Source organism: Rhizobium lentis (assembly GCF_017352135.1).
In the GTDB taxonomy this organism is placed as follows: Bacteria; Pseudomonadota; Alphaproteobacteria; order Rhizobiales; family Rhizobiaceae; genus Rhizobium; species Rhizobium lentis.
This window is the reverse complement of the sequence record NZ_CP071454.1, coordinates 1,050,172-1,162,928: the sequence shown is the minus strand read 5'-3', so window position 1 is coordinate 1,162,928 and position 112,757 is coordinate 1,050,172. Positions and strand designations below refer to the sequence as shown.

General features: G+C 61.5%; 111 protein-coding genes, 1 tRNA gene, 1 other RNA gene and 3 pseudogenes (2 of these 116 only partly in view). 53 read left to right on the top strand and 63 right to left on the bottom strand.

Features of this window, described 5'->3' with window-relative positions; all coding sequences use genetic code 11:
- From J0663_RS05670 to J0663_RS05635, 8 genes and pseudogenes are all read right to left on the bottom strand, one after another.
- Positions 1-242 carry the start of a 5'-nucleotidase C-terminal domain-containing protein gene (locus J0663_RS05670; RefSeq protein ID WP_207243491.1) on the bottom strand. The gene continues 1,729 nt to the left of window position 1, outside the view, so 242 of the gene's 1,971 nt are visible here — the first part of the coding sequence; the start codon lies at positions 240-242; the stop codon falls past the left edge of the window.
- Between the two features lie 165 nt (positions 243-407).
- A pseudogene (locus J0663_RS05665) lies at positions 408-727 on the bottom strand (hypothetical protein).
- Positions 728-757: 30 nt separating this feature from the next.
- Positions 758-1,129: an outer membrane lipoprotein Omp10 gene (omp10, locus tag J0663_RS05660; protein WP_207243489.1), complete on the bottom strand. Its 372-nt coding sequence runs from the start codon at positions 1,127-1,129 to the stop codon at positions 758-760.
- A 171-nt stretch (positions 1,130-1,300) separates the two neighbouring features.
- Complete coding sequence (locus J0663_RS05655) at positions 1,301-2,752, bottom strand: homospermidine synthase (protein ID WP_207243487.1); 1,452 nt, start codon at positions 2,750-2,752, stop codon at positions 1,301-1,303.
- A 173-nt stretch (positions 2,753-2,925) separates the two neighbouring features.
- Positions 2,926-3,210 (bottom strand): YciI family protein, encoded by a 285-nt coding sequence (locus J0663_RS05650; protein ID WP_207243486.1) that lies wholly within the window; start codon positions 3,208-3,210, stop codon positions 2,926-2,928.
- A 2-nt stretch (positions 3,211-3,212) separates the two neighbouring features.
- On the bottom strand, positions 3,213-3,842 hold the full coding sequence (locus J0663_RS05645; RefSeq protein WP_207243484.1) for an aminotransferase class IV family protein: 630 nt from the start codon (positions 3,840-3,842) through the stop codon (positions 3,213-3,215).
- The gene (locus J0663_RS05640) at positions 3,839-4,945 is read right to left on the bottom strand and encodes an aminodeoxychorismate synthase component I (RefSeq protein WP_246590396.1); all 1,107 of its coding nucleotides are present in this window, start codon (positions 4,943-4,945) and stop codon (positions 3,839-3,841) included. Before J0663_RS05640 ends, J0663_RS05645 begins: the two co-directional genes overlap by 4 nt.
- A 283-nt stretch (positions 4,946-5,228) precedes the next feature.
- Entirely contained in the window at positions 5,229-7,085 is a 1,857-nt protein-coding gene (locus tag J0663_RS05635; RefSeq protein ID WP_207243481.1) for a M3 family oligoendopeptidase, read from the bottom strand.
- A gap of 207 nt (positions 7,086-7,292) precedes the next feature.
- Here J0663_RS05635 and J0663_RS05630 point away from each other — a divergent pair, with 207 nt between their 5' ends.
- Both J0663_RS05630 and J0663_RS05625 read left to right on the top strand, forming a co-directional pair.
- Complete coding sequence (locus J0663_RS05630) at positions 7,293-8,837, top strand: sigma-54-dependent transcriptional regulator (protein ID WP_207243479.1); 1,545 nt, start codon at positions 7,293-7,295, stop codon at positions 8,835-8,837.
- Between the two features lie 178 nt (positions 8,838-9,015).
- A pseudogene (locus J0663_RS05625) lies at positions 9,016-10,856 on the top strand (peptidoglycan L,D-endopeptidase MepK).
- A 148-nt stretch (positions 10,857-11,004) separates the two neighbouring features.
- Here the strand turns inward: J0663_RS05625 and J0663_RS05620 are convergent.
- From J0663_RS05620 to J0663_RS05610, 3 genes are all read right to left on the bottom strand, one after another.
- On the bottom strand, positions 11,005-11,268 hold the full coding sequence (locus J0663_RS05620) for a DUF2312 domain-containing protein (protein ID WP_207243478.1): 264 nt from the start codon (positions 11,266-11,268) through the stop codon (positions 11,005-11,007).
- Positions 11,269-11,359: 91 nt separating this feature from the next.
- Entirely contained in the window at positions 11,360-11,665 is a 306-nt protein-coding gene (locus J0663_RS05615) for a DUF1244 domain-containing protein (protein ID WP_207243476.1), read from the bottom strand.
- Between the two features lie 16 nt (positions 11,666-11,681).
- Positions 11,682-12,470, bottom strand: a complete 789-nt coding sequence (locus J0663_RS05610; protein ID WP_207244443.1) for an N-formylglutamate amidohydrolase — start codon at positions 12,468-12,470, stop codon at positions 11,682-11,684.
- A 202-nt stretch (positions 12,471-12,672) separates the two neighbouring features.
- On the opposite strand from J0663_RS05610, the gene J0663_RS05605 reads away from it, so the two are divergent.
- From J0663_RS05605 to J0663_RS05595, 3 genes are all read left to right on the top strand, one after another.
- Positions 12,673-13,158 carry a DUF1036 domain-containing protein gene (locus tag J0663_RS05605; RefSeq protein WP_207243475.1) on the top strand — a complete coding sequence of 162 codons (486 nt, stop codon included), beginning with the start codon at positions 12,673-12,675 and terminating at the stop codon, positions 13,156-13,158.
- Complete coding sequence (gene pyk, locus J0663_RS05600) at positions 13,158-14,597, top strand: pyruvate kinase (RefSeq protein WP_207243473.1); 1,440 nt, start codon at positions 13,158-13,160, stop codon at positions 14,595-14,597. The genes J0663_RS05605 and pyk overlap by 1 nt, the downstream gene beginning before the upstream one ends.
- Before the next feature lie 122 nt (positions 14,598-14,719).
- Positions 14,720-15,355 (top strand): LysE family translocator, encoded by a 636-nt coding sequence (locus tag J0663_RS05595; RefSeq protein WP_207243472.1) that lies wholly within the window; start codon positions 14,720-14,722, stop codon positions 15,353-15,355.
- Between the two features lie 2 nt (positions 15,356-15,357).
- On the opposite strand, the gene J0663_RS05590 is transcribed toward J0663_RS05595, so the two are convergent.
- From J0663_RS05590 to J0663_RS05580, 3 genes are read right to left on the bottom strand one after another with little or no spacing between them, the layout of a single operon-like run.
- On the bottom strand, positions 15,358-15,909 hold the full coding sequence (locus J0663_RS05590) for a DUF4865 family protein (RefSeq protein ID WP_207243470.1): 552 nt from the start codon (positions 15,907-15,909) through the stop codon (positions 15,358-15,360).
- A complete protein-coding gene (locus J0663_RS05585) occupies positions 15,906-16,307 on the bottom strand; it encodes a cupin domain-containing protein (protein WP_207243468.1) in 402 nt (133 codons plus the stop codon). The genes J0663_RS05590 and J0663_RS05585 overlap by 4 nt, the downstream gene beginning before the upstream one ends.
- Entirely contained in the window at positions 16,304-16,723 is a 420-nt protein-coding gene (locus J0663_RS05580; protein ID WP_207243467.1) for a tautomerase family protein, read from the bottom strand. The genes J0663_RS05585 and J0663_RS05580 overlap by 4 nt, the downstream gene beginning before the upstream one ends.
- 120 nt (positions 16,724-16,843) lie before the next feature.
- On the opposite strand from J0663_RS05580, the gene J0663_RS05575 reads away from it, so the two are divergent.
- Entirely contained in the window at positions 16,844-17,752 is a 909-nt protein-coding gene (locus tag J0663_RS05575; RefSeq protein WP_207243465.1) for a LysR substrate-binding domain-containing protein, read from the top strand.
- Entirely contained in the window at positions 17,749-17,883 is a 135-nt protein-coding gene (locus J0663_RS05570) for a hypothetical protein (protein WP_375337121.1), read from the top strand. Before J0663_RS05575 ends, J0663_RS05570 begins: the two co-directional genes overlap by 4 nt.
- 35 nt (positions 17,884-17,918) lie before the next feature.
- On the opposite strand, the gene J0663_RS05565 is transcribed toward J0663_RS05570, so the two are convergent.
- Positions 17,919-18,863, bottom strand: coding sequence for a GlxA family transcriptional regulator (locus tag J0663_RS05565; protein WP_207243463.1), 945 nt, complete (start codon positions 18,861-18,863; stop codon positions 17,919-17,921).
- Between the two features lie 116 nt (positions 18,864-18,979).
- Here J0663_RS05565 and J0663_RS05560 point away from each other — a divergent pair, with 116 nt between their 5' ends.
- Positions 18,980-19,777, top strand: a complete 798-nt coding sequence (locus tag J0663_RS05560; RefSeq protein WP_207243461.1) for an SDR family NAD(P)-dependent oxidoreductase — start codon at positions 18,980-18,982, stop codon at positions 19,775-19,777.
- A gap of 18 nt (positions 19,778-19,795) precedes the next feature.
- On the opposite strand, the gene J0663_RS05555 is transcribed toward J0663_RS05560, so the two are convergent.
- The 8 genes from J0663_RS05555 to J0663_RS05520 all read right to left on the bottom strand — a co-directional run bounded on the left by J0663_RS05555 (position 19,796) and on the right by J0663_RS05520 (position 26,713).
- Entirely contained in the window at positions 19,796-20,770 is a 975-nt protein-coding gene (locus J0663_RS05555) for a threonine ammonia-lyase (protein WP_207243459.1), read from the bottom strand.
- Positions 20,771-20,892: 122 nt separating this feature from the next.
- Positions 20,893-22,629 carry a gamma-glutamyltransferase gene (gene ggt, locus J0663_RS05550; RefSeq protein WP_207243458.1) on the bottom strand — a complete coding sequence of 579 codons (1,737 nt, stop codon included), beginning with the start codon at positions 22,627-22,629 and terminating at the stop codon, positions 20,893-20,895.
- Between the two features lie 121 nt (positions 22,630-22,750).
- The gene (locus J0663_RS05545; RefSeq protein WP_207243456.1) at positions 22,751-23,797 is read right to left on the bottom strand and encodes an alpha/beta fold hydrolase; all 1,047 of its coding nucleotides are present in this window, start codon (positions 23,795-23,797) and stop codon (positions 22,751-22,753) included.
- Between the two features lie 114 nt (positions 23,798-23,911).
- Positions 23,912-24,526 carry a tetratricopeptide repeat protein gene (locus tag J0663_RS05540; protein ID WP_207243455.1) on the bottom strand — a complete coding sequence of 205 codons (615 nt, stop codon included), beginning with the start codon at positions 24,524-24,526 and terminating at the stop codon, positions 23,912-23,914.
- Between the two features lie 109 nt (positions 24,527-24,635).
- Positions 24,636-24,761: a type B 50S ribosomal protein L36 gene (gene ykgO, locus J0663_RS05535; RefSeq protein WP_003582204.1), complete on the bottom strand. Its 126-nt coding sequence runs from the start codon at positions 24,759-24,761 to the stop codon at positions 24,636-24,638.
- Between the two features lie 164 nt (positions 24,762-24,925).
- The gene (locus J0663_RS05530) at positions 24,926-26,002 is read right to left on the bottom strand and encodes a 5-(carboxyamino)imidazole ribonucleotide synthase (protein ID WP_207243453.1); all 1,077 of its coding nucleotides are present in this window, start codon (positions 26,000-26,002) and stop codon (positions 24,926-24,928) included.
- Complete coding sequence (gene purE / locus J0663_RS05525) at positions 25,999-26,493, bottom strand: 5-(carboxyamino)imidazole ribonucleotide mutase (RefSeq protein WP_207243452.1); 495 nt, start codon at positions 26,491-26,493, stop codon at positions 25,999-26,001. The genes J0663_RS05530 and purE overlap by 4 nt, the downstream gene beginning before the upstream one ends.
- 16 nt (positions 26,494-26,509) lie before the next feature.
- Positions 26,510-26,713, bottom strand: a complete 204-nt coding sequence (locus J0663_RS05520) for a YdcH family protein (RefSeq protein ID WP_207243450.1) — start codon at positions 26,711-26,713, stop codon at positions 26,510-26,512.
- A gap of 227 nt (positions 26,714-26,940) precedes the next feature.
- Here J0663_RS05520 and J0663_RS05515 point away from each other — a divergent pair, with 227 nt between their 5' ends.
- Positions 26,941-27,114: a YdcH family protein gene (locus J0663_RS05515; RefSeq protein WP_008533139.1), complete on the top strand. Its 174-nt coding sequence runs from the start codon at positions 26,941-26,943 to the stop codon at positions 27,112-27,114.
- Positions 27,115-27,314: 200 nt separating this feature from the next.
- Here the strand turns inward: J0663_RS05515 and J0663_RS05510 are convergent, their stop codons facing one another.
- Complete coding sequence (locus tag J0663_RS05510) at positions 27,315-27,575, bottom strand: ArsR/SmtB family transcription factor (protein WP_017962043.1); 261 nt, start codon at positions 27,573-27,575, stop codon at positions 27,315-27,317.
- A 67-nt stretch (positions 27,576-27,642) separates the two neighbouring features.
- On the bottom strand, positions 27,643-28,407 hold the full coding sequence (locus tag J0663_RS05505) for a sulfite exporter TauE/SafE family protein (protein WP_207243448.1): 765 nt from the start codon (positions 28,405-28,407) through the stop codon (positions 27,643-27,645).
- 108 nt (positions 28,408-28,515) lie between these two features.
- Between J0663_RS05505 and J0663_RS05500 the strand changes: the two genes are divergently transcribed.
- Positions 28,516-29,169, top strand: a complete 654-nt coding sequence (locus tag J0663_RS05500; protein ID WP_207243447.1) for a thiamine phosphate synthase — start codon at positions 28,516-28,518, stop codon at positions 29,167-29,169.
- 10 nt (positions 29,170-29,179) lie between these two features.
- Positions 29,180-30,262 (top strand): tetratricopeptide repeat protein, encoded by a 1,083-nt coding sequence (locus J0663_RS05495; protein WP_207243445.1) that lies wholly within the window; start codon positions 29,180-29,182, stop codon positions 30,260-30,262.
- A 19-nt stretch (positions 30,263-30,281) separates the two neighbouring features.
- Here the strand turns inward: J0663_RS05495 and J0663_RS05490 are convergent, their stop codons facing one another.
- Positions 30,282-32,024, bottom strand: a complete 1,743-nt coding sequence (locus J0663_RS05490) for a chemotaxis protein (RefSeq protein WP_207243444.1) — start codon at positions 32,022-32,024, stop codon at positions 30,282-30,284.
- Between the two features lie 341 nt (positions 32,025-32,365).
- Between J0663_RS05490 and J0663_RS05485 the strand changes: the two genes are divergently transcribed.
- The 13 genes from J0663_RS05485 (at position 32,366) to J0663_RS05425 (ending at position 47,225) form a co-directional block, all read left to right on the top strand.
- The gene (locus J0663_RS05485) at positions 32,366-32,695 is read left to right on the top strand and encodes an STAS domain-containing protein (RefSeq protein WP_207243442.1); all 330 of its coding nucleotides are present in this window, start codon (positions 32,366-32,368) and stop codon (positions 32,693-32,695) included.
- Positions 32,692-33,060, top strand: coding sequence for a response regulator (locus J0663_RS05480; RefSeq protein WP_064804861.1), 369 nt, complete (start codon positions 32,692-32,694; stop codon positions 33,058-33,060). Before J0663_RS05485 ends, J0663_RS05480 begins: the two co-directional genes overlap by 4 nt.
- Complete coding sequence (locus J0663_RS05475; RefSeq protein WP_207243441.1) at positions 33,057-35,105, top strand: chemotaxis protein CheA; 2,049 nt, start codon at positions 33,057-33,059, stop codon at positions 35,103-35,105. Before J0663_RS05480 ends, J0663_RS05475 begins: the two co-directional genes overlap by 4 nt.
- Positions 35,102-35,611, top strand: coding sequence for a chemotaxis protein CheW (locus J0663_RS05470; protein WP_207243439.1), 510 nt, complete (start codon positions 35,102-35,104; stop codon positions 35,609-35,611). Before J0663_RS05475 ends, J0663_RS05470 begins: the two co-directional genes overlap by 4 nt.
- Before the next feature lie 31 nt (positions 35,612-35,642).
- Complete coding sequence (locus J0663_RS05465) at positions 35,643-37,352, top strand: methyl-accepting chemotaxis protein (RefSeq protein ID WP_207243437.1); 1,710 nt, start codon at positions 35,643-35,645, stop codon at positions 37,350-37,352.
- Positions 37,353-37,597: 245 nt separating this feature from the next.
- Positions 37,598-39,523 carry a HAMP domain-containing methyl-accepting chemotaxis protein gene (locus J0663_RS05460; RefSeq protein WP_207243435.1) on the top strand — a complete coding sequence of 642 codons (1,926 nt, stop codon included), beginning with the start codon at positions 37,598-37,600 and terminating at the stop codon, positions 39,521-39,523.
- Positions 39,524-39,691: 168 nt separating this feature from the next.
- Entirely contained in the window at positions 39,692-41,509 is a 1,818-nt protein-coding gene (locus tag J0663_RS05455; RefSeq protein ID WP_207243434.1) for a methyl-accepting chemotaxis protein, read from the top strand.
- Entirely contained in the window at positions 41,506-41,988 is a 483-nt protein-coding gene (locus J0663_RS05450; RefSeq protein ID WP_171049239.1) for a chemotaxis protein CheW, read from the top strand. Before J0663_RS05455 ends, J0663_RS05450 begins: the two co-directional genes overlap by 4 nt.
- 27 nt (positions 41,989-42,015) lie before the next feature.
- A complete protein-coding gene (locus J0663_RS05445; RefSeq protein WP_207243432.1) occupies positions 42,016-42,873 on the top strand; it encodes a CheR family methyltransferase in 858 nt (285 codons plus the stop codon).
- 8 nt (positions 42,874-42,881) lie between these two features.
- Positions 42,882-43,979, top strand: a complete 1,098-nt coding sequence (locus tag J0663_RS05440; RefSeq protein ID WP_207243431.1) for a protein-glutamate methylesterase/protein-glutamine glutaminase — start codon at positions 42,882-42,884, stop codon at positions 43,977-43,979.
- 194 nt (positions 43,980-44,173) lie between these two features.
- Complete coding sequence (locus tag J0663_RS05435; protein WP_207243429.1) at positions 44,174-44,974, top strand: inositol monophosphatase family protein; 801 nt, start codon at positions 44,174-44,176, stop codon at positions 44,972-44,974.
- A 112-nt stretch (positions 44,975-45,086) separates the two neighbouring features.
- Complete coding sequence (locus tag J0663_RS05430; RefSeq protein WP_207243428.1) at positions 45,087-46,190, top strand: flagellar motor protein MotA; 1,104 nt, start codon at positions 45,087-45,089, stop codon at positions 46,188-46,190.
- Between the two features lie 3 nt (positions 46,191-46,193).
- Positions 46,194-47,225, top strand: a complete 1,032-nt coding sequence (locus J0663_RS05425) for a peptidoglycan -binding protein (RefSeq protein ID WP_207243426.1) — start codon at positions 46,194-46,196, stop codon at positions 47,223-47,225.
- A 226-nt stretch (positions 47,226-47,451) separates the two neighbouring features.
- On the opposite strand, the gene J0663_RS05420 is transcribed toward J0663_RS05425, so the two are convergent.
- The 3 genes from J0663_RS05420 to J0663_RS05410 form a co-directional block, all read right to left on the bottom strand.
- Entirely contained in the window at positions 47,452-47,640 is a 189-nt protein-coding gene (locus J0663_RS05420) for a YegP family protein (RefSeq protein ID WP_064694384.1), read from the bottom strand.
- A gap of 160 nt (positions 47,641-47,800) precedes the next feature.
- Positions 47,801-48,793, bottom strand: a complete 993-nt coding sequence (locus J0663_RS05415; RefSeq protein ID WP_207243425.1) for a Bug family tripartite tricarboxylate transporter substrate binding protein — start codon at positions 48,791-48,793, stop codon at positions 47,801-47,803.
- 137 nt (positions 48,794-48,930) lie between these two features.
- Entirely contained in the window at positions 48,931-50,733 is a 1,803-nt protein-coding gene (locus J0663_RS05410; RefSeq protein WP_207243423.1) for an ABC transporter transmembrane domain-containing protein, read from the bottom strand.
- Positions 50,734-50,925: 192 nt separating this feature from the next.
- Here J0663_RS05410 and rpmE point away from each other — a divergent pair, with 192 nt between their 5' ends.
- Positions 50,926-51,147 carry a 50S ribosomal protein L31 gene (gene rpmE / locus J0663_RS05405; protein WP_003566413.1) on the top strand — a complete coding sequence of 74 codons (222 nt, stop codon included), beginning with the start codon at positions 50,926-50,928 and terminating at the stop codon, positions 51,145-51,147.
- A 141-nt stretch (positions 51,148-51,288) separates the two neighbouring features.
- Here the strand turns inward: rpmE and rcdA are convergent, their stop codons facing one another.
- The 3 genes from rcdA to J0663_RS05390 form a co-directional block, all read right to left on the bottom strand.
- Positions 51,289-51,804, bottom strand: a complete 516-nt coding sequence (gene rcdA, locus J0663_RS05400) for a protease adaptor protein RcdA (protein WP_004679442.1) — start codon at positions 51,802-51,804, stop codon at positions 51,289-51,291.
- 391 nt (positions 51,805-52,195) lie between these two features.
- Positions 52,196-52,387, bottom strand: a complete 192-nt coding sequence (locus tag J0663_RS05395) for a DUF1192 domain-containing protein (protein WP_207243422.1) — start codon at positions 52,385-52,387, stop codon at positions 52,196-52,198.
- Positions 52,388-52,534: 147 nt separating this feature from the next.
- The gene (locus tag J0663_RS05390) at positions 52,535-53,815 is read right to left on the bottom strand and encodes an MFS transporter (RefSeq protein ID WP_207243420.1); all 1,281 of its coding nucleotides are present in this window, start codon (positions 53,813-53,815) and stop codon (positions 52,535-52,537) included.
- Between the two features lie 174 nt (positions 53,816-53,989).
- Here J0663_RS05390 and J0663_RS05385 point away from each other — a divergent pair, with 174 nt between their 5' ends.
- Positions 53,990-54,154, top strand: a complete 165-nt coding sequence (locus tag J0663_RS05385) for a hypothetical protein (RefSeq protein WP_207243418.1) — start codon at positions 53,990-53,992, stop codon at positions 54,152-54,154.
- A gap of 21 nt (positions 54,155-54,175) precedes the next feature.
- Here the strand turns inward: J0663_RS05385 and J0663_RS05380 are convergent, their stop codons facing one another.
- The 8 genes from J0663_RS05380 to tkt form a co-directional block, all read right to left on the bottom strand.
- Positions 54,176-55,099, bottom strand: a complete 924-nt coding sequence (locus J0663_RS05380; RefSeq protein ID WP_207243417.1) for a PhzF family phenazine biosynthesis protein — start codon at positions 55,097-55,099, stop codon at positions 54,176-54,178.
- Between the two features lie 396 nt (positions 55,100-55,495).
- Entirely contained in the window at positions 55,496-56,521 is a 1,026-nt protein-coding gene (locus tag J0663_RS05375) for a class I fructose-bisphosphate aldolase (RefSeq protein ID WP_207243415.1), read from the bottom strand.
- 223 nt (positions 56,522-56,744) lie between these two features.
- Entirely contained in the window at positions 56,745-57,947 is a 1,203-nt protein-coding gene (locus J0663_RS05370) for a phosphoglycerate kinase (RefSeq protein ID WP_207243414.1), read from the bottom strand.
- A gap of 70 nt (positions 57,948-58,017) precedes the next feature.
- The gene (locus tag J0663_RS05365) at positions 58,018-59,892 is read right to left on the bottom strand and encodes a potassium/proton antiporter (RefSeq protein WP_207243412.1); all 1,875 of its coding nucleotides are present in this window, start codon (positions 59,890-59,892) and stop codon (positions 58,018-58,020) included.
- A 445-nt stretch (positions 59,893-60,337) separates the two neighbouring features.
- Positions 60,338-60,517, bottom strand: coding sequence for a hypothetical protein (locus J0663_RS05360; RefSeq protein ID WP_207243410.1), 180 nt, complete (start codon positions 60,515-60,517; stop codon positions 60,338-60,340).
- Between the two features lie 166 nt (positions 60,518-60,683).
- A complete protein-coding gene (locus J0663_RS05355) occupies positions 60,684-60,998 on the bottom strand; it encodes a hypothetical protein (protein WP_207243409.1) in 315 nt (104 codons plus the stop codon).
- A 130-nt stretch (positions 60,999-61,128) separates the two neighbouring features.
- Positions 61,129-62,139: a type I glyceraldehyde-3-phosphate dehydrogenase gene (gene gap, locus J0663_RS05350; protein WP_207243407.1), complete on the bottom strand. Its 1,011-nt coding sequence runs from the start codon at positions 62,137-62,139 to the stop codon at positions 61,129-61,131.
- A gap of 81 nt (positions 62,140-62,220) precedes the next feature.
- Positions 62,221-64,194, bottom strand: a complete 1,974-nt coding sequence (tkt, locus tag J0663_RS05345) for a transketolase (protein WP_207243405.1) — start codon at positions 64,192-64,194, stop codon at positions 62,221-62,223.
- A gap of 333 nt (positions 64,195-64,527) precedes the next feature.
- Between tkt and J0663_RS05340 the strand changes: the two genes are divergently transcribed.
- The 3 genes from J0663_RS05340 to ssrS all read left to right on the top strand — a co-directional run bounded on the left by J0663_RS05340 (position 64,528) and on the right by ssrS (position 65,425).
- The gene (locus J0663_RS05340; protein WP_207244442.1) at positions 64,528-64,803 is read left to right on the top strand and encodes a DUF4164 domain-containing protein; all 276 of its coding nucleotides are present in this window, start codon (positions 64,528-64,530) and stop codon (positions 64,801-64,803) included.
- Positions 64,804-64,819: 16 nt separating this feature from the next.
- A complete protein-coding gene (locus J0663_RS05335) occupies positions 64,820-65,197 on the top strand; it encodes a cell division protein ZapA (protein WP_004673378.1) in 378 nt (125 codons plus the stop codon).
- A 69-nt stretch (positions 65,198-65,266) separates the two neighbouring features.
- A non-coding RNA gene (gene ssrS / locus J0663_RS05330) (6S RNA) lies at positions 65,267-65,425 on the top strand.
- 63 nt (positions 65,426-65,488) lie between these two features.
- On the opposite strand, the pseudogene J0663_RS05325 reads toward ssrS, so the two are convergent.
- The 4 genes and pseudogenes from J0663_RS05325 to J0663_RS05310 all read right to left on the bottom strand — a co-directional run.
- A pseudogene (locus tag J0663_RS05325) lies at positions 65,489-65,717 on the bottom strand (hypothetical protein); the annotation flags it as partial.
- Between the two features lie 116 nt (positions 65,718-65,833).
- The gene (locus tag J0663_RS05320; RefSeq protein ID WP_207243404.1) at positions 65,834-66,817 is read right to left on the bottom strand and encodes an NAD-dependent epimerase/dehydratase family protein; all 984 of its coding nucleotides are present in this window, start codon (positions 66,815-66,817) and stop codon (positions 65,834-65,836) included.
- A 68-nt stretch (positions 66,818-66,885) separates the two neighbouring features.
- Entirely contained in the window at positions 66,886-67,452 is a 567-nt protein-coding gene (locus tag J0663_RS05315; RefSeq protein WP_207243402.1) for a helix-turn-helix transcriptional regulator, read from the bottom strand.
- 65 nt (positions 67,453-67,517) lie between these two features.
- A complete protein-coding gene (locus J0663_RS05310) occupies positions 67,518-67,850 on the bottom strand; it encodes an ArsR/SmtB family transcription factor (protein WP_207243401.1) in 333 nt (110 codons plus the stop codon).
- Between the two features lie 56 nt (positions 67,851-67,906).
- Here J0663_RS05310 and J0663_RS05305 point away from each other — a divergent pair, with 56 nt between their 5' ends.
- The 6 genes from J0663_RS05305 (at position 67,907) to J0663_RS05280 (ending at position 76,552) form a co-directional block, all read left to right on the top strand.
- On the top strand, positions 67,907-68,389 hold the full coding sequence (locus J0663_RS05305; RefSeq protein ID WP_207243399.1) for an SRPBCC domain-containing protein: 483 nt from the start codon (positions 67,907-67,909) through the stop codon (positions 68,387-68,389).
- An 11-nt stretch (positions 68,390-68,400) separates the two neighbouring features.
- Positions 68,401-68,757 carry a VOC family protein gene (locus J0663_RS05300; protein ID WP_207243398.1) on the top strand — a complete coding sequence of 119 codons (357 nt, stop codon included), beginning with the start codon at positions 68,401-68,403 and terminating at the stop codon, positions 68,755-68,757.
- 241 nt (positions 68,758-68,998) lie between these two features.
- Positions 68,999-70,030 carry a phosphogluconate dehydrogenase (NAD(+)-dependent, decarboxylating) gene (gene gnd, locus J0663_RS05295; protein ID WP_207243397.1) on the top strand — a complete coding sequence of 344 codons (1,032 nt, stop codon included), beginning with the start codon at positions 68,999-69,001 and terminating at the stop codon, positions 70,028-70,030.
- A 204-nt stretch (positions 70,031-70,234) separates the two neighbouring features.
- Complete coding sequence (locus J0663_RS05290; RefSeq protein WP_207243395.1) at positions 70,235-72,349, top strand: mechanosensitive ion channel family protein; 2,115 nt, start codon at positions 70,235-70,237, stop codon at positions 72,347-72,349.
- Positions 72,350-72,569: 220 nt separating this feature from the next.
- Entirely contained in the window at positions 72,570-75,173 is a 2,604-nt protein-coding gene (mprF, locus tag J0663_RS05285; RefSeq protein ID WP_207244441.1) for a bifunctional lysylphosphatidylglycerol flippase/synthetase MprF, read from the top strand.
- A complete protein-coding gene (locus J0663_RS05280; protein WP_207243393.1) occupies positions 75,170-76,552 on the top strand; it encodes a virulence factor family protein in 1,383 nt (460 codons plus the stop codon). Before mprF ends, J0663_RS05280 begins: the two co-directional genes overlap by 4 nt.
- A gap of 202 nt (positions 76,553-76,754) precedes the next feature.
- Here the strand turns inward: J0663_RS05280 and J0663_RS05275 are convergent, their stop codons facing one another.
- The 9 genes from J0663_RS05275 to ruvC form a co-directional block, all read right to left on the bottom strand.
- Positions 76,755-77,318, bottom strand: a complete 564-nt coding sequence (locus tag J0663_RS05275) for a DinB family protein (protein ID WP_207243392.1) — start codon at positions 77,316-77,318, stop codon at positions 76,755-76,757.
- A gap of 79 nt (positions 77,319-77,397) precedes the next feature.
- Complete coding sequence (locus J0663_RS05270; RefSeq protein ID WP_207243391.1) at positions 77,398-78,300, bottom strand: metallophosphoesterase; 903 nt, start codon at positions 78,298-78,300, stop codon at positions 77,398-77,400.
- Positions 78,301-79,341 carry a Holliday junction branch migration DNA helicase RuvB gene (gene ruvB / locus J0663_RS05265; RefSeq protein ID WP_207243389.1) on the bottom strand — a complete coding sequence of 347 codons (1,041 nt, stop codon included), beginning with the start codon at positions 79,339-79,341 and terminating at the stop codon, positions 78,301-78,303.
- Positions 79,338-79,742 (bottom strand): type II toxin-antitoxin system VapC family toxin, encoded by a 405-nt coding sequence (locus J0663_RS05260; protein ID WP_207243388.1) that lies wholly within the window; start codon positions 79,740-79,742, stop codon positions 79,338-79,340. Before J0663_RS05260 ends, ruvB begins: the two co-directional genes overlap by 4 nt.
- Positions 79,739-80,023 (bottom strand): AbrB/MazE/SpoVT family DNA-binding domain-containing protein, encoded by a 285-nt coding sequence (locus tag J0663_RS05255; RefSeq protein ID WP_207243386.1) that lies wholly within the window; start codon positions 80,021-80,023, stop codon positions 79,739-79,741. The genes J0663_RS05260 and J0663_RS05255 overlap by 4 nt, the downstream gene beginning before the upstream one ends.
- A 74-nt stretch (positions 80,024-80,097) precedes the next feature.
- Positions 80,098-80,712, bottom strand: a complete 615-nt coding sequence (ruvA, locus tag J0663_RS05250; protein ID WP_207243384.1) for a Holliday junction branch migration protein RuvA — start codon at positions 80,710-80,712, stop codon at positions 80,098-80,100.
- Between the two features lie 13 nt (positions 80,713-80,725).
- Entirely contained in the window at positions 80,726-81,145 is a 420-nt protein-coding gene (locus J0663_RS05245; RefSeq protein WP_207243383.1) for a type II toxin-antitoxin system VapC family toxin, read from the bottom strand.
- Positions 81,123-81,386, bottom strand: coding sequence for an AbrB/MazE/SpoVT family DNA-binding domain-containing protein (locus tag J0663_RS05240; RefSeq protein WP_207243381.1), 264 nt, complete (start codon positions 81,384-81,386; stop codon positions 81,123-81,125). The genes J0663_RS05245 and J0663_RS05240 overlap by 23 nt, the downstream gene beginning before the upstream one ends.
- Positions 81,387-81,404: 18 nt before the next feature.
- Positions 81,405-81,950 (bottom strand): crossover junction endodeoxyribonuclease RuvC, encoded by a 546-nt coding sequence (gene ruvC, locus J0663_RS05235; protein WP_207243379.1) that lies wholly within the window; start codon positions 81,948-81,950, stop codon positions 81,405-81,407.
- 240 nt (positions 81,951-82,190) lie between these two features.
- On the opposite strand from ruvC, the gene J0663_RS05230 reads away from it, so the two are divergent.
- Entirely contained in the window at positions 82,191-84,506 is a 2,316-nt protein-coding gene (locus tag J0663_RS05230) for a methyl-accepting chemotaxis protein (protein ID WP_207243378.1), read from the top strand.
- 129 nt (positions 84,507-84,635) lie between these two features.
- Positions 84,636-85,637 (top strand): LLM class flavin-dependent oxidoreductase, encoded by a 1,002-nt coding sequence (locus J0663_RS05225; RefSeq protein ID WP_207243377.1) that lies wholly within the window; start codon positions 84,636-84,638, stop codon positions 85,635-85,637.
- A 241-nt stretch (positions 85,638-85,878) separates the two neighbouring features.
- On the opposite strand, the gene J0663_RS05220 is transcribed toward J0663_RS05225, so the two are convergent.
- Positions 85,879-86,625 (bottom strand): YebC/PmpR family DNA-binding transcriptional regulator, encoded by a 747-nt coding sequence (locus J0663_RS05220; protein WP_207243376.1) that lies wholly within the window; start codon positions 86,623-86,625, stop codon positions 85,879-85,881.
- 141 nt (positions 86,626-86,766) lie between these two features.
- On the opposite strand from J0663_RS05220, the gene J0663_RS05215 reads away from it, so the two are divergent.
- The gene (locus J0663_RS05215) at positions 86,767-87,270 is read left to right on the top strand and encodes a pyridoxamine 5'-phosphate oxidase family protein (protein WP_207243374.1); all 504 of its coding nucleotides are present in this window, start codon (positions 86,767-86,769) and stop codon (positions 87,268-87,270) included.
- Positions 87,271-87,335: 65 nt separating this feature from the next.
- On the opposite strand, the gene J0663_RS05210 is transcribed toward J0663_RS05215, so the two are convergent.
- From J0663_RS05210 to J0663_RS05180, 7 genes are all read right to left on the bottom strand, one after another.
- Positions 87,336-88,181, bottom strand: coding sequence for an MBL fold metallo-hydrolase (locus J0663_RS05210; RefSeq protein ID WP_207243373.1), 846 nt, complete (start codon positions 88,179-88,181; stop codon positions 87,336-87,338).
- Positions 88,182-88,297: 116 nt separating this feature from the next.
- Positions 88,298-89,122: a TIGR00282 family metallophosphoesterase gene (locus J0663_RS05205; RefSeq protein ID WP_207243372.1), complete on the bottom strand. Its 825-nt coding sequence runs from the start codon at positions 89,120-89,122 to the stop codon at positions 88,298-88,300.
- A 3-nt stretch (positions 89,123-89,125) separates the two neighbouring features.
- Positions 89,126-89,713, bottom strand: a complete 588-nt coding sequence (locus tag J0663_RS05200) for a 5-formyltetrahydrofolate cyclo-ligase (RefSeq protein WP_207243371.1) — start codon at positions 89,711-89,713, stop codon at positions 89,126-89,128.
- Positions 89,714-89,823: 110 nt separating this feature from the next.
- On the bottom strand, positions 89,824-90,513 hold the full coding sequence (locus J0663_RS05195) for a hypothetical protein (protein ID WP_207243370.1): 690 nt from the start codon (positions 90,511-90,513) through the stop codon (positions 89,824-89,826).
- Positions 90,514-90,600: 87 nt separating this feature from the next.
- A complete protein-coding gene (locus J0663_RS05190) occupies positions 90,601-91,488 on the bottom strand; it encodes an NAD-dependent epimerase/dehydratase family protein (RefSeq protein WP_207243368.1) in 888 nt (295 codons plus the stop codon).
- Positions 91,485-92,309, bottom strand: a complete 825-nt coding sequence (locus J0663_RS05185) for a glycosyltransferase (protein ID WP_207243367.1) — start codon at positions 92,307-92,309, stop codon at positions 91,485-91,487. The genes J0663_RS05190 and J0663_RS05185 overlap by 4 nt, the downstream gene beginning before the upstream one ends.
- A 101-nt stretch (positions 92,310-92,410) precedes the next feature.
- Positions 92,411-93,631, bottom strand: a complete 1,221-nt coding sequence (locus J0663_RS05180) for an NAD-dependent epimerase/dehydratase family protein (protein WP_207243365.1) — start codon at positions 93,629-93,631, stop codon at positions 92,411-92,413.
- A gap of 140 nt (positions 93,632-93,771) precedes the next feature.
- Here J0663_RS05180 and ybgC point away from each other — a divergent pair, with 140 nt between their 5' ends.
- From ybgC to serA, 13 genes are all read left to right on the top strand, one after another.
- Positions 93,772-94,227 (top strand): tol-pal system-associated acyl-CoA thioesterase, encoded by a 456-nt coding sequence (ybgC, locus tag J0663_RS05175; protein WP_004671619.1) that lies wholly within the window; start codon positions 93,772-93,774, stop codon positions 94,225-94,227.
- Positions 94,228-94,603: 376 nt separating this feature from the next.
- The gene (gene tolQ / locus J0663_RS05170; protein ID WP_207243364.1) at positions 94,604-95,323 is read left to right on the top strand and encodes a protein TolQ; all 720 of its coding nucleotides are present in this window, start codon (positions 94,604-94,606) and stop codon (positions 95,321-95,323) included.
- An 18-nt stretch (positions 95,324-95,341) separates the two neighbouring features.
- On the top strand, positions 95,342-95,797 hold the full coding sequence (tolR, locus tag J0663_RS05165) for a protein TolR (protein WP_003566333.1): 456 nt from the start codon (positions 95,342-95,344) through the stop codon (positions 95,795-95,797).
- A gap of 8 nt (positions 95,798-95,805) precedes the next feature.
- Positions 95,806-96,942 carry a hypothetical protein gene (locus J0663_RS05160; RefSeq protein ID WP_207243363.1) on the top strand — a complete coding sequence of 379 codons (1,137 nt, stop codon included), beginning with the start codon at positions 95,806-95,808 and terminating at the stop codon, positions 96,940-96,942.
- Between the two features lie 469 nt (positions 96,943-97,411).
- On the top strand, positions 97,412-98,722 hold the full coding sequence (gene tolB / locus J0663_RS05155) for a Tol-Pal system beta propeller repeat protein TolB (RefSeq protein ID WP_207243361.1): 1,311 nt from the start codon (positions 97,412-97,414) through the stop codon (positions 98,720-98,722).
- Between the two features lie 151 nt (positions 98,723-98,873).
- A complete protein-coding gene (pal, locus tag J0663_RS05150) occupies positions 98,874-99,410 on the top strand; it encodes a peptidoglycan-associated lipoprotein Pal (RefSeq protein WP_207243360.1) in 537 nt (178 codons plus the stop codon).
- A gap of 160 nt (positions 99,411-99,570) precedes the next feature.
- Positions 99,571-100,557, top strand: a complete 987-nt coding sequence (gene ybgF, locus J0663_RS05145; RefSeq protein WP_207243358.1) for a tol-pal system protein YbgF — start codon at positions 99,571-99,573, stop codon at positions 100,555-100,557.
- 11 nt (positions 100,558-100,568) lie between these two features.
- Positions 100,569-101,921 (top strand): tRNA lysidine(34) synthetase TilS, encoded by a 1,353-nt coding sequence (gene tilS / locus J0663_RS05140; protein WP_207243357.1) that lies wholly within the window; start codon positions 100,569-100,571, stop codon positions 101,919-101,921.
- A gap of 96 nt (positions 101,922-102,017) precedes the next feature.
- Positions 102,018-103,949, top strand: coding sequence for an ATP-dependent zinc metalloprotease FtsH (ftsH, locus tag J0663_RS05135; RefSeq protein WP_207243356.1), 1,932 nt, complete (start codon positions 102,018-102,020; stop codon positions 103,947-103,949).
- Positions 103,950-104,190: 241 nt separating this feature from the next.
- Positions 104,191-105,543: a phosphoglucosamine mutase gene (gene glmM / locus J0663_RS05130; protein WP_207243355.1), complete on the top strand. Its 1,353-nt coding sequence runs from the start codon at positions 104,191-104,193 to the stop codon at positions 105,541-105,543.
- A 203-nt stretch (positions 105,544-105,746) separates the two neighbouring features.
- Positions 105,747-106,583, top strand: a complete 837-nt coding sequence (locus tag J0663_RS05125) for an outer membrane protein (protein WP_207243354.1) — start codon at positions 105,747-105,749, stop codon at positions 106,581-106,583.
- A gap of 185 nt (positions 106,584-106,768) precedes the next feature.
- Entirely contained in the window at positions 106,769-107,947 is a 1,179-nt protein-coding gene (locus J0663_RS05120) for a phosphoserine transaminase (protein WP_207243353.1), read from the top strand.
- An 82-nt stretch (positions 107,948-108,029) separates the two neighbouring features.
- The gene (gene serA / locus J0663_RS05115) at positions 108,030-109,625 is read left to right on the top strand and encodes a phosphoglycerate dehydrogenase (protein WP_207243352.1); all 1,596 of its coding nucleotides are present in this window, start codon (positions 108,030-108,032) and stop codon (positions 109,623-109,625) included.
- A gap of 106 nt (positions 109,626-109,731) precedes the next feature.
- Here the strand turns inward: serA and J0663_RS05110 are convergent, their stop codons facing one another.
- A complete protein-coding gene (locus J0663_RS05110; protein WP_207243351.1) occupies positions 109,732-109,998 on the bottom strand; it encodes a hypothetical protein in 267 nt (88 codons plus the stop codon).
- 478 nt (positions 109,999-110,476) lie between these two features.
- On the opposite strand from J0663_RS05110, the gene mnmA reads away from it, so the two are divergent.
- Together mnmA and J0663_RS05100 are read left to right on the top strand one after the other, a co-directional pair.
- Positions 110,477-111,676, top strand: a complete 1,200-nt coding sequence (gene mnmA / locus J0663_RS05105) for a tRNA 2-thiouridine(34) synthase MnmA (protein ID WP_207243350.1) — start codon at positions 110,477-110,479, stop codon at positions 111,674-111,676.
- Positions 111,677-111,811: 135 nt separating this feature from the next.
- Positions 111,812-111,888, top strand: a tRNA-Met gene (locus tag J0663_RS05100).
- A 369-nt stretch (positions 111,889-112,257) separates the two neighbouring features.
- On the opposite strand, the gene J0663_RS05095 is transcribed toward J0663_RS05100, so the two are convergent.
- A protein-coding gene (locus J0663_RS05095) for a VCBS domain-containing protein (protein ID WP_207243349.1) crosses the window boundary here: on the bottom strand, positions 112,258-112,757 show its 3' portion. It continues 328 nt past the right edge of the window; the window shows 500 of its 828 coding nt (coding positions 329-828); its start codon lies beyond the right edge, outside the window; it ends in the stop codon at positions 112,258-112,260.

Below are 112,757 nucleotides of genomic sequence, written 5' to 3'. Positions count from 1 at the left end.
TTGCCCGACAGCGCCTGACGGCGCTGGTCGATCGCAGTCTTCAGGCGGGCAGCACCGCCGAAGCATTCCTTCTTGCCTTCTTCCTCGGCCGAGCAGGTGGAATCGAACTTGTTGATCGATTCGATGCGTGAATGGAAATCGTTGATATGAAGAATATTGAGTTCGTAATCTGCAAAGGCTGCGCCCGCGCTCAGCGCCAGCATGGACGCGGTCAAAAGACCGAAGCTGAAAGACTTCGTCATCCCTGTTCTCCTGATTGAGGCGAAAGATCCCCCTCGCCGATCGCTTCCGTAGTCCGCCGGGCAATCACCCGGCGTGCGGATGTTCCATCAGACGACGCACGACCGCAAGAGAAAGCTGGGCCAGGCGGGGCGCTTTCCAAGGGGGCGGGGCAAAAAAGCCGGCGGCTATCCCAGGCATTCGCCGGTGGCGGTGTTTCGGTAGAGTTCTTGCACGGCCTCGGCAATATTCGGAACCGTGGCGAGCGCGACGATCAGGCAGAGAAGGGAAACGAGGCGATGAAAGCGCCTGCCGGTCCGGTAGCCAAGGAGCGCGCCGAGGCCATAGGTCAGGACTGCCGGCAGGGCGAAGATCAGCACTGACAATGGCCCGTCGCAATCGGGAGCGGCAATGCCCTGGGCACGATAGACGTTGGCCGCCAGAAGGACGCAAATGCGGCAAGCGGTAGTGCGACCAGCAGAACAAGGTAACCGGCGAACACTCGCATGGTGGCTTCCCCGCAAGCCTATCTACTCTTTCAGCCGCGGCGGGAAAGCGTGAACTGTGAACCTGTCGCGGTAGTGCAATTAAGCTGGCTTGGCCCAATTAGGGCGCAGTTAACCAGAGAGCTTGTTTTTTTGACATTCGAATAAAGGTTTATTTGGATAATTTTATCGGGCCCGACTGTATATGTTCCCGATGCCATCTGCGTGTTTGTTCCGTCGCTGGTGCGAGTTACAAACTGGCCGCCTGTGAAGGTCGAAGTTAAGCCATTGGCATCCGTCCACTCGCCTTCAACAGAATTCGTAACGGGCGCGGCAGCGATCGGCATGGGGCGCGGCTCCGATGAAACGCAGGCGGCAAGAGCGGCCGCTGCACTGACAAGAACGAGACCAGTTCTGATTTTCATAAGGCTTCTCCCGGCGAATCGGCGTGGCGGTCGCCCGCCAAGTTCGGGCAAAACATGGCGTGCGCCCGCCATGATGGCAAGGCTTGGAGCAAGGGCGGCGGCATTTATACAGCCAGCGTTACAAAAATGCCCGCCTCGCGGCGGGCATTGTTAAAATCCCTGTGGGCGATCTTAGCGGACGAGAATGTTCCTGAACTGCCACGGGTCTTTGATGTCGATATCCTCGGGGAAGAGGCCCGGACGGCCGTCGAGCGGCGTCCAGTCGGTGTAGTGGCCTTCGACCGGGCCGAGATAGGGCATCTGCACTTCGAGGCAGCGCTTGTAATCGATCTCGTCGGCTTCGACGATGCCGGCAGTCGGGTGTTCCAGCGCCCAGACCATGCCGGCGAGGACGGCTGATGTGACCTGCAGGCCGGTGGCGTTCTGATAGGGTGCGATACGGCGGGTTTCTTCCAGCGACAGGCGCGAGCCATACCAGTACGCATTCTTCTCATGGCCGTAGAGCAGGACGCCGAGCTCGTCGATGCCGTCTTCCAGTTCGTCCTCGTCGAGAACGTGATGGACCGGCTGCGGCGTGCCGCCGTTGCCGAACATCTCATGCAGCGAGAGCACGGCGTCGTTGGCCGGATGGTAGGCATAGTGGCAAGTCGGACGGAAGGTCACTTCGCCGTCCTTATCGCGCACCGTGAAGTAATCGGCGATCGAGATCGACTCGTTGTGGGTGACGAGGAAGCCGTATTGCGGGCCGGGGGTCGGGCACCAGGTGCGCACGCGGGTGTTGGCGCCGGGCTGTTCCAGGTAGATCGCCGCCCTGTTGCCCTTCTTGTGCTTCTTGGCATTCTTCGGCATCCACTCTTCGTGCGTGCCCCAGCCGAGTTCGGCCGGCTGCATGCCTTCGGAGATGAAGCCTTCGACGGACCAGGTGTTCCAGAAGACGTTGAGCGGCTTCGGATGCTTGGTGCGCTGGGTGTCGCGCTCGGCAATGTGGATGCCCTTGACGCCGAGCTTCTTCATCAGCTTGGCCCAGCCTTCACGATCGTGCTGGTCCGGCTCGTCGAATTTCAGGCCGATGTCGTTGGCGAGGTTGACGAGCGCCTGCTTGACGAACCAGGAAACCATGCCCGGATTGGCGCCGCAGGTGGAGACGGCGGTGGCGCCGCCCGGGTTCTTCGCCTTTTCCTTGCGCACGGTTTCGCGCAGCGCATAGTTGGTGCGGTCGGCATTGCTCATGCCCTTGTCGAAATAGAAGCCGAGCCAGGGCTCAACCACCGTATCGATATAGAGAACGTCGAGCTTGCGGCAGAGCTTGATGATATCGAGCGAGGAGGTGTCGACCGAGAGGTTGACGCAGAAACCCTGGCCTTCGCCCTCCGTCAGCAGCGGCTTCAGCAGGTCCTTGTAATTGTCCTTGGTGACATATTCCTTGATGTGGCGAACGCCGTGCTTCTTCAGAATCTCCATGTCGGCGGGTTCTTCGCGCGGGTCGATGACGACCATCCGGCTTTTGTCGAATTTGAAGTGGCGCTCGATCAGGGGCAGGGTGCCGCGGCCGATGGAGCCAAAGCCGATCATCACGATCGGACCGGTAATTTCGGCATATACCGGATAGTTCTGTTCCGTCATTCTTTTCTCCTGTGGAAGGGGACGAAGGCGCTCGGCCTGAAGAATTCTTTTGAAATTGCCGCAGAAATTGCGAGGTGACCGGCTCTAACCACAAAACGCCGTCACAATAAAGAGCGTTGGCGGGGAAAGGACAAATATCGGGCGGACAGATGTCCGACCGGCTGCCCGCAAAATCAGCGTTTCAGGATTTCCAGTCCTTTAACCGTCGTCGTGACGGCAAGCTCGGTGATGTCGTATTCGGCGACACCGTGGATAGTGAAGGGGTCGGCGGCGACATAGGCCTCGATTGCGGCACGCTCGCCAATGGCGAGAAGCACGCCGCCGGTGCGCGGCACCTTGCGGCCGGAAGCCAAGAACCAGCCCTTGGCATAGCCTTCCTTCACCCAGGCCATGTGCGGCTCCATGTGCTTGTCAGCTTCCTCAGTGGATTTCACATAGGTGAGGGAGAGAATGAACATGATCAGCTCCTGAGGAGATTTGCGCGGATCAGGCCGCGCAGCGAGTTGCCGAGGTAAAGCGTGCCGGTATCCAGATCGTCAAGCGTCAGCCGGCCGACGCGCGCCTTGCGCCCACAGATGAGCTCGGTGCGCAGCACACCGGCGAGCAAGCCGCAGGAGATCGGCGGGGTTTGCAGAACGCCGCTTCCGTCGTCGAGAAAGATGGAGGTGATGGTGCCCTCGCAGACTTCGCCGCGCTCGTTCAGGAGGATGACTTCGTCGGCGTCTGCCTGAACATATTCGGCGCGCGCGGTCTCATAGACGGCGCGTCGCGTGGTCTTGACGCGCAGCAGCCTGTCGGTCGATTGGAGTCGGGTCTTGGCGATACGGACGGTCCAAATGGTCTCCGGGGCGAGCGGGACGAAGGGGGCGCTCGTCACCTCGGTGCGGCCTTGCGTGTCGAAGGTCAGGCGGACGCGCAGCGGGCCTGCGGCCTCTGCGACGGCATCGTCGAGCTTCGCCGCAGCATCGATCGGCCGTGGGAAGCCGAGGCGGCGGGCCGAGCGGGACAGCCGGGCAAGGTGCAGTTGCAGCCGGATGAAGCCTTCGCCGGGCTGCCAGCGCAGCGTCTCGATCAGCGAAAAATCGCTCATCGCGCGATCCATTGGTCGCCGACGGCGAAGCGGGCCTTGAGCAGACATTCCTCATATTCGGCCTCGGGCGTGGAATCGAAGACGATACCGCCGCCGACATTGAAGACGGCCCTGCCGCCGCCAAAAAGCGTAATGGTGCGGATGGCGACGGAAAACCGCATGGCGCCGGTCGGCGAGATCATGCCGATCGCGCCACAATAGGCGTCGCGCGGGACATCCTCGAGCGTGTGAAGGATTTCCATCGCCCGCAGCTTCGGCGCGCCGGTGATCGAGCCGCAGGGGAAAAGGGCGGCAAAGATATCCCCGATCGAAAGGCCGGGGCGCAGTTTCGCCTGCACATGGCTGACCATCTGGTGGACCGTCGGATAGGTCTCGACGTCGAAAAGCTTCGGCACATCGAGCGTGCCGACCTCGGTGATGCGGGAGATGTCGTTGCGCAGGAGATCGACGATCATCCGGTTTTCGGCCTGGGTCTTGATATCGGCACGCATGGCCGCGATGATTGCGGCATCTTCGGCAGGGCTGGCGCCGCGTTTGGCCGTGCCCTTCATCGGATGGGTCTCGATCCAGCCTTCTTCATCGGTGCGGAAGAAGAGTTCGGGCGAACGAGACAGGATGACCGGGCCACCGAGATCGACCAGCGCACCGTATTTGACCGGCTGGCGGTCGATCAGCGACCAGAAAGCGGCGCGGGGGTCGCCGTTCCATCGGGCCACGACCGGCATGGTGAGGTTCGCCTGGTAGGCGTCGCCGAGCCGCAAATGCTCGTGAAGGCGATCGAAGCGCTCTTTATATATGGGGAAATCCCAGGCGGCTTTCGGGGCGGTGAGGAATTCCTCGTTGTCGAGGCGCTGTTTCGGCTGAGCAATCGGATGTGTGTCCGGCTGCGCAGCATCGAAGACGCCGAAACAGAGCAACGGCGTTTCGCGATTTTCCCCGACGAAGGAAGCCAGTTTTTCCTCGAAGACGTATCCGGCCTCGTAGGCCATATAGCCGGCAAGCCATTTACCTTCGGCCTTGGCCTTTTCCATGCGGGCAAGGCCAGCAAAGAATTCGGCGCGCGTCCGCGCGACGATGATCTCTGCCGGCTCGGCGAAAAGCATCACCTGTCCTGATGTGTCGTCGCGGAAGAGGATATAGGGTTTGTCTGCCACGCAACGCTTTCAGTTTGTTCTGCTCCCATTGCTCGAAATTCGATTGGGAGCGAGGTTTCCCTCTTCTCCCCAGCGGGGAGAAGATGCCCGAAGGGGCAGATAAGGGGGCGGAGCGAAGCGACGTCCTGAGCGCGTCAGAAGCACGGGTCTGCCGGGTCTCCCCTCATCCGCCTGCCGGCACCTTCTCCCCGTCGGGGAGACGAGGTTCGTCTCCCCTTTTGGAGAAGGGAATTCAGCCCTTATCTAGCGCTTCCAGTTCGTCGATCAGCCCTTCGATCATCGACAGGCCCTGGCTCCAGAACGACGGATCGGTGGCGTCGAGGCCGAAAGGTTTGAGCAGTTCCGAATGATGCTTGGTGCCGCCGGCTTTCAGCAGTTCGAAATACTTCTCCTGGAAGCCCTTCTCGGCCTTCTGGTAGACGGCATAGAGCGAATTTACCAGGCAATCGCCGAAGGCATAGGCGTAGACATAGAAGGGCGAATGGATGAAGTGGGGGATATAGGCCCAATAGGTCTCGTAGCCTTCGGAAATGTTGATCGCCGGGCCGAGGCTTTCCGACTGGACGGAGAGCCAGAGTTCGCCGATGTCGTCGGCCGTGAGTTCACCTGATTTGCGGGCGGTGTGCAGCTTGCGTTCGAACTCATAGAAGGCGATCTGCCGCACGACTGTATTGATCATGTCCTCGACCTTCTGGGCGAGCATCGCCTTGCGCTCGCGCCTGTCGCTGGTCTTTTCCATGAGGGCGCGGAAGGTCAGCATCTCGCCGAAGACGGACGCGGTTTCGGCAAGCGTCAGCGGCGTCTGGCACATCAGCGCCCCTTGCGCGCCGGCGAGAACCTGGTGCACGCCATGCCCGAGCTCATGAGCAAGCGTCATTACGTCGCGCGGCTTGCCCATATAGTTGACGAGCACATAGGGATGGGCGGAGGGAACCGTCGGATGGGCGAAGGCGCCGGGCGCCTTGCCGGGGCGAACCGGAGCATCGATCCACTGCTCGTCGAAGAAGCGCCTGGCGATATCAGCCATCTCGGGAGCGAAATCGCCATAGGCGGAAAGCACCGTGTCCTTCGCTTCGGGCCAGGAGATCACGGCGCTGGAGGTTTCCGGAAGCGGCGCGTTGCGGTCCCAGAAATTCATTTGCTCCATGCCGAGCCATTTCGCCTTCATTTTATAATAGCGGTGCGACAGGCGGGGATAGGCTTCGCGGACGGCGGCAGCCAGCGCGTCGACGACCTCGCGTTCGACGCGGTTTGCCAGGTGCCTGGAGTCAGCTATATCCTCGAAGCCGCGCCAGCGATCGGCGATATCCTTGTCCTTGGCAAGCGTATTGGTGATCAGCGTGAAGATGCGGATATTGGTCTTGAAGGTTTCGGCGAGCGCCATCGCGGCTTTGCGGCGCACTTCCGGATCCTTCTCTTGCAGCATGTTCAGCGCCACTTCGAGCGGCACTTTCTGGCCATCGATCTCGTAGCGAAGCTCAGCCATGGTTTCGTCGAAGAGGCGGTTGAAGGCGGAGGACGATGTCATCGACTTCTCGAGGAAGAGCTGCTCCAGCCTGTCGTCGAGCTGATAGGGCCTATCTTTCCGGAGGTCGACGAGCCAGGGGCGATAATGACCGGCATCGGGATCGTTCGCCATGCAGGCGTCGATTACGGCATCGTCAATGCGGTTCAGTTCGAGCGCGAAGAAGAGGAGATGGCCGGAGAATTCGGTGATCTTGGCCTGCACGTCGCCGTAGAGCTTGCCGTTTGCCGGATTGGTGGTGTCGGAGAAATAAGTGAGGCCGGCAAAGGAGCCGAGGCGGCCCATGATATCATCAAGCGCCTCATATTCCTTCAGCGCCGCGCCGATGCCCTCAGTGCCGATCTTCGCCGCAGCTTCAGCAAGTTTGCCCTTCCACTTTTCTTCGAAGGCGATCGCGGCCTTGCCGGCCTTTTCCATGTCGGCGACGAAGGCGGTCGAGGTGGCGGAGGGGTAGAGATCCTGCAGCTTCCAGACCGGCAGATCGCCGAGCGCCGGATCGGTGGCCGCCCCGACTGGCGCTGCTGGCGACAACAAAAGGCCGGCGTGCGGGGGCTCGAATTTCATGGGCGCGATTCCTCTCCACTTTATAACAGGTCTGTTTGAATAAGCGTGAGAAGGCCCCGCATCAAGGGCTTTCGGCGCATTAAAAGGCGTCGCTTCGGCACGAAATCGGGCCGTTGCAATTGTTAAAATGCAATTGTTTCTCAAAACTGGATGTTCAAGCCTTTCTGCCAGAGTGCGCTTCATGGTTTCGCATGAAGTGAGGCGACAATGACCGGTTACAATGAGCTCAAGGGAGCAGGGCAAATTCTCGTGGTCGAGGACGACCCGGTGCAGCGCCGCCTGCTCAAGAACGCAATCGAGCGTCACGGCCATGTCGTGCACCAGGCGGAAAACGGGCGTATCGGCCTGGAAATGGTCAAGCGCGACAGCGGCCTTTTCAACGTCATCGTGCTCGACCTGATGATGCCCGAGATGACCGGCCTTGAGTTCCTCGACGCGCTTCATGAACTCGGTACGCAGGTCCCCGTCATCGTGCAAACGGGCCAGGGCGGCATCGAGACCGTGGTGCAGGCGATGCGCGCCGGCGCTTTCGATTTCGTCGTCAAGCCGGTCTCGCCCGAACGCATCGCCACCTCGATCTCCAATGCGATGAAGCTCGACCAGCGAGAGGTGAAGGCGCGGGCCGGACGCCGGTCGCGCTCGGGCTCCGTCGGTTTCGACGACATCGTTTCGGCAAGCCCGGCGATGATCCGCGTCATCGATCTCGCCCAGCGGGCAGCGCAGTCCAACATTCCCGTCGTGCTCGAAGGCGAATCCGGCGTCGGCAAGGAGCTGGTGGCGCGCGCAATCCAATCCGGCGGCGAACGCTCGAACAAGCCGTTCGTCACCGTCAATTGCGGAGCGATCCCGCATAACCTCGTCGAAAGCATTCTCTTCGGCCACGAAAAGGGCGCCTTCACCGGCGCGACCGAACGTCACATCGGCAAATTCATGGAAGCCGATGGCGGCACCATCTTCCTTGACGAGATCGGCGATTTGCCGCTCGAGGTGCAGGTGAAACTGCTGCGCGCCGTGCAGCAGGGTGAGATCGAGACGGTCGGCGCGCGCACCGCGCACAAGGTCAATGTCCGACTGATTTCGGCCACCAACAAGGACCTGATCGAAGAAGTCAAGAACGGCCATTTCCGCGAGGATCTCTACTATCGCCTCAATGTCTTCCCGATCACCATTCCGGCGCTGCGCAAGCGCAAGGAGGACATTCCGCACCTGGTGCGCGTCTTTGCCGACCGTTTCTCCAGCGAACAGAAGAACGGCCGCCGCATGACGGTGAATTCCGGTGCGCTGGCGCTGCTGACCGCCTATGATTGGCCGGGCAATATCCGCCAGCTCGAGAACGCGATCTTCCGCGCAGTCGTCCTCGCCGAAGGGCCTGAGCTGACCGAGGCGGATTTCCCGCAGATTGCCGCCCAGCTTCCAGAATATGAAGTGGTGGACCACCTGGCGCTCGTTGCCGACAATACCGGTCTCGATCCGGAGGAGGTATATGGCGAGGATTACCGGGCGCCGACGCCGGGGGAGGTGCACCACCGCTTCGCTGAGACTTCCGAAAATGCGATCGCCAGCGTCAATCCTTCCGGGGACGTGCGCAAGCTTGCCGATGTTGAGGAGGAGCTCATCCGATTCGCACTCAAATTCTATCGCGGTCAGATGAGTCAAGTGGCGCGCAAACTTGGCATCGGCCGGTCCACACTTTATCGCAAGCTCAAAGATTACGGCATAGATCCGGATAATCCCCAGAAAGATGCTGCATAAGCCCCATTTGTTAAGACTCGCGCAACCACGATTTGTTACTGTTCATAAACCACTTGTTAGTGGCCCGTTCACTATGTAAAGAAAAGGTTGATCATGTGTGGCATTTTTGCCATCGTGTGACCGCATTTGACAGTCATCTGAGACAGTACGGGACATTGTCTGTCTGACGGGGATCGAGTTGCCGAATCTGAATGGGAATTCCAAGCCTTCGCGCTTGAGCTGGCGTTCTTTGTGCGCCGACATCTGCGGAAAGGCAGTGAGGACGGCGGCGGCCGCCCTTCTTGCGCTTGCGGTTTCCTCACCGGTATTCGTCAGTACGCCTTCCGAGGCAGCGGGTGACACCCGCAGCCTCAAGCTCTATTTCATCCATACCGGCGAAAAAGCCGTCATCACCTACAAGCGCAACGGCAAGTTCGACCCCAAGGGTCTGGAGCAGTTGAACCGCTTCTTACGCGACTGGCGCAAAAACCAGCCGACGAAAATGGATCCGCGCCTGTTCGACCTTATCTGGGAAGTCTATCGCCAGAGCGGTTCGAGAGATTATATCAATGTTGTTTGCGGCTTTCGTTCACCGGCGACCAATGAAATGCTGCGCGGCCGTTCGCGCAAATCCGGCGTCGCCGAAAAGAGCCAGCACATGCTCGGCAAGGCGATGGACTTCTTCATTCCCGACGTCAAGCTGGCAACCTTGCGCGCCATCGGCATGAAGATGCAGGCCGGCGGCGTCGGCTTCTATCCGAAATCCGGGTCACCCTTCGTGCATATGGACGTCGGCGGCGTCCGCGCCTGGCCGCGCATGAGCCGCGACGAGCTTGTCCGGCTTTTCCCGAACGGCAACACTATTCACATTCCGGCCGACGGCAAGCCGCTGCCCGGCTATCAGCAGGCGATGGCCGATTACAAACGTCGCGTCAGCGGCACGCAGATCGAGATCGCCAGCGCTTCTCAATCGGCGCCGAAGCACAAGACGCTGTTTGCCGCGCTGTTTGGCGGGGGGCGGACGAGCAGGAAGACGACTCCGACGATTCGGCTCCGGTTGCCGTTGCCAAGGCGACGCCGCCGAAGGCCGAGCCTGCTCCTGCCGAACCGCAGCAGACCGAGGTCGCAGCCCTGAACGCACCGGTGCCGCAGGTTCGTCCGGCCTTCGCCAACCAGCCGGCCGGCAGCCAGATGGCAACGGCGCTGGTGGCGCCGTCTTCGAATAATGCAGGGCAGCAGGCCCTTGCCGCAGCGCTTCCGGCCGATCAGGCCCAGCCGCAGCAATTCGCCGATCTCAGCGCTTACAGCATTCCGGTTCCCTCGCTTCTCGGTCAACGCCGCGCGCCGGGTGATGCCGAGGTCGCGTCGGTCGATCCGAACATGCAGAACGGAATGCCGGTTCCGACGCCTGCCGAGCGCCCTGCCGTTGCCGAAAATCTGCTTGCCGCTGCCGCTGCCGATCCAGAAGCGGAGGCGGACGAGGCCGATCAGGACGGCAGCCTGTCTCCGGCCATCGCCGATGCGCTCGAGCAGCAGAACAGGGATGCGGAAAGCCAAGTCGCCTCGCATGAGCCTAAGATGAGCGTGGAGCAGGCAATCGCAGCCGCGATGCCGCAAGAGGCCCCCGCCGAGAAGCCATCGTTGCAGCTCGCTGCCTTGGCGCCGGCGACGAAATCGGCAAGCTTCGGCGACGCTTTCGACGCCCCGGCTGCCGAGAGCCCAGCACCGCAGGCCGTCCCGACCAAGGGCGGTCGCCCGACGCAGAAGGAAGCCGCCGCGGCCGATGCCAGCCGCGCGACGGTGCGTACCGAGCCGAAGCTGACGCAGAAGATGATTTCGCAATGGGCGCTGACCAATGCCCGTCTCGAAATGGCGTCCAAGCAGGTCAAGGCGCCGCGCTTCGTCAGCCAGACGATGCGGGCCCAGCCGACATCAGTCTACGCCGAAGGCTTCAACGTGAAGACTGCCTCGGTCGACCCCGCCCGCTTCAGCGGCACGGCCGTCAACTTCATGGAGGTGCGCAAGTTCAACACGAATTGAACTTGCCGATCATGAGATGTCGAAACCGCTGGGGTGACCCGGCGGTTTTTCTTTTGGCTGCTTCGACCGGAAAGGCTCTGGATCGGGCTCACGAAAAGAAAAGCCGCCGGGAGGCCGGCGGCTTGTCGAGAGCGGCGATGTCGGCGAATCAGCCTTCCGGCGCGGCTTCAATCATGCCGAGCGCATGCAGATAGGTGTCGAGGATCGCTTCCTCTTCCATGCGCTCCTGCTCGTCCTTCTTGCGCAGTGCCACGACCTTCTTCAGGATCTTGGTGTCGAAGCCCATTCCCTTGGCTTCGCCATAGACGTCCTTGATATCGTCGGCGATGGTCTTCTTTTCTTCTTCCAGCCGTTCAATGCGCTCGATGAAAGCGCGAAGCTGATCGCGGGCGACGCCATGAGCATCAGACATCGTGTTCTCCTGATTTTCCGGTGATCAATTTGAGATGCACGTGACTGCCGCGAAGCGGCGTCACGGTCAAGCCTGTTAGAGGCCAAGCGGACTATTTGTGTGGCTTGTTCAGTTCAAAAGCAGCCTTTTGCACAGGCGAAGCCTCGTTCTGGTGAAGGTTCTTCCAGTCTTCGTAGGGCATGTCGTAGACAATTTCCCGCGATTCGTCCCTCGTGACCGCGACGCCTTCGGCTTCGGCCGCTTCCCGGTACCAGTTCGACAGGCAGTTGCGGCAGAAGCCGGCCAGATTCATCAGATCGATGTTCTGAACGTCGCTGCGTTCACGAAGATGGGCGACCAGGCGGCGAAAGGCGGCGGCCTCGAATTCAGTCTGCTGTTCCTTGCTGAGCGCGGTCATCTCGCTCTCCTTTCGGTCAGTAGGGGCCCGTGCGCGAAATATGGACGTCGTATTCGTGCAGGGCGGGATCTTCGTTCATCGCCGCAAAGATCGGCGCAAGGCGCTCGGCCCAGGCCGAAATCCCGGCCTCGTCTGCGATCAGGTCCTGGCGCACCTCGAGCAGGGCATGCGGAATGCCCGTAACCATGCAATGGCGATACATGGTATCGCCCTTCAATGCGCCGTCATAGGGTTCGTTGTCGCCGACGACGAGATCGGGGTCAGCGCGCAACATGTCGAGCAGCGGGCCGACGGCGCGCCGGTCGCTGTCCCAGAGAACTGCGGCATGCCAGGGGCGGGGAATACTCTTCCAGGCGGGGGTGAAGGAGTGCAGCGACAGCACCAGCGGCGCCTTGCCGGTGGCGTTCGCTACCGTGTCGATCGTTTCCGCCACCGCATTGTGATAGGGGCGGTGAAAGGCTTCGATGCGGTGGTTCCACTCCTGCTGCGTAATCGGATGATTGCCTGATATGACGGCGCCGTCTGATATTTTCATGATCAGCGTCGGATCGTCCTCGCCCCTGTTCGGGTCGATCAGCAGGCGTGAGAAGCCGCCGAGCACCGCCGGCACGCCGAGCTTTGCCGAAAGCTGCCGCGTCAGGCCTTCAATGCCAATGTCATAGGCGATATGACGGGCGAAGGCAGGCTCAGGCAGGCCGAGCCTGCCATACCGGACGGGAAGACGGTTCATCGCGTGGTCCGCGAGGATCACCATGCCTTTGTCATGTTTTCCGGCTAGGATTTCGAAGGATTGGAAGTCGTCCATGAAGGAATTGCCGTTCGTCATTGCGCAGTCGGGCTCAGTGATCGCATGAGGTTGCGACCGGTTCAAGCGCAGCAGGCGGGTGCAGGGGAATATGCACCCTCAACGAACACTTTATGAAAGGAAATATAATCGATTAGCATTGCGTTGACTTTCGCATGAGGGCGGCGCAAGAAGACACGGATACGAATAACCGTGGAGCTATTTGGGAGCCGTGTTGATCCAAGCCGCGCCAAGTTTCCTCACGCGGTCCGGACCGCTGGTCCGACTCGCTCTGTTCGCTCTTGCAGCTATTATGCCCTTCTTCATCGCAGATGCCGCGCGCGCGGATTTTCGCGTGTGCAACGGAACGCAGAATCTCGTCGGGGTGGCGATCGGGTACCGGGCCAAGGATGGCTGGATCACGGAAGGCTGGTGGCAGGTGCCGGCAACAACCTGCGCCACGCTGATCGAGGGAGAATTGCAGTCGCGCTATTATTACCTCTACGCCGAGGACGCCGCCCGGGGAGGACGATGGACGGGCGACGTGCAGATGTGCGTGGCGGAAAACGAATTCAAGATCGCGGGCGTGCAGGATTGTTATGCCCGCGGTTATCAGAAGATGGGTTTCAAGGAATATGACACGGGCCGCCAGGGCAGCTGGATGGTTCAACTCTCCGACACCCCAGGGACGCAAGAAAGTCAGAATTGATGAAGCGTAATCGCAAAGTGAAAATCCTCGCCACCCTCGGGCCCGCCTCCTCCGAGGAATCGATGATCGAGAAGCTGCACCAGGCCGGTGCCGACGTCTTCCGCATCAATATGAGCCATGCGAGCCACGATCTGATGCGAACGCTCATCCAGCGCATCCGCTCGGTTGAGGCGCGCTCGGGCCGGCCGATCGGCATTCTCGCCGACTTGCAGGGGCCGAAGCTGCGCGTCGGCAAGTTTACCGATAGCAAGGTAGACCTGAAACCCGGCCAGACCTTCACGCTCGACAACAATGAAGCGCTCGGCGATGCCACACGCGTCTACCTCCCGCATCCCGAGATCCTGGAATCGGTGCAGCCTGGCCACCGTCTGCTGATCGACGACGGCAAGCTCTGCCTGCGCGCCGACAAGTGCGACGGCAAGAGCATCGTCACGACGGTGATTTCGGGCACGCGCATTTCCGACCGCAAGGGCGTCAGCCTTCCCGACACGCTTCTTGGCGTCGGTGCGCTGACCGACAAGGACCGTGCCGATCTCGAAGCCGTGCTCGCCACCGATGATGTCGATTGGGTGGCGCTTTCCTTCGTCCAGCGTCCAGACGACCTTGCCGAAGTGCGCAAGATCGCCCGCGGCCGCGTCGGTCTGATGTCGAAGATCGAAAAACCGCAGGCTCTCGAGCGCATCGAGGAGATTATCGAGCTTTCCGACGCCTTGATGGTCGCCCGCGGCGACCTCGGCGTCGAAATGCCGCTGGAATCGGTTCCCGGCATCCAGAAGCAGCTGATCCGCGCCTGCCGCCGGTCGGGCAAGCCGGTGGTCGTCGCCACGCAGATGCTGGAATCGATGATCTCCGCGCCAGTTCCGACACGCGCTGAAGTTTCCGACGTCGCGACCGCCGTCTTCGAAGGAGCTGACGCCGTGATGCTCTCGGCCGAATCGGCTTCGGGCGACTATCCGGTCGAGGCCGTCTCGACCATGGCGTCGATTGCCGGCGCCATCGAGCGCGAGCCGCATTATCCAGGCATCATCTATGCCCAGCGCGCCCAGCCGGAAGCGACCGGCGCCGATGCGATCTCGCTTGCCGCCCGTCAGATCGCCGAAACGCTGAAGCTGTCGGCGATCGTCTGCTACACATCGTCCGGCACGACAGGCCTTCGCGCCTCGCGCGAGCGGCCGCAGGTACCGATCCTGGCGCTGTCGCCGATCATCAAGACGGCGCGCCGACTTGCCATCGTCTGGGGCCTGCATTGCGTCGTCACTCATGACGCGACCGACCTCGACGACATGGTCAACCGCGCCTGCCGCATCGTCGCGGACGAAGGCTTCGGAAAGCCGGGCGACCGCATCATCATCTCGGCCGGCGTTCCGCTCGGCACACCAGGCGCTACGAACATGATCCGCATCGCCTATATCGGCTCGGACGGCCAGAGCGGCATCTGATCCAAGCCTATCCTTAATGGAGCCCGCTGCTTGACGAGGCGGCGGGCTTTTTTGTTGTTGGGTCCAGCATTGCCAAGGGTTGCGGCGCGTGCAAGTCTCGGTCCTGGTTTGGAGGGATCACAATGGATGTCGTCACGCTTATCGCTTTTGCAGCCGTTTCCTTCGTCGGCATCGCGACACCGGGGCCAACGGTGCTGCTGGCGTTGACCAACGGTTCAAGGCACGGCCTGCGCCGCGCGGTCACCGGCATGATCGGCGCGGTGCTTTCCGATTTCGTGCTGATCGGCGCCGTGGCGATCGGGCTCGGGGCGCTGCTTGCGGCATCGGAATTCTGGTTCTCGATGTTGAAATGGGTGGGTGCGGCCTATCTCGCCTTTCTCGGCATCATGCTGTTACGTTCCAAGGGCACGATCGATGCGGCGCTGAAGTCGGACGAGGCGAGGGCCATGCAATCGACCCTTTCGATCGGGCTGAAGAGCTTCATGGTCGCGGCGACCAATCCGAAAGGTTATCTGTTCTTCTCGGCCTTCCTGCCGCAGTTCATCGATCCCACCCAGCCACAGCCGGGGCAGTATGCGCTTCTGGCGCTCATTTTTGCCGCGATCGATTTTATCATCATGTTCGGCTACGCCTTCTTCGGCTCGCAGGCGGTACGCTTTCTGAAGACCTCTGGCGCCTTATGGCTGGAGCGGGCCTGCGGCGGAGCGCTGCTGGCCCTCGCCGGCTCGCTTGCCTTCTATCGCCGGGCAACAGCTTGATCTTAGCGAGGCAGGGATAGGTGACCGACGCGATAAGCCTGCGTCTGGTCGCCGATCTCGGGCATGTCTTTCCATAGTCTGAAGCGCACGCGTGTCCATGTCGTCGGTTCGAAGCCGGAGACGGAGGCGAGCGCGCCTGCTTCCAGATCGGCTACGGCTTCTGCGCTTTCGGCCCGGCGGATATCGGCGAGCGGCGCGTAGGGTTCCGTCTGCATGATGTCGCGGGTGGCAAAGGCCGCTGCTGCGATATCGGGAGAGACGGCCGCCTGCCAGACAATCCATGTCCTCACCTGAGTCCAGCCGAAGGCGCCGGTGAGCGCTTCGAAGCCCGGCCCGCATAGGAACTCGTTTGCTCCTTCGGGCTTCTGCCAGAGATAGAAGGGTGCGTAGAGGTTGTCGCGGTCGCCGAATTTGTTCCTGCGTGCGCTGAGATAGGCCTTGAAGCCGAGATTGGGGAAGCCGTCGAGTAATGGTCCCTTTTCGCGCATGCGGCGGTCGATGATCGACATGTCGTAGTCGGCCGGCATGGTGAAGCTGTATTGCATGGCGATCATGGCCGTGCGTCCACCGGATCCAGCCATTCGACGAAGCTGCCATTGTCCGCCGGCTGGATGCTGATATAGCTGAACGGGCTGTCATCGGCGGCGCCATGCCAATGGCGTTCGCCGGGCGCAAACCAGACCGCATCGCCGGCACGCAATTCTTCGACCGGGCCGCCCTCGTTCTGAGCCAGGCCTTGTCCCGAAAGGACATAGAGCAACTGCCCCCTGGGATGGGTGTGCCAGCGGGTGATGGTGCCGGGATCGAGGGTGGCGCGCATCGCAGTGTTTTCACCGTCGGCGCCTTCGAGCAGCATCTCGACCCAGAAGGGCGCGGTTGCCACGCCTTCGGGCGAGCGGACCACCTTGCCGGGACGGCTGACGGTCATCGTTTTCGGGTTCGAAGCGCTCATTGCCGACCTCCTGCTACCCGCAGCCGCCAGTCCGGATCGGTCATCTGGGCGATGCCGTTGCCGAAGGACCAGTCATCAGGCGCGCTGGTGCTGATGACGATCATGATGTCCTCGGGCCGAAGGCCGGGTGACACTGCCAGGAGATCCGCGAGACGCCGGTAGAGTGCGGCCTTCATCTCGGCCGTGCGGGGTCTGCCGATGGTGATCGAGATGTAGACGAAATCGCCGGAGCGCGGACCTGCGAGATAACTGCGATCGAAGATCAGCTCGTTCTCGTCATGCTGGTGGATGGCCTGGAAGCGGTCGTTTTCAGGCACGTCGAAAGTCTCGACTAGCGCGCGCTGAATATTGTCCGCGAGCGCCGCGAGATAGTCCGGCGACTTGCCTTTGCGAAGGGAAATTCGAACGAAGGGCATTGGGGGTTCTCCATGGTTCTGGCCGGTTCCCCGGCCTTGACAATGAAACCATCTCACAGCACGATGATGCTGAAAATCAGAATTTTATGGATTAATTATCCCAAAAATCAGGACTGTATGATGCGACGGACGATTTTTGATCTCGATGTGCTTCGCACCTTTTCGACAGGTATCGAACTCGGCAATTTCGCCAAGGCGGCGGAAAGGCTCGGGCGGTCGACGTCGGCCGTTAGCGCACAGTTGAAGAAGCTGGAGGAGCAGGCGGGCACGCCGATCTTCCGCAAGGCGGGCCGCGGACTGGCGCTGACCGATGCCGGCGAAACGATGCTCGGTTACGCCAGACGGCTGCTGGAGCTCAACGATGAGGCGGCGGCGGCCGTGCACAGCGTCGAGCTGGAAGGCTGGGTGCGGCTCGGCCTGCAGGAGGATTTCGGCGAGACCCTGTTGCCCGAGGTGCTCGGCCGTTTCGCTCGCGCCCATCCAAAGGTACGCATCGAGGCTCGAGTGGTGCGCAATGCCGAACTGCTCGATCGGGTCACCTCAGGCAAGCTCGACCTGGCGCTGGCCTGGAGCGACGGGACGTTGACGGCACATTGTGAGGCGATCGGCGAGGTGCCGATGTGTTGGATCGGGCCTGCAGAAGGGCAGCCAGTCTGGCATGCTGCGAGTGGCGAGCCAATGCCGCTTGCCTCGCTGGAGGCGCCGTGCCTGTTGCGCAATGCGGCGACCCGGGCGCTTGACGAGGCTGGCATTTCCTGGCGGCTCGCCTTTGTCAGCCCCAGTCTCGGCGGCCTCTGGGCCGCGACGGCGGCGGGCCTCGGTTTTACCATCCGTACCCCGGTCGGCTTACCGGCAAAGGTCCGGACGCTTCAGCCGGAGGCCGTCGGCCTGCCTGGTTTGCCGAAGCTCGGGCTCGTCCTGCATCGGGCCGAGGCCGAACTGCAACCGGCCGCGGCCCGGCTTGCCGAGCTCGTGCAACAGTCGGTGCGGGGCGCCCTGCCAGCGAGTGATGGCCTGATATCTCATTGACCCCGTGGGAAAGGCGCTTCATGGCGCAGCCCGGCGGCCTTGCACGTTCTGAGCCTCTTCGGCTCGAACAGCAGGACGGCGTCTATTCGCCGGTCGATGCCGCGATGCGCCGGGCGCTTCACCTGTCGTAGCGAGAAGGGGCACCCGGTGGTCGCCGACTGGGTACTCACATCTGCCGTTCCAACTGGGCGTTGCGGCGGATCGCCTGCGGCGGCTGACCGAAGGCGCGCAAAAAGGCGCGGCGCATGCGTTCGCGATCGGCAAAGCCAGTTTCGTCGGCAACCACGTCGATCGGATGGCGGCTTTGCTCCATCATCAGCCTGGCGGCTTCGAGCCTCAAGTTCTCGACGGCCTTGGCCGGCGACTGGCCCGTTTCGGCGCGGAAGGCGCGGCTGAACTGGCGGGGGCTGAGATGAGCGGCTTCCGCCAGTTCTTCCACCGAAAGCTGAGATTTCAGATTGCTGCGGGCAAAGTCCAGCGCCTTCTGAATGCGGTCCGATTTCGGCTCGAGTTCCAGCAGCGCGGAAAATTGCGACTGACCGCCGGCGCGGCGGTGATAGACGACGAGCATTCGCGCAATGGCGCGGGCGACTTCGATGCCGTGGTCCTTCTCAACCATCGCCAGTGCAAGGTCGATCCCGGCGGTCATGCCGGCGGATGTCCAGACCGAACCGTCGATGATGAAGATGCGATCCTCTTCCACCCTGATCTTCGGATAACGCGCCTTCATCTCGCGGGCGAGGCACCAATGCGTCGTCGCGCGGCGACCGTCGAGAATACCGGCTTCGGCGAGGAAGAAGGCGCCGGTGCAGATCGAAGCGACGCGGCGGGAGGCACCTAGTGCGGCGCGAATGAAGGCGCTTTCGCCAGGTTTCGGCAAGATGAGGTCAGGTGCGCCGACGACGACCAGCGTGTCGAAGACCGGATCGCCGAAAGGCTCGGTCTCGACCGACATACCGAGCGAGGTGCGCAATGTTCCGCCCGCTTCGGAGATGTAGGTGATGTCATAAGCCTTCCGGCCGAGTTCGAGATTGGTGAACTCGAAGACCGAGACAGCGGCCAGGCTCATGATCTGAAAGCCGGGATAGAGCAGGAAAGCGACATGCTGCATGGCTGAACCTCCTGTGTCCTAAAAGGTGGTGTATATGACATTCAGGACTTTGGCAATTCGACGTATCGTTCTCTTCAAGCGCGGGGCAAGGGCCAGTGCAACAAAGGAGACGGAGCATGTCACAGGAACATAAGGGTACGGCGCTCGTTACCGGCGCATCCTCGGGCATCGGCGCGATTTATGCGCATCGGCTGGCGCAGCAGGGTTACGATCTGATCATCGTCGCCCGCAATGGGGAGCGGCTGAAGTCGCTGGCAAGCCGGTTGACTGATGAAACCGGCAGGACTGTGGAGACCCTCGTCGCCGATCTGGGCAGCAAGGTGGACTTAGCGCGCGTCGAGGGCGTGCTGAAGCAAGACCGGAGCATCACTCTTCTCGTCAACAATGCCGGCTTTGGGGGAACGGCGCCGCTGCTTTCTGCCGATGTAAACAAAATGCAGGAAATGATCGAACTCAATGTGACAGCGCTGATGCGGCTAACCTATGCCGCCGTTCCCGGTTTCGTCTCGCGCGGCGGCGGCACGATCATTAACATCGCTTCGATCGTCGCAATCGCGCCGGAACTGCTGAACGGCGTCTATGGCGGCACGAAAGCCTTCGTGCTTGCCTTCAGCCAGTCGCTGAAACATGAGCTGGCGGAGAAGAACATCCGTATCCAGGCCGTGCTGCCCGGCGCCACCGCGACCGAATTCTGGGGCATCGCCGGCACGCCCGTCGAGCACCTGCCCAATGAGATCGTGATGTCGGCGGAAGATATGGTCGACGCCTCGCTTTCGGGCCTTAATCAGGGCGAGTTCGCGACGATCCCCGCACTCGAGGATGCCGGCCTGCTGGCTGCCTACGAACAGGCGCGTCAGGCATTGATGCCGAACCTGTCCCGTGCCGCGCCGGCGCAACGATACAAGGCGCCCTGATCAAGCCGCCGGCATATCTTAGCCGAAGCGTTCGAGAGCCTTGGCGAAGATATGAGCATCGACATTGCCGCCCGAGGTGACGGCAATCACATTGTCACTTTCCAGCGCGCCGCCGTGAAAGAGCGCGGCGGCGAGTGCTACGGCACCGCCGGGCTCGACCACGATCTTCAGCCTGGCGAAGGCGAGCGCCATGGCGCGCAGCACCTCTTCTTCGGTGACGACGATGCCGGCGCCGGCGAGGCGCTCCAAGATCGGGAAGGTGATGGTGCCCGGCTGCGGCGTGAGGATCGCGTCGCAGATCGACCCCGATATCGATGCGTTGCGCTCGATCCTGCCGGAGGCGAGTGAGCGGGTGGTATCGTCGAAATTCTCGGGTTCGCAGGGACGAACACGAAAGCTTGGGGCGCTGGCCTCGAGAGCAAGAGCGATGCCGGAGGTTAGGCCACCGCCGCCGCAGGGAACGAGGACTTCGGCTGATTTGACGCCTTCGTCTTCGGCCTGTTCGGAAATTTCAAGACCGGTCGTGCCTTGGCCGGCGATGACAAGCGGCTCGTCGAATGGCTTGATCAGCGTCAGGCCGCGTTCGGCCGAGAGTCTGGCGCCGATCTCGTCGCGATCCTCGTTGGCGCGATCGTAGAGCACCACTTCAGCGTCGAAGGCGCGGGTATTGTCAATCTTCAGCTTCGGCGCGTCGCTCGGCATGATGATGACGGAGGGCACGCCGTGCAGCTTGGCGGCAAGGGCGACACCCTGCGCATGATTGCCCGACGAGAAGGCGATGACGCCGCGTGCACGCACGGCCGGGTCGAGGCCGGAGACGGCAGACCAGCCGCCGCGAAATTTGAACGAACCCGAATGCTGCAAACATTCCGCTTTCACGAACAGGCGCCGGCCGGCGATCTCGTTCAGGAAAGGCGAGGAGAGAAGCGGCGTCCGTCTGATATGACCGCGTAGTCGGGCGCGGGCGGCAACAATCATTTCAATGCTGGCCATTCGGGAATCGTCCTGCTTGCGGAATTCGCTCATGCATAGGATGAGGCAAACGATTTGTGAACGGCGACTTTGTCACCGTGACATGAATGAGCGTTGCGGTTGTGGGCGGGGCCCGACGACCGTCAATAGCCGCCCGCCGAGCCTTCCACTGCGCGGGCGTCCATAGCGCCGTTGTAGCGGGCGCCGCCGCCCTTCTCGATGGCGGCAAGGCTTTTGCCGCCAACCAGAATGCCGGCGGCCTGGCCCCAAAGCGGCGCATCATTGCCGCCGTCGAAGCTATAGCCCATCGCCGCAAGGGCCTTTTTCGTATCCGGCGAAAGCGCATAGGGCTCAAGAAAGACCTTGTCGGGCTGCCATTGGTGATGGAAACGCGGGGCATTGACCGCCTGGCTGATATCCATGCCGAAATCGACGACATTCAAAATCGCCTCCAGTGTGATGGTGATGATGCGTGAGCCGCCGGGGCTGCCGATCACCATGAAGGGTTCGCCGTCGCGGGTGACGATCGTCGGGCTCATCGAGGAGAGCGGCGTCTTCTTCGGCGCGATGGCGTTCGCCTCGCCCTGCACGAGGCCATAGAGGTTCGGCACGCCCGGCTTGGACGTGAAGTCGTCCATCTCGTTATTGAGAAGGACGCCGGTGCCGGGTGCCACGACCGCTGCGCCGAAGGAGCCGTTCAGCGTATAGGTGACGGCAACCGCGTTGCCCTCATTATCGATGATCGAATAATGGGTCGTCTCGGTGCTTTCCTTGCCGCCGAGCGGCTTCAGATTCGCCGAAGTGCCGGCCTTGTAGGGATCGATCTTGGCTGCGATCTCCTTGGCATAGCTCTTGTCCAGCAGTTTTCCCACGGGGTTCTCGACGAAGTCGGGATCGCCGAGCGCCGCATTGCGGTCGACATAGGCGTAACGCATCGCTTCGACCATGACGTGGACCGTTTCGGCCGAGGCGTAGCCGAGATAGGAAAGCGGGTATTTCTCGAGAACATTGAGGATTTCGCAGATGATGACGCCGCCGGAGGAGGGCGGCGGCGAGGAGATGATGTCGTAGCCGCGGTAGTTGCACTCGATCGGTTGCAGTTCGCGCACGGAATACTGCTCGAAGTCCTCCTTTGCGAGGATACCGCCCTGGGCCTGGCTCGCCTTCACGATCGCCTCGGCGGGGGCGGCCCTATAGAAGGCGTTCGGGCCTTTTTCGGAAATGGCTGCCAGGACGACGGCGAGATCGGGCTGCTGCAGTTTTTCGCCCGATACGTAGGGCTTGCCATCCGGTTTCAGGAAGATCTTGGCCGCTGTCTCATCCTTGGCGAGGCGCTTGGCGCTCGCCGCGAGAATTGCCGCGTCCCCCTGTTCCAGCGTGAAGCCCTCCCTGGCAAAGCGGAGCGCCGGCGCGATCAGATCCTCGCGCGGCCGGGTGCCGTATTTCTCGCGAGCGGTCTCCAGGCCCATCACGGAGCCGGGGACACCGACGGCAAGATAACCGTCGAGGCTGGCTCGCGGCACCATATCGCCCTTGGCATCGAGATACATGGTCTTCGTCGCGGCGAGCGGCGCGCGCTCGCGGAAATCGAAGAAGGTCTTGGTACCGTCTTTCAGGCGGATGGTCATGAAGCCGCCGCCGCCGAGATTGCCGGCCGAGGGATAGACGACTGCCAGCGCATAACCGACTGCGACCGCCGCATCGACGGCATTGCCGCCGCTCTTCAGCACCTCGACGCCGACATCGGTCGCTAGATGCTGGGCGGTGACGACCATGCCATGTTCTGCTTCGACTGGCGCCGGCGAAGCGGCCAAAGCCCTGGTCAGACTGAGCGACAGCGCCGCGATGACGGAGATCGTCCCGATATGCAGGCGGCCCATGATTTCCCCTCCTATGGACAACAACGGAAAGACATATGGGGCTGCGGCAGCCCGAGGCAATGAGAAGGGATCGGCTTTACACGAGAGCCCGGCCGAGCTTCCCGTGGCGAAACCGGAGCGGTCAGGCGCGTAGAGCGCCCGGTATCAGCGACGGCGCGGCGGCCGCCTGATCGCGCGAGGCGGCGAGCCTTTCTTCGGCCCGGCGGGCGGCTGCCAGCAAGTCGCGCGACTTGCCGGCGATCTTTTCCATCGCGGCGATGGCGACATCGGTCGCGAGATAATCGGGCTTGTGACCGACGCCGCGGACGGTGACGAGCTCGGAGCCGGCAATATCGCGGGCGAGGCCACGCGAATGCAGGTGTTCCCAGACAATTTCGTCCTTGTCCCCCGTGATGATGACGGTCGGCGCGGTGATCTTCGAATAGAGCGGCGACTGCTCCTTCAGATAGGCAAGCAGTCTTTTGAAATCCTTGGCATTGTGGTGGAAGGTGCGTGGCCTCAGCACCAGTGTCGGGCCGGTTTTCTGGATGTAATCGGACGGGCGCGGATTAGGGCGGAAGACGTTCAGCGTGCCGCGCTCCAGCCGGCTGAGCCCCAGCGGTACGACGATCGCGTGGTTGAAGAGCCAGCCGACGACCGGGGTCGCAGCGACATGGTAATACCAGTCGATGCCACCCGGCCAGGGATGGGTGGCGGGCGCGAGAAAGAGCAGACCGGCGGTCTTTTCCGGGTGGCGCACGCCGAAGGCGGCTGCAATCGCGCCGCCGAAGGAGTGGCCGACGATGATCGCTTTTTCGACGCCGCGCTTTTCCATCAGTTTGGCGATCGAATCGGCCTGGCCGGAGGGGATGGCGTTATCGGGGCCGCCGCGCTCGGAATAACCGTGGCCGGGACGATCGACGAAGAGCATCTCCGCCCGGCCTTCGAGCGGGGCGCGAAAGGCGACGACCCGATCGAGCAGATTGCCGCTGGCGCCGTGGATGAAGATGAGCGCCGGCAGATCGGCATTCTCGGGACGTGGGACGTGGACCGCATTCATGCGGTAGCCGCCGACATCCGTCAGCTCGCCAATATTCGGAAAGGTCTGTTCGAATTGCCGCGCCTTGTAAGAGGAATAACCGATGGCGGCGGCGAGCGGGGCGAGAAGGGCGGAAACTTCTGCAAGCATGGTCGTAAAGGCAACGGTTATTGCGGTTCTTATGGAGGCGGAGGACGCGTTACATCATTTCGCCCGACACTTCTGAAATTGCGCGGTCCGGCCGGAGGTCAAGCGCTGGGCCACTCAGGTGCGATTGCCGGCGAGTTTTTCCGCAAGCATATTGACCTGTTCCTGCGCGGTGCGTTCGGCGGGATAGATATCGAGGAACCGTTCCCAGGCCTTCAGCGTCAATTGATCGTTGCCGGAATTGCTGAGGATCGCGGCCATGCCGGAGAGCGCGCCGAAATGGCGCGGCTCGATATCCAGCACATGCTCGATGTCGGACATCGACTTGCGGTAATTGCCCATGACGAAATTCAGCGTGGCACGGCGATTCCAGCTCTCGGCATAATCGGGCTTCAGGGCAATTGCCTCGTCGAGGAAATCGAGAGCGGCGGGATTGCGCTTTTCCTCGATCGCCTTGTCGGCCCATTGCATCAGCAGATTGACCGTCGCGCTGCCGGAATCGTTCCATTCCATACGAATTTCGTTGGCGATGCTGCTGGCTTTGTCTGGATCGCGCTCGCGCTTCAGCTGGCTGAAGAGCTGGTCGAGACGCTGCTTCGTTGAACTGTTGGCATGCCTCTGCTCCACGATGACATCCTTTTCCGCCGCGGCGGCCGGAAGCGGGGAGATGAAGAACATGAAGGCGAGCGGCAGCATCGCCGACGTCAAAGCAAAAAAGCGCATGGCGGACATATTAGCCCGCCAGCGCCGAAGATCAAACAAATTAGATGTGATCACCGCAGCGACCCACCGGATATCCGTCAGCGCAACCTGTATGGCGCGACGGTCCGGGTGCGCGAAATCAGCCCTGACGAGCCTTGTAGCGCGGGTTCAGCTTGTTGATGATGTAGATGCGGCCCTTGCGACGAACCAGACGGTTGTCACGGTGACGAGCCTTGAGCGACTTGAGCGAATTCTTGATCTTCATTTTTCTGATCCGCGATCTCTATGGGGGAATTCACATTCGCCCGTATCTTTAACAATCAAAAGCGCGCCATCGGGCGCGCTCTTTAGGTGGGGGAGCAGATACCCCGTCACCTCCGCCGTGTCAACCACGTGACGGTGTTTTTCCCAAGGCGCAGGGGTGTTTTCTCAGCCGGAAATCGGGGATTTTGGCACCAAGGTGGTGACATGGCCCATCTTGCGACCCGGGCGCCACTCGGTCTTGCCATACAGATGGACCAGCGTATCGGGACGCCGCAGCCAGTCGGGAACGGCAAGGATATCGTCGCCGATCAGGTTTTGCAGCACGCAGTCGGAGTGCCGCTCGCCATTGCCGAGCGGCAGGCCGGCAACGGCGCGTATATGCTGTTCGAACTGGCTGACGACGCAGGCGGCCTCCGTCCAGTGGCCGGAATTGTGGACGCGCGGGGCCATCTCGTTGGCGATCAGGCGCCCGTCGGCAAGCGCGAAGAATTCGATGCCGATGACGCCGACATAGTTTAGTGCGGCGAGGATCTTTGCCGCCGATTGACGCGCGGCCTCCGCTGTCGTCGCCGAGATTGCGGCCGGAACGGTCGAGGTGTGGAGGATGCCGTTCCGGTGGACATTTTCGGCGGGATCAAAGCAGATGACCGTGCCGTCCGCGGCGCGGGCGGCGATGATCGAGATCTCGCGCTCGAAGGCGACGAAGCTTTCGAGGATGAGGGGCACGGAGCCAAGCGCGGCATAGGCGCCATCGGGATTGTCCGCCGCCGAGCGGAACACCTTCTGCCCCTTGCCGTCATAGCCGAGACGGCGGGTTTTCAATACGCCCTGACCGCCGAAGTCCTCAAGGGCGGCTTCGATATCGGCCTGGCTGTCGACTGCATGAAAGCCGGCGGTGGTTATGCCGCAACTGTTGAGGAAGCGTTTCTCAACGAGCCGGTCCTGAGCGGCCTCCAGCGCCCTCGGCGGCGGATAGACGGGGATGCTTGCCGAAAGGGTTTCGGCGGCGGCGACGGGCACATTCTCGAATTCGTAGGTCACGACCTCGCAGGCGGCTGCAAGTTCGGCCAAGGCGGCCGGATCGTCATAGGCGGCAACGATCTGGCGGTTGGCGAGCTGGGCGGCCGGGCAGTCCGGCTGCGGCTCGAGGATCACAGTGCGGAAATTCAATCTGGCGGCGGCAATGGCCAGCATGCGGCCGAGCTGGCCGCCGCCGATGATGCCGATCGTTCCTGCCGTCATAGGTCGTCCATCGGGTATTCGGCAACGGCGGTACTCTGGCGCTCGCGCCATTCGTCGAGCCGGTCGGCGATCTCGTCATCGGAAAGGGCAAGCACGGCGGCGGCGAGAAGGGCGGCGTTGACCGCACCCGCCTTGCCTATGGCGAGCGTTCCAACCGGAATGCCGGCCGGCATCTGCACGATGGAAAGAAGGCTGTCCTGGCCGGACATGATTTTCGACTGGACCGGTACACCGAAGACCGGCAGCGGCGTCAGCGATGCCGTCATTCCAGGCAGATGCGCAGCGCCGCCGGCGCCGGCAATGATGACCTTGAAGCCCTCGGCGCGCGCGCCCTTGGCGAAATTCACCATCCGTTCGGGCGTGCGGTGCGCCGAGATGATCCGCGCATCGTAAGGGATTTCAAGGGCTTCCAGCGTGTCGGCCGCATTCTTCATGGTCTCCCAATCCGATTGGCTGCCCATGATAATGGCGACGGGCGGTCTGTCTGTCATCTCTAGGCCATTCCTCTCAGGCGATGATGTCAGGGACGATCTGATCTTCCAGTTTCGAGAGCCTGTCCTTGATGACGAGCTTCTTCTTCTTCATGCGCTGGATTCGCAGAGCGTCGCATCCGGTCTCGATCATGGCATTGATCGCGGCGTCGAAATCCTCGTGCTCCTGGCGCAGACGCGCCACCATGAGCCTGATTTCCGCCTGTTCCTGATCGGCCATATGCATTCCCCGTTATCGTCCTCGGATCTTGTCCGATCTGCCGATGATTTCCGCAAGCTCCTATCACCAAATACGGGTAACGGCTAGTTAGTCTTGATCATGAATTTGCCATCTCATCTTCATCTTTTGGCCTTCGACAAGCCTTCAAAAATATGTCACAGTCCGCGGGTTGACACCTTGATCCCCGACGATGATGGCCGGGGAGGGTAAGAGGAAGGAAGGGTCAAATGACAGTTGAAGCTCATCTTGAATCACTCCAGAAAAAGCATGTCGCTCTCGAGGAGGAGCTGCACGCACTTAGAACAGCTCCCTCTATCTCCGATACAGAAATTGCCGAATGCAAGCGCCGTAAGCTGCGCATCAAGGACGAGATTCAGCGTCTCAAGTCATCCGTCCATTAGATCTTCCCAAGGGTCGCCGGGCGATCATCTTGCGCAAGAGGTAAATCCATCCATTCCGCCTAAAATTTGCAAGAACCGGTGATCACACCAGAATTGCGCCAGTCCGATGCTTGCGGCATTGCGGCTGGCGCGTTTGCATCCTCCCTGCAAAGCGCATTCGCCCGATTCGCTATCGCGCCGTGGTTTCATGAGCCGGTCGATCAGGCCCAGAACTGATCCAGCCACAGATTGAGCGTGTCGAACCCGCGGTTATTGACCGCATAGATGCGTTTCGTCCCTTCCGAGGTTACGGAGACGAGGTTGCTGTCGAGCAGCGCTTTCAGGTGTTGCGAGACGGCGGGACGGCTGATCGGCAGTCCCTCGGCAAGCTCGTTGACCGTCCGCGGCGCGCGGCGCAATTCCTCCAGCAGAAAGCGCCGGTTCGGATCGGCAATCGCAGAGAAAGGGTCCGTGTTCGACATGGCAGGAACGCTACGTCAATCCGGGCGTGGCAGCAAGGAAATTGTGCGCTGCAGCGTACTGCTGCCCTTACCATCCAAGGCCCTCGCGCATGATCAGAATTGCCGCGATCAGCGCCATCGCATACATGAAAGGATAGAAAATCTGCGGCTTCATGCGGCGCACGCACCAGGCGCCGGCAAGGGTGGCGAGTGGCGCGAAGGGCAGGAGTGTGGCGGAGGTCACAAGGTTTTGCGTGTCGAGCTGACCGAGCGCAAAATAGGGAATGAGCTTGATGGCGTTGAGAATCGCGAAGAAGCGCACGCTGGTGCCGGTATAGTCGCGCGGCTCCAGTTTGAGCGGCAGGGCATAGATCTGAAACGGCGCGCCGCCGGCATGGGCCACGAAGCTGCCATATCCGGAAAATGTGCCCCAGAAACTGGCGGCCACCGGTCGCTGGCCGCGCGGCGGCGTTATTTTTCCGGCGCCGGGGCCGAAATTGTTCCAGAAATAGCGCAGGCAGAAGAGGATGGTGACGGCGCCGATGACCACGCGCAGCATGTCGCCCGGAACGAGCGCCGAGGTCGCCCAGCCGAGCGCGATGCCCAGGATTGCGCCCGGCAGCATGATCTTCAGCGTTGCCCAGTCGCCATGTCCGCGCCAGATGACGAGCGAGATCATATCCATGAAGACCAGGATCGGCAGCAGGATTGCCGCCGCCTCGACCGGCGAAACGACCAGCGCGAGAAAGGGCAGGCCGATCAGCGACAAAGCGTCGCCCATGCCGCCCTTTGCAAGGCCGACCAGCAGCACGGCGGGCACGGCGGCATAATAGAATGACAAGTCCTGCGGCATGCTTTCGACGTCCTCCTCTTGCAAGCCTCCTCTAACGGAACTACTCACACAAAACGAGTGCGGATGCGTCCTTTCGAGAAGGGAATTCGCAGGAAACGGAAAGAGCTGATGACCGAACCGGAAAACCGCTGCCGCCTGGTGCTCATCGCACCCGATATCGCCGACGCCGATGAACAGGCGAAGATCGTTGCCGACGCGCTGAAGGGCGGCGACGTCGCCTCGGTGATCGTGCCGCAGTACGGGCTCGAAGACGGTGCCTTCCAGAGACATGCCGAGAAGCTGGTGCCGGTCATCCAGGATGCGGGGGCGGCCGCGCTGATATCAGGCGACAGCCGCGTGGCGGGACGGGCAAAGGCCGATGGCCTGCACCTTTCCGGCAATGCCGCGGCGCTGTCGGAGGCGATCGACAAACACGCGCCGAAGCTGATCGTCGGCGGCGGCAATGCGGCCGACCGGCATACGGCGCTGGAGATCGGCGAAGTGAGGCCGGACTATATCTTCTTCGGCAAGCTCGATGGCGACATCAAGCCGGAGGCGCATCCGAAGAACCTTGCGCTCGGCGAATGGTGGGCCTCGATGATCGAGATTCCCTGCATCGTCATGGGCGGCACCGATCCGGCCTCGGCGCTTGCCGTCGCCGAGACCGGAGCGGAGTTCGTGGCGCTGCGGCTGGCGGTCTTCGGCGAGCCCGCCCGAGCGCCGTCCGTCGTCGCCGAGATCAACGCCTTGCTTGACGAAAAAGCGCCACGGTTTGAGGATTGAAATCGCGCTCATGCCGATCCCGCCCATCCGTCTATTGAAATACCTCCTCGTCAGCATTGCCGCCTTGGTGGCGGCCGGGCCGGATATCGCCCTGGCACAGGCCCCCGAGAGCGTGATCAGCCAGCCGGGCACGGCGCCGGCTGCGACCTTCCGCAGCGACCGGCTTGGCGACGAAGGTGTGAAACCCTCCAATGGCGTCGGCGTGTTCGACCGGATGGGCGCGAAGCTGCCGGATCTTCCGCCGGAGAAGGACTACAAGGGTCCGATCGACGAGGCTTATGGCGCCTATCAGCGCGGTTATTATCTGACAGCGATGGACAAGGCACTGCCGCGCGCCCAGCTCGGCGATCCGGCGGCGCAGACGCTGATCGGCGAAATCCTCTCGCAGGGACTGGGCGTCAAGAAAGACGTCAAGAGTGCCGCCTTCTGGTATGGCAAGGCGGCTGAAGGCGGCGATGCGGCGGCGATGTTCAAATATGCGCTGATGCTGATGGAAGGCGAAGGTGTCGCGCGCGACAAAGTCAAGGCTGACGATTACATGCGCAAGGCGGCCGAAGCCGGCAATCCGTCAGCCGAATTCAACTGGGCGCAGATTGTCGTCGCCGACAATCCCGGCGAAAAGGGCCTGAAGCTCGCGCTGCCTTTCTACGAGAAATCGGCCGAGCAGGGCATTGCGGATTCGCAATATGCCGTGGCGCAGCTCTATGCGACGCTGAAGGACCTGCCGGAGGAAAAGAAGCAGCTCGCCCGTGAATGGATGGCGCGCGCGGCGCGCGCCGGTTTCGACACGGCGCAGCTCGATCTCGGCATCTGGCTCATCAACGGCGTCGGTGGACCCAAGGATTATGTCAAGGGTTTCGAATGGCTGAAACTTGCCGCCAATGGCGGCAATGTCGCTGCTCAAAACAAGCTCGCCCATCTCTATATCAACGCCATCGGCACGCCGCCCGATCCGATCGAGGCGGCGAAGTGGTACGTGCTGTCGCGGCGTGCCGGGCTTGCCGATCCGGCACTCGAGGATTTTTATCTCGGCATCGAGGACCATCAGCAGAGGGCGGCGATCGATGCCGCCAACAGATTCCGGCGCCGATAGCGGCCGCGTGTTTCATACTCTAGAAGAGCGCCTCGGCGAAAAGATCCTCGTCGTTTCCGGTTTTGGTGGACTCGGCAGGCACTGGGCTACCTTCCTCGATTGCCGGAATGATGTCGCGATGGATGCTGCGCTCCTGGACCATCGTGTAGAGCTTGAAGATCTTGCGGTCGAGCGGTGCGATGGTGTCAGCGAGATCGGAGATATCGGCGACATCGGTACCGGCGACGCCTTCGAGCACATCGGCGCAGTGGGCAAGGACATCGCCGAGCTCGTGCTGAAAGTCGAGCTTGCCGATCAGCAGGCCGATCTTGGTGGCGACCTCGCGGCCGTTCTCGGCGAGCACCTTCAGCTCGTTTTCCATGACGTTGGCCGCGGAACGGATGTTGCCGACCGCCGAGGTGAGGCTCTCGCCCAGCCCGCCGGAGCCGGTGTGCGCGGCGGGTGCCACTCGCCCTGCAGCGGCTTCGAGCGCCGGCAGGCCGTTGACGATGGCGTCGGCGGACTCATCGAGCTTGCCGGCGAAAACGCGCAGCTCAGCGGTGACAACGTTGATCGATTTGCCTTCCTCGCCAAGCCGGCTGCAGCGCAGGTTGGTATTCAAAGCCATATAATGAATGTCGGTCTTGACGGCGCGGATGTTGGCGATGGCCTCTGAAAGCTTCGCGGCCGTGCCGATCGTAGAGTGGCTTACCTGGTCCGCCTGCCGGCTTGCCGTGTCGACCTGCTTGACGATCTCGTGGGCGGCGGAAACACTGGATTCCAGCGCGCGCATGAAATTGCCGCCGGCTTCGCCGCTTTCCGTTCCCATCTGATCGCGCAGCCTAAGGATTTCCCGCATGTCGTGATCGAAACTTCCAATCGTCTTGACGACGTTTGCCGACTCCCGCTGGAAGTTGACGCACATATCGTTGATCTGCGCCGCGGTCAGATGGTGAACGACATTCTGGAGACGCTGGCGCGCACCGGCGTCGAGCATGGCGCCATCTTCGCCGGCAAGGAAATCTTCAAGCAGCGAAAAGGTTGCCTGTACGTGCTCGATGCGCTGACGGGTGATATCGCCGATCTGCAGCGCCGATAGAGTCGAACTGACCTTGCTCTGGACAGCGCGCGCGATCACACCAACCTCACGGGCCAGGACGCCGAGGTTCTTGCGGTGTTCGGCGATCTTGGCGGCATCATCGCGCAGAGCTCCGGCGACGGCCGGAACGGTATCGGCATAGCTCTTGGAGACGTTGGCCCCAAAGGATGCGGCGAGTTTGACCTCCTTCTCGAGACTGTCGAGATGGGCGGCGAAGCGATTGACCTCATCGGTGCCCGAATAGATTCGCTCAAGGATCTCCTGGGCGAAGCCGGCGAATTCGGCAAGGCCGGCGCCGGTGATCTTTACGGTCACGGCAAAGGTCCTGAGATAACGCATCGTCTCCTGCATGTCGGCAACGTGCTTGCGCAGTTCCCTGCCGGTCTGCGCCAGCGCGATGAGCGCCTGCTGGCGATTTTCTTCGGTAGCCGGCAATGCGGTCAGGCTTTCCACGGTTGCGCGGAGATCGGCGCTGGTATCGCTCGCTTCCGTGGAATCGAGTGCCTTGGCCACACTCTCGAGGGAGTTCAGCAGCCGGTTGAGGACATCCATGACCGACAGCAGCACCGACCCGCCTTCGAGAAAACGCTCCTCGACTTGGCTGCGGGCGGATTCCAGGCTCTGACTGATCGCCCGTCCGGATGTGAAGGCTGCGGCGTTGGATGTTACCAGAGCGTGTGCCACATTTGTACCTTTTCTTAAAAACACGGGCCATTTGACTCTATTTCTACGCGCAGGATGGAAATGTCCGGTAAACGCGCCAGACTCGTCCACGTTGTGATTAATGAAAGGTGTGAGACCAGGCTATCGGTGCGGTGCATGGCCAAGCGAGACCATTTAAGATTCTGTTTTCACTTTATTTATCTCTAAATTTTGAGAGAAAGATACAACTTATTCCGGATGAGAATTAGGAGTCGCGGGATGCGCTTCACGGCGGTTTTCTACAACCTCTGTTTACGCTGCATTAACGCTGTCGTGAGAGTCCTCTTAGGGTCGAAAGTATTTCTCGAGCCCAGGAGGCTGCATTGAATACTCAGAGCCAATATTATGAATCTATAAATTTGCCGGGCGTTCTAAGCATTCGGCATGTGTCTGAATTACACTCCAAGCTCAACGGCGAGTTTCGTAGTAAAAATTCTATCAGCATTAGCATTGCCGCTGATGCCGAGGCTGACCTTAGTTTCATTCAACTTATCGAGGCGGCGCGTCGTCAAGCGAAAGCCGACGGAAAGACGTTCAGCCTTTCTTCTCCCGCCAGCGGTTCAGTGCTGAAGGTACTTGAGCGTGCCGGTTTCATCGAATCCTTCGATCACGAAGACTTAAAGTTCTGGTTGCATAAAGAGGTGACATTATGAGTGCCAACATCCTGACGGTAGACGATTCCGCCAGCATCCGCCTGACGACAAAGGTCACGCTGACCAATGCCGGCTACAGTGTCACCGAAGCGGTCAACGGAGCGGAAGGTCTGATGGCCGCCAAGGGCAGCAGCTTCGATCTGATCGTAACCGATCTCAACATGCCTGTTATGGACGGGCTGACGATGATCGAGGAACTGCGCAAGCTGCCGGCGCAGGCGGGCGTGCCGATCATCTTCCTGACGACGGAGTCGGACGCCGATCTCAAGGCCCGTGCCAAGGCTGCCGGCGCGACAGGCTGGCTGACGAAGCCGTTCGACCCGGAAAGTCTCGTGAAGATCGTGAAGAAGGTCCTCGGGAGATGAGTACGCTCGACCCCGTCGCCGTATTCCGGATGGAGGCTGCCGAATGCCTCGAAGCGATCGAGGCCGGTCTCCTCGATCTGACACACGATCTCGACAACAAGGATCTTGTCGACGCCGTATTCCGCGGGCTCCACACGCTCAAGGGCTCGGGCGCGATGTTCGGTTTCGAGGCGCTAGCCGCCTTCACCCATCATTGCGAGACGGCCTTCGACCGTGTTCGCAAGGGCGAGGTCGCGGCGACCAGCGAACTCGTCGCCGCCGTTCTCTCTGCTCAGGACCATATGCGTGCCCTCGTCGACCAGCCCGACGCCGATCACGGCGACAATGGGAATACGCTTCTGGCGCAGCTGCAGGCTGCGGTCGGGGGGAAGACCGCGGCAGCGGCCCCGGCGGTTCTCGGGGTTCCCGCGGCGGTGCGAGAATCTCCTGCAAAAAAGAAGAACAACTGGCGCATCCGCTTCAGCTTGCCTGCCAATTCAATGGCCAACGGCACCAACCCGCTCGGCCTGTTGGACGAATTGCGCGATCTCGGCGAGTGCACAGTGCGCGCCGACACTTCGGCCATTCCGCCTCTCGACGAGTTCACGCCGACGGAACTCTACATCTTCTGGGATGTGACGCTGATCAGCGAACAGGACCGTTCGGCGATCGACGACGTCTTCATCTTCGTGCTCGACGACATGGAAATCAGCGTCGAGGAGATCGACGGCGCGGCTGGGGCAATACCCGCCCCGGCTGAGGCAAAGCCGCTGTCTGCCACTGCCGCCACGGCATCGCCGGCGCCAGTCCCGGCGCCCGCCGTGCCTGAATTCCGTCCCGTCGAAGCGGTCCCCGCCAAGCGTGAGGCGCCAGCCGCCAGCCAGGCGAAGGCGGCCGAGAATGTCCGCGTTCCGGCCGAGCGTCTCGACGAGTTGATGGACCGCGTCGGCGAGCTTGTCATCGCGCAATCGCGCCTTAGCCAGCTCGCCAGCGCTAGCGCCGATATTGCGTTGCGCTCTGTCTCGGAAGAAATCGAACGCCTGTCCGGTGAATTGCGCGACACGATGATGGTGCTGCGCATGGTGCCGGTCGCAACGCTCTTCTCCCGCTTCCGCCGTCTTGTCCACGATCTCGCCCGCGAGACCGGCAAGGTGATCGAGCTGGTCACCGAGGGCGAGACCACCGAAGTCGACAAGACGGTGATCGAACGACTGGCCGATCCGCTGGTGCACCTGGTGCGCAACTCAATCGATCACGGCCTCGAGGCTCCTGCCGAGCGCCTTGCCGCCGGCAAGTCAGAAGCGGGCACGGTGACGCTTTCCGCCCGCCAGGCCGGCGGCGAGGTGATCATCTCGATCAAGGACGACGGCCGCGGCATCGATCGCGAACGGGTTCGCGCCAAGGCGGAATCTTCCGGCCTTATCCATCCCGGCCAGCCTCTTTCCGACTCCGAGCTCTTGCAGCTGATCTTCGCTCCCGGCTTCTCGACGGCGGCGGCAATCACCAATCTATCCGGGCGTGGCGTCGGCATGGACGTGGTCAAGAAGACGGTCGAAGCCCTTCGCGGCGCGATCGACATCGTCAGCGTGCCGGGACAAGGTTCGGAAGTGTCGCTGCGCATTCCGCTGACGCTCGCCATCATCGACGGGCTGCTGGTGCGGGTCGGTTCCGGCCGCTACGTCATCCCCCTCTCGGCAGTCGAGGAATGCCTCGAACTGTCGCTCGAGGAAGATCTGCGCTCACGTGGCCGCAGCTTCATCTCGCTGCGGGACAGCCTGGTGCCGTTCCTGCGCCTGCGCGACCTCTTCCGCACCGGCACCAAGCCCGACGTGCATCAGAAGGTCGTCGTCATCTCCACAGGCACGGAGCGGGTCGGCCTCGTCGTCGACCAGATCATCGGCGACCACCAGACGGTCATCAAGTCGATGTCGAAACTGCACAATGACGTGGCGACCTTTTCGGGCGCCACCATTCTCGGCGACGGCAGCGTCGCCCTCATTCTTGACGTCGGGCACTTGGTTGCCGCGGGTCAGCAACAGGAGGCGCAATTGCGGGTAGCAGGATGAGTGCAGCAGCGACAGCCGGACGGTTCGACAATCACTGGAACTACGCCGAGGAAGTCGAGGTGCTGACCTTCGATCTCAACGGTGAGACCTTCGCTCTCGAAGCGGTCATCGTCCAGGAAATCCTGGACTTGTTGCCGGAGACCGCGGTGCCGGGTAGCCAGCCCTTCGTCGCCAGCGTCATCAACTTCCGCGGCAAGGTCATTCCGCTGGCCGACCTGCGTCTCGCCTTCGGGATGGAAGCGGCAGAGGCGACGATCGACAGCCGTTTCATCGTCATCGAGATAGATCTGCAGGGCGAGCCGACGCTCGTCGGCCTCAGAACCGACAAGGTGAACGAGGTGACCACCCTTGCGCAGACCGCGAGCGAGGCGCCGCCGAGCGTCGGCATGCGCTGGCGCGCCGACTACATCAACTGCCTGGTGAAGAGGGGCGGGGAGTTCATCATTCTCCCGAATCTGCAGGCGATTTTTTCATCGCGGCATGATGCGGCGGGGGCCGTCAACTGACGCAGGATGAATCAAATTGGGGGTTAAACCGATGCGACTGACAATCAAGACCAAACTGGTGACCGCGTTCACCTTCATCATCCTCATGCTCTTAGGCACGGCCGCGTACGGTATCTTCAGCCTCGGATCGCTGAACGATACGATCGGCAATCTCCTTGCCGGCCCGGCAGCCCGCCTCGACCTCGCGCAGCAGATCAACATCGCGCAGCTAGAAGCTATCCGCCAGCAGAAGAACCTGCTTACCGCCCGCACTGCCGAAGAAAGTGCCGGTGCGATCGACAAGGGCAACCAGGCTCGCAAGGATTTCGGCGACGCCTTCAACCAGGTGCTCGCGCTTGCCACGGAAGAAGGAAAGGCGCGCTGGGCGCGTATTGCCGAGCATTCCAAGACGTTCAACGCGGCCGACGACCAGATCCGCGACTATCTGAAGGCTGGCAATGCGGAGGGTGCAAACATCGTCTCCATCACGGCGGCGCGTACCGCTGCCAACGAGATCGACTCGACGCTCGCCGAAATTCTGGCGCTTGAGAAGCAGCGCATGAAGACCGCCGACGCCGATGCCGACGCGCAGTATGTGACGACACGCACGACGATGATCGCCGTCGCCGCCGTTGCACTCGTAATTGCCGCGATGACCGCCTTCTGGATCGCCAGCTCGATCAGTAAGGGCCTCAGCCGCGCCAACAGCGTGGTTCGCGAAGTGGCGGAAGGCGATCTGACGAAGATGGCCGACATCACCAGCCATGACGAAATCGGTGAGCTTCTGGGCAACGTCAACATCATGATCGAACGCCTGCGGGGCGTCGTCGCCGACGCGCTTTCGGCCGCCGAAAACGTCTCGTCCGGCAGCCAGCAGCTCTCGGCAAGCTCCGAGCAGGTGTCGCAGGGCGCCAGCGAACAGGCGGCGTCGGCCGAAGAGGCCTCGGCCTCGATGGAACAGATGGCCGCCAACATCAAGCAGAACGCAGACAATGCCGCCCAGACGGAGAAGATCGCCCGGCAGTCGGCCAAGGATGCGGAAGCGAGCGGGGAAGCGGTAACGCGTGCTGTCGACGCCATGCGCACGATTGCCGAGAAGATCGGCATCGTCCAGGAAATCGCCCGCCAGACCGATCTGTTGGCTTTGAACGCTGCCGTCGAGGCCGCCCGCGCCGGGGAACACGGAAAGGGTTTTGCGGTGGTTGCCTCGGAAGTGCGCAAGCTTGCCGAACGCAGTCAGTCGGCCGCCGCCGAGATTAGCTCGATGTCGAGCGACACGGTCAAGGCTGCCGCCGACGCCGGCGAGATGCTGGGCCGGCTGGTGCCCGATATCCGCAAGACAGCGGAGCTGGTCTCCGAAATCAGCGCCGCCTGCCGCGAACAGGATATCGGCGCCTCGCAGATCAACGAGGCGATCCAGCAGCTCGACAAGGTGACGCAGCAGAACGCCGGCGCCTCCGAGCAGATGTCGGCCACCTCCGAAGAGCTCGCTTCCCAAGCCGAGGAACTGCAGGCTTCCATCGCCTTCTTCAAGGTCGATACGGCAGGCAGTGCCCGCTCCGGCGTCCAGAGGGCCCAGACGAATACTTCCGGCAGGGTGCTCACGGCTCAGACCAGCGTCCGCAAACCTTTCCCGCAGGCGCAAAGCCAGGGCCGCGGCCAGACGGTTTCCGCCCAGCAGCAGCGCCTCAAGGGCTTTGCTCTCGATATGTCGATGGGCGGCCCGGATGCCGGCGACGACGATTTTAGGGAAAGCGCCTAGGCGCTCCCGTGAAAGCGCCGGGAACGCCTTCGCCTCACTGTGATCCCTCGGGCTGCTCCGGTGGCCCGAGGCGGAAATATCCCCAACGCGTGTAGGCGTTGGCGCTGCGACCGATCGATGTCCGGCTGCCGGGAAGTGAATGCAATCGCTTTCCCTCTTTCAGACATGTGACTTTGAAGTTCAATGTTCCCTAGACGGGAACGTCGCTATCCAATCGTTTTGACGCGTAGAATTGGGGTTATCACATGCGTTTCACCATCAAACTCAAATTGAGTCTCGCTTTCGGGATCATGACGCTGCTGCTGGTCGGCATCGCGGTCTATGGAAGCTTCAGCCTCGGCACCTTAAACGAGGCGAGCGGCAAGATGATCGACGGCCCGATGCGGCGCCTGGAACTGGCGCTGAACGCCAACATCGCCGAAGTCAATGCCATTCGAGCCCAGAAGAACGCGCTGCTTTCCACCGATCCCGGCGCTGCCGCCGGCTTCTACAAGGAAGCCGACGAGAACCTCCAGGCGATGTTCGATGCCGTCGACGCCGGCCTTGCCATCGCGTCTCCGGAAGGCAAGCCCCATTGGGAGAAGCTGCGGACCATGGGCGGGAAATTCCGTGAAAAATCCGCCGAGCTGCAGCACCTGGACGCTCGGGGGGACAAATCAGGTGCTTTGGCGCTTTCGCTTGGCGATCTGAGAACGATGACCAACGAGATGGGTGACGCGATCACCGCCCTCACCGAGATCCAGCGCAAGGGCATGCAGGCGACCGACCATTCCAACACCGAGCTTTACAACTCGACCAAGCTGATCCTTACGGCGGCATCAGGTCTCGCCGTACTTATCGCGCTTGGTGCTGCGCTCTGGATCACGCTCGGAATCAACAACGGCCTACGAAAGATCGCGACTGTTGCAAATGCCGTCGCCATCGGCGATCTCAACCAGACGGCCGATGTCAGGACCAATGACGAGATCAAGGATCTCATCAACACGGTCAATACCATGACCGCCAATCTGCGCGCCACGGCGGCTCTCGCCGATCAGATCGCCATCGGCGATCTCACCACCGATGCCAAGCCGCTTTCGGATAAGGATACGCTCGGCATCTCCATGCAAAGCATGATCGCCAACCTCAGGACCACGGCAGGGATCGCCAATCAGATTGCAAATGGCGATCTCACCGTGTCCCCGAAGCCGCTCTCCGACAAGGATGCGCTGGGCATCGCTCTGGAGCAGATGGTCGAGCGCCTGCGTGGCGTCGTCGCCGATGCGATTTCAGCTGCGGAGAATGTCTCTGCCGGAAGCCAAGAGCTTTCGGCAAGTTCGGAACAGGTGTCGCAGGGCGCCACCGAACAGGCTGCGTCGGCCGAAGAGGCCTCCGCCTCGATGGAGGAGATGGCCGCCAACATCAAGCAGAACGCAGACAACGCCGCCCAGACCGAGAAGATCGCTCGGCAGTCGGCCAAGGATGCGGAAGCGAGCGGCGAAGCGGTCTGTCGGGCGGTCGATGCCATGCGCACGATCGCCCAGAAGATCGGCATCGTGCAGGAAATTGCTCGCCAGACCGATCTGCTTGCCCTCAACGCGGCTGTGGAAGCGGCACGTGCCGGGGAGCATGGCAAGGGTTTTGCGGTCGTCGCCTCGGAAGTGCGCAAGCTCGCCGAACGCAGCCAGTCGGCTGCAGCCGAAATCAGTTCGATGTCGAGCGATACCGTGACGGCAGCCCAGGAAGCCGGCGACATGCTTGGTCGCCTGGTGCCCGATATCCGCAAGACGGCGGAACTCGTCTCCGAGATCAGCGCCGCCTGCCGCGAGCAGGATATCGGTGCTGCCCAGATCAACGAGGCGATCCAGCAGCTCGACAAAGTGACGCAGCAGAATGCCGGCGCCTCCGAACAGATGTCTGCGACCTCGGAAGAGCTCGCCTCTCAGGCGGAAGAACTGCAGACCTCGATCGCCTTCTTCAAGGTCGACATGGCTGGCAGCCGTCGTGATCGTGCGCCGGCCGTCAAGATGACGGTACGGGGTGCAGCTCCCATCGCTGCGCGCAAGCCTGCGGCCAAGAAACCGGCTGCCGGTAGCGTGGCCGCCCAACAGGCTCGTGCGAAGGGGTTTGCTCTCGACATGTCGATGGGCGGACCGGATATGGCGGACGAAGAATTCCGCGAGAGCGCGTAGCGCTCTTCGGACACAGGACTGGGGGCGCGGCGACAGCGGCCCCAGCATCGAACCGGTGCATGGACGCACTTGGTCCTGCCGGCCCTGCCGGCAACGCATGAAGCGTTTCACGACGGCACTATGTGCGATTTCGCGGAATACCCGCTGCGGTACTAACGAGGGCTTGAAATGCGCTTCACAATCAAACTCAAACTAAGCTTGGTGTTCGGTTTCATCGTTCTGCTCACGTGCGGCATGGCCGGTCTTGCGATCTATAATCTTTCGTCGTTGAACACGCAGATATCGATCATGGTCGCCGGTCCGGTCGCCAACCTGCGCAATTCGGGCGATCTTTCCGATGCCGTCATGCGCTCTATCCGCGCCGAAAAGGACGCGATCATCAATACGGATCCGATCAAGATTACAGGCTATGTCGAGGAGATTGCGCAACAGCACGAAGTCATCAAGACACTGCAGGGCCGTCTTGCCGCCTCGAAAGATGCGGAGATCAAGAAGGAGATGGCCGAGTTCAGTGATCTCTATAGTAAATGGACCACGGTGCAGGATCGCATCGCCGGTCTCGCCACCGAGAATACGACGGAATCCAATGCTCAAGCCGGCGTCATCTCGATGGGCGAAGGGCAGCAGGCGACGGCCCATCTGCTCGGTATTCTCACCAAGCTGAACGACACCGTGACAGCCAATCTCGCGGAAACGGATGCGGCCACCAACGAGCAGTATGCCCAATCGCGTAATCTGCTTGTCATGATGACGATTGGTTTGATCTTTGTCTCGTCGGCGGCCGCGATCTGGATCCTGCTTAACATCTCCCGCGGCCTGATGCGCGCCGTCAACCTCGCCGACGCCGTCAGCATCGGGGATCTCGAGCAGAAGATAGAGCATAAGAGCAATGACGAAATCCGCGATCTCGTCAATTCGATGAGCAGGATGACGGCAAATCTGCGCAACACCGCGACGATCGCCAACCAGATTTCGAACGGCGACCTCATGGTGTCCCCGAAGCCCCTTTCGGAGAAGGACACGCTCGGCATCGCGCTCGAACAGATGGTCGAGCGGCTGCGCGGCGTCGTCGCCGATGCCATCTCGGCCGCAGAGAATGTTTCCGCCGGCAGCCAGCAGCTTTCGGCAAGTTCCGAGCAGGTATCTCAAGGTGCCAGCGAACAGGCCGCGTCGGCGGAAGAGGCGTCGGCCTCAATGGAGGAGATGGCCGCCAATATCAAGCAGAACGCAGACAATGCCGCACAAACGGAGAAGATCGCACGGCAGTCGGCCAAGGACGCGGAAGCCAGCGGTGATGCGGTGACGCGCGCCGTGCAGGCGATGCGGACCATTGCCGAGAAAATCAGCATCGTTCAGGAAATCGCTCGTCAGACAGATCTTCTCGCTCTCAATGCGGCTGTGGAAGCGGCGCGTGCCGGCGAACACGGCAAGGGCTTTGCGGTGGTCGCGTCGGAAGTGCGCAAGCTTGCCGAACGCAGCCAGTCAGCCGCTGCGGAAATCAGCGCCATGTCGGGCGATACGGTCAAGGCCGCCCAGGAAGCCGGCGACATGCTCGGCCGGCTGGTGCCCGACATCCGCAAGACGGCGGGACTCGTTGCCGAAATCAGCGCCGCCTGCCGCGAGCAGGATGTCGGTGCGGCCCAGATCAACGAAGCGATCCAGCAGCTCGACAAGGTGACTCAGCAGAATGCCGGCGCCTCCGAACAGATGTCGGCGACCTCGGAAGAACTTGCCTCCCAGGCGGAAGAACTGCAGACCTCGATTGCCTTCTTCAGGGTCGATACAGCAGACAACCGCCAGTCACGCGCGCCGGCCGTCAAGATGACTACCCGCAGCCCGGCCCCCAGCGCCGCCCGCAAGCCGGCGATAAAGAAACCGGCGGCCAGCAGTGTCGCCGACCAGCAGGCGCGGGTGAAAGGTTTCGCTCTCGATCTCTCCATGGGCGGTCCCGATGATGGTGACGCCGAATTCAAGGAAAGTGCATGATCATGGCAACGACATCTCTGGAAGCGCAATTCGTGACCTTCAGCCTCGGCGAGGAGATTTTCGCCGTGCCGGTCGAGGTCGTGCGGGAGATCCTCGACTATGCGGAAGCGTTCAAAATTCCGAATGGTCCCGACTATCTGCTCGGTCTGCGCGACGTGCGCGGGCAGGGCGTGCCGACCATAGACCTTCGATTGAAGCTCGGCATGACGAAGACGGTGCCGACGCCACATACACGGGTGCTCGTGCTCGACGTGCCGATGGAAAGCCGGCTGCTAACGCTCGGCCTCGTCGCCGACCGCGTCTTCGAGGTTACGCCGTTCCGGCGTGACCAGATCGAGGCGGCGCCCGACATCGGCGTGCGCTGGCGTTCGGACTATATTGCCGGTGTCGTTCGCCGGGAAAACGGGTTCGTCGTCATCATCGATCTCGCGCGGCTTTTGTCGCGCGAGGATGCCTCGGCTCTGCAATCGGCGGCCTGACCGCGCATTAACGGAGTACTGCGTTCCATGAGTATGGCAGCAATGGCGGAAACCCAATTGCCGGGCGACCGGATCAGCAAGCGCAATTTCGACAAGCTTGCCAGGTTCATCTACGACTATAGCGGCATCAAGATGCCGCCGACCAAGCTGACGATGCTCGAAGGGCGGCTGCGGCGCCGCCTTCGCGCGACCAATCATTCGACCTTCGACGATTATTGCGACTTCCTGTTCAATCACGACGGCCTCGCCCAGGAAACCGTCTACCTGATCGACGTGGTGACGACGAACAAAACTGACTTCTTCCGCGAAGCCAAGCATTTCGACTACCTGCAGAGCGTGGCGTTGCCGGCGATCGCCGGCAGCGGTGTTCGCACCATTCGCACCTGGAGTTCGGCCTGCTCGACCGGAGCCGAGCCCTATACGATGGCGATGGTGCTGGCGGAATTCACCGAAGGCCGTAGCGATGTCTCCTACAGCGTGCTGGCGACCGATCTTTCCTCCGACGTGCTGCAAACGGCGCGCCGGGGCATCTATCCGGACGATCTGATTGCGCCGGTGCCACGCGACCTGCAGCGCAAATATGTGCTGACAGCCAAGCAGCCGGATCGGCGGGAAGTGCGCATCACGCCGAAATTGCGCAGCAGGATTGGTTTTGCCCGCATGAACCTGATGGACGAGAAATACCCGATCGGCGAACCGATGCACGTCATCTTCTGCCGCAACGTGCTAATCTATTTCGACAAGCAGACTCAAGCGGGCGTCCTCAACCGTCTATGCGATTGCCTGGCGAAGGGCGGTTATATGTTCATCGGCCATTCCGAGTCGATCACCGGCTTCGACTTGCCGCTGAAGCAGGTCTCGAACACGGTGTTCCAGCGTATCTAGAGGCATTCATGCGCAAGAAAATCCGCGTTCTCATCATCGACGATTCCGCCAGCGTTCGTCAGACGCTGGCCCATGTTCTGGAGCAGGATCCCGAAATCGAGATCATGGCGGTGGCGTCCGATCCTTTCGTGGCGGCACGCAGGCTCTTGGAGGAGACCCCCGACGTCATTACGCTCGATGTGGAGATGCCGCGCATGGACGGCATTACTTTTCTGCGCAAGCTGATGGCACAGCGGCCGATTCCGGTGGTCATGTGTTCATCGCTGACGGAAGCCGGTTCGGAAACGCTGATTCAGGCGCTGGAGGCCGGCGCCGTCGACGTTATTCTGAAATCGAAGATCGGCGCCGCCGACGGCCTTGCCGACGATGCGATGCGCATCCGCGAAGTCGTCAAGAGCGCCTCGCATGCACGACTCACGACTGTGCGCCGCGCCGCCGGCTCCATCCGCTCGGCTTCGGCGGAAGGGCCGGCCAGGAAGCTGACAGCGGATGCCATGCTGCCGCCGCCGACGGGTCGGGCGATGGCGAAGACAACAGAGATGGTGGTTTGCGTCGGCGCCTCCACCGGCGGTACCGAAGCGCTGCGCGAATTCCTGGAGGAATTGCCGGCCAATGCGCCGGGCGTGGTGATCGTTCAGCATATGCCGGAAAAATTCACCGCCGCCTTCGCCAAGCGGCTGAACGGGCTTTGTGAGGTCGAGGTCAAGGAAGCCGCCGACGGCGATCCGGTGCTGCGTGGGCATGTGCTGATCGCGCCGGGCGACAAGCACATGCTGCTCGAACGCCAGGGCGCGCGCTATCATGTCAGCGTGAAGACCGGACCGCTGGTGTCGCGCCACCGCCCGTCGGTCGACGTGCTCTTCCGCTCGGCGGCGCGTTCGGCCGGATCGAACGCCATGGGGATCATCATGACCGGGATGGGCGACGATGGCGCGCGCGGCATGCTGGAGATGCATGAGGCCGGCGCCTACACCGTCGCGCAGGACGAGGCGAGTTCCGTCGTTTTCGGCATGCCGAAGGAGGCGATCGCCAGGGGCGGCGTCGACCGTATCCTGCCGCTCGATCAGATCGCCCGCGAAGTGCTGATGACGCAGCAGAAGTTCTGAAGCCGGTGCGATGGGCAGACAACGCCGGCGGTTTCCGGCACGGCACGGCTGCCATTCGCGCCTCCTCTTGAAATTTCCACGATTTTGTGGTCTTGAGGCCGCCAATCTTTGCAGCGCTGCCTGTCATGCATGTTCAGGGACATTTCCCGCCCCTGGCAGCGCGCGTCCCGTATCAGTCCCAAGGAAATGCGCCGATGGCCCGTTCAGCTCTTCTCAATGTCATGGTTCAGGCTGCTCTCAAGGCAGGAAAATCACTGGGGCGTGATTTCGGCGAGGTGCAGAACTTGCAGGTTTCGGTGAAGGGACCGGGCGACTTCGTTTCCACCGCCGACCGCAAGGCCGAGAAGATCGTCCGGGAAGAGCTGCTCAAGGCACGCCCGACCTATGGTTTTCTCGGCGAGGAAAGCGAAGAGATCAAGGGCACCGACGGCGCGCATCGCTGGATCGTCGATCCGCTCGACGGCACGACGAACTTCCTGCACGGCATCCCGGCCTTCGCGGTCTCGATTGCGCTCGAACGCAACGGCGAGATCGTTGCCGCCGTCGTCTTCAATCCGGCGACCGACGAACTCTATACGGCAGAGCGCGGCGGCGGCGCCTTCCTCAATGACCGGCGCCTGCGCGTTGCTGCGCGCCGCGTGCTGTCGGATTGTGTCATCGGCTGCGGTGTGCCTGCACTCGGCAAGCGCAATCACGGCAAATTCCTGGTCGAACTTCGCCATGTCATGGGCGAAGTGGCGGGTATCCGCCGCCTGGGTTCGCCGACGCTCGATCTCGCCTATGTCGCCGCCGGACGTTTTGACGGTTTCTGGGAGGCCGAGCTTGCACCCTGGGACATGGCGGCCGGCATCCTGCTCATCCGTGAAGCCGGCGGTTTTGCCACCGATTGGGATGGCGGAACGGCCATCCTGGAGGCGGGCGCGATCGTCGCCGGCAACGAACACATTCACAAGGCGCTGATCGAGGTGATCAAGCGGCCAATCCCCGCAAAGTGAGCGCCTGAAAAACCGGCTGTTGTAAAGTCACGGTTTTCACCCCGGCATACTTCAATTCGGCACAATGTTGCTCTAGTCTCCGCCAGCAATGAGTTCGGAGGCTGCTGAACCTATGGAAAATGTGAATGTGGCGGAGATCGGCTCCACCGAAAAGACGGCCGGCGGTTACACCTACAGGCTTTCGAGCCCCATGCCCTTCCTCTGGACGATGCTGCTTTTCCTCGTCATCGTCGGTTTCATTGCCGCCATTCTCTTCCGGCAGACGCAGGCTGCCTTTATGCATAATCCGGGTCTCAACGGCCTGATCGTCGGCGTTCTCGCGGTCGGAATCATCCTTGTTTTCAATCATGTGTTGGCGCTTCGCCCCGAAGTGCGCTGGTTCAACTCGTTCCGCGCCGCCGGCAGCGCCGACAAGGTCAACCGCAATCCGCGGCTGCTTGCGCCGATGCGGGCGCTGATCGGCAGCCGCAAGAGCTCGGTGGCGCTGTCGACGACGGCACTGCGCTCGATCCTCGATTCGATCGCCACCCGCCTCGACGAATCGCGCGACGTTTCGCGTTACCTGATCGGCCTGCTGGTGTTCCTCGGCCTGCTCGGCACTTTCTGGGGCCTGATCGGCACCATCGGCTCGATCAGCATCGTCATCCAGTCGCTCGATGCCGGCTCGAACGGCACGGGGGACGTGCTCTCGGCGCTGAAGGAAGGGCTTTCCATGCCGCTTTCGGGCATGGGCCAGGCCTTCTCGTCGTCGCTGCTCGGCCTTTCCGGGTCGCTCATTCTCGGCTTCCTCGACCTGCAGGCCGGCCGCGCGCAGAACCGCTTCTACACGGAGCTGGAGAACTGGCTTTCATCCGTTACGGATGTCGGCTCCGATCTCGCGCCGGCGCTTGACGCCGTTTCCGGCTCCTCCTCGGAAGATATGCGCGCGCTCTCCGATTATCTGCGCAAGGTCTCCGAAGAGGGCGGCATCGGCAGCCAGCGTTCTGTCGCCGCCATGGCGAGCCTTGCCGAAGGCATTCAGGGTCTGGTCAAGAACATGCGCAACGAGCAGCAGATGCTGCGCGACTGGATCGAGGCGCAGCAGGACGAGGCGAAGGCGATGCGCCGCACGCTCGACCGGCTGGCCGAACGCATCGGGCTGCAGGAGCGGGGAGCCGACAAGGCCGAGCGCCACCGCGACCGCGCGAGCCAGACCGAGAAGAGCGAGGGCAAGTAAGCCATGGCCCTTGCCCGCAACCGCCGCCGCGAACGCACGGTGGATTATTGGCCGGGCTTCGTCGATGCGCTGTCGACGCTGCTCATCTCGATCATGTTCCTACTGACGGTGTTCGTCGTCGGGCAGTTCATTCTCAGCCGCGAGATCACCGGGCGTGACGAGGTGCTCAATCGCCTCAATAGCCAGATCAACGAGCTGACGCAGCTTCTGGCGCTCGAAAAGGGCAGCAATCAGGACCTGCAGGATTCCGTCGCCAACCTGCAGGCTTCGCTTGCCAGTGCCGAGGGCGAGCGCTCGCGGCTGCAGGCGCTGCTGAACGCCGGTTCGGGCGGGCAGGACGCGGCGCAGAAGCGGATCGGCGCGATGACGCAGGAGCTCGACGAGCAGAAGCAGGTGAGCGAACGAGCGCTCAGTCAGGTCGAACTGCTGAACCAGCAGATTGCAGCGCTTCGCAGCCAGATCGCCGCCGTCGAAGCAGCGCTTCAAGCGTCGGAGGAAAAGGATCGGGTCTCGCAGACCAAGATCGCCGATCTCGGCAGCCGCCTCAACGTGGCGCTTGCTGCGCGCGTGCAGGAACTGAACCGCTACCGTTCCGACTTCTTCGGTCGTTTGCGCGAAATCCTTTCGGACCGCGAGAATATTCGCATCGTCGGCGACCGGTTCGTCTTCCAGTCGGAGGTGCTGTTTCCGTCAGGGAGCGCCGATCTCAATCCGGAGGGACAGACCGAAATGGCGAAGCTCGCCGCGGCACTGCTCGATCTCGCCAAGGAAATTCCGCCCGAGATCAACTGGGTGCTGCGCGTCGACGGCCATACCGACAATGTGCCGCTTGCCGGGACGGGCCGCTATCGTGACAATTGGGAGCTTTCCTCGGTACGCGCGATTTCGGTCGTGAAATTCCTGATCGGTCAAGGTGTACCGGCCGACCGGCTCGTTGCCGCCGGCTTCGGCGAATTCCAGCCGATCGCACCCGGCAACAGCCCGGACGCGCGCGCCACCAACCGTCGCATCGAGCTGAAGCTGACCGAGAAGTAATCAGCTCGACGTTGTCCGTCGCGCCTCCTTGAGCCGGTCGGCGAGAAGGCGCGCACAGCTGGGCTGTCGCTGAGCCCGATCGCCGTCATTAGGTACCGGCCGCGGCGGCGGCATCGCCGGTTCGTGCTGGAAGAAATGGCACGTACGGGTCGGCAGCAATAACCCAGGCGCCGCGCAAGGGCGCATAAAAAGCCGGGCGGCATTCATGCCGCCCGTGCCGTCATGCTCAGGCTTCGGCCTTTGTCTGGTCGACGATTTCGGCGCCGGAGGTGTTCTTCTTGATGGATTCGATAGCATTCAGGGCGGACGCCTTCGCCTTGTAGCCCTCGGAACTGAACATGGTTTCCCCGTTCGATGCCTTGAAGCGGAAACGGAATTCGCCTGATTTATCCTTGTAGACTTCGAATTTATACATGGATGTCTCCCGAAACGCTGAATTGCACCATCAGCGCCGAGGAGGCTAGATCAAAATGGCGAGCTTTTCCACTGCCTTAATGAGAATTGAGCTACCTGGCGCTGAATTGCAGCCCATCGAAATCTGGCACGAGATATATCTGGACACACGTCCTCGCGCATCATTCCATCTGGATGTTTGCGCCCTTCACGACCGGCCCCCATTTGGCGAGCTCAGCTTTTACATGGGCGGCAAGTTCATCCGGTGTCGAGCCGACAATCGCGGCGCTGAACTCCTTCATGCGTTCGGCGACGGCGGGGTCGGCGAGCGCTTTTTTGGCCGAGGCATTGAGGCGCATCACTACCTCGCTCGGTGTCTTTGCCGGAGCGAAGAGCGCATTCCAAGTATAGGTCTCGTAACCTGGAATGCCCGATTCCGCGACCGTCGGCACGTCTGGGAAGGAGGGCGCGCGCTCGGCCGTCGTCACCGCCAACGCTCTCAGCGTGCCCGCCTTGATGTGGCTGGACGAGGAGGGCAGGTTGTCGAACATGATCGGCACCTGGTTGCCAATGACGTCGTTCAATGCCGGACCCGCGCCCTTATAGGGGATGTGCTGCATGCTGACGCCGGCCATGGACTTGAAGAGTTCGCCGGAAAGATGCAGCGGCGTGCCGTTGCCCGACGAGGCGTAGCTGTATTTGTCGGGCTCGGCCTTGAGCAGGGCGATCAGCTCCGGCACTGTCTTTGCCGGCAATTCCGGATTGACGACCAGCACATTCGGCACGACGACGAGCAGCGAGACCGGCGCGAAATCCTTCTCGGGATCATAGGGGGTCGATTTGAGGATCAGCGGATTGAGAGCATGGGTCGCGACAGTGCCCATCAGAATGGTGTAGCCATCGGGCTCCGCGCGAGCGACGTTGCCGGCCCCGAGATTGCCGCCGGCGCCGGCGACGTTCTGGACGATCACCTGCTGGCCGAGATCCTCCGACATCTTCTGCGCGACGATGCGCGCGACGACATCGGTCGAGCCGCCGGCCGCGAAGGGCACGACCATGGTGATCGCGCGATCGGGAAAATCGGCGGCAACGGCCGACCTGCCGAGCCCCAGCGTTGCAGTCAGGCCAAGAGCGAGCGCAAGGCCCGTGCGTCGCGTCATTTTTGAAAGCGCCATTCCTATCTCCTCCCACGATTTCAACAGCAATCCCCACCCAGGGGCATGAAGAGAGTAGGGCGGGAGGCGGGAAAAACAACCGCGGGAGACGCAGCCGAAGCCAGACTTTAGTCGCTGTGCGATCAGGCGGCTGCCGGCTACTTTGCGGCGGCGAGAACATCTTCGTTAGCGGCGTCGAATTGCAGCCGGGCGAGGCGGGCATAGATGCCGCCGTGGCGGATCAGACTTTGATGCGTGCCTTCCTCGACGACCCGCCCCTGATCCATGACGAGGATGCGGTCGGCCTTCAGCACGGTTGCCAGGCGATGGGCGATGACCAGCGTCGTGCGGCCGTCTACGAGCCCGTCGAGCGCCTTCTGCACCAAGGTCTCGCTTTCGGCATCGAGCGCGGAGGTCGCCTCGTCGAGCAGCAGCACGGGTGCGTTCTTCAGGATGGCGCGGGCAATGGCGATGCGCTGTCGCTGACCGCCGGAGAGGGTAACGCCGCGTTCGCCCACCTCGGTCTCATAGCCATTCTCCAGCCGGGCGATGAATTCGTCGGCCTGGGCGGCAACGGCGGCGGCGCGGACGTCCTCACGCGACGCACCGGGGCGGCCGAAGGCGATGTTTTCATGGATCGACGCGGCGAAGATGGTGACCTCCTGCGGCACGATCGCGATGCGCTGGCGCAACTCGTCAGGTGTCGTCAGCCGGGCGTCGACACCGTCAATGGTCACGCTGCCCTGCTGCGGATCGTAGAAGCGCAGCAGCAGTGAAAAGACAGTGCTCTTGCCGGCGCCGGAGGGGCCGACGATGGCGACGGTTTCGCCCGGGGTGACTGCAAAGTTCAAGCCATGCAGGGCCGATTTGCCGGGACGCGAGGGATAGGCGAAATGCACGCCGGAAAATTCGACGCGGCCACGGCTGAGCGAAGGGAGGGTTTCAGGGTTGGCGGGGGCTGATATCGGCGAGACCTCGTCGAGAAGCTCGGTCAGCCGGTCGGCAGCGCCGGCCGCTTGTGAGAGTTCGCCCCAAACCTCGGACAGCGCGCCGAGCGACCCCGCCGAGATGACGGCGTAGAGCAGGAACTGGCCGAGCGTGCCGGCAGACAAGGTGCCGGCAAGCACGCTGTGGGCGCCGACCCAGAGCACGGCAACGACGCTGCCGAAGATCAGCGTGATGGCGATGCCCGTCAGCAGTGCGCGCGAACGTATGGCGGCGCGAGCAGCCTCATAGGCCGATTCGACGGCGCTGCCGTATCGTGTCGCTGCGGCATCCTCGCCGTTGAAGGCCTGTACCGTCCGAGTCGCGGCGATCGTCTCATTGGCGAAGGCGGACGCTTCGGCAAGCGTATCCTGGGCGGCGCGGGAACGCCTGCGCACTGAGCGGCCGAAGGCGACGAGCGGGAAGACGATCAGCGGGATCGCTCCGATGACGAGGCTCGACAGTTTTGGTGAGGTGACGACCATCATGCATATGGCGCCGAGACAGAGAATGAGGTTCCTGAGCGCCACCGAAGCGGTTGCGCCGACGGCCGACTTGATCTGCGTCGTATCGGCGGTCAGTCGCGAGACGATCTCGCCGGACTGGTTGACGTCGAAGAAGGAGGGCGACAGCCGCGTCACATGGCTAAAGACGTCGCGGCGAAGATCGGCGACGATGCGCTCGCCGATGGTGATGACGAAATAATAGCGTAGCGCGCTCGCGATCGCGAGCACGACGGCCATGACCATCAGCATAGCGAAGTAACTGTTGATGAAGCTGCCGTCGGACCGCGTGAAGCCGTGATCGATCATCCGGCGCACCGCAAGCGGCAGCGCCAGCGAGGTGACGGCGGCAAGCGCCAGAGAAATCAGCGCGCCCGCTACCAGGCCGCGATAACGCATGACATAAGGCGCCAGCCTGCCAAGCGGCCGCAGTGACCGCCCCTTGTTTTCCTCAGCCCGTGCCTGCTCTGCCAAATCGTCTCCGTTCGCCTACAGGACCCGCGCAATGCGGTCTGTTGGCTCTTGTTATCTAGGCGTCCTTCATGTATAGGCACCGCATCCTAATGGGAAGCCGTAGCCATCCGACTGCGGCTTCATTTATTCAATCGGTTCGGTGGCCGCAACTGCATGCGGCAAATTGAACTCCGGTATCGCAGGAAGATTGTTATGAAGGCAGGCATCCATCCCGACTATCACATGATCAAGGTAGTCATGACCGATGGCACCGAATACGAAACCCGCTCGACCTGGGGTTCGGAAGGCGCTGTCATGAATCTGGAAATCGATTCCAAGTCGCACCCGGCGTGGACCGGTGGCAACCAGCAGCTCATGGACCGCGGCGGCCGCGTTTCCAAGTTCAACAAGCGTTTCGGCGGCCTCGGCCTCTAATCGCTTCTGCTCGATGGAATTTGAAAAGAGCCCGGTTCTGCCGGGCTTTTTTGCGTTTGCGCAATGGCGATGGCTAACGGCAACAAAAAACCGGCCGCGCAATGCACAGCCGGTTTCATTGGAATTTTCTCAAAAATCGGATCAGTTGTTTCCGAAGGCCGTCTGCAGCAGGGAAAGCTGCGCCTGGACGCTGTTCTGATTGTCGTGAACGATCACGGCTTCGGCCGGGCGGTAGATCTCGCGATCCAGCAGGGCGATGCGGTTCTGCAAGCGCAGGGAGCGCTCAACGAGGTCCCGGAAGGATTCCGGCAAATCGCCCCAGCCGGGTGCTGCGCGGTCGACGTTGAAACCGTCGAGGCGGACCTTGTTCTTCTCGGCCAACACCTGATCGCGGGACATTTCGCCGTTGTTGACGGCGCGCTGCAGCAGCAGCCAGGAGGCCATCTGCATCAGCCGGGTGGTCAGCCGCATCGATTCCGCGGCGTAGAGGACGGATGCCATGCGCGGCAAAACCTTGGAGGCTGCGCGGCCCTGGCCATCGAGATAGGCGGCGGTCTCTTCGACGAGCGACATGCCTTCGGCATAGAGCGCCTTGAACTGTGAGGATGCAGCCGCGCGGCCCGCAAAACTGATCGTGTTCAATCCAACTTCCGACATCGCAATAGTCCCTGTTGCACGCAGCTACTTATGGTCAGGTAACGCCGGGATCGACGGAAAAGTTTCCGGGTCCGGTCTTTATGACTTTAAGATGGTATCATTAGCGCAAATGCGCAAGCCGTTTCTTAAGAAAGGGTTAATCTCCACAGTTTCATGGAAATGCGGCGGCTGCAGCAAAAAGAAGAGCCGCAAAAGCGGCTCTCAAGGTAAAACAGGGAGAAAAATCAGACCAATTCACCGCATGGAAAACTGTCTGAGATCCAGAGAAAATCTGGATGAATATAGTAATACCTTATAAAGCTTAATATTTTATTAATATTGTGCCGAATGAGGACTTGAGGCAGGCTCATTTTGCCTGCCTACAGTCTTGTTTTTGGAGGCTTTCAGCGAGTCACGAGCGGAAGAAGCTTTCCGCCGCCTGCCGTCCTGAGGCCTTGCGGGCGGCTTCGGCTTCGAGGCGGACGATCTCTGCTTTCAGCATTTCCACCCGCGCCTTCAGTTCGTCCACCGAAAGCATGGAGAGATCGGCGCCGATCTCGTGGGTGGGTTTTTTCTGCGGCCGGTCGTCATCGATAAAGCTCATGGGTTCCTCCGTTTGCTGCTGGCAGCATGATGCCGAAATATGCGGGCGATACGGAATCTAGGCCGATCTGGCCTAAATCCAGCCTCGCCTGGAGCATTTCCGTTTTCGCGAGCATGGACAAACCGCAGCGCGCTTTTGCTGGAGGCTCTATCCGAACTTTACAGCAGGATCGCTGCCTTCCGGAGACTTGCCGGCGCCGCGGTCGGCCAGTGACATGCTCTGCGGTGTCAGCATCGGCGATGTGGCTGTCGGGATTGTCGTATAGGCGTCGCGGTCGCTGGCCGGGACGGCGGCGCGGATGCGGCTTCTGATAATGGCATAGGCGGTGATCAGCACATGGGCGACGGCTGTGACCACGAAAAGCGCATGCGGTGTGATCGCCGACATGACGGGACCGCCGAGCGTCGGGCCGATGACCGTGCCGATTCCATAGAGGAGCAGCAGGCCGCCGGAGACCTTGACGAAATCCTCCGACGCGGCGAAGTCGTTGGCGTGAGCGACAGCGATCGGATAAAGCGTATTGGCAACCGCGCCGTAAAGGACGACGAGCCCGATCAGCAGGGCGGGCGATGTGGGGTGGAGCAGAAAGATCAGCAAGCCGGCGAGAGCAGCGATCGCCGACAAGGCGGCAAGCACGTAGCGCCGGTCGATACGATCAGAAAGCCGACCGGCCGGCAGCTGCATCAGTGCGCCGGCGAAGATGGTGGCGCTCATCATAACGGCGATGCTCGTATCGGAGAGGCCGGCGCCGGCGCCGAATACAGGGGCGAGCGTGCCGTAGGCACCGTTGGCGATGCCGACAAGCAGGATGCCAAGGCAGGAAACTGGCGAGTTGCGGTAGAGCGCCGGCAGGTCGAGGCGCACCGCCTTCAGCGGCTGCGGCGAAGCGGCGGTCGACAGCGTCGTCGGCAACATGGCGATGCAATAGAAGATGCCGCAGATCATGAAGAGCACCGGCGTGCCCACGTCTTCGAGCGGGATCATCATCTGGCCGCCGACGACGCCGAGCAGGGTGATGCCGATATAAAGCGAGAAGATCGCGCCGCGGCTCTCGTTACTGGCGCGCTCGTTCAGCCAGCTCTCGATGATCATAGAGGTGCCGGCTGTGGAGAAGCCGGTCACGGCGCGCAGGACCACCCACCAAAACGGATCGATGATGATGCCGCTGACCAGCGCGATGATGGCGATGATCGAGATGAAGCCGGAAAAGGCTCTGACATGGCCGACGCGGCGCACCAGTTTCGGCGCCACCAGGCAGCCGATGACGAAGCCTCCTGCCCATGACGTACCGAGCAGGCCGAGCGTCGTAGCGGCGTAGCCTTCGAGATTGCCGCGCACCGGAAGCAGGATGCCCTGCAGACCATTGCCCATGAAAAGAAAGAGCGTGCCAAAGAGCAGCGCGGCGACGGACAGCAGATTTCTCTTCATTTCCCCAGACTCGGTCTTAAGCGGTTTGCAATGGACATAAGGCACGACCTGCGTCAGCCCAGCCTCAAGATGATTGATTGTGTCCCGGAATGTCTTTACGGCGTGTCGAGATCCTCTTGTTCGCGCGGAAAAATGTCCGTCCTGTGACATTCCGAAAAATGGAAAAAATAAAGCATGACAAAGCTGATAGCCTTGCTGCTCATCCTTGCCATGGCGATACAGCTGATCAAGCCGCTCGGGCTTCCGGGTCTCAGGCGGCGGATGGATTTCTGGAAGATCGCGCTGATCGCCTTCGGCGTCTGGGCCGTGGCGCTGCTGTCGCGCGACTTCCTGACGTGAGCCGTGGACTGCGTCTACTTGTCAGTCATGCAGGGTAATTTCTCCGCGCATGACAGGAACGCAGCTGCCGGAGATCATGACATCGGTGACGACGCCGCCCGCTTTCACGACATCGAGGGCGATGATGCTGCGGCGGCCCATTTCGACGCCCTGTTCGATGGTGATGCCGACATTCATGTCGGCGTCCGGCGCAAGCGAAACGATATAGGCGGCAAGCGCTGCCGAAGCGCTGCCGGTCGCCGGGTCCTCGGGCACGTTGTCGAGCGGCGCGAACATGCGGGCACGGATATGCCAGGGGTTTTCGGACGTCCTGACATAGACGAAGAGCGAGAAGTCGTGGCCGCTCGTCGTCTGGCGGCCGGCGGCTGCCTGGAAGCCGGCGAGATTCGGTCGGGCAGCAGCCAGCGCGCCAAGCCCGTTCAGTTCCGCGACGGCGAAGTTCAGGCCGACGGAGGCAAAGACCGGGGCGTGGCTGGTCGTGGCGATGACGCCGGGGTCGAGCGAGATGCACCCGGCGATGGTTTCCCTGGTGATGGTATCGCCAATCGTCAGCGGCTGCGGCGCACGGATGGCAGCTGACGTAACCCGTCCGCTGCTGCGGTTCAGGCCGACCTCGACGATGCCCGCCTTTTCCTCGAAGCGCAGCTTCTCGCCGACTGGCTTGCCGAAGATCTCCGCCTGCTGGCCGAGCACAAAGGCGGTGCCGACATTCGGATGCCCGGCGAAGGGTATTTCCATCGTCGGCGTGAAGATGCGCACGCGGGCGGAATTTTCGGGATTTTCCGGCGGCAGGACGAAGGTGACTTCGGAATAGTTGAACTCCGTGGCGATCTTCTGCATCGCCGCGTCGCTAAGGCCTCGCGCATCGGAGATGACGGCAAGCGGATTGCCTTCGAAGCGGCTGGAGGTGAAGACATCGACGGTGACGTAGGAGAGGGTGTTCATGGCGGCTCCTGTTGCGGCTGCCGCTATGAGTAATCACGGTCTTTGACGGGGCGAAGCGGTTTCTTGTCGCCGTGACAATCATGGGGGTGGGTGGCTAGTGTGTTGGGTTGGTTTGTTCCCCCTTCTCCCCAGCGGGGAGAAGGGGCCCGAAGGGTCGGATGAGGGGCCCACACGGCACACCTTATTGCCCTTCGCTTCCGCTCAGTGCCTCGCTCCTATCGTCGCTCGCCCCCTCATCTGCCTGCCGGCATCTTCTCCCCGCTGGGGAGAAGGGACTCGTGGCGCCGCCGCGTTCCTCCCTCACCCGTGACGAGCACAGGAGGAAGCAGAGAGGGATCAGGCAGGAGCCGCAACGTTACGTTTGCGCTCCCTGCCCACAATCCCAAGCCCGAAAGATCAAGCGGCCTTTTCCAGGTCCTTTTTCCAGCTACCCTTGGCGGCGAGGCTGTTCATCTCGGCGCGGTGAGTAAACTCGCGCTGGCCGGCGGCGACATTTTCCGGCTTGCCGTTCCAAGCCTTCAGCGCGCTGTCCTGCAGGGCGCGGCCATAAGAGAAGGTGACGAGCCAAGGAAGGTCGGTGGTGGCATTGATGGCGGAAAGATGCGCGGTCGCCTCTTCGGTCGACTGGCCGCCGGAGAGGAAGGCGATGCCTGGAACCGCTGACGGGACCGTGCGCTTCAGCACCTGCACGGTGCGTTCGGCGACTTCGGCGACCGAGGCCTTGCGGGCGTTCTTGCCGTCGATCACCATGTTCGGCTTGAGGATCATACCCTCGAGGCTGACGCGGGCCTCAGCCAGTTCCTCAAAGACGATGCGCAGCGTGGATTCGGTGACTTCGGCGCAGCGGTCGATGTTGTGATCGCCCGGCTTGCCGTCCATCAGGCATTCCGGCTCGACGATCGGAACGATCTTAGCTTCCTGGCAGAGAGCCGCATAGCGTGCAAGCGCCTGCGCGTTGGCGCGGACCGAGCCGCGGGTCGGCAGCGACGACGAGATGGCGATGACGCCGCGCCACTTGGCGAAGCGGGCGCCCGCCTCATAATAGCGGGCCAGGCGCTCGCCGAGGCCATCGAGGCCCTCGGTGATGGTTTCGCCCGGAAATTTCGCCATCGGCTTAGCGCCGGTATCGACCTTGATGCCGGGAATGGAGCCGGCGGCGCGGATGATATCGACGAAGGGTGTGCCGTCTGCGGCCTTCTGGAAGAGCGTCTCTTCGAAGAGGATGACGCCGGAGATATATTTCTTCATCGCCTCGTCGGAGCGGAAGAGCATCTCGCGATAATCGCGACGGCTGGTTTCGGTCGATTCGAGATTGATCGTGTCGAAGCGCTTCTTGATGGTGGAGGTCGATTCATCGGCCGCAAGCAGTCCCCGGCCGCCTGCTACCATCTGCACTGCAATGTCTTCCAGTCGTTCGCTCATTCGTTCTCTCCACAGCATGAAACATCGGCGGTTTAAGAATATAGGACGGCGATAACAGAAGTTTATAGAGAGGAAAATGGAAGGCTAAGTCATTGAAACGATTGAAATGAATTCAATCGTTTGAAAATTTGGGATTTTTTCCGGCTCGTGAGCAAAAGACCGCGGAAGGCTCCTCGCCGCCGCGGTCTATCCACATGTAAAACCAGTCAAATCCGCTCGGCGGTCACTTGCCGGCGTTAAGGACGGCAACCCCGGGAAGCTCCTTGCCTTCCATCCATTCCAGGAAGGCGCCGCCGGCGGTGGAAACGTAGCTGAACTCGTCGGCAACGCCGGCATGGTTGAGCGCCGAAACGGTATCACCGCCACCGGCAACGGAGGTCAGCTTGCCGGCAGCAGTCCGCTCGGCGGCGTATTTGGCGGCAGCGACCGTTGCGGCATCGAAGGGCTCGATCTCGAAGGCGCCGAGCGGACCGTTCCAGACGAGGGTCGAGGCGCGCTCGATCCAGGCATTGATGGCCTGGACGGATTTCGGGCCGACGTCGAGCACCATGGCATCGGCCGGAATGGCGTTGATGTCGACGATCTCGTTGGCCGCGCCCGCCTTGAATTCACGGGCGACGACGCCGTCTTCCGGCAGAATGATGGCGCAGCCTGATGTCGCGGCCTCGATCATGATCTGCTTTGCGGTATCGGCGAGATCATGTTCGCAAAGCGACTTGCCGACATTGGTGCCGCGGGCGGCGATGAAGGTATTGGCCATGCCGCCGCCGATGACGAGCGCGTCGACCTTCTTCACAAGATTCATCAAGAGGTCGATCTTGGTCGAGACCTTGGCGCCGCCGACAATGGCGACAACCGGGCGGGCGGGGGCGCCGAGACCCTTCTCCAGCGCTTCCAGCTCGGCCTGCATGGTGCGGCCGGCATGGGCCGGCAGATGGTGAGCAAGGCCCTCCGTCGAGGCATGGGCGCGGTGGGCGGCGGAGAAGGCGTCGTTGACATAGATGTCGCCGTTTGCCGCAAGCGCCTTGGTGAAGTCAGGATCGTTCTTTTCTTCGCCCTTATGGAAGCGTGTGTTTTCCAGGAGCAGGATATCGCCGTCATTCATCGCGGAAACCGCAGAGGCCGCGGCCTCGCCGATGCAGTCGGAGGCGGTCCGCACGGCATGATCGAGCACTTCCTCGACAGACGGGGCGATCAGCGACAGCGACAGATCAGGCGAATGGCCGTCTTTCGGTCGGCCGAAATGGGCAAGCAGAATCACCTTGGCGCCCTTGTTGGACAGTTCGAGGATCGTCGGCGCCACGCGCTCGATGCGCGTCGTATCGGTGACCTTGCCGTCCTTGACCGGGACGTTGAGGTCGACGCGAACGAGCACGCGCTTGCCGCTGATATCGGAAAGATCGTCGAGGGTCTTGAAAGATGGCATGGGGAGGATCCAGTCTTGGTTGGCGGAAGTCGCGCCGACCATAGCAAGGATCATTTCAGACGCAAGGCGTTCAGCGGCCGTTTTCGCCTGTGGCTTCCTCGCGCCCGGCGGACGCTTTCGGCGCGCTCTCGGCAGCCGCGGTTTCGCGGTTCCGGCGTCCCTTCAGCCGGTCGCGGATGCGCTGGATGATGTCCTTGAGATTGATGAAGATCGGCAGGGTGATTGCCGGTTCGACGGCTTCCAGCGACATGCCGACGGAGGTGATGTGGTCGTGCTCGTCGAGATCGCGGACGATGAGGATGATCGAGCCGAGGCGGACGCGATCGGCATAGTCGGCCTTGCCGCCGAGGCGCTGCCGCATCAGCTCGGCGATCGTCAGCCCCTTTTCGGATTCGTTGAGCAGGCCTGGCCCATAGGCGGCGTCGAGGTCGGCGGCTGGGCGGGCAGGCGAGAGCGCGAAGGCTCCGAAGAATTCGGCATCGTCCTCATCCACCGGCGCACGGCTGGCAAAAAGGCGGTCGAGCAGGCGGGAATAGCTTGGCACGATGAAGAGATAAACGAGATCGTTTTCCCGCAGCCTTCCTGCATATTGATAGCGCATCGACTTGCCGTCGCGGATGACGAGGGAGGGGGTCGCCCAGCGCGGGATGCGCTCGCCGCGCAGCACCGGGCTGTCCTTTATGACGCGGTAGGAGAGCAGTTCGTGGTTGGCGGCGCCCGGCAAATCGACCTCGACCTTGTCGACGGCGCCGATGCGCGGCGGAATGATCAGGCCGAGCTTCTTGGCGACCGGCTTGATCGTCCAGCCCTGCAGCAGCAGGGAGACCAGCACGATGATGAAGGCGGTGTTGAAAAAGATCTGGCCGTTTTCCAGCCCGCCGAGGATCGGCATGATGGCCAGCAAGATGGAGACAGCGCCGCGCAGGCCGACCCAGGCGACGAAACCGATCTCCTGCTGCGTGTAATCGAAGGGAAGCAGCGACAGCCAGATCGCCAAGGGCCGGGCAATGAAGATCAGGAAGAGGGCAAGCAGGATGGCCGGCACTATGATGACGGGGAATTGCGACGGCGTGGCGAGCAGGCCGAGCACCAGGAACATGATGATCTGCGCGAGCCAGGTCATGCCGTCCTGGAAACGCTTGATGGTGCCGATCGCTTGTATCTTGCGGTTGCCGGCGTAGATGCCTGCGACGTAGACGGCGAGGAAGCCGCTGCCGCCGACCACGCCCGTGAATGAAAAGACGAGCAGGGCGAGCGCCAGCACGAAGATCGGCGTCAGGCCGCGATCGGTATCGAGCTTGCTGACGATCAGCACGATCATCATGCCGCCGAGCAGGCCGAGGATGACGCCGAGCCCCATCTGCTGCACGAACATGGCAAGCATGGCGATATTGATGCCGGCGTAGCGCTCGCCGCTCGCCAAGACCTCAACAAGGGCGATGGTAAGGAAGATCGCCATCGGATCGTTGGTGCCGGATTCGACTTCCAGCGTCGAGCGCACCTTGTCGCGGATGTTGATTCCGCCGATGCGCAGCAGGAAGAAGACGGCGGCGGCATCCGTCGATGCGACGATCGAGCCGAGCAGCAGGCCTTCGAGCCAGGTGAAGTTCAACAGCCACATGGCAGCGACGGCAAAGAGCGAGGCGGTGATCAGAACGCCAACCGAAGCGAGGGTCAATGAAGGCACGGCCGCGAGCCGGAAGGCCTGCATCGGCGTGCCGAAACCGGAATCGAACAGGATGACGGCCAGCGCGATCGAGCCAAGAATATAGGCGAGGTAGTTGTTGCTGAATTCGATGCCGAGGCCATCGACGCCCGCGGCAAGGCCGATCATCAGGAAGAGAAGAAGCAGCGGGGCGCCGAAGCGGAAGGCGAGCAGGCTCGAAAAAGCGGCAAGAAGCACGAGCGCCGTCGCGACCAGCACCACGATATAGAACGCTTCCATGCCCACCCCTTTCCATCGAATGCTGTGCGGATGCGGCTACCCCGGCCGATCCGCCTGTCTCAACCCCTCCACCACGCGTCGATCCATCAGTAAACGGCAAAACGGCAGAGAAGGGTAGGCCTTGCGGCTTAACCTCGTCTCGTGCTGCATCATGCTGCTGAACGGTTGCCGGACGGCCACCGACACGGAAATGCTACGGGAGAAACTCTCTACAAGGAATGTATAAGAAAATCAGGCAAGAGCAGGGCGAAAGACAGGAAGATCGATTTTTCCTGCAGTATCTGCCAGCCGCAACAGGACACGTCCTTCACGCGGCCCGCCCCCGGATTGGAGAGCGGGGAAATGAATGCGGAGATTTTTCGATATCGGGGAGGAAAGGCAGGCCGTCTGCCGAGCGATGGAGCCGGCTGCGGTTTTGTGCCTGATGCGGCGGCCATCGCTACCACTATCCGAACACTGCCTGAACTATGATGACGGCAAGAAACGCAAGACCGATGAAGGCGGCAACCGAGACCACCAGACGATTGGCCTTTGCCAAAACGGCCGGTCTGACGTCCCGCTTGCGGTGAAACCGCTGCCGCCGCTTGAGCGTGATGTGGGACAAGGGTTTTTGCGCCTCTGCCATTTATCGCCTCCGCCTGGATCGTGTCAGCCATTGTGCAGCGTTATGCATTCCTCAGTTTATCACGCCTGGCCAGCGGATTGCCAACCGTGATTCCATCCTTGCGGCCGCACCGGACCGGTCGCTGCGAGATGGCTTTTAAACCCGGAAGACCGACGCAGATCGACTGTCAGTCGTCGGTGTCCTCGCCCTCGTCGGTCAGATCCTCCACCGGGACCAGGAAAACGACGAACTCGTCGTCGATGGTCCTTTCGGGATCGTCGTCGAATTCATAGGCGTGCTCGACTTCGCTTGCCTCCTCGTCGGTCGCCTTGCGCAGGCTGAGCGTCGCCTTGCGGTCCCACAGCGGCTTGCCTTCGGACTCGAGGATGGTCAGGTCGTCGCGAAAATCCTCCGCCTCGAAGAAATGCGTCGCTTCCTCATGGTTTTTCGAGCGAAAGCTGGCGACGGCACGGCCGGCGATTTCAACGGTGAAGTAATCCATCTATCCCTCTTTATCTCCCCGGATGTCGATGCGGTTCCGGGTATAAACGATGCCATGACCGGCTTCGGGTGCCTAGAACAAAAACGGCCCGGTTTCCCGAGCCGCCTTGCGATGTTCAATCATCAGCCGCTCAGATGAGCTTGGCAAGGGCCACGGCCGTGTCCGACATGCGGCTGGAGAAGCCCCACTCGTTGTCGTACCAGGACAGGACGCGCACGAAGTTGCCTTCCATGACCTTGGTCTGATCGGTCGCGAAGATCGAGGAGTGGCTGTCGTGGTTGAAGTCACGGGAGACGAGCGGTTCGTCGGTGTAGCCGAGAATGCCCTTCAGATTGCCGTTCGCAGCAGCCTTGATGGCTTCATTGATTTCGCCGACCGTGGTGGCCTTCTTGGCGACGAACTTGAAGTCGACGACCGAAACGTTCGGGGTCGGAACGCGGATCGACGTGCCGTCGAGCTTGCCTTTCAGATGCGGCAGGACGAGGCCGACAGCCTTGGCAGCACCCGTCGAGGTCGGGATCATGGAGAGGGCGGCCGCGCGGGCGCGATACAGGTCCTTGTGCATCGTGTCGAGCGTTGGCTGGTCGCCGGTGTAGGAGTGGATCGTCGTCATGAAGCCATGGTCGATGCCGACGGCGTCGTCGAGAACCTTGACGACAGGCACCAGGCAGTTGGTGGTGCACGACGCGTTGGAGATGACCGTGTGCTCCTTGGTGAGCTGGTCATGGTTGACGCCGTAGACGACCGTCAGGTCGGCGCCGTCGGCGGGAGCCGAGACGATGACGCGCTTGGCGCCGGCCGCCAGGTGTGCGGCAGCCTTGTCGCGGGCGGTGAAGATGCCGGTGCATTCCATGGCGATGTCAACGCCGAGTTCACGGTGCGGAAGCGTTGCCGGATCCTTGATCGCCGTGACCTTGATCGGCTTGCCGCCACCGACGATGATCGTGTCGCCTTCGACCTTCACTTCGGCCGGGAACTTGCCGTGGATCGAGTCGTAACGCAGCAGGTGGGCGTTGGTCTCGACGGGGCCGAGGTCGTTGACGGCGACGACTTCGATGTCGGTGCGACCGGATTCGACGATAGCGCGAAGGACGTTGCGGCCGATGCGGCCGAAACCGTTGATGGCAACCTTGACTGTCATGTGCATTCACTCCCGATAGAGTAGGGCCCCATAAAGCGGGCCTGGAATTGAGGAGATGGAGAGCGCCTCAAGGCGCCCTCTTTAAAGCTTTGCTTCCGCAGCCGCAACGACGGCGTCAGCGGTAATGCCGAAATGCTTATAGACGTCCTTGACCGGGCCGGAGGCGCCGAAGCCCTTCATGCCGACGAACGTGCCCTCCGGTCCGATGAAGGCGTCCCAGCCTTCGCGAACGGCGGCTTCGACGGCGATCTTTACCGGCGAATTGCCGAGTATGTCCTTGCGGTAAGCGTCGGGCTGCTCGAAGAACAGTTCGGTGCAGGGCACGGACACGACACGCACAGAGACTCCCCTGGCCTCGAGCGTTGCGCGGGCGGCAACGGCGATTTCGACCTCGGAGCCCGAAGCGAAGATCGTCACCCTGGCATCGGCATTGCCGGCGAGCGTATAGGCGCCGAGTTCGCAGAGGTTCTTCTCATTATACTCGGTGCGGACGGTTGTCAGGTTCTGGCGAGTGAGAGCCAGGGCAGACGGACGGTTCTTGCTCTTGATGGCGATCTGCCAGCATTCCGCCGTCTCGACAGCGTCGGCCGGGCGGAAGACCTGCAGGTTCGGAACGGCGCGCAGGCCGGCGATCTGCTCGACCGGCTGGTGGGTCGGACCATCTTCGCCGACGCCGATCGAGTCATGCGTCAGAACGTGGATGACACGAATGCCCATCAGAGCCGAGAGGCGGATCGGCGGGCGGCAATAATCCGAGAAGATCATGAAGCCGCCGCCATAGGGAATGAGGCCGCCATGCAGCGCGATACCGTTCATGGCAGATGCCATGCCGTGCTCACGGATGCCCCAGTGCATGTAACGACCGGCGAAATCCGTCGGCGTGATTGAGTGCATCTGGCTGGTCTTGGTATTGTTCGACGGGGTCAGGTCGGCGGAGCCGCCGAGGGTTTCCGGCAGGAAACCATTGATGATTTCGAGCGCGTCCTCGGATGCCTTGCGGGTTGCGACGGTCGGCTTGGTCTCGGCGAGCTTCTTCTTGTAGTCGTCGATCGCCCTGTCGAAGCCTTCAGGCAGATCGCCTGCGAAACGCCGGGTGAACTCGGCCTTGGCGGGCGAGCTGGCGAGGGTTTCTTCCCATGCCGCGACGAGATTTTCGGAGCGGGCGCCGGCTGCGCGCCATGCATCGAGAACGTCCGAAGGAACGACGAAGGGCTCGTAATCCCAATCTAGCGCCTTGCGGGTGGCGGCGATCTCGTCGGCGCCGAGCGGGCTGCCGTGAACCTTGTGGCTGCCGGCCTTGTTCGGGGCGCCGAAGCCGATGACCGTCTTGCAGGCGATGAAGGTCGGGCGGTCGGACTTGTGTGCGGCCTCGATCGCAGCGGCGATGGCGGCCTGATCGTGGCCGTCGATTTCGATCGTGTTCCAGTGAACCGCCTTGAAGCGGGCGATCTGGTCGGTCGAATCCGACAGCGAGACCGCGCCGTCGATGGTGATCGAGTTGTTATCCCAGAAGAGGATCAGCTTGTTCAGCTTCAGGTGGCCGGCAAGAGCGATCGCCTCATGGCTGATGCCTTCCATCAGGCAGCCGTCGCCGTTGATCACGTAGGTGTAATGGTCCTGCAGGTCCGAACCGAAGTCCTCGCGCAGCTTGCGCTCGGCGATTGCCATGCCGACGGCGTTTGCGATGCCCTGGCCGAGCGGGCCGGTGGTGGTTTCGATGCCGGTGGCGTGGCCATATTCAGGATGGCCGGCGGTCTTCGAGCCGACCTGACGGAACTGCTTCAGGTCCTCGATCGTCATGTCGGGATAACCGGTCAGATACAGCAGCGAATAGAGCAGCATCGAGCCGTGGCCGGCCGACAGCACGAAACGGTCGCGGTTCGGCCAATGCGGCTTCTTTGGGTCGAAGCGCAGATATTTGGTGAACAGAACCGTTGCCACGTCGGCCATGCCCATCGGCATGCCGGGGTGGCCGGAGTTCGCCTTTTCAACGGCGTCCATGGCGAGGAAACGGATCGCATTCGCCATCCGGTCGTTTTGTTCGGGAGAGGTCATGGCTTTTCCGCAAGCTCCGGGTGTCGGGGAGATGGCCTCGAGCCTCCAAGGCCATCGAATGAAAGCGGCTGACACATAGCAGTTGGGGCTGGCGAGTCAATAAATGGCAGGCCAAATCCCAGCGGCCTGCAGCAATTTTTGACATTTGATCGCGTGGCTTTACAAAAGACCAAACTGGCACGGCGGGGCAGCCCAAAACATTCATCCACAGATAGGCAGGCTGCCGGGTGACGGGATTTATTGACGGGCCGTTGGCGAGCTGCATATCCTCTCGAACTCACAAGATCGGCAGATGTGGCCGATTCGCAGGTCCTGCACGGGAATCGGAAAGGCATGATGCCCACAGGCAAAACCATGGAAGCAGCGCTCAACGAGCTCAAGCAGGCGATTTCGAGCCTCGAAAACGCCGTCGACATGCGCATCGAGCGGCAGCGCGAGCAGGATGAGATCGAGGGCGAGGTGCGGCGCGTGCACGCCGATCGTTCCCGGTTAGCCCAGGAACTCGACCAGGCCGAATTCCGGGCCAACCGGCTGGAAGAGGTCAATCGCGAGGTATCGCGGCGGCTCGTGACGGCCATGGAAACGATCCGCGCGGTTCTGGACCGCTGACGAGAAAGAATTCGACATGGCGCAGGTGACGGTAACGATCGACGGTAAGGCCTATCGCATGGCCTGCGAGGAAGGGCAGGAGGATCACCTGACCGATCTCGCCACCCGTTTCGACCGATATGTCGGGCATCTCAAGGGTCAGTTCGGCGAGATCGGCGATCTCAGGATCACCGTCATGGCCGGCATCATGATCATGGATGAGATTGCCGAGCTGACGCGCCGGATCGCGGGACTGGAAAGCGAGCTCGAGTCGCTTCGCGGCAACCGCGACACGGTGCTCGCCGCGACCGCCCGCACCGAGGAAACTCTGGCGGCGGCGCTCGGCGAGGTGTCGAGCCGCATCCGCGGCATTACCGACAAGCTGAATGGCCGCTCCGCTCCCGAACTTAATTGATGTCAATTAAATAGGAGCTGCCTGTCGTCGCCTCTGGCGCGTCGGTGCAAACAACCTTATATATCGCGGTGCGGTCTGCGCCTCTCGACAGGAACCACAATCCCTGGGGCCATACTCGATCCAAAGGGAGCTGTCCCTGTCCGGGCTCGTGGGCCTGGACACACGGTGCCCACCTACGTTTGTAGGCGCCCAGGATCGTAAACATCCATCGGTCGTCGTGGATCGCACCTCTCCTTTCATTGCCGGAAGATGCCGGACCAGCGGCGAACGTGGCTACAGCGCCACGCGTCTTCAGACGCGCAAAGGACGCTGCAGCACGCGCGGTTGCTTCTTCAAACGGGGAAGCGTCACCTGGAAGACCTGGAACATAGTGTCGACGTCGGCGCCGCCGTCAGCCTTGTAGGCGGCGCCCGCCTGGAAGCCATCCTGCGTCAGGAAGTCGTTCGTTGGCGACGAACAGGAAATAGTCCTCCGGCAGGTTCGGGTCGAGGACGCTTGCAAGACCCACGGCTTGCCACTTCCTGCAACGGTCCCCGCCTCGAAAGCTGGACACCGCTTCGAATGACACCCTCGGCCACGAGACCGATTTCTCAGAACGAAACCGGCCCTGGATTCATCTCCATATCCCGGCCGACGCTAATCGACCGGATAAGGTCCTTCGGCGAACAGCTCGTCGTGGTAGCCCTTGGAGCCGACATCGAGCGCCAGTGGGCTTCGCCATTCGCGATGCTCCCGCAGGCAGTCGAGCACGAAGCGGAAATCATAACGCGGCTGCCAGCCAAGTTCCCGTCTTGCGCGTTCGTTGACGTAGACGCGGTCGAGCGTCGGGAACATCTTCCAGCCGCGTTCGGCATAGAGGGCGTTCGCACCTGGAAACAGCCGCTCGACGACAGCGGGCGCGTCTTGCCTGAGCGCGGCGAGATCGTCGGATGAAAACGGCGTCGTGGCCGAGATGACATAGCGGCCGAGGCCGATGGCCGGCGCCTTTTCGAGCGCCAGCAAATGGGCGCCGACGACATCGCTGATATCAACGCGGCGATAAAGAAGCTCGTTGGCCTGGGCATTTTCAGCCGAATAGCTGTTGCGGATGTCGGGATCGTCGTCACTTTCGGGAAAGAAACGCGACGTTCTGAGGATGACAACAGGCAGGCGAAATTTGCGGGCGAAGAGTTCCGCGATCCCTTCGGCGGCGAGCTTCGTGACGCCGTAGATGTTCCTGGCTACAGGAAGCACCTCCTCGGTGACCCATGCCGCGGGTTCGCCGGCAGCCGGCGTCAATGCCGCGCCGAAAGCGCTGGTCGTGCTGGTGAAGACGAAGCTTGCAACGCCGGCGGCGGTAGCCTCTTCAAGCAGGTTCAGCGTGCCGCCGACATTGGTGTCGAGGAAATCGCGATTGCCATGGGTCGCCACATGCGGCTTGTGCAGCGTGGCGGCGTGGATGACGTGGCTGATGCCCGACATAGCCCGCCGAACGAAGTCGCGGTCACCGATCGAGCCGACCATATCGGTAAAAGCCGAGGCCTTGATGTCGATGCCGCGCGCCCACCGGCTCTGCGCTTTCAAGGTGCGCATCAGCGCCTCGCCGAGGTGGCCGGCGCTTCCCGTCACCAATATCGTCATCGCATCGTCTCCAAACCGTTTTTCGCGGCGGAGGCTATAAAGACCGGCAATTGCGGACAACGCATAAATTATGCATGAAGGTGCAGAAAAGCTGCAGGCTCCGTGACTGTCGTGACGAGGCGGCCGGCGCTGCCGTCGGCAAGCATGATCCGCTCCCAGGTGACGCGGCCGGCGGCAATCGGCAGGCGCATATTGTCGTTGGCGCCGGTATCGAAGGTCAGCGACAGCAGCCTGCCCTCGTGCCAGCCGCACTCCTCCAGAGATTGTTCGGCGGCGGCGATCTCGGCGGAGGCGTAGGAAAAAAGAGAGCGGCCGAGAAAAGCGGCGAGCGGTGCGCGCCATTCCGCCTGCCGCGGGCGGGAGGCGGACAGCAGCCGATGGGTGCTGTCGCAGATCAGATGCACAGGTCGGACGGAATCCTCGACCAGCCGCTTCAAGGCCGCATCGGCCGCAGCATGCTGCGGCGAGGCGAAAATCCGTTCCAGCTTGACGGCTTGTTCGGGCGAGGGGGCAAGCTGGCTGCGCTCCCAGCGCGAAACGGTCGCTTGGTTGACGCCGAGGAGTTCGGCGAGATGCTGCTGCTTCATGCTGCGCAGCAGCCGCATGCGGCGTATGCCGGCTCCCGATATCGTCATCTGTCCTACGTCTCAAATTTTTTGCCAGCATAAGGTTTCAGTAGGCCGGGAGACAAGCCGCCCTGTTATTCCGGCTGGCCCTCGAGATCACTTTTCAGCCGGTCGAGGATCGACAGGGCATGGCCGGCATAAGCGCTGATCCAGCGGTCGTGGATATTTTTGATCGGCAGGCTGTTCAGATGGTTCCAGCGCTCCCGGCCTTCCTTCCTGGCAATGACCAGATCGGCGTCTTCAAGCACCTTCAGATGCTGCATCACCGTGCAGCGATCCATCTCCGGAAATGCCTCGCAGAGTGCACCTGTCGTGCGGGGTTCTTGCTTCAGCAGGTCGAGGATTTCGCGACGGCGGCGATGAGCCAGGGCTTTGAAAATGAGGTCGTCGTTCGATTCGCTTGACATGTTATATTTTTATAACATAATTGCAGCAGACACAACGCAGAAGAGGAGGAAGTCGCATGTCCCTCAATATTCGCGTCTCGGGCCGTATCGGCCGCCCGGTGGCTGAAGTCTTCGACGCGGTCGTCAATCCAACGAAGCTGTCGAGCTATTTCACCACAGTCGGCGGCGCGAGCGCGCCTCTGGCGAAGGGCGTGACGGTAACGTGGTGGAAGGATGTGCCCGTCGAAGTGGTCGAGCTGGTGCCCGAGAGCAGGATCGTGCTGCGCTGGGATGGCGCGACGGACGAAGACAAGAGGCCCTACAAGACGCTTGTGGAAATGAATTTCAAGCCGCTCGACGACGGCGGCACCATGGTGACCATCGCCGAAGACGGATGGCGCGACGATGAGCCCGGGCGCCGCGGGACTTACCTGAACATGGAGGGATGGACACAAATGTTCTGCTGCATGAAGGCCTTTGTCGAATATGGCATCAATCTGCGCGACGGCATGTTCCTCAGTGAGATGCGCGGCGAGCAGGCCAAGGCGCAGGAAGGTTGAGGGGAAGCGTCATGAGCGATTTGATCTGGGGCGGCGTCGATGTCGCCATGAAGGTTCCGCCGCATCAGTATGACGCGACAGTTTCCTTTTACCGGGATGTCGTAAAGCTGAGGGAAATCGAAGGAAACGATATTTCCTTTGAACTCGGACCGATCCGACTCTGGATCGATAAGGTTCCGGCTATGAGCCAGGCAGAGCTATGGCTGGAATTCCTGACACCGGATTTCGACCGTGCTGCGGAGCATCTGGAGAAGGCGGATGTTCCGCGTTGCGATCTGATCGAGCCGCTGCCGCCCGGCCTCCGCGGCGGTTGGATCCTCAACCCGGCGGGTATCGTGCATCTGGTTCGGGAGATGGGGCGCGATTAACAGTTCCCTGAAGATCAGCGCGCTGCGCGTGCACCCAGCACATAAAGCCGCCTGATAGGGCGGCTATATGCTTGTTGGAGGTTGGAATTACGCTCTCAAGACGCCAGATTAGCTACAGTGGGGCGTTCGGCCGTGCGCGGTGGCGGTGATCGCATCGCCTTTGCGCCCGAGACTTTGCTTGCCTGTCACGATGCCGGTGTTAGTTTCCGGAATCATATCGATAAATCCCAGGAGATTTCAGATGCAGCTTGGTATGGTCGGTTTGGGCCGCATGGGCAATTACATGGTCCAGCGCCTGATGCGGGGCGGTCACGAATGCGTGGTCTATGACGCCAGGCCGGAAAGCGTTGCCGAGCTCGCAGGTCTCGGCGCGATCGGCAGCGGCTCGCTCGAGGAATTCGTTTCGAAGCTCACGCCTCCGCGTGCGATCTGGCTGATGCTGCCGGCGGCCATCGTCGACAAGGTGCTGGCGAGCCTCGTGCCGCTGCTGCAGAACGGTGACATCGTCATCGATGGCGGCAATTCCTATTATCACGATGATATCCGCCGCGGCGCAGAGCTCATTACCAAGGGCATTCACTATGTTGATGTCGGCACCAGCGGCGGCGTCTTCGGCCTGGAGCGCGGCTATTGCCTGATGATCGGCGGTGAAAAGGGTATCGTCGGGCACCTTTCGCCGATATTCGCAACACTCGCACCCGGAGCTGGCAAGACCGAAGCATCGCCGAACCGCACCGCCGAAGCGGCGGCGGCCAGTACAGCGGAACAGGGGTATCTGCATTGCGGCCCTCATGGCGCCGGTCATTTCGTCAAGATGGTGCATAACGGCATCGAATACGGGTTGATGGCAGCCTATGCCGAGGGCCTCAATATTCTGAAGCACGCCAATATCGGCGCCGCCTCGCATGCGGCCGATGCGGAGACCGCGCCGCTCGCCCATCCCGAACATTTCCAATATGACTTCAATCTGCAGGATGTCGCGGAAGTCTGGCGCCGCGGCAGCGTCATCACCTCCTGGCTGCTCGATCTCACCGCCGATGCGCTGCATACCGACCCCGCACTTTCGAAATATGCCGGCCGCGTTTCCGACAGCGGCGAGGGCCGCTGGACGATCATGGCGGCAATCGACGAAAGCGTGCCAACGCCGGTATTGAGCGCGGCGCTCTATGGCCGCTTCTCCTCGCGCGACAATGACGAGTTCGCCAACAAGGTGCTGTCGGCGATGCGCGCGGGCTTCGGCGGCCACGTGGAAAAGCCGGCTCCGAAATCCTGAAGGCCAACGGCTCACACGCCCTTCCGATAAAGCCATCACCCTGAAACAGCGGGCCCGACCCTTCGTTTCCAGGGGGCAACGTCTGCCCATCCTAGCCATCGATATGGTTTTCCTGCTGCTTGCTGGCGGCAGGGGGCGCGAGTATTCATTGCAAAATGTCGGCGCTGCTTTGTGCAAGCTACCGACATTTCGTTGGAGGCGGTCATGGAGCGTGGCATGGCAGGGGGCTTGAAGACCGTCATATCAGGCATAGTGACATTGCTTGCGCTTTTCTCGGCGGTGTCGCCTGGCTTTTCCCAAACCTCGTCAGCTCAACTGCCGGCCGCGGCAGCTCCGCCAGCGCAGGTGCGTGAGATGATGCAGCTCATGCAGACGCCCGAGGTCAAGCAGTGGATGTCCGCGCAGATGGCGGCAAACCCTGCGGCCGATGCCGCGACCCAAAATCAGATGTCGGTTCTCTCAGGTCTGCTGCAGCATGCCCGCCGGCATGTCTCAATGGTCTCCGACGCCGCGATGACATTGCCCTCGCAGATCGCCAATGCATCCGGGCTGTTTTGGAGTGAAATCGCCGCCAACGGCTTCGCGCGCATGGTGGCGCAATTCCTGGCGATCCTCCTGCTGGGCGCGATCGTCGAGAGTGTTGCCCGCTATGCGTTCCGCCGTCGCCGTCGCCGCCTGGCCGAGATGGCGGGCATGCATCTGACACCGCGCGTCATACCGGCTCTGGTGTTTGCCACGGCAACGATGCTTGCCCTTTTCAGCCTCAGCTGGCCGCCGCTCAGCCAAAGCGTGGCAATCGTCTGCGTCATTGCGCTCATCGTCCAGCGCTTCACGATTTGCGTGGGCGGGGTTCTGGTCGATCTCATCGGCTTGGCGCGCGCCGACGAAGAACAGCAGGGTGTCACCGTTCCGACCATGCCCGGACGTGCGGTCGCGCTCTTCTGGTACCGCCGCTGCGCAACTTTCGTCATCTATTTTAGTTTTGGCTGGGCGGCCATCCAATCCATGGAGCCGCTCGGCTTTTCCCCGAGCGCCCGGCTCTTCGTGGGCTACATCCTCGGCATCGGCCTGCTGCTGATAGCCGTCGAGGCGGTCTGGTCGCGGCCCCACAAGGACGAGAAGCGCGGTCACGGGATTTCCTGGGCGCTCACCGTCTATTTCCTGCTGCTCTGGGGGCTCTGGGTCACGGGCTTCAATTGGCTGCTCTGGCTCGGGATCTATATGCTGATGCTGCCGCGGGTGCTCGCCGTGTCGACGATCGCGGTGAAATCGTTGCGGCAAACCGAGGCGAGCTTTCTTGCGACGCGCCGCATTGCCACTGTACTGCTCGACCGCGGTGTGCGGGCGCTAATCATCGCCTTTGCCGCCATCTGGCTTGGTCAATTGCTTGGCGTCGGTGCCGACACGATGGCCGCCGGCGACAAGATGGTCGATAAGATCGCACGCGGCGTCATTGGTGGGATTGTCATCCTGCTTGCGGCTGATCTGCTCTGGCACGTCGTCAAAGCCTATATTGACGGCAAGCTGCTGGATTCTCCCCTGGATGGTACAGCGACGGACGAGGAGAAGGCCAAACACGCGCGGATCCAGACGCTGCTGCCGATCTTCCGCAATATCCTTGCCGTGGTCATCGCCGTGATCGCGGTTCTCATGGTGCTCTCCGGCCTCGGCATCGAGATCGGGCCGCTGATTGCCGGCGCCGGCGTCGTCGGCGTCGCGGTCGGCTTCGGCGCGCAGACGATCGTCAAGGATGTCATCAGCGGCATGTTCTATTTGTGGGACGACGCCTTTCGTGTCGGCGAATATATCGAAAGCGGCAGCCACAAGGGCGTCGTCGAAGCCTTCAGCCTGCGCTCGGTGAAGCTCAGGCATCATCGCGGGCCGCTGACGACGGTGCCGTTCGGCGAACTTGGCGCGGTGAAGAACTTGAATCGCGATTGGACGATCGACAAGATCAGCCTGAACGTCAAATACGACACCGATCTCGTCAAAGCGAAGAAGGTGATCAAACAGATTGGCCAGACACTCCTCGAAAACCCGGAATTCGCTCCGCACATCATCGAGACGCTGAAGATGAAGGGTGTCGAGCAGTTCGGCGAATTCGCGATCGAGATCCGCCTGTCGATGATGACCAAGCCCGGCGAACAATTCGTCATCCGCCGCAATGCGCTGGCGATGATCCGCAATGCCTTCAGCGAAAACGGCATCGAATTCGCCGTGCCGACGGTGCAGGTGGCCGGCGACCGCGGCGCCGAGCTCGATGCGGCCGTGGCGCGTTATGCCGAGCATGCACGGGCCGGCGGGGAACCGGCCGCATAAGGACTGCCCGCAAATCTACGTCATGGTGGCAAGGTCTTCCAAAGCTTACGAAAATGAAATGCGGCGTTATGTCCGCCTGCGCAAAATCGCCCCAATTGAGGATGATGGAGGCAAGGCGGCGGGGCTGGGGTAACGGCGGCATGGCTTCATGGAGCTTATATGCCTGGCATGTTACGTCTGTCGAAACGATTCCCGCCAAGTTGAAATGCGCAGGTACGAGATGTCGGGGCACGGCAATTTGGAAGAAATGAAGGAGACGGACGATTTTTCCGTCCGTGGGCTTTTCAGACGTTACAGGACGCCGCTGACGGCAGCCGCGACACTTGTGGTCTTCTGTCTCGTTGGCTACGCGATCATGAAGCTCACCAACGAGGTACGTTATGACGATGTCGTCGGTGCGCTTGCGGCGACCAGGCCGAGTGCGATGCTGCTTGCGCTACTTTTCACGGCCCTCAGTTTCCTCTCGCTGGTCTTTTACGACCTAAACGCCATCGAATATATCGGCAAGAAGCTGCCCTTTCCGCATGTGGCGCTGACGGCGTTCAGCGCCTATGCTGTCGGCAATACCGCCGGCTTCGGCGCGCTTTCGGGCGGCGCGATCCGCTATCGCGCCTATACGCGCCTCGGGCTCTCGCCAGAAGATATCGGCCGTATCATTGCCTTCGTCACGCTCTCCTTCGGCCTCGGTCTCGCGGCTGTCGCGTCGATCGCCCTGATCATCATCGCCAGCGAGATCGGGCCGCTGATCGGCGTCAGCGCATTCCTCCTGCGGCTGATTGCCGGCTCGATCATCGCCATTCTAGGGGCCATGATGATCATCGGCCGCGAGGGCCGCGTGCTCCATCTGGGCGCCGTGGCAATCCGTCTGCCGGATTCGCGAACCTGGTCGCGTCAGTTCCTCGTCACTGCCTTCGATATCGCCGCCTCCGCGTCGGTGCTCTACGTGCTCCTGCCGCAGACGGCGATCGGTTGGCCGGCCTTCCTCGCCGTCTACGCGATCGCTGTCGGTCTCGGCGTGCTCAGCCACGTTCCGGCTGGACTCGGCGTGTTCGAGACCGTGATCATCGCCTCGCTCGGCAGCGCGGTGAATATCGATGCGGTGTTGGGATCGCTGGTGCTCTACCGGCTGATCTACCATGTATTGCCGCTGCTGATCGCCGTGCTCGCGGTGTCGGCGGCGGAACTGCGCCGTTTTGTCGACCATCCGGCCGCCTCCAGTGTCCGGCGCATCGGTGGGCGGCTGATGCCGCAGCTGCTTTCGGCGCTTGCGCTGCTGCTCGGCGTCATGCTGGTGTTTTCGAGTGTTACGCCGACGCCGGACCAGAACCTCGAGTTCCTCTCCACCTATCTGCCGCTGCCGCTGGTCGAAGGCGCCCATTTCCTCTCCAGCCTGCTCGGGCTCGCGCTCGTCGTCGCCGCCCGCGGACTCGGCCAGCGGCTTGACGGCGCCTGGTGGGTTGCCGTGTTCTCGGCTCTCGCCGCCCTAACCTTGTCGCTCTTGAAGGCAATCGCGCTCGTTGAAGCCGCGTTTCTCGCTTTCCTCATTTTCGGCCTCTTCGTCAGCCGTCGGCTTTTCACCCGTCACGCCTCGCTGCTCAACCAGGCGATGACGGCCTCCTGGCTGATGGCGATTGCCGTCATTGTCGTCGGCGCCGTCGTCATCCTGCTCTTCGTCTATCGCGACGTCGAATACAGCAACGAACTCTGGTGGCAGTTCGAATTCACCGCCGAGGCGCCGCGAGGCTTACGCGCCTTGCTCGGCATCACCATCATCTCCTCGGCGATCGCCATTTTCAGCCTGCTCCGGCCGGCGGCCTTCCGGCCGGAACCGGCGACGGAGGAGGCGCTGGCGCGTGCCGTCGAGATCGTCTCGAAGCAGGGCAATGCCGACGCCAATCTGGTCCGCATGGGCGACAAGAGCATCATGTTTTCGGAAAAAGGCGACGCCTTCATCATGTATGGCCGGCAAGGCCGCTCGTGGATCGCGCTGTTCGACCCGGTCGGCGATCATCGCGCCGTGCCGGAACTCGTCTGGTGCTTCGTCGAAGCGGCGCGCGCGGCCGGCTGCCGCGCGGTCTTCTACCAGATCTCGCCGGCACTGCTTTCCCATTGCGCCGATGCCGGCCTGCGCGCCTTCAAGCTCGGCGAGTTGGCGGTGGCCGATCTCCGGACCTTCGAAATGAAGGGCGGCAAATGGGCGAACCTTCGCCAGACGGCGAGCCGGGCCCAGCGTGACGGGCTGGAGTTCGCCGTCGTCGAACCCGAGAACGTGGGCGGGATCATGGACGATCTCGCCGCCGTTTCCATCGCTTGGCTCGAACATCACAATGCCAAGGAAAAGGGCTTCTCGCTCGGTTCCTTCGATCCCGATTACGTCTCCTCGCAACCGGTCGGCATCCTGAAGAAGGACGGCAAGATCGTCGCTTTCGCCAACATCCTCGTCACCGAATCCAGGGAGGAGGGCACGATCGATCTCATGCGCTTCTCGCCGGACGCGCCGAAGGGCTCGATGGATTTTCTTTTCGTGCAGATCATGGAATATCTGCGCGGGCAGGGTTTCACTCACTTCAATCTCGGCATGGCGCCCCTCTCCGGCATGTCGAAACGCGAGGCGGCGCCCGTCTGGGACCGCATCGGCAGCACCGTCTTCGAGCACGGCGAGCGCTTTTATAACTTCAAGGGCCTTCGGGCATTTAAATCCAAGTTTCATCCGCACTGGCAACCGCGCTATCTTGCGGTCTCCGGAGGAGGCAATCCGATGATCGCGTTGATGGACGCGACATTTCTGATCGGGGGCGGACTGAAAGGGGTAGTGAGAAAATGATCAGGACGATCCTTCTTGCCACGGCATGCGCCTGCCTGCTTGCCGCTGCACCGGCGCGCGCCGCCGAGGAGACCACCCAGAGCTTCGAAACCGGGCTCATCCCGTCGCCGCACATCTTCCTGCCGGAAGGCGAGGTCAAAGGCACGGTGATGCTAATCTCGGATGCCGCCGGCTGGGGCGATTATGAGAAGGCCGAGGCCGACAGGCTGGTCGCCGAAGGCGCCGTCGTCATCGGCGTCGACTTTCCTTCCTATATCCAGTCGCTCAGCCGCTACGATGTCAGCCTCAACGATGGCTGCATCTATATGGTCTCGGATATCGAATCGCTCAGCCAGCAGGTGCAGCGCGCGACCGGCAACAATGCCTACCACCTGCCGATCGTCGCAGGCATCGGCGAGGGCGGGGCCTTGGCGCTGGCGATTGCCGCACAGACCCCGGACGCGACGATCGGGCAGACGCTTGCCGTCAATCCCATGGCCGGCATTCCGCTCACCAAGGAGCTTTGCACGCCGGCTTCCAAGCAGGTGGTCGGCGAACGCACCTTGTATGGCCTCAGCGATGGCGCCCTGCCGGATCCTATCATTTCCATCTTCACGCCCGATGCCGACAAGAACGGCCGGGCGCATACCGAGGCGCTGAAGAAGGCGCATCCGGCGGTCGAGATCCGTGACACCACCGACGATGCGCAGACGGTATTTGCCGATACGCTCGACGATCTTGTCACCGCTTCGGGCGCCTTCGGTAATCCGCTCGGCCTGCCGCTGGCGGTGCTCGAGGCGACGCCGGCCTTCGACACGATGGCGGTGATTTATTCCGGCGATGGCGGCTGGCGCGATATCGACAAGGAGGTCGGCGGCACGCTGCAGAAGGAAGGCATTCCCGTCGTTGGCGTCGATTCGCTCCATTATTTCTGGTCGGAACGCAAGCCGGAGGAGACGGCGAGCGATCTTTCGAAGATCATCGATTTTTACCGCAAGCAGTGGAAGGTAAAGCACGTGTTGCTCGTCGGCTACTCCTTCGGCGCCGACGTCCTGCCCGCGACCTACCAGCTCCTCAAGCCGGCCGAGAAGTCCGCAGTGGTGCAGTTGTCGCTGCTGTCGCTCTCGCACCAAGTCGACTACGTCATCTCCGTTCTCGGCTGGCTCGGCCAGAAGACCGAAGGGGCGGGTGGCGATCCCGTCGCCGATTTGAAGAATGTCGATCCGAAGCTCGTGCAGTGTATCTACGGCAAGGATGACGACGACGATGTCGCTTGTCCGGCTCTTAGGGATAGCGGTGCCGAAGTGGTCGAACTGCCCGGCGACCATCATTTCGACGAGAATTACGACCTTCTCACCAAATCGATCATCGATGGGCTGAAGAGACGGCTGCAGGACTAAAGTATGTAGCGAACTTTCAGATTCGCTTTATTACGCTGTAGGTCTTTGTTTTTCCGGATGTCTTTATCGCAATACCGCTGCACATTTTCGCGAGACATGCCCTAGAGCAATTCCAGCAAAAGTGTGTAACGGTTTTGCGTCCGGAATTGCGTGAAAACAAAGAGATAGAGCATCTCCGTGATTCGAAGAAAACGGAAATGCACTAACGCATCAGCCTTTCTTCACTCCAGCCTAGTTCGGCGAGTTCCTTGCCGCGAAACCGCGCATCGTCGGCGACGATGAATTCGTCGAGCTGCGGCGGGGCGACGCTCGTGCCGGCAAGCATCGCATGGACCTGGCCGCGATGATGGGTCTGGTGCTGGAAGAGGTGGGCGAGCACGTCTTCCATCCGCTCTTCCTGGATGCGGTCGCCGCGATGGAGAATGACCGTCGAAATCAGCCTTTCCGGCGTCAGGGCTTCGCAAAGTGCGATCAGGCGCTGATCGACCTTCGCCTGCGCATGCGTCAGCGACTCGACGTCGTCGAAGGGTTCGTCGACCTCAAAGGCGCGGACCCCGAGCGTGCCGCCTTCCATGCCATCGACATAGAACCAGTCGACGGTGATGATGTGGTTCAGGGTTTCCTTGATCGAGGGAAAGAAGCTTGTGCGCGACGCTTCAAATTCGCCGGGCTTCAGTGTCGCGCAGGCGTGAAGCAGGCGGTGGTTGGCAAGCGCGTTGTTATAGGCGAGCTTGCGATAGGCCCTGACGGGATCGAAGGTCGACATCGGCGGCTTTCCTCTTCAGGTACTGCGGAATGTTTGCGTCATAGTCAGGCGAATGGGAGTGCGCTTGCTCACGTCGTTCCTATCCGAGATCGATCACGACGATTTCCGGCGGCACGCCGAAGCGGACCGGCGCGATGGAGCAGCCGAGACCGCCGGAGATGATGATATTACGCCCGTCTTCGACGATGTGGCCATAGGCGTAGCGATTGCCGTAGCGCGAGGGGACGACCGGCGAATGGCCGAGGAAGCGGATCTGTCCGCCATGGGTGTGGCCCGACAGTGTCAGCGAGACCCGCTCGGGCACGCGCGGAAAGATATCGGGCTCGTGGGCGAGCAGAATGACGGGGGCATCGTCGGTCACCTCAGCCATCGTTCCATCGAGATCGTCGAGGCCGAGCATATGCGTGCGACCCCATTTCCTGCCGGGCAATAGCGCCATCTGATCTTCGAGGCCCGCGAGCCAGAAGCCGTGGCCATCCTTTTCGAGCCGGACGGCACGGTTGCCGTAGACGGAGATACCGACGTCGGCGAGAGCCCGGTGTCCGAAAGTTTCCATCCCGCCATTCTTCTGTGCGGTCCTGTCTTCCCACCAGTCGTGATTGCCCATGATCGCATGGACACCGAGAGGGGCCTGCAGGGTCGCGAGTGCCTTGGACCATTGGCTCGAATGCACGTATTGCGTCACCATGTTCATCCCGGACGCATAGTCTCCGAGCAGGACGGTCACATCGCCTTCGAGTTCGTTTGCCTTGTGGCAGATTGCGGCAATGCGATTTGCCGACATCCAGGGCTCGCAGGCATGGATATCGGCGAGCGCAACGACGCGGAGCTTGAGCCCCGGCGTCCATCCGGGCGGCGTCAGCCGATAGCGGGTAATGCTGAGCCGCGCGAGCGGTTCAAAGGCGAAGGCGTAACCGCCAAGCGATATGACGCCCGCAACACCGCCGCCAAGAGCCTTGAAAAATCCGCGGCGGGTGATCACTCAGTCGTCCTCCTGGAACAGCCGGAACTGCGCAGCCTCCATATCTTTGGGTGGTTGCATTCCGAGATGTTTCCACGCGATTGCGGTTAGAACACGGCCGCGCGGGGTGCGCTGAATGAAACCCTGCTGGATCATATAGGGTTCGATGATGTCCTCGATCGCGTCGCGCGGCTCGGAAAGGCCGGCGGCGATGGTTTCGATGCCGACCGGGCCGCCGCCGAAATTGACGGCGATCATGTTGAGGTAGCGTTTGTCGAGCTGGTCCAGGCCGACATTATCCACCAGGAGGCGGGTCAGCGCCTCGTCGGCGATCTCGCGGGTAACGGCTTCGGCTCTTGCCACCTCAGCAAAGTCGCGCACGCGCCGCAGCAGCCTACCAGCGATGCGCGGGGTACCGCGGGCCCGCCTTGCGATCTCGCGCGCACCCTCTTCCGTCATCGGCAGGTTCATCAGCCGAGCGCCGCGGCGCACGATCAGTTCCAGCTCCTCGACGGTGTAGAAGCTGAGCCGCACCGGGATGCCGAAGCGATCGCGCAGCGGCGTCGTCAGCAGGCCGAGGCGGGTGGTAGCGGCCACAAGCGTGAATTTCGACAGATCGATCTTCACCGAACGGGCGGCCGGGCCTTCGCCGATGATGAGATCGAGCTGGAAATCCTCCATCGCGGGATAGAGAATTTCCTCGACGGCCGGATTGAGGCGATGGATCTCGTCGATGAAGAGCACGTCACGCTCCTCGAGATTGGTGAGCAGAGCGGCGAGATCGCCGGCCTTGGCGATCACCGGGCCGGATGTCGAGCGGAAGTTAACGCCGAGTTCCTTGGCCATGATCTGCGCCAGCGTTGTCTTGCCGAGGCCGGGCGGACCGACGAAGAGCACATGGTCCAGCGCCTCGCCGCGGTTCTTCGCAGCCTCGATGAAGATCTTGAGATTGGCGCGCGCTTCCGCCTGGCCGGTGAATTCGTCCAGCGATTGCGGGCGCAGTGTCACATCAAGGTCTTCGCCCCGCTTTTCCGGCGATATCAGGCGGGCGGGTTCGCTCATGAAAGAAGCTCCATACCTGGCACGGTCTTGAACGCATGCCGGTCAAATGTCTTGGTCGCCTGGCATCCCTCATCGGCGGCGCGATAGCCAATTAGGGCATCGGCAAAATCGGCGTTGCGCGTTTCCACGGCTCTCAGGGCTTTAATCACCAAGGTCTGGCTCTCGATGTCCAATCCTCTGACGCGTGTCAATTTGCCGATTGCCTCGACAACATCGTTTTTCTTGAAACCGAACCGCGCGCGCAACGCCCAATCAAGTTCCAAGAGGTTCAGCAGCGACAGAAATCCACGATAGTCCCTGCCGATGCCTTCACCGAACTTCAGCGCAGCAGCCCTCTGCTCTGGATCACCGTCGACGATAAGCCTCAGCAGGATGTTCGTATCCACACCATAGGCAATCATGCCGCAACATCCGATTTCGACCGCGTGGCTTCGTTGACCACATCGCTGCCCGCAGCACCGGTGACCGCTGCGTCGATCTCCTCCAGGGAAGCACGTCCATTGGGAGGCGCTCCCAGAAGGCCTGCGAGATCATTGAAGTTGATCGATTTTGGTGTGATCACGACCTCTCCGTCGATGATAGAGAAAACAAGCTGATCGCCGGGCTGAAGGCCGAGAGCATCCCGCAGTTCCTTCGGCAGCGTTATCTGACCCTTCGGCGAAAGCGTAAATTCTCCCCACATCGATCATCAATCCTACTCTGGCAAGCTGGTTGGAAAATTGGTCATCTGGCGGAAACTTGATAGTTTATCCTACTCTATCGCGCCAGTTCCTTCAATCCCAATCGGATCAGCTTGGCGCTGTCGGCGCCTTCGCCAGCCGTCTTCATCGCTGCGGCGACGGCATTTGCCGCCTGGTCTCTGGTGTAGCCTAGGTTGGTCAGCGCCGACACCGCATCGGCAACCGGTGCGGCGGCGACACCTTCGCCAAGTTCCTGCTTGAGGGCGATGTTGATCGCTTCCCCGGCATAGGCCGGCGCCCGGTTCTTGAGCTCGGTGACGAGGCGCATCGCCACTTTCGGGCCGACGCCCGGTGCGCGCGAGACGGCGGCACGGTCCTGCAGGGCGATCGCATTGGCGAGTTCGCCCGGTGTCAGCGTCGAGAGCACGGCGAGCGCCACCTTGGCGCCGACTCCCTGGACGCTCTGAAGTAGGTTGAACCATTCCCGTTCCAGCGCGGTCATGAAGCCGAACAGCTTCAGCTGATCTTCGCGTACATAGGTTTCAATGAAGAGCACGCAGGCTTCACCCGCCGATCCGAGCTTGGAGAGAGTACGGGCCGAGCAATGGGCGACGTAGCAGACGCCGTGCACATCGACGAGCACATAGTCTTCGCCGATTTCGTCTATGGTGCCTTTCAGCTTGCCGATCATGGGTCGCGGTCTCTCAAGGGTGCGTTTCGGGGGAAATGATGTCCAATTCGGGGAAATAAGGGCGGTAGCGCGCGCTATCGCGCGTCAACAGACGGTGTGATCTCACCAGGGCATGCGCGCCGATGAAAAAATCCGGCAGGGTGCGCTCGCGCGGGCCGCCGCCTCTGCGATACTGCGCATGCGCGAGTCCTGCCCGATAAGCGGCGGAAAACGGCAGGGCTTCGCGGATCAGATTTAACCGTGACAGGAGAAATGCAAGGGTTTCCTCGCGCGGGCTAACGCTTGCCAACTCCGCCCAGACGACCGGTGTCATGATGAACTGAGATTCCGTCCGCAACAAACTCAGGGCTCGCGCGGACCATTCCCTGTAAGGGTTTTGCGGACCGAAGACATCTATGAAGATAATCGTATCAATGAGGACCGATGTCGTCACGCGGTCCCCTCAGCCATTCCATGAATTTATCCGTCGTCATGCCATTGGTATCGAGGGTTCCGCTCATGCTGCCGAGCCAGGATTCAAAATCATCCTGCGAAGGTTCTGTTCTGCTGGATAGAACCACGAGGCGGGCGCCCTTTTCGTCGGCGATGAAATCCACCTCCGAACCGGGACCTATCTTCAAACGGTCACGGATATCCTTGGGAATGGTCACCTGGCCCTTTTCGGTCACGCGCATGGTAATACCTCCGAGGTATTACTTATCAGAAAGGGAGAACAAGTCAAGAACGAGGTATCCCGCCAACGCTTGCCGCATCCGGTGGCCGCCGCGATTGTGCGCGTGGCAGATGGCGATTGCGAGCGCGTCGGCGGCGTCGTCGCCCTTGAATTCGACTTTCGGCATCAGGATCTTCAACATCATGTGAATCTGCTGCTTTTCGCCATGACCGACGCCGATGACCGCCTTCTTCACGGCGTTCGGAGCATATTCGGAGACCGGCAGCCCGGCGCGCGCCGGCACCAGCATGGCAATGCCGCGGGCTTGGCCGAGCTTCAGGGTTGCCACTGCATCCTTGTTGACGAAGGTCTGTTCGACGGCGGCTTCATCCGGCTTGTAGCTGTGCACGATTTCCGCCAGCCCATCATGCAGCTGGCAGAGGCGGGAGGCGAGGTCCATGTCGCCATCTGAGGTCACCGTGCCCGATGCCACAAATTTCAGGGAATTGCCCAATGTATCGATAATTCCCCAGCCGGTGCGGCGAAGACCCGGATCGATGCCGATGATGCGAATCGTATTTTGCATGGTTCAACCTACGGCGATTGCGAATTAATTGCCATTGATATGTGAACAAAACAAAAACACGTACGGTTTTAATACGCGCCATTTACCGCGAATTAAAACAGATGCCGGAATTCTAGTTCATCGGATGTGACAGGGGCTTGTTCCACAAAGAATAGGCTCCCGTTGGTCTGTTTGCAGGTATTCGGTCGGGCATGCTGCGCGCCCAGGCCGATAGGCGCCGTTCAGAAGGGTACGTTGTAGATGGCTCAGAGATTTCAGTCCCTGTCCTTCAAGGTTATTGCCACATTCATTCTGATGACTGTGCTGTCGATAGCGGTCATCGACGTGCTCGCCTATTTCGCCAGCAGCCGGATTTCCGACGAGCAGGCGCTGAAGGCCAAGGAAAGCGTGCTGATCTTCCGCGGCGACATGCTGCAGGATCAACTGGCGCAGCTCGAGAACCAAGCCAACTCAATCGCGCGCATCGAAGCGCTGCAGATGTCGATTACCAGCTTGAAAAGCGGCTGGAAAACAATCCAGAAGACTTCGGGCGATGCCCGCGCCGAGCTGAAGAAGGTTTTCATCACGGGCAATCCCAACCCGGCCGACCAGCGCGAGAAGCTGATGAAGCCGGAAGGGCCGAGCGGTTTTTATTATTCGAACCATGAGCAGACGCAGGGCGAAGTCGCGCGCGACCTCGAAGACACCGCATTCAGCGATCTGCTGATCGCCGATCTCGACGGTACCGTTCTTTATTCCTACAAGAAGGAGGACGACTTCGCCGAGAACCTGAAGTCGGACGCCTGGAAGGTAACCGGCGCCGGCATCGCTTTCGCCAAGGCGATCGAAAATACCGCCAAGGCGACGGATGACGCGGCGCCGACAGGGTTTTCCGGTCTGCGCGTCGATCCCGCCAGCGGCAAGTCGGCGATCTTCTATGCCGTGCCGATCGTCAAGCTCGGAGCGGCCAAGGGCATCATCCTCTTCAAGGTGCGCGAGGACATCGTCACCAACATCCTCGCCAAAGGCATCATTCAGGGCAGCACGGCGCGGGCGGCGATCGTCTCAGGCGATGGATCGGCGGTCGGCCTCGATGCGAACGGCAGCCTTGCGACGCTCGATGCGACGCCTTTCACCTTCATCAAGGATGCGCTTGCCAATTCCACGATGACGGTGGCCGATTTCGACAGGGCGGATGGCGCGGCCCGCGCCTATGTCCGCGGCATCGACTATCGCGGCGACCGCCTCCTCGTGGTCGAGAGTGTGCTGCTCAGCGAACTCAATGCCGGTTCGATCGAAATCGCTGCCTTGCTGACGATGATCGGCGTCGGCGTGCTTGTCGTCATGGCGGTTGCGACCGGGCTCGTGACCAACTTCCTGTTCTCGCCGCTTGCCCGGCTTGCCGGTGTTACCCGCGACGTCGCCGACGGCAAGCTCAACAGCGAGATCGGCAGCCTGAACCGCAAGGATGAGATCGGTACGATGGCGAAGGCGCTCGCCCGCTTCCGGCAGTCGCTGATCGAAGGCCGCGAACTCGAAGCGGCGAGCGAAGCGACCCGCCTGCAAGCCGAACACGACCGCCAGCAGAACCTTGCCGAGCGCGAGGCCGAGGCGAAGTCGCTGCAGCAGGTGGTGAAGGCACTCGACGAGGGACTGCATCACCTGGCGAGCGGCGATCTCGCCTATCAGATCGATACCCGCTTCCCGAGCGAGCTCGAAAGCCTGCGCATCAATTTCAACGAGGCGCTCGCGACGCTCAGCGAAACCATGACGGCAATCGGCGGCAACTCGATGGCGGTGCGCGCCGGGTCCGAAGAGATGCGCACCAGCGCCGACGAACTTGCCGGGCGCACCGAGCGTCAGGCCGCTTCGATTACCGAAACGGCGAATGCGATCGGCGCCATCACCCAGTCCGTCCGCCGGCAGATCGAGCGCGCCGAGCAGGCCGAGCGTATCGCCCGTGATGCCAAAAAGGAGACGACCGGCTCCGGCCAGATCATGCAGGATACGATCGCGGCGATGGAGGCGATCCAGACCTCCTCGCGCCAGATCAACACGATCATCTCTGTCATCGACGACATTGCCTTCCAGACCAACCTGCTGGCGCTCAATGCCGGTGTCGAGGCGGCGCGCGCGGGGGAATCCGGCAAGGGCTTTGCGGTCGTCGCCATGGAAGTCCGCGAGCTCGCTCAGCGCTCGTCGAGTGCGGCGAAGGAAATCTCCAGCCTGCTGCAGAAATCGACGCATGAGGTAGAAAGCGGCGTCGCGCTCGTCGAAAAGGCCGGTCTTGCGCTGACGGGCATCGGCGCGCATGTCGAGGCGATCAACGGACAGATCAACGAGATCATGGGCGCGACCCGCGACGAGGCTAACATGCTGCGCGAGATCAACAGCGCCGTTGCCGAACTCGACACGATGACGCAGCAGAACGCCTCGATGGTTGAGGAGACGACGGCGGCGATCCACCGGCTGGCGACGGAAGCCCTGGAGATGGACCGCCAGCTCGGCAATTTCACGCTGTCGCATGACCACCACAGGCCAAGCGCCGAGGTGCATGTGCTGCGCCGTCACCGGTAAAGCCTCCGTTTCCTACATCGAACAGGACCGCTTTCAAGCGGTCCTTTTTTTGTTGCCCGCATGATTTGGAACGCTGCGGGTGCGAACCTACATACACACGGCATCCGTCAACCGCCCGGCAGGTTTCCCATGGTTCCCTTCTCCATACTCGACCTTTCCCCCGTTGCCGAAGGCAGCACCGTGCGCCAGTCGCTCGAAAGCTCGGCGCAGATGGCGCGGAAGGCTGAGGAATTCGGTTACAAGCGTTTCTGGCTCGCCGAACATCACGGCATGCCGGGAATCGCCAGTGCCGCCACATCAGTCGTCATCGGCCATGTCGGCGCCGCGACCAAGCGCATTCGCATCGGCTCCGGCGGCGTCATGCTGCCCAATCATTCGCCACTCGTCATCGCCGAGCAGTTCGGCACGCTGGAGGCGCTCTTCCCCGGCCGAGTCGATCTCGGCCTCGGGCGAGCTCCGGGAACGGACATGCGCACGGCCCAGGCACTGCGGCGCAACCTCGAGGCCGGCGCCAACAGTTTTCCCAACGATGTGGTGGAGCTGCAGCAGCTTCTCGGCACCGCGGTCGAGAACCAGGCGATCCTCGCCGTTCCCGGCAATGGTTCACATGTTCCCATCTGGCTGCTCGGCTCCAGCTTGTACAGCGCTCAGCTCGCCGCCATGCTTGGCCTTCCCTACGCCTTCGCCTCGCATTTCGCGCCCGACATGCTGCTCGACGCCATCGCGATCTACCGCGACCGCTTCCAGCCCTCGGCGACGCTCGACAAGCCCTATGTGATGGTCGGCGTCATGGGCGCGGTGGCGGAAACGGACGAGGAGGCGCGCTACCACTTCACCTCGGCGCAGCAGCAATTCGTCAACCTGCGCCGCAATGTCCGCGGTCCGTTTCCACGTCCGGTGGCCGATATGGAAGGCTTCTGGTCGCCGATGGAGAAGATGAACGTCGAACACACACTGCGCTACGCCGTCGTAGGCTCGCCGGAGACGGCGGACGCGAAACTGACGGAGTTTCTCAAGGAAACGCAGGCGGACGAAGTGATCATCTCGATGCCGATTCATGACATCGAGGCGCGATTGAGATCGGTGGAATTGTTCGCGGGATTGGGAAACTTCTTGCGGGCCGCGGCGTGAGATTTTCGGAGCTTTCGTCAGAGACAGAAAAACCCGGCGCCAAGGCCGGGTTCAGTTTGTTGACAACGTCTCCACCGTCATGCTCGGCCTTGTGCCGAGCATCTAACCACTGCAATTGCTTGACGGGAAAATATCTATTTTCAGATGCTTAATTGGATCGGCGCAGATCCTCGGCACAAGGCCGAGGATGACGTCGCGGGTTTGGCAGTGCCGGTTTTGATTCACGCCTGCCTGAGCGAACTCAGGCGGAGAGCTTCGCCAGAACCTCTTCCGAAACCTCGAAGTTGGAATAGACGTTCTGCACGTCGTCATCATCTTCGAGCGAGTCGATGAGCTTCATCAGAGACTGGGCTTTTTCTTCGTCGACCGGCACATTGTTCTGGGCACGCCAGACGGCCTTGACGGTTTCGGCTTCGCCGAGGCTCGTTTCCAGGGCTTTCGAAACTTCGCCCAGCGCTTCGAAGGCGCAGGTGATGTAGTGGCCCTCTTCGTCGGTCTCGACATCGTCTGCGCCGGCTTCGATTGCGGCTTCCATCACCTTGTCGGCGTCACCGACGGAAAGCTTGTAGGAGATTTCGCCGACATGATCGAACGAGAAGGAAACGGACCCGGTTTCGCCCAAAGCGCCGCCGGCCTTGGTGAAGATCGAGCGAACGTTGGAGGCGGTGCGGTTGCGATTATCGGTCAGGGCCTCAACGATGATCGCCGTGCCGCCGGGGCCGTAGCCCTCGTAGCGGACTTCATCGTAGTTCTCGCTGTCGGCGCCGGCTGCCTTCTTGATGGCGCGGTCGATATTGTCCTTCGGCATGGACTGGGCCTTGGCGTTCTGGATCGCCAGGCGAAGTCGGGCATTCATCGTCGGGTCGGGCAGGCCGGCCTTGGCGGCAACGGTGATTTCGCGCGCGAGCTTGGAGAACATTTTCGACCGCACGGCATCCTGACGGCCTTTGCGGTGCATGATGTTTTTAAACTGTGAATGGCCAGCCATGGCACCCCTGTTCACGTCTCATTGTTCGGAATGGGCCGCCTTATAAGAGCGAAACGGCAGCCGTTCAAGGGAAAAGCAGTTCGGAACAAAGGCGAAGGGATGACGTTTCAACCGAACTCCATCCAACGGAAAGGAACGGTCATGGCAAGTCTCAGCGAGGCGCGGGAGCAACCAGCACGTCAGCTTTGGGATCAGGTCAACGGTGTGCATGCCGGCATGCTCGGGATTTCCGGGCTGGACATGCATATGCAGCCGATGGCACCGCATGCCGATCCCACCACCAACACGATCTGGTTCTACACCAAGACCGATGCCGACATCGTGCGGGCCATCAAACCCGGCAGCCGCGCGCATTTCTGCGTCATCGGCAAGGACCACGATTATCACGCCTGCCTTTCCGGCGCGATCGAGGTACGCCCCGACCCGTCCAAGATCGAGGAATATTGGAGTTCGATGGTGGCGGCCTGGTATGACGGCGGCAAGAAAGACCCGAAACTCACCATGCTTTCCCTGCATGTCGACGATGCCGAGATCTGGGTTTCCACAGGCAGCACGCTGAAATTCGGTTGGGAGATCGCCAAGGCCAATCTCGACGACGACAAGATGCCCGACGTTGGCGTCAAGCGCCATCTGCAGTTTGCCTGATGCGCAATCCTGAAGGAAGCTTCTAGAGCATTCCGTTCACGAAATCACGGAATGCTCCAGACCTTTTACTGCACGCCTTTCATCACGTAGATCAGCGGCTTCTTCGGAAGCGTGCGCATGGAGACAGTGATGCTGTCATCCGGCGCATAAGCGATATCAAATTCCTTGCCGAACATCGAGACGAAGGCATTGACCGGCGGGCCGCGGCGGTGCATCGGCAGGATGAGCGACGAACGCAGCCGCTTGATGACGCGGCTCATACTGTCGGCGCCCATGGTCAGGCCGCCGTCGACCGGCACCATGACGACGTCGAGGCGGCCGATCTCGGTATAATGGGTATCGGTCAGCTCGTAATGCAGATGACCGAGATGGCCAACGCAGAGGCCGGCAATTTCGAAGATGAATATCGAGTTTCCATGCTCCTGCGAGCCGCCGAGGCCGTAACTGAAGCGGATATCCGTGGTGACGTTGCGGATATAGGCGTCGCCGACGACAAGATCGATATCGGCGGCCTCGCCGGGAGTATCGCTCCAGCCATGCAGCACATGCTTGATGCCCGACTCAGGCGTCAGGGTGAAATGGGTCGTGTGAGCCTTGTTCATCGTGACGACGTCCGGGATCGTCGCCGGCCGGTACCAGCCGTTATAATCGGTCGCGATGATGATGCCACCGGGCGTATCGATCTCGAAAGTGGAGTGGCCGAGGAAGGTGAATTTGACGTCCTCACCCTCGGAGACGGCAGGCACTATCTGCTGGGCGCCGGAAAAGCGGGCGAAGGTCACCTTGGGGATATTCTCAGCGATGGCCTGGCACTGGCTGGCGGGCACCCTTTGTTGCTGGGTCTCGGCAGCAGCCGGCGCGGAGAAAGCCGCAAGGCCTGCGATAGCGAGGACAAGATGTTGCAGCGTCATGCCACCCCTCCGGCGCTTTCATTGGAAGGCCGGAAGATGCGTCATACGGCCGCATCGGTCCAGATGGCGGACGCTCACGATTGCGTGTGGAATGGAAGTTCGGAGTACGGCCGCGGTTACCGCCAGAACTCCGGCACCGTTTCGGCCAGCCGCGGTCCGAGCCGGAGCGGCGCAATCTTTTCGGCCAAGCCGGTGGAATCGGAAATCTCCACGCCGACGCCGCAGATCGTCGCGGGACCGCTTGCGGCCTCCATGCGCCCCTTCGGCATCTTGGAGATAAAGCGGTTGAGCGGCTCCTCTTTGTCCATGCCGAGGGAGGAGTCGTAATCGCCGCACATGCCGGCATCCGACATATAGGCGGTGCCGCCGTTCAGGATCTGCGCGTCGGCTGTCGGTACATGCGTGTGGGTGCCGACGACGAAACTGGCGCGTCCATCGACAAAATGACCGAAGCACTGCTTTTCGCTGGTGGCTTCCGCATGAAAATCGAAGATAATCGCATCGGCCTGCTCCTTCAGCGGGCAGGCGTCGAGGATCGCTTCGGCCGACTTGAAGGGATCGTCGAGTTCCGGATGCATGAAGACGCGGCCCATGACGTTGGCGACGAGCACGCGCGCGCCATTCCGGGCATAGAAAAGGCCGGAGCCGCGGCCGGGCGTTCCTTGGGGATAGTTGGCCGGCCGCAGAAACTGGTCATGCCGCCCGGCAAAAGCGACGGCTTCCTTCTGGTCCCAGACGTGATTACCGGTCGTCACCACATCCGCGCCGGCATTGATCGTTTCCAGAAAGATATCCTCGGTGATGCCGAAGCCGCCGGCGGCATTCTCACCGTTGACGACGACGAAATCGAGCCTGAGGTCTGAAATCAGGCCGGGGAGGCGGTCCCAGACCGCCGTGCGTCCCGTCTTGCCGACCATGTCACCCAGAAAAAGCAGCCGCATTCCCTATCCAATCCAAGAGGCAAAAAAGCGAAGGCCGCTTTCTGTCAGGATGGCATCCAGGCTTATGTCATGCGGCTCGTCGGGCACATGTGCCACTTCCTGGCAGTCGAATGCAATGCCGATCAGCTTCGGATGCATGCCTTTCTCTCTTAGCCGGCTGATGGCGCGGTCGTAGTGACCGGCGCCGTAGCCGATGCGATGGCCTCTGCTATCGAAAGCCGAAAGCGGCACCAGCATGATCTCGGGATCGAGGATGGCGGCCTCGGCGCCAGGGCCGACCGTGCCGAAGCCGGTTGCGATCAGCGGCACGCCCTCCGCCAATTCGCGAAAGACGATGGTCTGTCGGTCGAGGATCGCCGGCACGCAGAGCCGTGCGCCGCGAGTCGCAAAGCGTGCCATCAGCGGCCTGAGATCGGCCTCCGATCGGATCGGCAGGAAGCCGGAGATGATGGTGCCCGCCTCGAAGGCGACCGCCTCGCCGGCGTGATCGGCCATTGCGAGACTTTTGGAGATGCGCGCTTCAGGAGCGATGGCATCGCGGGCGGCCAGCCGTTCGGTGCGCAACTGCGCTTTCAGTTCTCTTGTGGTCATTCGATCTGCCGGATTTGTGGTTCGGCCGAGCATAGCCGGCTGCGCGAGTGATTCAATGTAGGCTGCGACAGGCGCCCCGATTTCGCGTCTCGTCCGCTCCAGCGAAGGTGTCAGATGACGATGCTGGTCGGCATCCCCGCGGCGTGGCTGGAGAGGCTTCCCATATCAGGAGCGGCATAGGCGCGTGGCTGCCCGTCCTGCTGACGAAGCTCAAGCATCGCCCTTTCGAGGAGCTGCTTGAGTTCGCGCACGATCTGCTTGAACTGTTCCATCACCTCGCGATCGTCGGCTGAGATGCCTGAAGACTCAGTGCCATCCTTAACGGCATCCCCATAGGCTTTGCGAGCTTGAGCAGCGTCGATGGGCTCCGTTGGGCCGGTTTCGGCCATGGTATCCGCCAACGCAACGTCGGCGTCGCTCATTGCCGCTGCGCCAGAATTCGTATTTGCATCCGCCGGAACAGCAGTTGTCGGGCTGCCGGACGCAACCGCCGACGCGAATTCAGAGGCGGCGGCCCCGACCTTGCGTGCCAGTTCTGCGGCGAGACGTGCCACCACCTCAGGAGGCATGTTGGAGCTCTTGAGCATCTCCAGCTCCTGTTTCGCCTGTTCGAGCTTACGTTGGGCCTTCGCCTTGGCTTCGTCCGCTGAACTCGCCAGGGTCTGCCGCATCTGCTGCAGTGCCTTCGTGGCACGCTGCAGCTTCAGCGCTCCCTGATCGGCTTCGTTTGCAGTTCCGGATGTTCCAGCCGAAGACGTGCTGAGGAAGATGAGGGAAGCTGGTCTGGTTGCGACTTGCATGACAATCCCCGAATAGCAGTTCGGGTCCCGGTGATGATTCGGACGCATTCTGCAATGTCAGACTTGTGTGGACCTGTGTGCTTGGGATTACGACAAGCCGGCGGCGAGCCGGTGCATCGTCTCTTCGAAAAGAGCGGTGCCACCAGGCGTCCAGCCGAGCGCACGAATTTTCGCCGTGCTCATTGGGTTTAGCATCGCTCTATCGGCAGCAGCCGGTAGAGCGTGGCGACAGCCCATCTCGCGACGGATAGGTGAGAGGATATCGTTGGTGTCTACTGATATATCCGAGATGTTGAATATCTCGCCCGAGATGCGGGTGCTGTCCGTCTCCAGCATCAGTCGCACCGCGCGTCCCAGGTCGCGGCCATGAACCTCCGTCCCCGCGCGAGCAGCGACCGGCCGGCCGGCGAGATAGTCGGCGATGAGGCTATCCCATTTGTTCGGCGGGAGATCGCCATAGATGCCGGTCGCCCGCAGGCTTACGCCGGCAAAACCCGGCGTCGAGAGATGGGTGAGCGCACCTTCGGCATCCAGTTTGATCTGACCGTAGAGCGTCTCCGGCTTTGGTTGCATCGTTTCGATCAGTTCGGTTCCCGCCGGGCGCTCGCCATAGACAGCGCGGCTGGACAGGAAAACGCAGCGGCGCGTGCCAGCACGCTTGGCCGCTTCGAAAAGCCGCACGGTGCCGTCGAGATTCAATCTGCGGAAGCTCTTGGGATCATCGCCCTCGCCGCCGCGATACTTGCCGGGAACATGGCTGAAAGCGGCGTGGACGAAAAAATAGGCGTCGTCGAAGACGTCGATCTGATCCTTGTCTGGATCGAGGGAAAGGGCTGCGAACTCGACCGGGCGGGAAAAAAGACGGGGCAAAGGCGCGCGGCGCCCTCCGACAATGACCTGATAGCCGGCGGCTAGGAGCTCTTCGACGACGTAACGGCCGACGAGACCCGTTCCTCCGGATACCAGTACTTTCATGTTGTCCCTTCCGGATTTCTCAGCGCCGTGATCTCAGGCAAATCGCCACTGTCGTGTAAGCGATTCCACAAATCGATCAAAGGTTGTAGCTGTTTTGCCTTGGGATGATCCCTTTCCCACGGTTTTTCATATTGGTAGTGCACGATCGAAATGCTCTTCCAGTCCCAAAGCTCCGGCATGGTGAACCATACATATTGCAGCATGTTGAAATAGACCGGCAGACCGTGCCATTCCGGGAAAAACGTCTCGAGAAAGGTCTGGTCGGTGCGCCGCCAGAAAGCCTCCGGCCTGTCGAGACGTTCGAGCATGTGCCGAAATGTGTCATGCGACGGTGTGGCGACGAAGACGCCGGAATTCATGCGGCGGAAATCGGCGAGACTCTCGTAGACATTGGGAGCAGCGGAGAATTCCGGATAGAGGAACAACCTGTCGACGTTCTTCAGCACCAGCGCATCGGCGTCGATGAAGACGCAGCGCTCGTATTCGACGAGCTGCCAGAGTCTCAACTTGCAGAAATTGTCGAGCGGCGAATGGAAATCCGGTTTGCGGCCTTTGGTAAAAGGAGCCGCGGAATGGAGGCTGCCGCGGGCGTGGCGCTCGTTGAAGGCAGGGGATAGCGGCAGATGCTCGACCTCGATGAGCCTGCAGGCCAGCGCTTTAAGGGGGGTGAGGGCGGCGGCATCGACGCCGCCGGTGTGGAGGACGACGATATCGGCATTGGTGCCGGTGCGGCGCAAGGAACGGGCGAGGGCGGTGGCGCCCATGGCGTAGTCCGCGTTGGTGACGAGGGTGACGTAGGCAAGGTTTGGGGTAGAGGTCATCGGCGCTGGCCGCCCCTACATTCTCCCTCTCATTCCTGTGACAAGCACAGGAATGAGAGGGAGATTATTGGATTGGCCGGGCTTCACCATCAGGCCTTTGCTCACGACACGGACTTCAATCGCTTGCCTTCCGGATCGTGGTCGATCGTCGCGGCGATATCCCTGGTCCAGGCGGAAACAGCCGGTACGCGCGAGCGGTCGACGCGGTAGGCGAATTTCTTCGCCACGTCGACGATCTCGCCGAGCAGGCCGGCTTCCAGGGTGATCGGTTCGAGGCCGAGATCGAGGAACTTCTCGTTCCTGACGATCAGCTCGTTCTCGGCCGCCTCCTTGCGTGGGTTGGGCAGCCAGGCGATCTTGGCGCCGGTCATCCTCGCAATCATCTCGGCGAGGTCGCGCACGCGGTGGGTTTCCGTCATCTGGTTGAAGATCTCGACGCGGGCGCCGCGGGCGGGCGGGTTCTTCAGCGCCAGCTCGATGCAGCGTACCGAATCCTGGATGTGGATGAACGCGCGGGTCTGGCCGCCGGTGCCGTGCACCGTCAGCGGATAGCCGATCGCGGCCTGAATGAGGAAACGGTTGAGCACCGTCCCATAGTCGCCGTCATAATCGAAACGGTTGATGAGCTGGGCGTGGCGGCGTGTCTGTTCGGTGTGCGTGCCCCAGACGATGCCCTGATGCAGGTCGGTGATCCTCAGCCCATCATTCTTTGCGTAGAACTGGAAGAGAAGCTGATCCAGACACTTGGTCATGTGGTAGATCGAGCCGGGATTGGAGGGGTAGAGGATCTCCTGGCTGACCGTCTCGCCGCCCGCGGTTTCGATGCCGACGGGCAGATAACCTTCGGGGATCGCCGCACCAACGGTCGAATAGCCGTAGACGCCCATGGTGCCGAGATGGATGAGGTGGGCGTCGAGATTGAGCTCGGTCAGCGCGTTCAAAAGGTTATGCGTGGCGCTGACATTGTTGTTCACAGTGTAGTTCTTGTGTCGGTCGCTTTTCATCGAATAGGGTGCGGCGCGCTGTTCGGCGAAATGGACGATGGCGTCCGGCCGGTTTTCCGAAAGCCATTTCTTCAGCAGTTCGTAATCCCTGGCGAGATCGATCAGGTTGAAGTGGATGCGGCGGCCGGTTTCGGTATGCCAGATGCGGGTGCGCTCCTGGATCGAATCCATCGGCGTCAGCGACTGAACGCCGAGTTCGGTGTCGATCCAGCGGCGCGAGAGGTTGTCGAGGATATGGACGTCATGACCGGCATCGGAGAGATGCAACGAGGTGGGCCAACCAATGAAACCGTCTCCGCCCATAACCGCAATCTTCATCGCATCGTCTCCTGATCGGTCGCTCATTATCGGGAATAGTTAGAAATTATGACAATCATTCAATGCCGCCGGCGAGGCATTCAATGCTTGCCTGCCGGGAAGCGTTGCGCCAAAGAGGGCACCTCAGTTTGGAGAAAATTATGACGGAACGCCCTTTTTCCATTTCGGGAGAGCTGACGGAGGCCGGGCATCGCCTCGTTCAGCGGGTCTATTATGAAGACACGGATTTTTCCGGGCTGGTCTATCACGCCCGCTATCTGCATTTCCTTGAGCGCGGCCGCACGGACTATCTGCGCTGCCTCGGCGTCGAACAGCGCGAACTCGTCAGCGCCGACGAGGAGGGGTTGGTCTTCGTGGTCCACCGCATGGAGATCGACTTCAAGAGCCCGGCGCGCATGGACGATGTGCTGACGATCCTGACGCATACGGAAAAAGCCGGCGGCGCCAAGATGGTGCTCAATCAGCAGATTCGCTCCGGCGAGACGCTGCTGATCGCTGCCAAGGTGATTATTGCCGTCATCAACGCCAAGGGGCGCCCAAGACGGCTGCCGGAAACGCTGGCGGCGAAATTCCTCGAGGGCAGCACACCGCTATAGTCGCGAATCGCCTGAAGTTCGGGACTTGTAAAAACTTGAGCTCTATGTGAAGGAATTCTCGCGCTGCAGGATGGGCGCTCTTTCGGCAGCCGGATCTTGCTCCGGTCAAGTAAACCATGAAACAAAATCTTTCCAATACAGGCTTGCTGTCACAGTCCGGCACTAACGATCTATTAACCATAATAGTGTCTTACTGGGAAAGTCGGAGTTTGTGCGGTGCACGCCTTCCTTTGACCAAATTTGACGGCAAGAAGGCGGAAGATGAGCTTGGAAGCTTGACCAGGGCTTTGGGCGGCGGCCGCCGGACACTTCTTGCGAGATCACTTTGTGCCGCCCGGTCCAGCGCCGGGCGTTTGGATTCGGGGATTTTGGATCAATGGAACAAGTAGGATTGGCAGCAGCAACGGCGGACGTCAGCCTCTGGTCGCTTTTCATGCAGGCCGGCATCGTCGTCAAGCTCGTCATGCTCGGGCTCATCGCAGCCTCGGTATGGACCTGGGCGATCGTCATCGACAAATACCTGGCTTACGGCCGTGCACGACGCCAGTTCGACAAGTTCGAACAGGTGTTCTGGTCGGGTCAGTCGCTGGAAGAACTTTATCGCTCACTGTCGGAACGCAACAATACCGGACTGGCATCAATCTTCGTCGCGGCCATGCGCGAATGGAAGAAATCCTTCGAACGCGGCGCGCGATCGCCGATCGGCCTGCAGATGCGTATCGACCGGGCAATGGACGTGACGCTGGCACGTGAAACCGAATATCTTGGCGCCCGTCTCGGCTCGCTCGCGACCATCGGTTCGGCCGGCCCGTTCATCGGTCTCTTCGGCACCGTCGTCGGTATCATGACCTCGTTCCAGGCGATCGCCGGTTCGAAGTCGACCAACCTTGCGGTCGTGGCACCCGGTATCGCCGAAGCGCTTCTCGCCACCGCGATCGGCCTCGTCGCCGCTATCCCGGCCGTTATCGCCTACAACAAGTTCTCCGCCGACGCCGGCAAGCTCTCGGCGCGCATGGAAGGCTTCGCGGACGAATTCTCCGCCATACTTTCGCGCCAGATCGACGAGAAGCTGCAGCCGCGTCAAGCTGCGCAGTAACCAACGGAGTATTCTGACATGGGTATGGCTGTTGGAGGCAATGGCGGCGGGGGCGGCGGACGCCGCCGTCGTGGCGGTCGGAACAAGGCCGTGATCTCCGAAATTAACGTGACGCCGCTCGTAGACGTCATGCTGGTGCTTCTGATCATCTTCATGGTGGCGGCACCGATGATGACCGTCGGCGTGCCAATCGACCTGCCGGAAACGCAGGCCAAGGCGCTGAATTCCGAGACGCAGCCGATCACGATTTCGGTCAAGAACGACGGCGAGGTGTTCCTGCAGGAAACGCCGATCCCGGCGGCCGAAATCGCCGCCAAGCTCGAGGCGATCGCGACCACGGGCTATAACGAACGCATCTTCGTGCGCGGCGACGCGACGGCGCCCTACGGTGTCATCGCCGACGTCATGGCTCGCATCCAGGGGGCCGGTTTCAAGAACATCGGCCTCGTGACGCAGCAGAAGAAGGACCAATAGCGCTCAAAATGAAGGCCAGCGTCGTCACATCTGCTGTTCTGCATGGCCTGGTGCTTACCTGGGCCATGGTGTCGCTCGGCGCGCCGGAATCCTTCAAGGTGGAGGATTTCGAGGCGATGCCGGTCGACCTCGTGCCGGTGGAATCCATCACCCAGATGCAGCAGGGCGACAAGAAGGCTCCCAAAAAGGAGACTTCCGCGCCAGTGCCCACAACACGGCCGCCGATCGCGGAGCCGGCCGAAAATGCCGGCGACAACAATATCGACCTGAAGACGCCGCCGGTTCCGAACGCGAAGCCCAGCACTACGGAAGCTGCGGCAGCGAATTCGAGCGATAAGCCGCTGCCGAAGACCGATCCTGTCCCGAACGATGTCAAGGACATCGTCAAAGAGGAAACGGCAGTCGAGCAGCCAAAAGAAGTCGCTTCCATTCCGCCGCCGAAGCCGGTCGAGGTGACGCCGCCGATGCCGGAGGAAAAGCTGCCGGAAGAGCAGGCCAAGCCTGAAGAGCCGCCGAAGCCGGAAGCCGAGGCGCTGCCGGACAATGTGCCGACCCCCGTCGCCAAACCGCAGGTGAAGCCGCCGGAGCCCCAGAAGCCCGCTGAAAAGGCGCCGGAAAAGGCCCAGGAACAGCCGAAGACCGCTGATAAGCCGACGGAGAAGAAGAAGGCGGATCAGAAGCAGGAAACGGCGAAGTCCGCCTCGGCGATGAAAAGCGATTTCAATGCCGATGAGATTTCGGCGATGCTGAACAAGACCGATCCTTCTGCGGGCGGAGCCAAGCGCTCGACACAGGAAGCTTCACTCGGTGCGAAGAAGAGCAATGGCGGCTCGAAGCTGTCCTTGAGCGAGATGGATGCGTTGAAGAGCGCCATTGCCGGCAACTGGACGGTTATCCCCGGCATGGAAGGGATGAGCGACGTTCGCATCAAGGTGCATATGAATCTCGACCAAGACGGCAATATCGTCGGCGAGCCGGAAGTCGAGGCAGTCGGTGGCGACAACGAATCCACTCGCCGCGCACTCGCCGGCGGTGCTTATCGCGCTATCATGAAATCGGCGCCTTTCTCGTCGCTTCCAAAAGACAAATACGATGCGTGGAGCGAAGTAGTTGTTAACTTCGATCCGAGCGATCTGGGAATTTAAATGCCGGTGAGCCCATTCCATCTCGGAAGGACTTTTTGGAAATGCGTGACGCTCGCGTGTCTCGCCGTTGTCTTTTCGCTTCCCCTCCATACTGAGGCAAACACAGTCGGCCGCGGAAACGGAACTGGTCAAGCACCTGCGATTAGCTCGGTTTCTGTTGCAGCTATGAGCGACGCTAGCGCGCGACACGTCATCTTCGACAGCAAGCTCGAGGATGACGGGACAGCACTTATAAAGGACTACTTCAAGCTCGATAGCAATGGCCAGCTTATGGGAACTCCCAACGTGGAGGTTAGCGGTGGCAACGAGCATACGCAGAAACGCATGGTTCATGCCGGCGTTCCTGCAGTTCGCCGAGCGGCTCCTTTTACGATGCTTCCAAAAGATAAATACGATGCCTGGCGAGAAGTCGCAGTGAACTTCGACGCCAGCAATCTCACTAGATAACGTGCTGAAAGGCTTGCCCGATATGATCAAGTGTTCCTTCATCCGTGCCATTGCGGTCGCTGTAGGTCTCACGACCGCAGCGGCATTCGCAACGCCGGCAAATGCTCTTGTCGAGATCAACATCAACAAGGGCAACGTCCAACCGCTTCCGATTGCCATTACCGACTTCCTGCAGGGCAATATGGGCGCACAGGTTTCGCAGGTCATCGCCGCCGACTTACAGCGTTCTGGCCTCTTTGCACCGATAAACAAGTCCGCCTTCATCGAAAAAATCTCCAATCCGGATGCAGCGCCGCGCTTCGAGGATTGGAAGGTCATCAATGCTCAGGCATTGGTCACTGGCCGCGTCACCCAGGAAGCCGATGGCCGCCTTCGTGCCGAATTCCGTCTTTGGGATACGTTCGCCGGGCAGCAGATGACAGGTCAGCAGTTCTATACGCAGCCGGAAAACTGGCGGCGTGTCGCGCACATCATCGCCGACGCGATCTATAAGCAGATCACCGGCGAGGAAGGCTATTTCGACACCCGCGTCGTCTTCGTCTCTGAATCCGGCACCAAGCAGCAGCGCAAGCGGCAGCTGGCGATCATGGACCAGGACGGCTTCAACGTGCGGATGCTGACCGACGGCAGCGACCTCGTGCTGACGCCGCGTTTCTCGCCGAACCGGCAGGAAGTCACCTACATGTCCTTCGCCAACCAGCAGCCGCGCGTCTATCTGCTGCAGCTCGAAACCGGGCAGCGCGAGGTCGTCGGCAACTTCCCGGGCATGACCTTCTCGCCGCGCTTTTCGCCGGATGGGCAGAAGGTGATCATGAGCCTGCAGCAGGAAGGCAATTCCAACATCTATACGATGGACCTGCGCTCGCGCACGACGACGCGGCTGACCTCGACGGCCGCGATCGACACTTCGCCCTCCTATTCCCCCGATGGTGCGCGCGTCAGCTTCGAAAGCGACCGTGGCGGCAAGCCGCAAATCTATGTGATGAATGCCGATGGTTCCGGCCAGACCCGCATTTCCTTCGGTGACGGTTCCTATTCCACACCGGTCTGGTCGCCGCGCGGCGATCTCATCGCCTTCACCAAGCAGGCCGGCGGCAAGTTCTCGATCGGCGTGATGAAGCCGGATGGTTCGGGCGAGCGAATCCTGACGACCGGCTTCCACAATGAGGGCCCGACCTGGGCGCCGAACGGCCGTGTCCTGATGTTCTTCCGCCAGGCGGCAGGCGCCGGCGGTCCGCAGCTCTATTCGATCGATCTGACCGGTTACAATGAACAGCTCGTCAAGACGCCGAGCTACGGTTCGGACCCTGCCTGGTCGCCGCTTCTGGAGTAGTGCGTGCAGCAATGCCTTCATATCGCCCCAAAGTCGTGGAAACCGGGCGACTACGGGACAAATCAGTAAATCGTTAACCATAATCTTTGAGGGGCGGTTAACCGAGTGCGGTTACTGTCCGGAAACCCTGAAATCGCAAGGAGACCCGGCCATGAGCCGAATTCACACCCCGGCAATGAGCCGCATGCAGAATTTCGCCCGCAACCCCGCCATGATCGCGCTTCTCGCCGGTCTCGCGCTCGCAAGCTGTGGTGGTAAGGGAAAGAACGGGATGCCGAATAATGCCGGCGAGCTCGGTCTCGGAGCAGGCGCCGCAACGCCGGGCTCGGCTCAGGACTTCACGGTCAATGTCGGCGATCGCATCTTTTTCGATACTGACTCCTCGTCGATCCGCGCCGATGCCTCGCAGACGCTCGACCGGCAGGCCCAGTGGCTCGCCCGGTATCCGAACTACCAGATCACCGTCGAAGGCCATGCCGACGAGCGCGGTACCCGTGAATATAACCTGGCGCTCGGCGCGCGTCGTGCGGCTGCCACCAAGGATTACCTCGCTTCGCGCGGCGTTCCGGCGCAGCGCATGAAGACGATCTCCTACGGCAAGGAACGTCCGGTCGCCGTCTGCGACGATATTTCCTGCTGGTCGCAGAACCGCCGCGCGGTCACCGTACTCGGCGGCGCCGGCATGTAATTTGTCGATATAATTCGTTTTTAAAAGGCGGTCCCGTCAGGGGCCGCCTTTTCTTTTTGACCATACTTTGGCCTGACTCCGTTGCTTTTTGACTGCAATTAGAAAAGTCTCCTGTTCGTGCCATCGAGGCGCGAAGAATCACTGGGACAGGACGATACATATGAAGAAACTTGTCGTGGCAGGCATGCTGTGCCTCGCGGCTGTGACCGGGAGCGAACGAGCGGCTTATTCAGCCTCGTTCTTCGGGCTGCATCTCGGCGGCCGATCGGCGGAACAGCAGCCGGCCCCACCCGTCGTCAAGGTGCAGAGCGGCGACGCGGAAATCCGCGTGCAGCAGCTCGAGGAGCAGTTGCGGCAATTGAACGGCCGGATCGAAGAGATGAGCTTTCAGCTCCTGCAGATGCAGGAGACGATCCGCAAGCAGCAGGAAGACAATGAATTCCGCTTCCAGCAGTTGGAAAAGACGGGTGCCAGCGGCGGTGCCAAGGCTCCTGTCAAGAAGAGCGAGACCGATGCCGCGCCGGCAGCTTCCGGCAGCGACGACGTCGCCAGAGTGATCCAAGCACCGCAGGGGGCCGAAACGGCTCCCTCCACCGATGTGCCTGATAATACCGGTCTCGGCCAGCCGCCGAAGCAGCTCGGCTCGATCGAGTTCGATCAGAACGGCAACGCGATCGGCGGAACCGTCGACGAGAACGCCACCATCGGTTCCGGTCCGATTCCCAATGCCAATGGCGGGACGCCACAGCAGACGGCCTCGCTCGGTAGCGAGGCGGATCAGTACAAGGCGGCCTATGGCCACGTGCTGTCAGGCGATTACGGCACGGCCGAGCAGGAGTTCAACCAGTTCATCGCTCGCTACCCGAGCAGCGCGCGGGCGGCGGACGCCAATTTCTGGCTCGGCGAAGCGCTCTATTCGCAGGGCAAATACAACGAGGCGGCCAAGACGTTCCTCAACGCGCATCAGAAATACGGCGGCACGGAAAAGGCGCCGGAAATGCTGCTGAAGCTCGGCATGTCGCTTGCTGCGCTCGACAATAAGGAGACGGCTTGCGCGACGCTGCGCGAAGTCTCGAAGCGCTATCCGAAGGCCTCACGCGCCGTCATAGGCAAGGTCGCGAGCGAACAGAAGCGCCTCGCCTGCTGAGGTCTTCCGGAATGTCTCCGGAAGCCACATCGCCTCAACAGGCGATCCTTAAGTTTCTTGCATCGATTCGCAGTCCCGCGCGTATTCTCGTCGCGATCTCCGGCGGCAGCGATTCCACCGGCCTGCTTCTCCTCCTTGACGAAGCCGTGAAGGCCGCGCCCCATCTTGAAATTTCGCTCTGCGCCGCTACCGTCGATCACGGGCTGCGCGCCGGCTCTACAGACGAGGCGCGCCATGTCGCAGCCCTTTGCGCATCGCTTGGCATTTCCCATACGATCGCGACCTGGCAGGGCGACAAGCCGAAAACCGGAATCATGGCCGCTGCTCGCGAGGCCCGCTACGGCCTTCTGGCCGAGACAGCGGCCGCGCTCAGAGCCGATCTCATCGTCACCGGCCATACGCTCGACGACCAATACGAAACATTGCGGATGCGCGGGCTGCGAACGGAACAGATTTCGAGCGGTATTGCCGATGCGCTGCTCTTCGACCGGCGTTTCTGGATTTTACGCCCGCTTCTTTTTTCCAGACGGGCGGATATTCGCTCCTTCCTACGGGCGCGGGACGTGCCTTGGATCGAGGATCCCAGCAATGAGGATGTGAGATACGAGCGGGTGCGGATGCGCCGGCAGATTAATGCCGACGCCGTCGCAGAGAACGATATTCGTGCGGCCTGGGAGCAGCGGCTCGCTTTGTCGTCGAGGGGAGCCGAATGGCTGGATCGCCATTTCAGGCTTCACGGCGGACTGCTCGGGCAGGTGCTGCCCGATGGGTTGCGGAAGGACAGCGCCGTTCTCAACTATGCTTTCGGCCGCCTGACGGCTGTGTTCGGCGGACAGCCGTTTGTGCCGGGGAGGGCACATATGGAGCGACTTCTCACATTTGCCGCAGGCAGAGAGCCAGGGCGGATGACAGTCGGCAGAGTGGTGTTCGATCTCAGGCGTGACGGGCTTTATTTGGCGCGCGAAAGTCGGGGGATTTTGCCCCTGGTGCTGCGGCCGGGAGAGGCTGGGGTTTGGGATGGAAGGTTTTGTGTGAAGAATGGGTTAACCACGTCGATCGAGGTGGAGACCCTTGCCGCATCCCTCGGATCAAGTCCGATGACAGAAATGAGGGGAGATCATTTCGAGCGCTTGCCGAAGGCGGCATGGAAACGCGCAATCGCCTCGGCGCCTGCCTTATCCTCAGAAGGAGACCATTTATCTCCGCAATCCGCTGAGGCAGTCGAAATGACGCGCTATTTCGCGCCGTTCGACCGCTTTTTGACACGATTTGATTTCATCTTTGCCGATAGGCTTTCGGCAGTTTTTGCGATGGCGCCCTATGCGGGGCTGCCTTTAAGAAGTATTGACGGAAAAACCATCTGACATGGGGGTTTGCCTTGGCAACAGCGCGGCGCAACCCTATGTAAGAATGAACAAGACGGTCGCCATGAGGCGGCTGTTCCAGTGCTGGGGAGTTCAATGAACCCTAACTTACGTAATTTTGCCTTGTGGGCGATCATCGCGCTTCTGCTGATTGCCCTGTTCAGTATGTTTCAGACGGCGCCGGCGCAGACGGGCTCCCGCGATATCCCTTATTCGCAGTTTCTGCGTGAGGTCGATGCGGGCCGCGTGAAGGAAGTCGTGGTCACGGGCAACCGTGTCTCCGGAAGCTATGTTGAAAACGGCACCACCTTTCAGACCTATTCGCCTGTCATCGACGACAGCCTGCTCGATCGCCTGCAGCAGAAGAATGTTCTGGTTTCCGCCCGTCCCGAAACGGATGGTTCTTCGGGTTTTTTGAGCTATCTCGGCACATTGCTGCCGATGCTTCTCATTCTCGGCGTCTGGCTGTTCTTCATGCGGCAGATGCAGGGCGGCTCGCGCGGCGCGATGGGTTTCGGCAAGTCGAAGGCGAAGCTTCTGACCGAAGCGCATGGCCGCGTCACCTTTGACGACGTCGCCGGCGTCGACGAGGCCAAGCAGGATCTCGAAGAAATCGTCGAATTCCTGCGCGATCCGCAGAAATTCCAACGTCTCGGCGGCAAGATCCCGCGCGGCGTGCTGCTCGTCGGCCCTCCGGGTACCGGCAAAACGCTGCTCGCCCGCTCGGTCGCCGGCGAGGCCAACGTGCCCTTCTTCACGATTTCCGGCTCCGACTTCGTCGAAATGTTCGTCGGCGTCGGTGCAAGCCGTGTGCGCGACATGTTCGAGCAGGCGAAGAAGAACGCGCCCTGCATCATCTTCATCGACGAAATCGACGCCGTCGGCCGCCATCGCGGCGCCGGCCTCGGCGGCGGCAATGACGAACGTGAGCAGACACTGAACCAGCTGCTGGTCGAGATGGACGGCTTCGAGGCAAATGAAGGCGTGATCCTGATCGCCGCCACCAACCGTCCCGACGTTCTCGATCCGGCGCTGCTGCGTCCGGGCCGTTTCGACCGTCAGGTCGTGGTGCCGAATCCGGATATCGTCGGCCGCGAGCGCATCCTCAAGGTGCATGCCCGCAACGTCCCGCTGGCGCCGAATGTCGATCTCAAGGTTCTCGCCCGCGGCACGCCCGGTTTCTCCGGCGCCGACCTGATGAACCTGGTCAACGAAGCCGCCCTCATGGCCGCCCGCCGCAACAAGCGCGTCGTCACCATGCAGGAATTCGAGGACGCCAAGGACAAGATCATGATGGGCGCCGAGCGCCGCTCCTCGGCGATGACCGAGGCGGAAAAGAAGCTCACCGCCTATCACGAAGCCGGTCACGCCATTACCGCGCTCAATGTCGCCGTCGCCGATCCGCTGCACAAGGCAACGATCATCCCGCGCGGCCGTGCGCTCGGTATGGTCATGCAGCTTCCCGAGGGCGACCGCTACTCGATGAGCTACAAGTGGATGGTTTCGCGCCTCTGCATCATGATGGGCGGCCGTGTTGCTGAAGAGCTCACCTTCGGCAAGGAGAACATCACCTCGGGCGCTTCCTCCGACATCGAGCAGGCGACCAAGCTGGCCCGCGCCATGGTCACCCAGTGGGGCTTTTCCGACCAGCTCGGCCAGGTCGCCTATGGCGAGAACCAGCAGGAGGTCTTCCTTGGTCACTCGGTTTCGCAGTCGAAGAACGTTTCGGAAGCGACCGCCCAGAAAATCGACAACGAAGTGCGCCGTCTGATCGACGAGGCCTATACCCAGGCCCGCACGATCCTGACGGAAAAGCACGACGAATTCGTAGCCCTTGCCGAAGGTCTGCTCGAATACGAGACGCTGACCGGCGAAGAGATCAAGGCGCTGATCCGCGGCGAGAAGCCGTCGCGCGATCTCGGTGATGATTCGCCGCCAAGCCGCGGCTCGGCGGTTCCGAAGGCCGGCGCGCGACCCGCCACCAAGGGCGACGAGCCCGAGGGGGGCCTCGAACCGCAGCCGCATTGAACAGCGGCACCCATCTCGAACGAGGCCGGATTTTCGATAAAGGAGATCCGGCCTTTTCCATTGGTAACGGGATATAATCATTTTTCTCGGTAATTTACGTGCCGATGCCTATTTTTTGTGGCATTCCGCTGAATTGAGGCAGGTCTGATTCATGCGTTCCCGGACTGACGACAGACCCTTGAAGCCGATTCTCCGGGAACGGTGTGCCGCCTTGAATGGCGCGGAAAGCGCAGGAGTGCAGATGAAAAGACGCTATTTCGGTACGGATGGCATTCGCGGTCAATCCAACGTCTTCCCGATGACGCCGGATCTCGCGATGCGGGTCGGCATCGCCGCCGGCACGATCTTCCGCCGCGGCAATCATCGCCATCGCGTCGTCATCGGCAAGGATACGCGCCTTTCCGGCTATATGCTTGAGAATGCGATGGTCGCGGGCTTCACGGCGGCCGGCCTCGATGCCTTCATTCTCGGCCCGATCCCGACGCCTGCCGTCGCCATGCTGACACGCTCTCTGCGCTGCGATATCGGCGTGATGATCTCGGCTTCGCACAATCCTTACGAGGATAACGGCATCAAGCTGTTCGGCCCTGATGGCTACAAGCTTTCCGATGATATCGAAGCCGAGATCGAGGATCTGCTCGAAAAGGATCTGAACGCGCAACTTGCCAAATCCGACGATATCGGCCGCGCCAAGCGCGTTGACGGCGTTCACGACCGTTATATCGAACATGCCAAGCGGACCCTGCCGCGCGACGTGACCCTGCAGGGTCTGAGGATCGCGATCGATTGCGCGAACGGCGCCGCCTATAAGGTGGCCCCTGCCGTGCTCTGGGAACTCGGCGCCGATGTCGTCACCATCGGCAACGAACCGAACGGCACGAACATCAATCTCAATTGCGGCTCTACCAGCCCGGTCGCGCTGCAGAAGAAGGTCGACGAGGTGCGTGCCGATATCGGCATCGCGCTCGACGGCGATGCGGACCGCGTCATCATCATCGATGAGAACGGTTCGATCGTCGATGGTGACCAGCTCATGGCCGTCATTGCCGAGAGCTGGGCGGAGAGCCAACAGCTGCGCGGCAATGGCATCGTCGCCACCGTAATGTCCAACCTTGGTCTCGAGCGCTTCCTCGACGAGCGCGGCATGGCGCTTGCCCGCACGAAAGTCGGCGACCGCTACGTCGTCGAGCATATGCGCCAGCACAATTACAATGTCGGCGGCGAGCAGTCCGGCCATATCGTGCTCTCAGATTACGGCACAACCGGAGACGGTCTCGTCGCCGCGCTGCAGATCCTTGCCGCCGTCAAGCGCACCGGCCGCACTGTCAGCGAGGTCTGCCGCCGTTTCGAGCCGGTGCCGCAGCTGCTGCGCAACGTCCGCATTAGCGGCGGCAAACCGCTCGAAGATATTCAGGTGCAGAAGGCAATCGCCGACGCCGAAGCCGAGCTTGCCAAGACCGGCCGGCTCGTCATCCGCCCCTCCGGCACGGAGCCGCTGATCCGTGTCATGGCCGAGGGCGACGACCGCGCCCAGATCGAGCGCATCGTCAACGAGCTGATCGGCACGATTTCGAACGTTCGCACCGCTGCCTGATCCTTAGAGACCTACCCATCGAAAGCCGGTGCGAAAGCGCCGGCTTTTTTGCACGTGCTCGCCGTCTTCACGCCGCAGCTTGAAATCAAGGTAAATAAGCGTGGTTAAGCGGCTTTTAACGTTTCCCGTTCATTATCCATACGAAGCGTATCAGATTGGCAGCGACTGAGCCTGCCGACGCAACGGATTTTGGAGTGAGATCCATGAAAAGAAGCTTGTCCGGCATCTTCGCGACATTGTTGATCGTGACAAATGCCTATTCCGCGGACTTCGCTCCTGCCGAGCCCATCCCGGAGCAGCCACCGGAGGTGACCGTCAGTGAGGCGACCGGTTGGTACTTGCGCGGCGACGTCGGCTATGCCTTTACCGATCTGCGCGGCGCCCGCTATTTCCAGGGCAGCAACGCCACGGAAGTCGATTTCGACGACGCCGACCTCGACGACGCGTGGACGATCGGCGGTGGTGTCGGTTACCAGATCAACAGCTATCTGCGCACCGATCTAACCTTCGATTACCTTACGGAAGCTGATTTCCGCGGCTCGACGGTCGGCCAGTGCGGCTTCCCGCTGGTGGATTGCACCTCGACCGACCGCTCTTCGCTGACCGCCTATACGCTGCTTGCCAACGCCTATGTCGACCTCGGCACCTACGGCTATGTGACGCCCTATGTCGGCGCCGGTATCGGTGGTTCGTACGTCAAGTGGAAGAACCTGCGCAACGTTGCCTGCGCCGATGACGGAAGTTTCTGCGACGACGAAGTCACCCATGGCGGCAGGGGCAGCTGGCGCTTCACCTACGCTCTCATGGCCGGCGCCTCGGTCGACGTCACCTGCAACTTCAAGGCCGATGTCGGCTACCGCTACCTGCACATCGATGGCGGCAACATGTTCGGCTATGCCGAAAATGGCGGTCCGGGCCGCGACAGGGGCCTCAGTGCCCATGAAGTCCGCGTTGGTGGCCGCTACCTCTTCGGCGGTTGCGCCCAGGCGAGTTATGAGCCGCCGCCGGAAATCCCGCTGCAGCAGCCGGTCTACAAGTAAGGCCGACAATCATTGCATCAGAAGCCGCCCTCACTCGGGGCGGCTTTTCCTTTCGCCACCCCGCCTGCGTCAAAATATCTACAGCTTGCGACACTTCGATCTTGACTATGACGCGTCCGATCCATACACACGGCGGCGGGACACCCTTCCCCAACGAAGGGCTTTCTATCTGAGAGGATAGCATCATGGCGAAGACCGCAAAGCCGGACATCCGTCCGCACAATACCCATTTCTCTTCTGGCCCCTGCTCGAAGCGCCCCGGTTGGTCGCTCGACGCCCTTTCCGACGCGGCTCTTGGCCGTTCGCACCGCGCGAAGGTCGGCAAGGCCAAGCTCAAGCAGGCCATCGACCTTACCCGTGAAGTTCTCGAGGTGCCGGCGGATTACCGCATCGGCATCGTGCCGGCCTCCGATACCGGCGCCGTTGAAATGGCGCTCTGGTCGCTGCTCGGCGAACGCGGCGTCGACATGCTCGCCTGGGAAAGCTTCGGCGCCGGCTGGGTCACCGATGTCGTCAAGCAGCTGAAGCTCAAGGATGTGCGCAAGCTTGAAGCCGGCTACGGCGAGCTTCCCGATCTTTCTGCCGTCGATTTCGACCGCGACGTCGTCTTCACCTGGAACGGCACGACCTCGGGCGTGCGCGTTGCGAACGCCGATTTCATCCCGGCTGACCGCAAGGGCCTGACGATCTGCGATGCCACCTCGGCCGCCTTCGCGCAGCAGCTCGATTTCGCCAAGCTCGATGTCGTCACCTTCTCCTGGCAGAAGGTTCTGGGCGGCGAGGGCGCGCACGGCGTCATCATTCTCTCGCCGCGCGCCGTTGAGCGTCTCACCACCTACACGCCGGCCTGGCCGCTGCCGAAGATCTTCCGCCTGACCTCGGGCGGCAAGCTGACGGAAGGCATCTTCCAGGGCGAAACGATCAACACGCCGTCGATGCTTTGCGTCGAGGACTATATCGATGCGCTGCTCTGGGCCAAGGAGCTCGGCGGCCTCAAGGCGCTGATCGCGCGCGCCGATGCCAATGCCAAGGTCATCCACGATTTCGTCGCGGCAAACGACTGGATCGCCAATCTCGCCGTTAAGGCGGAAACGGCTTCCAACACCTCCGTCTGCTTGAAGATTGTCGACAAGGACATCACGGCGCTCGACGGCGACGGCCAGGCCGATTTCGCCAAGGGTCTCGTCGGTCTCCTCGAAAAGGAGGGTGTCGCCTATGACATCGGCCATTACCGCGACGCGCCGTCAGGCCTGCGCATCTGGGCCGGTGCTACGATCGAGGCATCCGACATGCAGAAGCTGATGCCGTGGCTTTCCTGGGCCTTCGAGACGCAGAAGGCGCAGCTCGCTCAGGCGGCCGCCTGACCTGATCGCATCCGGCTCCGCCACAATGCGAAGCCCAGCATCTCCATTCATTCATCGCTGAACACTTTTGAAGGAGGCCCTCATGGCACCTCGCGTTCTCGTATCCGACGAATTGTCGGAAACCGCCGTCCAGATCTTCCGCGATCGTGGCGTCGAAGTCGATTTCGAACCGCAGCTCGGCAAGGACAAGGATCGTCTGCTCGAAGTCATCGGCAAGTATGACGGCCTCGCTATCCGCTCCGCCACCAAGGTGACGGAAAAAATCATCGGGGCGGCGACGAACCTCAAGGTCGTCGGCCGCGCCGGCATCGGCGTCGACAATGTCGATATCCCGGCCGCCTCGCGCCGCGGCATCATCGTCATGAACACGCCCTTCGGCAATTCGATCACCACGGCCGAACATGCGATCGCGCTGATGTTCGCCGTCGCCCGCCAGCTGCCTGCGGCAGATACCTCGACGCAGGCCGGCAAATGGGAAAAGTCGAAATTCATGGGCGTCGAGATCACCGGCAAGACGCTCGGCGTCATCGGCGCTGGCAATATCGGCTCGATCGTCTGCTCCCGCGCCATCGGCCTGAAGATGCATGTCGTCGCCTACGACCCGTTCCTTTCCAAGGAGCGCGCCGAGGAGATGGGCGTCACCAAGGTCGAGCTGGACGAACTTTTCGCCCGCGCCGATTTCATCACGCTGCATGTGCCGATGACCGACAAGACACGCGGCATCCTCAACAAGGAAGCTTTGGCAAAGACGAAGCCCGGCGTGCGCATCATCAACTGCGCCCGCGGCGGCCTGGTCGATGAGGCAGCCCTTGCCGAAGCCATCAAGTCCGGCCATGTTGCCGGTGCCGCCTTCGACGTCTTCGAAGTCGAGCCTGCCAAGGAAAGCCCGCTCTTCGGCCTGCCGAACGTCGTCTGCACGCCGCATCTCGGCGCTTCGACGACCGAAGCGCAGGAAAACGTCGCCCTGCAGGTCGCCGAACAGATGTCGGACTACCTCGTCAACGGCGCCGTCTCCAACGCCATCAACATGCCGTCGATCACCGCGGAAGAAGCGCCGATCCTGAAGCCCTTCATCCGTCTCGCCGATGTTCTCGGCGCCTTCGTCGGCCAGGTCACCGAAGAGCCGATCAAGGAGATCGAAATCCTCTACGACGGCGTTACCGCCAATATGAACACGCGGGCGCTGACGAGCGCGGTGCTTGCCGGCCTCATCCGCCCGCAGGTCGCCGACGTCAACATGGTTTCGGCGCCGATCATGATCAAGGAAAAGGGCATCGTGCTGTCCGAGGTCAAGCGCGACAAGACAGGTGTCTTCGACGGTTACATCAAGCTGACGGTGACCACCGAAAGCATGACCCGTTCGGTCGCCGGTACGGTGTTTTCGGATGGCAAGCCGCGCTTCATCCAGATCAAGGGCATCAACCTCGATGCGGATGTCGGCTCGCATATGATCTATATCACCAATACCGACGTCCCCGGCATGATCGGCTTCATCGGCACGACGCTCGGTAGTGCCGGCGTCAACATCGCCAACTTCCAGCTTGGCCGCGACAAGCAGGGTGGCGACGCCATCGCGCTGCTCTATGTCGACGGCGAGGTGGAGGATGGGGTGCTTGCACAGCTGACGGCTCACCAGGCAATCCGGCAGGCAAAGCTGCTGACCTTCAACATCGACTAACGCGCTTCGCGGCGCGACATGCTCTCGTTTCCTCCTCCCAAGGAAAACATGGAAAACCCGGCGCCGGAAACGGCGCCGGGTTTTCTACGTTGGGGGATGGTGATTTTCAGTGGTGCCGGCGTTTGCGGCGGACCATCTTGCCGAAGCGGGCTCTATCGTCCTCGGCCTTCGTGCGGTGAAGGAAGGCGAGCCTGCTCCCGTCAAAACCCTCGAAGAACTCGTCCCAGGATATCTCCTCCTGCGAGTCCGTCGAGAAATCGACGCGGACAGTTTCGCTATCCCTCGCATCCCTGATCCGAGCGGGATGACCGCCGCGCGCCTCGATCCAATCTCTGATCCTGATGTAATCTGTCGTCGTGCCGAACCTGGCCATGAAACCCTCCGCAGTATTCGATTGCGACATTGATTACTTGCAACGCATGATCGATGGAATAGTTCCAAAGGGTGATAATTAATTAGTTGCTGCTCAAGCATTCGTTTATTTTGGGAGCGGTCGCTGCAGCGGCATAGTGGGCTGAAATGGAGGATGATATGAAACGCTATTTATTCTCGATAATCGGACTGGCGATCGTGTCTGTTGTCATCGCCAATCCAGGTATCGCATTCGCCTGCAACAAGCTGATCGGCACCTGAGCCGCACCCCCTCTTCCAAGGCGTGGCTTCAGCCGCGCCTTCCTTTCCCACGCGGTTGCGAAACGATCGGCTGCCCGAAGCCGCCTCTTGCGTCCTGACACAATCCTTTCTATATCGGTCCCTTACCCAGAAAGGCGGCCGATCCCGCCTGATATCAGGAATCCGCCGCAATTGCAGCGCAAGGGCGGGTTATGAGCGCGCAGAATTTGGCATCACCGTTGAACACACTGGATTTTGATAAGAAGCCGGAAGAGACCCGTGTTGTCGTCGCCATGTCGGGCGGCGTCGATTCCTCCGTCGTGGCCGGCCTTCTCAAGCAGCAGGGTTACGACGTGCTCGGCATCACCCTGCAGCTCTACGATCATGGCGCCGCTGTTCACCGTGCCGGCTCCTGCTGCGCCGGCCAGGATATCGACGACGCCCGCCGTGTCTGCGAAACGCTCGGCATTCCGCATTATGTGCTCGACTATGAGAAGCGCTTTCGCGAAACGGTGATCAATCCTTTCGCGGAAAGCTATGTAGCCGGCGAGACGCCGATCCCCTGCGTCTCCTGCAACCAGACCGTTAAGTTCGCCGATCTCCTGGCGACGGCCAAGGAGCTCGGCGCCGATGCGCTGGCGACGGGTCACTATATCCGTTCGCGGCCGAACCCATCGCCGGAACACCCCGGTCGTCGCGCACTTTTCCGCCCGGCCGATGCCGACCGCGACCAGAGCTATTTCCTCTTCGCCACGACGCAGGAGCAGATCGACTATCTCCGCTTTCCCCTGGGCGGCCTGCCGAAGGCCGAGACCCGCCGGCTTGCCGAAGAGATGGGCCTCGTCGTTGCCAAGAAGGCCGACAGCCAGGACATCTGCTTCGTGCCGCAGGGCAAATATTCCGACATCATCACCAAGCTGAAGCCGAATGCGGCGCTCGCCGGCGAAATCGTTCATCTCGACGGCCGCGTGCTCGGAAGCCATGAGGGCATCCTGCACTTCACGATCGGCCAGCGCCGCGGCATCGGCATCGCCACCGGCGAGCCGCTCTACGTCGTCTATCTCGACGCGCGTTCGCGCCGCGTCATCGTCGGGCCGAAGGAGGCGCTGGAAACCCACCGCGTCTATCTGCGCGACGTCAATTGGCTGGGGGACGAGACGCTCGCGCAGGCCGCTTCCGGCGACGGCTTTGCCTGCTATGCCAAGGTCCGCTCGACTCGGGCACCGGCGCCTGCCGTGCTACATGCTGACGCGACGGGCACCTATGTCGATCTGACGGTCGGCGAGGCGGGCATTGCGCCTGGCCAGGCCTGCGCGCTTTATTCCGCGCCCGGCGACGACGCCCGCGTCTTCGGCGGCGGCTTCATCGAGCGATCCGAGCGCGAACCCTCCGCGGAAGCCTCGCTCAAGGCCCTGTTGGCCAGCCCCGTTGCCGCCTGAAAGCCATGGGAAGCGACGGCCAGAAAGCCTAGCGTTTTTCTCCATCATGCGCTTGACACACAGCCGAAGCGCACCTTATAAGCCGCTCATCCCACGAGCCCGCAGCGCTTCGCGAGCAGGTATCGTTTGACCAGTGGCGGAGTAGCTCAGTAGGTCAGAGCAGAGGAATCATAATCCTTGTGTCGGGGGTTCAAATCCCTCCTCCGCTACCATCTTCTCATTGCAGAATTTGCGCTCTTGCGGTTCGATTTTGAGCCAGCCGAGCGCGGTAGCGCGTCGAACGCAGCGACGCGAGGACAAAAACAGCTCAGGAATCTACCCGACGCCGAGGGCGGCGCTATCTGTAGAGCGCCAACTGCAATATAGGCGTCCTCATCGCCCAAAGATGAGGTGCGGCAGCGAAAATAATAGCCCATACGGCCAGCGAGAACATGAGCGCCGCTAACCTGATCCCGACTGACGCCATCATTTCCTCCATCCCAGCATAATCGTGCTCCTCCGCACGATTGAAAGCTAGCAGGGTGCCGGACGATCAGCTATCGCAAGAAATCGCTACCAGACAGCCGCTGCGGTGCGCTTCCTCAAACGACAAAATAAAAATTGTCGTATTGAGCGCCGAAATAGTCCGGGCCGCTGTTTTCCGTGACGATCGGTTCGCTGTCGAGCAGGAGATAATCGATGTCGCCATAGGCGCTGAGATCGATCAGCTGAGGATCGTCGATGCTGTCGGCGGTCACGGTTACGGTTGTGGAGAAGACGATATTGTCGTTCAGCCGGCCTTCGATCGTCAGAATGTTGTCGTAGTTCGAGGTTCCGTTGGCGACCTCGAATTGCTTGATCTGGAACGGGCCGCCATCGGCCGAGTAGATCGGCGTCCAGAACACGCCTCCTCCCAGATAGTGGTTGCCCCCTGCTTCTTCACGCACTGTCGCATCGTCTCCATCCCGCCAGGCGCCCCAATCGAAGCCTTTGTAGCCGGTCGGGAAATCGCTTTGGCCGACATCCTCGAAATTGACGAACACGTCGCCGCGTTCCGGCAGGTCGATTGCAATGCTGAACGCGCCGAAGTCGGTGGCGCCTT

Bases quoted from the DNA above. Each gene is read 5' to 3' on its own strand.
- J0663_RS05215 (WP_207243374.1), top strand. From the start codon at position 86,767: ATGGCAAGTCTCAGCGAGGCGCGGGAGCAACCAGCACGTCAGCTTTGG.
- J0663_RS05440 (WP_207243431.1), top strand. From the start codon at position 42,882: ATGCGCAAGAAAATCCGCGTTCTCATCATCGACGATTCCGCCAGCGTT.
- J0663_RS05425 (WP_207243426.1), top strand. From the start codon at position 46,194: ATGGCCCTTGCCCGCAACCGCCGCCGCGAACGCACGGTGGATTATTGG.
- J0663_RS05160 (WP_207243363.1), top strand. From the start codon at position 95,806: ATGAAGGCCAGCGTCGTCACATCTGCTGTTCTGCATGGCCTGGTGCTT.
- J0663_RS05530 (WP_207243453.1), bottom strand. From the start codon at position 26,002: ATGACGGCAGGAACGATCGGCATCATCGGCGGCGGCCAGCTCGGCCGC.
- J0663_RS05300 (WP_207243398.1), top strand. From the start codon at position 68,401: ATGAGCGATTTGATCTGGGGCGGCGTCGATGTCGCCATGAAGGTTCCG.
- J0663_RS05645 (WP_207243484.1), bottom strand. From the start codon at position 3,842: ATGAGCGATTTTTCGCTGATCGAGACGCTGCGCTGGCAGCCCGGCGAA.
- J0663_RS05610 (WP_207244443.1), bottom strand. From the start codon at position 12,470: ATGGACGACTTCCAATCCTTCGAAATCCTAGCCGGAAAACATGACAAA.
- tilS (WP_207243357.1), top strand. From the start codon at position 100,569: ATGTCTCCGGAAGCCACATCGCCTCAACAGGCGATCCTTAAGTTTCTT.
- J0663_RS05500 (WP_207243447.1), top strand. From the start codon at position 28,516: ATGACCGAACCGGAAAACCGCTGCCGCCTGGTGCTCATCGCACCCGAT.
- J0663_RS05510 (WP_017962043.1), bottom strand. From the start codon at position 27,575: ATGTCGAACACGGACCCTTTCTCTGCGATTGCCGATCCGAACCGGCGC.
- mprF (WP_207244441.1), top strand. From the start codon at position 72,570: ATGTCGGGGCACGGCAATTTGGAAGAAATGAAGGAGACGGACGATTTT.
- J0663_RS05180 (WP_207243365.1), bottom strand. From the start codon at position 93,631: ATGAAGATTGCGGTTATGGGCGGAGACGGTTTCATTGGTTGGCCCACC.
- gnd (WP_207243397.1), top strand. From the start codon at position 68,999: ATGCAGCTTGGTATGGTCGGTTTGGGCCGCATGGGCAATTACATGGTC.
- J0663_RS05575 (WP_207243465.1), top strand. From the start codon at position 16,844: ATGCGACGGACGATTTTTGATCTCGATGTGCTTCGCACCTTTTCGACA.
- tolR (WP_003566333.1), top strand. From the start codon at position 95,342: ATGGGTATGGCTGTTGGAGGCAATGGCGGCGGGGGCGGCGGACGCCGC.
- J0663_RS05255 (WP_207243386.1), bottom strand. From the start codon at position 80,023: ATGTGGGGAGAATTTACGCTTTCGCCGAAGGGTCAGATAACGCTGCCG.
- J0663_RS05515 (WP_008533139.1), top strand. From the start codon at position 26,941: ATGACAGTTGAAGCTCATCTTGAATCACTCCAGAAAAAGCATGTCGCT.
- J0663_RS05555 (WP_207243459.1), bottom strand. From the start codon at position 20,770: ATGGCCAGCATTGAAATGATTGTTGCCGCCCGCGCCCGACTACGCGGT.
- J0663_RS05200 (WP_207243371.1), bottom strand. From the start codon at position 89,713: ATGACCACAAGAGAACTGAAAGCGCAGTTGCGCACCGAACGGCTGGCC.
- J0663_RS05385 (WP_207243418.1), top strand. From the start codon at position 53,990: ATGACAAAGCTGATAGCCTTGCTGCTCATCCTTGCCATGGCGATACAG.
- J0663_RS05230 (WP_207243378.1), top strand. From the start codon at position 82,191: ATGGCTCAGAGATTTCAGTCCCTGTCCTTCAAGGTTATTGCCACATTC.
- J0663_RS05335 (WP_004673378.1), top strand. From the start codon at position 64,820: ATGGCGCAGGTGACGGTAACGATCGACGGTAAGGCCTATCGCATGGCC.
- J0663_RS05455 (WP_207243434.1), top strand. From the start codon at position 39,692: ATGCGCTTCACAATCAAACTCAAACTAAGCTTGGTGTTCGGTTTCATC.
- J0663_RS05630 (WP_207243479.1), top strand. From the start codon at position 7,293: ATGACCGGTTACAATGAGCTCAAGGGAGCAGGGCAAATTCTCGTGGTC.
- J0663_RS05420 (WP_064694384.1), bottom strand. From the start codon at position 47,640: ATGTATAAATTCGAAGTCTACAAGGATAAATCAGGCGAATTCCGTTTC.
- J0663_RS05475 (WP_207243441.1), top strand. From the start codon at position 33,057: ATGAGTACGCTCGACCCCGTCGCCGTATTCCGGATGGAGGCTGCCGAA.
- J0663_RS05460 (WP_207243435.1), top strand. From the start codon at position 37,598: ATGCGTTTCACCATCAAACTCAAATTGAGTCTCGCTTTCGGGATCATG.
- J0663_RS05615 (WP_207243476.1), bottom strand. From the start codon at position 11,665: ATGACCGCGCTCAGCAAGGAACAGCAGACTGAATTCGAGGCCGCCGCC.
- J0663_RS05565 (WP_207243463.1), bottom strand. From the start codon at position 18,863: ATGCAGCATGTCGCTTTCCTGCTCTATCCCGGCTTTCAGATCATGAGC.
- J0663_RS05620 (WP_207243478.1), bottom strand. From the start codon at position 11,268: ATGTCTGATGCTCATGGCGTCGCCCGCGATCAGCTTCGCGCTTTCATC.
- J0663_RS05465 (WP_207243437.1), top strand. From the start codon at position 35,643: ATGCGACTGACAATCAAGACCAAACTGGTGACCGCGTTCACCTTCATC.
- ggt (WP_207243458.1), bottom strand. From the start codon at position 22,629: ATGGGCCGCCTGCATATCGGGACGATCTCCGTCATCGCGGCGCTGTCG.
- J0663_RS05360 (WP_207243410.1), bottom strand. From the start codon at position 60,517: ATGGCAGAGGCGCAAAAACCCTTGTCCCACATCACGCTCAAGCGGCGG.
- tkt (WP_207243405.1), bottom strand. From the start codon at position 64,194: ATGACCTCTCCCGAACAAAACGACCGGATGGCGAATGCGATCCGTTTC.
- J0663_RS05275 (WP_207243392.1), bottom strand. From the start codon at position 77,318: ATGTCGACCTTCGATCCCGTCAGGGCCTATCGCAAGCTCGCCTATAAC.
- J0663_RS05395 (WP_207243422.1), bottom strand. From the start codon at position 52,387: ATGAGCTTTATCGATGACGACCGGCCGCAGAAAAAACCCACCCACGAG.
- ruvB (WP_207243389.1), bottom strand. From the start codon at position 79,341: ATGAGCGAACCCGCCCGCCTGATATCGCCGGAAAAGCGGGGCGAAGAC.
- J0663_RS05260 (WP_207243388.1), bottom strand. From the start codon at position 79,742: ATGATTGCCTATGGTGTGGATACGAACATCCTGCTGAGGCTTATCGTC.
- J0663_RS05240 (WP_207243381.1), bottom strand. From the start codon at position 81,386: ATGCGCGTGACCGAAAAGGGCCAGGTGACCATTCCCAAGGATATCCGT.
- J0663_RS05290 (WP_207243395.1), top strand. From the start codon at position 70,235: ATGGAGCGTGGCATGGCAGGGGGCTTGAAGACCGTCATATCAGGCATA.
- J0663_RS05595 (WP_207243472.1), top strand. From the start codon at position 14,720: ATGGATGTCGTCACGCTTATCGCTTTTGCAGCCGTTTCCTTCGTCGGC.
- gap (WP_207243407.1), bottom strand. From the start codon at position 62,139: ATGACAGTCAAGGTTGCCATCAACGGTTTCGGCCGCATCGGCCGCAAC.
- J0663_RS05505 (WP_207243448.1), bottom strand. From the start codon at position 28,407: ATGCCGCAGGACTTGTCATTCTATTATGCCGCCGTGCCCGCCGTGCTG.
- J0663_RS05470 (WP_207243439.1), top strand. From the start codon at position 35,102: ATGAGTGCAGCAGCGACAGCCGGACGGTTCGACAATCACTGGAACTAC.
- J0663_RS05435 (WP_207243429.1), top strand. From the start codon at position 44,174: ATGGCCCGTTCAGCTCTTCTCAATGTCATGGTTCAGGCTGCTCTCAAG.
- J0663_RS05655 (WP_207243487.1), bottom strand. From the start codon at position 2,752: ATGACGGAACAGAACTATCCGGTATATGCCGAAATTACCGGTCCGATC.
- J0663_RS05320 (WP_207243404.1), bottom strand. From the start codon at position 66,817: ATGACGATATTGGTGACGGGAAGCGCCGGCCACCTCGGCGAGGCGCTG.
- J0663_RS05120 (WP_207243353.1), top strand. From the start codon at position 106,769: ATGGCGAAGACCGCAAAGCCGGACATCCGTCCGCACAATACCCATTTC.
- J0663_RS05380 (WP_207243417.1), bottom strand. From the start codon at position 55,099: ATGAACACCCTCTCCTACGTCACCGTCGATGTCTTCACCTCCAGCCGC.
- J0663_RS05210 (WP_207243373.1), bottom strand. From the start codon at position 88,181: ATGACGCTGCAACATCTTGTCCTCGCTATCGCAGGCCTTGCGGCTTTC.
- J0663_RS05355 (WP_207243409.1), bottom strand. From the start codon at position 60,998: ATGGATTACTTCACCGTTGAAATCGCCGGCCGTGCCGTCGCCAGCTTT.
- ruvA (WP_207243384.1), bottom strand. From the start codon at position 80,712: ATGATCGGCAAGCTGAAAGGCACCATAGACGAAATCGGCGAAGACTAT.
- J0663_RS05580 (WP_207243467.1), bottom strand. From the start codon at position 16,723: ATGCCCTTCGTTCGAATTTCCCTTCGCAAAGGCAAGTCGCCGGACTAT.
- ykgO (WP_003582204.1), bottom strand. From the start codon at position 24,761: ATGAAGATCAAGAATTCGCTCAAGTCGCTCAAGGCTCGTCACCGTGAC.
- J0663_RS05280 (WP_207243393.1), top strand. From the start codon at position 75,170: ATGATCAGGACGATCCTTCTTGCCACGGCATGCGCCTGCCTGCTTGCC.
- J0663_RS05635 (WP_207243481.1), bottom strand. From the start codon at position 7,085: ATGAAATTCGAGCCCCCGCACGCCGGCCTTTTGTTGTCGCCAGCAGCG.
- ruvC (WP_207243379.1), bottom strand. From the start codon at position 81,950: ATGCAAAATACGATTCGCATCATCGGCATCGATCCGGGTCTTCGCCGC.
- rpmE (WP_003566413.1), top strand. From the start codon at position 50,926: ATGAAGGCAGGCATCCATCCCGACTATCACATGATCAAGGTAGTCATG.
- pal (WP_207243360.1), top strand. From the start codon at position 98,874: ATGAGCCGAATTCACACCCCGGCAATGAGCCGCATGCAGAATTTCGCC.
- rcdA (WP_004679442.1), bottom strand. From the start codon at position 51,804: ATGTCGGAAGTTGGATTGAACACGATCAGTTTTGCGGGCCGCGCGGCT.
- J0663_RS05375 (WP_207243415.1), bottom strand. From the start codon at position 56,521: ATGAGCGAACGACTGGAAGACATTGCAGTGCAGATGGTAGCAGGCGGC.
- J0663_RS05220 (WP_207243376.1), bottom strand. From the start codon at position 86,625: ATGGCTGGCCATTCACAGTTTAAAAACATCATGCACCGCAAAGGCCGT.
- J0663_RS05650 (WP_207243486.1), bottom strand. From the start codon at position 3,210: ATGTTCATTCTCTCCCTCACCTATGTGAAATCCACTGAGGAAGCTGAC.
- ftsH (WP_207243356.1), top strand. From the start codon at position 102,018: ATGAACCCTAACTTACGTAATTTTGCCTTGTGGGCGATCATCGCGCTT.
- J0663_RS05195 (WP_207243370.1), bottom strand. From the start codon at position 90,513: ATGCAAGTCGCAACCAGACCAGCTTCCCTCATCTTCCTCAGCACGTCT.
- J0663_RS05495 (WP_207243445.1), top strand. From the start codon at position 29,180: ATGCCGATCCCGCCCATCCGTCTATTGAAATACCTCCTCGTCAGCATT.
- J0663_RS05430 (WP_207243428.1), top strand. From the start codon at position 45,087: ATGGAAAATGTGAATGTGGCGGAGATCGGCTCCACCGAAAAGACGGCC.
- purE (WP_207243452.1), bottom strand. From the start codon at position 26,493: ATGACAGACAGACCGCCCGTCGCCATTATCATGGGCAGCCAATCGGAT.
- J0663_RS05185 (WP_207243367.1), bottom strand. From the start codon at position 92,309: ATGACCTCTACCCCAAACCTTGCCTACGTCACCCTCGTCACCAACGCG.
- J0663_RS05340 (WP_207244442.1), top strand. From the start codon at position 64,528: ATGATGCCCACAGGCAAAACCATGGAAGCAGCGCTCAACGAGCTCAAG.
- J0663_RS05480 (WP_064804861.1), top strand. From the start codon at position 32,692: ATGAGTGCCAACATCCTGACGGTAGACGATTCCGCCAGCATCCGCCTG.
- J0663_RS05450 (WP_171049239.1), top strand. From the start codon at position 41,506: ATGATCATGGCAACGACATCTCTGGAAGCGCAATTCGTGACCTTCAGC.
- J0663_RS05560 (WP_207243461.1), top strand. From the start codon at position 18,980: ATGTCACAGGAACATAAGGGTACGGCGCTCGTTACCGGCGCATCCTCG.
- J0663_RS05520 (WP_207243450.1), bottom strand. From the start codon at position 26,713: ATGGCCGATCAGGAACAGGCGGAAATCAGGCTCATGGTGGCGCGTCTG.
- J0663_RS05415 (WP_207243425.1), bottom strand. From the start codon at position 48,793: ATGGCGCTTTCAAAAATGACGCGACGCACGGGCCTTGCGCTCGCTCTT.
- J0663_RS05190 (WP_207243368.1), bottom strand. From the start codon at position 91,488: ATGAAAGTACTGGTATCCGGAGGAACGGGTCTCGTCGGCCGTTACGTC.
- J0663_RS05640 (WP_246590396.1), bottom strand. From the start codon at position 4,945: ATGCTTTTCGCCGAGCCGGCAGAGATCATCGTCGCGCGGACGCGCGCC.
- J0663_RS05225 (WP_207243377.1), top strand. From the start codon at position 84,636: ATGGTTCCCTTCTCCATACTCGACCTTTCCCCCGTTGCCGAAGGCAGC.
- J0663_RS05540 (WP_207243455.1), bottom strand. From the start codon at position 24,526: ATGTCCGCCATGCGCTTTTTTGCTTTGACGTCGGCGATGCTGCCGCTC.
- serA (WP_207243352.1), top strand. From the start codon at position 108,030: ATGGCACCTCGCGTTCTCGTATCCGACGAATTGTCGGAAACCGCCGTC.
- tolB (WP_207243361.1), top strand. From the start codon at position 97,412: ATGATCAAGTGTTCCTTCATCCGTGCCATTGCGGTCGCTGTAGGTCTC.
- J0663_RS05585 (WP_207243468.1), bottom strand. From the start codon at position 16,307: ATGAGCGCTTCGAACCCGAAAACGATGACCGTCAGCCGTCCCGGCAAG.
- J0663_RS05590 (WP_207243470.1), bottom strand. From the start codon at position 15,909: ATGATCGCCATGCAATACAGCTTCACCATGCCGGCCGACTACGACATG.
- J0663_RS05315 (WP_207243402.1), bottom strand. From the start codon at position 67,452: ATGACGATATCGGGAGCCGGCATACGCCGCATGCGGCTGCTGCGCAGC.
- omp10 (WP_207243489.1), bottom strand. From the start codon at position 1,129: ATGAAAATCAGAACTGGTCTCGTTCTTGTCAGTGCAGCGGCCGCTCTT.
- ybgF (WP_207243358.1), top strand. From the start codon at position 99,571: ATGAAGAAACTTGTCGTGGCAGGCATGCTGTGCCTCGCGGCTGTGACC.
- glmM (WP_207243355.1), top strand. From the start codon at position 104,191: ATGAAAAGACGCTATTTCGGTACGGATGGCATTCGCGGTCAATCCAAC.
- J0663_RS05365 (WP_207243412.1), bottom strand. From the start codon at position 59,892: ATGGAAGCGTTCTATATCGTGGTGCTGGTCGCGACGGCGCTCGTGCTT.
- J0663_RS05445 (WP_207243432.1), top strand. From the start codon at position 42,016: ATGAGTATGGCAGCAATGGCGGAAACCCAATTGCCGGGCGACCGGATC.
- tolQ (WP_207243364.1), top strand. From the start codon at position 94,604: ATGGAACAAGTAGGATTGGCAGCAGCAACGGCGGACGTCAGCCTCTGG.
- J0663_RS05545 (WP_207243456.1), bottom strand. From the start codon at position 23,797: ATGCTTGCAGAAGTTTCCGCCCTTCTCGCCCCGCTCGCCGCCGCCATC.
- J0663_RS05305 (WP_207243399.1), top strand. From the start codon at position 67,907: ATGTCCCTCAATATTCGCGTCTCGGGCCGTATCGGCCGCCCGGTGGCT.
- J0663_RS05110 (WP_207243351.1), bottom strand. From the start codon at position 109,998: ATGGCCAGGTTCGGCACGACGACAGATTACATCAGGATCAGAGATTGG.
- J0663_RS05370 (WP_207243414.1), bottom strand. From the start codon at position 57,947: ATGCCATCTTTCAAGACCCTCGACGATCTTTCCGATATCAGCGGCAAG.
- J0663_RS05390 (WP_207243420.1), bottom strand. From the start codon at position 53,815: ATGAAGAGAAATCTGCTGTCCGTCGCCGCGCTGCTCTTTGGCACGCTC.
- J0663_RS05205 (WP_207243372.1), bottom strand. From the start codon at position 89,122: ATGCGGCTGCTTTTTCTGGGTGACATGGTCGGCAAGACGGGACGCACG.
- ybgC (WP_004671619.1), top strand. From the start codon at position 93,772: ATGACGGAACGCCCTTTTTCCATTTCGGGAGAGCTGACGGAGGCCGGG.
- J0663_RS05125 (WP_207243354.1), top strand. From the start codon at position 105,747: ATGAAAAGAAGCTTGTCCGGCATCTTCGCGACATTGTTGATCGTGACA.
- pyk (WP_207243473.1), top strand. From the start codon at position 13,158: ATGAAGCGTAATCGCAAAGTGAAAATCCTCGCCACCCTCGGGCCCGCC.
- J0663_RS05310 (WP_207243401.1), bottom strand. From the start codon at position 67,850: ATGTCAAGCGAATCGAACGACGACCTCATTTTCAAAGCCCTGGCTCAT.